This window comes from Arthrobacter sp. TmtSoilC51 (genome assembly GCF_055388015.1).
Genome location: NZ_AP035877.1, coordinates 3,499,143 through 3,614,485, shown reverse-complemented (window position 1 = coordinate 3,614,485; position 115,343 = coordinate 3,499,143). Strand labels below are relative to the sequence as shown.

General features: G+C 61.6%; 90 protein-coding genes and 2 tRNA genes (2 of these 92 cut by a window edge). 63 read left to right on the top strand and 29 right to left on the bottom strand.

What is annotated here, in order from left to right:
- Window positions 1-65 carry the 3' end of a molybdopterin-synthase adenylyltransferase MoeB gene (gene moeB / locus ACZ5G6_RS16440; protein ID WP_498686619.1) on the top strand. It extends 1,135 nt beyond the left edge of the window, so only the last 65 of its 1,200 coding nucleotides appear in the window; its start codon lies off the left edge, out of view; it ends in the stop codon at window positions 63-65.
- A 56-nt stretch (window positions 66-121) separates the two neighbouring features.
- The gene (locus ACZ5G6_RS16435) at window positions 122-1,126 is read left to right on the top strand and encodes an SDR family NAD(P)-dependent oxidoreductase (RefSeq protein ID WP_223933713.1); all 1,005 of its coding nucleotides are present in this window, start codon (window positions 122-124) and stop codon (window positions 1,124-1,126) included.
- A gap of 10 nt (window positions 1,127-1,136) precedes the next feature.
- Here ACZ5G6_RS16435 and ACZ5G6_RS16430 read toward each other — a convergent pair whose 3' ends face one another.
- Window positions 1,137-2,456 (bottom strand): glutamyl-tRNA reductase, encoded by a 1,320-nt coding sequence (locus ACZ5G6_RS16430; RefSeq protein ID WP_223933711.1) that lies wholly within the window; start codon window positions 2,454-2,456, stop codon window positions 1,137-1,139.
- 159 nt (window positions 2,457-2,615) lie between these two features.
- Between ACZ5G6_RS16430 and hemE the strand changes: the two genes are divergently transcribed.
- The 10 genes from hemE (at window position 2,616) to ACZ5G6_RS16380 (ending at window position 13,999) form a co-directional block, all read left to right on the top strand.
- Entirely contained in the window at window positions 2,616-3,743 is a 1,128-nt protein-coding gene (gene hemE / locus ACZ5G6_RS16425) for a uroporphyrinogen decarboxylase (RefSeq protein ID WP_223933710.1), read from the top strand.
- A 5-nt stretch (window positions 3,744-3,748) separates the two neighbouring features.
- Window positions 3,749-5,242, top strand: coding sequence for a protoporphyrinogen oxidase (gene hemG / locus ACZ5G6_RS16420; protein WP_498686614.1), 1,494 nt, complete (start codon window positions 3,749-3,751; stop codon window positions 5,240-5,242).
- A 72-nt stretch (window positions 5,243-5,314) separates the two neighbouring features.
- Window positions 5,315-6,016: a hydrogen peroxide-dependent heme synthase gene (hemQ, locus tag ACZ5G6_RS16415; protein ID WP_223933706.1), complete on the top strand. Its 702-nt coding sequence runs from the start codon at window positions 5,315-5,317 to the stop codon at window positions 6,014-6,016.
- Window positions 6,013-7,236: a ferrochelatase gene (locus ACZ5G6_RS16410; RefSeq protein WP_498686611.1), complete on the top strand. Its 1,224-nt coding sequence runs from the start codon at window positions 6,013-6,015 to the stop codon at window positions 7,234-7,236. Before hemQ ends, ACZ5G6_RS16410 begins: the two co-directional genes overlap by 4 nt.
- Window positions 7,233-8,219 (top strand): hydroxymethylbilane synthase, encoded by a 987-nt coding sequence (gene hemC / locus ACZ5G6_RS16405; RefSeq protein WP_498686609.1) that lies wholly within the window; start codon window positions 7,233-7,235, stop codon window positions 8,217-8,219. Before ACZ5G6_RS16410 ends, hemC begins: the two co-directional genes overlap by 4 nt.
- Before the next feature lies 1 nt (window position 8,220).
- A complete protein-coding gene (locus ACZ5G6_RS16400; RefSeq protein ID WP_223933700.1) occupies window positions 8,221-9,126 on the top strand; it encodes a uroporphyrinogen-III synthase in 906 nt (301 codons plus the stop codon).
- Window positions 9,123-10,103 (top strand): porphobilinogen synthase, encoded by a 981-nt coding sequence (gene hemB, locus ACZ5G6_RS16395; protein WP_223933698.1) that lies wholly within the window; start codon window positions 9,123-9,125, stop codon window positions 10,101-10,103. The genes ACZ5G6_RS16400 and hemB overlap by 4 nt, the downstream gene beginning before the upstream one ends.
- On the top strand, window positions 10,103-11,218 hold the full coding sequence (locus ACZ5G6_RS16390; protein WP_498686606.1) for an LLM class flavin-dependent oxidoreductase: 1,116 nt from the start codon (window positions 10,103-10,105) through the stop codon (window positions 11,216-11,218). The genes hemB and ACZ5G6_RS16390 overlap by 1 nt, the downstream gene beginning before the upstream one ends.
- 53 nt (window positions 11,219-11,271) lie before the next feature.
- Entirely contained in the window at window positions 11,272-12,591 is a 1,320-nt protein-coding gene (gene hemL, locus ACZ5G6_RS16385) for a glutamate-1-semialdehyde 2,1-aminomutase (protein WP_498686604.1), read from the top strand.
- Window positions 12,592-12,961: 370 nt separating this feature from the next.
- Window positions 12,962-13,999 (top strand): glycoside hydrolase family 3 N-terminal domain-containing protein, encoded by a 1,038-nt coding sequence (locus tag ACZ5G6_RS16380; RefSeq protein WP_498686603.1) that lies wholly within the window; start codon window positions 12,962-12,964, stop codon window positions 13,997-13,999.
- A 149-nt stretch (window positions 14,000-14,148) separates the two neighbouring features.
- On the opposite strand, the gene ACZ5G6_RS16375 is transcribed toward ACZ5G6_RS16380, so the two are convergent.
- The 4 genes from ACZ5G6_RS16375 to ACZ5G6_RS16360 form a co-directional block, all read right to left on the bottom strand.
- Window positions 14,149-14,886: an amino acid ABC transporter ATP-binding protein gene (locus tag ACZ5G6_RS16375; RefSeq protein ID WP_223933692.1), complete on the bottom strand. Its 738-nt coding sequence runs from the start codon at window positions 14,884-14,886 to the stop codon at window positions 14,149-14,151.
- Window positions 14,883-15,647 carry an amino acid ABC transporter permease gene (locus ACZ5G6_RS16370; RefSeq protein ID WP_223933691.1) on the bottom strand — a complete coding sequence of 255 codons (765 nt, stop codon included), beginning with the start codon at window positions 15,645-15,647 and terminating at the stop codon, window positions 14,883-14,885. The genes ACZ5G6_RS16375 and ACZ5G6_RS16370 overlap by 4 nt, the downstream gene beginning before the upstream one ends.
- Before the next feature lie 12 nt (window positions 15,648-15,659).
- Window positions 15,660-16,610, bottom strand: a complete 951-nt coding sequence (locus ACZ5G6_RS16365) for an ABC transporter substrate-binding protein (protein WP_223933689.1) — start codon at window positions 16,608-16,610, stop codon at window positions 15,660-15,662.
- A gap of 323 nt (window positions 16,611-16,933) precedes the next feature.
- A complete protein-coding gene (locus ACZ5G6_RS16360) occupies window positions 16,934-17,644 on the bottom strand; it encodes a 3'-5' exonuclease (RefSeq protein WP_223933687.1) in 711 nt (236 codons plus the stop codon).
- Window positions 17,645-17,709: 65 nt separating this feature from the next.
- Between ACZ5G6_RS16360 and ACZ5G6_RS16355 the strand changes: the two genes are divergently transcribed.
- The 3 genes from ACZ5G6_RS16355 to ACZ5G6_RS16345 are packed head-to-tail and all read left to right on the top strand — an operon-like array spanning window position 17,710 to window position 24,979.
- Window positions 17,710-18,126, top strand: coding sequence for an MGMT family protein (locus ACZ5G6_RS16355; protein ID WP_498686599.1), 417 nt, complete (start codon window positions 17,710-17,712; stop codon window positions 18,124-18,126).
- Entirely contained in the window at window positions 18,123-21,440 is a 3,318-nt protein-coding gene (locus tag ACZ5G6_RS16350) for an ATP-dependent helicase (RefSeq protein WP_498686595.1), read from the top strand. The genes ACZ5G6_RS16355 and ACZ5G6_RS16350 overlap by 4 nt, the downstream gene beginning before the upstream one ends.
- Complete coding sequence (locus ACZ5G6_RS16345; protein WP_498686591.1) at window positions 21,437-24,979, top strand: ATP-dependent helicase; 3,543 nt, start codon at window positions 21,437-21,439, stop codon at window positions 24,977-24,979. Before ACZ5G6_RS16350 ends, ACZ5G6_RS16345 begins: the two co-directional genes overlap by 4 nt.
- Before the next feature lie 33 nt (window positions 24,980-25,012).
- On the opposite strand, the gene ACZ5G6_RS16340 is transcribed toward ACZ5G6_RS16345, so the two are convergent.
- On the bottom strand, window positions 25,013-26,347 hold the full coding sequence (locus tag ACZ5G6_RS16340) for a macrolide 2'-phosphotransferase (protein WP_498686589.1): 1,335 nt from the start codon (window positions 26,345-26,347) through the stop codon (window positions 25,013-25,015).
- Between the two features lie 179 nt (window positions 26,348-26,526).
- Here ACZ5G6_RS16340 and nudC point away from each other — a divergent pair, with 179 nt between their 5' ends.
- Genes nudC through ACZ5G6_RS16325 form a run of 3 tightly spaced genes read left to right on the top strand, consistent with a single transcriptional unit; the run spans window position 26,527 to window position 30,280 of the window.
- Window positions 26,527-27,516, top strand: coding sequence for an NAD(+) diphosphatase (nudC, locus tag ACZ5G6_RS16335; RefSeq protein WP_498686587.1), 990 nt, complete (start codon window positions 26,527-26,529; stop codon window positions 27,514-27,516).
- On the top strand, window positions 27,513-29,645 hold the full coding sequence (locus tag ACZ5G6_RS16330) for an ATP-dependent DNA helicase UvrD2 (protein ID WP_498686585.1): 2,133 nt from the start codon (window positions 27,513-27,515) through the stop codon (window positions 29,643-29,645). Before nudC ends, ACZ5G6_RS16330 begins: the two co-directional genes overlap by 4 nt.
- Window positions 29,645-30,280, top strand: coding sequence for a M48 metallopeptidase family protein (locus tag ACZ5G6_RS16325; RefSeq protein ID WP_223933677.1), 636 nt, complete (start codon window positions 29,645-29,647; stop codon window positions 30,278-30,280). Before ACZ5G6_RS16330 ends, ACZ5G6_RS16325 begins: the two co-directional genes overlap by 1 nt.
- Before the next feature lie 39 nt (window positions 30,281-30,319).
- Here the strand turns inward: ACZ5G6_RS16325 and ACZ5G6_RS16320 are convergent, their stop codons facing one another.
- On the bottom strand, window positions 30,320-31,771 hold the full coding sequence (locus tag ACZ5G6_RS16320) for a zinc-dependent metalloprotease (protein ID WP_498686584.1): 1,452 nt from the start codon (window positions 31,769-31,771) through the stop codon (window positions 30,320-30,322).
- Window positions 31,772-31,997: 226 nt separating this feature from the next.
- Between ACZ5G6_RS16320 and ACZ5G6_RS16315 the strand changes: the two genes are divergently transcribed.
- From ACZ5G6_RS16315 to ACZ5G6_RS16295, 5 genes are all read left to right on the top strand, one after another.
- Complete coding sequence (locus ACZ5G6_RS16315; RefSeq protein ID WP_223933674.1) at window positions 31,998-33,134, top strand: YlbL family protein; 1,137 nt, start codon at window positions 31,998-32,000, stop codon at window positions 33,132-33,134.
- A 130-nt stretch (window positions 33,135-33,264) separates the two neighbouring features.
- Window positions 33,265-36,267 (top strand): UPF0182 family membrane protein, encoded by a 3,003-nt coding sequence (locus ACZ5G6_RS16310; protein WP_498686582.1) that lies wholly within the window; start codon window positions 33,265-33,267, stop codon window positions 36,265-36,267.
- Window positions 36,268-36,474: 207 nt separating this feature from the next.
- Window positions 36,475-36,548 (top strand) — tRNA-Met (locus ACZ5G6_RS16305).
- A 251-nt stretch (window positions 36,549-36,799) separates the two neighbouring features.
- Window positions 36,800-36,873: transfer RNA gene (locus ACZ5G6_RS16300), tRNA-Met, on the top strand.
- A gap of 156 nt (window positions 36,874-37,029) precedes the next feature.
- Window positions 37,030-37,827: a GntR family transcriptional regulator gene (locus tag ACZ5G6_RS16295; RefSeq protein WP_498686580.1), complete on the top strand. Its 798-nt coding sequence runs from the start codon at window positions 37,030-37,032 to the stop codon at window positions 37,825-37,827.
- A gap of 99 nt (window positions 37,828-37,926) precedes the next feature.
- Here ACZ5G6_RS16295 and ACZ5G6_RS16290 read toward each other — a convergent pair whose 3' ends face one another.
- Both ACZ5G6_RS16290 and ACZ5G6_RS16285 read right to left on the bottom strand, forming a co-directional pair.
- Complete coding sequence (locus ACZ5G6_RS16290; protein WP_498686577.1) at window positions 37,927-38,718, bottom strand: PspA/IM30 family protein; 792 nt, start codon at window positions 38,716-38,718, stop codon at window positions 37,927-37,929.
- Between the two features lie 99 nt (window positions 38,719-38,817).
- A complete protein-coding gene (locus ACZ5G6_RS16285; RefSeq protein ID WP_498686575.1) occupies window positions 38,818-40,866 on the bottom strand; it encodes a TPM domain-containing protein in 2,049 nt (682 codons plus the stop codon).
- A gap of 346 nt (window positions 40,867-41,212) precedes the next feature.
- On the opposite strand from ACZ5G6_RS16285, the gene ACZ5G6_RS16280 reads away from it, so the two are divergent.
- The 6 genes from ACZ5G6_RS16280 (at window position 41,213) to ACZ5G6_RS16255 (ending at window position 47,749) form a co-directional block, all read left to right on the top strand.
- Window positions 41,213-42,877, top strand: coding sequence for a S1C family serine protease (locus ACZ5G6_RS16280; protein ID WP_498686573.1), 1,665 nt, complete (start codon window positions 41,213-41,215; stop codon window positions 42,875-42,877).
- Between the two features lie 296 nt (window positions 42,878-43,173).
- Window positions 43,174-43,977 (top strand): electron transfer flavoprotein subunit beta/FixA family protein, encoded by an 804-nt coding sequence (locus tag ACZ5G6_RS16275; RefSeq protein WP_223933663.1) that lies wholly within the window; start codon window positions 43,174-43,176, stop codon window positions 43,975-43,977.
- Window positions 43,978-43,990: 13 nt separating this feature from the next.
- Entirely contained in the window at window positions 43,991-44,944 is a 954-nt protein-coding gene (locus ACZ5G6_RS16270; protein WP_498686571.1) for an electron transfer flavoprotein subunit alpha/FixB family protein, read from the top strand.
- 5 nt (window positions 44,945-44,949) lie between these two features.
- Window positions 44,950-45,729, top strand: coding sequence for a PIG-L deacetylase family protein (locus ACZ5G6_RS16265; protein WP_223933660.1), 780 nt, complete (start codon window positions 44,950-44,952; stop codon window positions 45,727-45,729).
- Window positions 45,730-45,803: 74 nt separating this feature from the next.
- Window positions 45,804-46,349, top strand: coding sequence for a gluconokinase (locus tag ACZ5G6_RS16260; RefSeq protein WP_223933659.1), 546 nt, complete (start codon window positions 45,804-45,806; stop codon window positions 46,347-46,349).
- Window positions 46,346-47,749 carry a GntT/GntP/DsdX family permease gene (locus ACZ5G6_RS16255; protein ID WP_498686568.1) on the top strand — a complete coding sequence of 468 codons (1,404 nt, stop codon included), beginning with the start codon at window positions 46,346-46,348 and terminating at the stop codon, window positions 47,747-47,749. Before ACZ5G6_RS16260 ends, ACZ5G6_RS16255 begins: the two co-directional genes overlap by 4 nt.
- 101 nt (window positions 47,750-47,850) lie before the next feature.
- On the opposite strand, the gene ACZ5G6_RS16250 is transcribed toward ACZ5G6_RS16255, so the two are convergent.
- From ACZ5G6_RS16250 to ACZ5G6_RS16235, 4 genes are all read right to left on the bottom strand, one after another.
- Window positions 47,851-48,684: an anti-sigma factor gene (locus tag ACZ5G6_RS16250; RefSeq protein ID WP_223933655.1), complete on the bottom strand. Its 834-nt coding sequence runs from the start codon at window positions 48,682-48,684 to the stop codon at window positions 47,851-47,853.
- 1 nt (window position 48,685) lies between these two features.
- Complete coding sequence (gene sigK, locus ACZ5G6_RS16245; RefSeq protein ID WP_223933653.1) at window positions 48,686-49,291, bottom strand: ECF RNA polymerase sigma factor SigK; 606 nt, start codon at window positions 49,289-49,291, stop codon at window positions 48,686-48,688.
- Window positions 49,292-49,481: 190 nt separating this feature from the next.
- Window positions 49,482-49,949, bottom strand: a complete 468-nt coding sequence (locus ACZ5G6_RS16240; protein ID WP_223937615.1) for a tRNA (cytidine(34)-2'-O)-methyltransferase — start codon at window positions 49,947-49,949, stop codon at window positions 49,482-49,484.
- A gap of 86 nt (window positions 49,950-50,035) precedes the next feature.
- Window positions 50,036-50,980, bottom strand: coding sequence for a J domain-containing protein (locus tag ACZ5G6_RS16235; protein ID WP_498686565.1), 945 nt, complete (start codon window positions 50,978-50,980; stop codon window positions 50,036-50,038).
- 122 nt (window positions 50,981-51,102) lie between these two features.
- Here ACZ5G6_RS16235 and ACZ5G6_RS16230 point away from each other — a divergent pair, with 122 nt between their 5' ends.
- Window positions 51,103-52,029, top strand: a complete 927-nt coding sequence (locus ACZ5G6_RS16230; protein WP_498686563.1) for a diacylglycerol/lipid kinase family protein — start codon at window positions 51,103-51,105, stop codon at window positions 52,027-52,029.
- 103 nt (window positions 52,030-52,132) lie between these two features.
- Complete coding sequence (locus tag ACZ5G6_RS16225) at window positions 52,133-52,795, top strand: hypothetical protein (protein ID WP_498686561.1); 663 nt, start codon at window positions 52,133-52,135, stop codon at window positions 52,793-52,795.
- 3 nt (window positions 52,796-52,798) lie between these two features.
- Here ACZ5G6_RS16225 and ACZ5G6_RS16220 read toward each other — a convergent pair whose 3' ends face one another.
- Window positions 52,799-53,218: a hypothetical protein gene (locus ACZ5G6_RS16220; RefSeq protein ID WP_498686559.1), complete on the bottom strand. Its 420-nt coding sequence runs from the start codon at window positions 53,216-53,218 to the stop codon at window positions 52,799-52,801.
- Between the two features lie 91 nt (window positions 53,219-53,309).
- On the opposite strand from ACZ5G6_RS16220, the gene ACZ5G6_RS16215 reads away from it, so the two are divergent.
- Together ACZ5G6_RS16215 and ACZ5G6_RS16210 are read left to right on the top strand one after the other, a co-directional pair.
- The gene (locus tag ACZ5G6_RS16215; protein ID WP_498686557.1) at window positions 53,310-53,993 is read left to right on the top strand and encodes a helix-turn-helix transcriptional regulator; all 684 of its coding nucleotides are present in this window, start codon (window positions 53,310-53,312) and stop codon (window positions 53,991-53,993) included.
- Window positions 53,994-54,036: 43 nt separating this feature from the next.
- On the top strand, window positions 54,037-55,266 hold the full coding sequence (locus ACZ5G6_RS16210; RefSeq protein ID WP_498686553.1) for a cysteine desulfurase family protein: 1,230 nt from the start codon (window positions 54,037-54,039) through the stop codon (window positions 55,264-55,266).
- An 87-nt stretch (window positions 55,267-55,353) separates the two neighbouring features.
- Here the strand turns inward: ACZ5G6_RS16210 and ACZ5G6_RS16205 are convergent, their stop codons facing one another.
- Complete coding sequence (locus tag ACZ5G6_RS16205; RefSeq protein WP_498686551.1) at window positions 55,354-56,604, bottom strand: NAD(P)/FAD-dependent oxidoreductase; 1,251 nt, start codon at window positions 56,602-56,604, stop codon at window positions 55,354-55,356.
- A 200-nt stretch (window positions 56,605-56,804) separates the two neighbouring features.
- Here ACZ5G6_RS16205 and mnmA point away from each other — a divergent pair, with 200 nt between their 5' ends.
- Both mnmA and ACZ5G6_RS16195 read left to right on the top strand, forming a co-directional pair.
- The gene (gene mnmA, locus ACZ5G6_RS16200; RefSeq protein WP_263422404.1) at window positions 56,805-57,926 is read left to right on the top strand and encodes a tRNA 2-thiouridine(34) synthase MnmA; all 1,122 of its coding nucleotides are present in this window, start codon (window positions 56,805-56,807) and stop codon (window positions 57,924-57,926) included.
- Between the two features lie 103 nt (window positions 57,927-58,029).
- A complete protein-coding gene (locus ACZ5G6_RS16195; RefSeq protein WP_498686549.1) occupies window positions 58,030-59,655 on the top strand; it encodes a gluzincin family metallopeptidase in 1,626 nt (541 codons plus the stop codon).
- Between the two features lie 49 nt (window positions 59,656-59,704).
- On the opposite strand, the gene ACZ5G6_RS16190 is transcribed toward ACZ5G6_RS16195, so the two are convergent.
- Window positions 59,705-60,532 (bottom strand): caspase family protein, encoded by an 828-nt coding sequence (locus ACZ5G6_RS16190; RefSeq protein ID WP_498686548.1) that lies wholly within the window; start codon window positions 60,530-60,532, stop codon window positions 59,705-59,707.
- Between the two features lie 319 nt (window positions 60,533-60,851).
- On the opposite strand from ACZ5G6_RS16190, the gene ACZ5G6_RS16185 reads away from it, so the two are divergent.
- The 4 genes from ACZ5G6_RS16185 to ACZ5G6_RS16170 all read left to right on the top strand — a co-directional run bounded on the left by ACZ5G6_RS16185 (window position 60,852) and on the right by ACZ5G6_RS16170 (window position 66,409).
- A complete protein-coding gene (locus tag ACZ5G6_RS16185; protein WP_498686546.1) occupies window positions 60,852-62,480 on the top strand; it encodes an ABC transporter substrate-binding protein in 1,629 nt (542 codons plus the stop codon).
- Between the two features lie 127 nt (window positions 62,481-62,607).
- On the top strand, window positions 62,608-63,699 hold the full coding sequence (locus tag ACZ5G6_RS16180; RefSeq protein WP_223933636.1) for an ABC transporter permease: 1,092 nt from the start codon (window positions 62,608-62,610) through the stop codon (window positions 63,697-63,699).
- A gap of 2 nt (window positions 63,700-63,701) precedes the next feature.
- Window positions 63,702-64,706 (top strand): ABC transporter permease, encoded by a 1,005-nt coding sequence (locus ACZ5G6_RS16175; protein ID WP_498686543.1) that lies wholly within the window; start codon window positions 63,702-63,704, stop codon window positions 64,704-64,706.
- Window positions 64,703-66,409, top strand: coding sequence for an ABC transporter ATP-binding protein (locus tag ACZ5G6_RS16170; RefSeq protein ID WP_498686540.1), 1,707 nt, complete (start codon window positions 64,703-64,705; stop codon window positions 66,407-66,409). Before ACZ5G6_RS16175 ends, ACZ5G6_RS16170 begins: the two co-directional genes overlap by 4 nt.
- Before the next feature lie 72 nt (window positions 66,410-66,481).
- Here ACZ5G6_RS16170 and ACZ5G6_RS16165 read toward each other — a convergent pair whose 3' ends face one another.
- Window positions 66,482-67,138, bottom strand: coding sequence for an NADPH-dependent F420 reductase (locus ACZ5G6_RS16165; RefSeq protein ID WP_498686539.1), 657 nt, complete (start codon window positions 67,136-67,138; stop codon window positions 66,482-66,484).
- A gap of 130 nt (window positions 67,139-67,268) precedes the next feature.
- Between ACZ5G6_RS16165 and ACZ5G6_RS16160 the strand changes: the two genes are divergently transcribed.
- Together ACZ5G6_RS16160 and ACZ5G6_RS16155 are read left to right on the top strand one after the other, a co-directional pair.
- A complete protein-coding gene (locus tag ACZ5G6_RS16160) occupies window positions 67,269-67,658 on the top strand; it encodes a chorismate mutase (RefSeq protein ID WP_223933629.1) in 390 nt (129 codons plus the stop codon).
- A gap of 4 nt (window positions 67,659-67,662) precedes the next feature.
- Window positions 67,663-68,694: a uroporphyrinogen decarboxylase/cobalamine-independent methonine synthase family protein gene (locus tag ACZ5G6_RS16155; RefSeq protein WP_223933628.1), complete on the top strand. Its 1,032-nt coding sequence runs from the start codon at window positions 67,663-67,665 to the stop codon at window positions 68,692-68,694.
- A gap of 8 nt (window positions 68,695-68,702) precedes the next feature.
- On the opposite strand, the gene ACZ5G6_RS16150 is transcribed toward ACZ5G6_RS16155, so the two are convergent.
- The 6 genes from ACZ5G6_RS16150 to ACZ5G6_RS16125 all read right to left on the bottom strand — a co-directional run bounded on the left by ACZ5G6_RS16150 (window position 68,703) and on the right by ACZ5G6_RS16125 (window position 74,771).
- A complete protein-coding gene (locus ACZ5G6_RS16150) occupies window positions 68,703-69,428 on the bottom strand; it encodes a DUF4166 domain-containing protein (protein ID WP_498686534.1) in 726 nt (241 codons plus the stop codon).
- 11 nt (window positions 69,429-69,439) lie between these two features.
- Window positions 69,440-70,732, bottom strand: a complete 1,293-nt coding sequence (locus tag ACZ5G6_RS16145) for a DUF58 domain-containing protein (RefSeq protein WP_498691918.1) — start codon at window positions 70,730-70,732, stop codon at window positions 69,440-69,442.
- Window positions 70,733-70,775: 43 nt separating this feature from the next.
- Window positions 70,776-71,861: an AAA family ATPase gene (locus ACZ5G6_RS16140; RefSeq protein ID WP_498686531.1), complete on the bottom strand. Its 1,086-nt coding sequence runs from the start codon at window positions 71,859-71,861 to the stop codon at window positions 70,776-70,778.
- The gene (locus ACZ5G6_RS16135; protein WP_223933621.1) at window positions 71,858-72,961 is read right to left on the bottom strand and encodes a DUF4350 domain-containing protein; all 1,104 of its coding nucleotides are present in this window, start codon (window positions 72,959-72,961) and stop codon (window positions 71,858-71,860) included. The genes ACZ5G6_RS16140 and ACZ5G6_RS16135 overlap by 4 nt, the downstream gene beginning before the upstream one ends.
- 86 nt (window positions 72,962-73,047) lie before the next feature.
- Window positions 73,048-73,740, bottom strand: coding sequence for a DUF4129 domain-containing protein (locus tag ACZ5G6_RS16130; protein ID WP_498686529.1), 693 nt, complete (start codon window positions 73,738-73,740; stop codon window positions 73,048-73,050).
- A complete protein-coding gene (locus ACZ5G6_RS16125) occupies window positions 73,737-74,771 on the bottom strand; it encodes a DUF7847 domain-containing protein (protein ID WP_498686526.1) in 1,035 nt (344 codons plus the stop codon). The genes ACZ5G6_RS16130 and ACZ5G6_RS16125 overlap by 4 nt, the downstream gene beginning before the upstream one ends.
- Window positions 74,772-75,235: 464 nt before the next feature.
- Between ACZ5G6_RS16125 and mtrA the strand changes: the two genes are divergently transcribed.
- From mtrA to secA, 7 genes are all read left to right on the top strand, one after another.
- Window positions 75,236-75,910: an MtrAB system response regulator MtrA gene (gene mtrA, locus ACZ5G6_RS16120; RefSeq protein ID WP_144649950.1), complete on the top strand. Its 675-nt coding sequence runs from the start codon at window positions 75,236-75,238 to the stop codon at window positions 75,908-75,910.
- 190 nt (window positions 75,911-76,100) lie between these two features.
- Window positions 76,101-77,879 (top strand): MtrAB system histidine kinase MtrB, encoded by a 1,779-nt coding sequence (gene mtrB, locus ACZ5G6_RS16115; RefSeq protein WP_498691913.1) that lies wholly within the window; start codon window positions 76,101-76,103, stop codon window positions 77,877-77,879.
- Entirely contained in the window at window positions 77,876-79,594 is a 1,719-nt protein-coding gene (locus tag ACZ5G6_RS16110; protein ID WP_498686523.1) for an LpqB family beta-propeller domain-containing protein, read from the top strand. The genes mtrB and ACZ5G6_RS16110 overlap by 4 nt, the downstream gene beginning before the upstream one ends.
- A gap of 81 nt (window positions 79,595-79,675) precedes the next feature.
- Window positions 79,676-80,704 carry a ComF family protein gene (locus ACZ5G6_RS16105; protein WP_498686521.1) on the top strand — a complete coding sequence of 343 codons (1,029 nt, stop codon included), beginning with the start codon at window positions 79,676-79,678 and terminating at the stop codon, window positions 80,702-80,704.
- A gap of 158 nt (window positions 80,705-80,862) precedes the next feature.
- Complete coding sequence (gene hpf / locus ACZ5G6_RS16100; RefSeq protein ID WP_223933612.1) at window positions 80,863-81,591, top strand: ribosome hibernation-promoting factor, HPF/YfiA family; 729 nt, start codon at window positions 80,863-80,865, stop codon at window positions 81,589-81,591.
- 27 nt (window positions 81,592-81,618) lie between these two features.
- A complete protein-coding gene (locus ACZ5G6_RS16095) occupies window positions 81,619-82,908 on the top strand; it encodes a winged helix-turn-helix domain-containing protein (RefSeq protein ID WP_498686519.1) in 1,290 nt (429 codons plus the stop codon).
- A gap of 42 nt (window positions 82,909-82,950) precedes the next feature.
- Window positions 82,951-85,692 carry a preprotein translocase subunit SecA gene (gene secA / locus ACZ5G6_RS16090; RefSeq protein ID WP_223933608.1) on the top strand — a complete coding sequence of 914 codons (2,742 nt, stop codon included), beginning with the start codon at window positions 82,951-82,953 and terminating at the stop codon, window positions 85,690-85,692.
- 51 nt (window positions 85,693-85,743) lie between these two features.
- On the opposite strand, the gene ACZ5G6_RS16085 is transcribed toward secA, so the two are convergent.
- From ACZ5G6_RS16085 to ACZ5G6_RS16075, 3 genes are all read right to left on the bottom strand, one after another.
- Complete coding sequence (locus ACZ5G6_RS16085) at window positions 85,744-86,166, bottom strand: Rv3235 family protein (protein WP_498686516.1); 423 nt, start codon at window positions 86,164-86,166, stop codon at window positions 85,744-85,746.
- A gap of 161 nt (window positions 86,167-86,327) precedes the next feature.
- A complete protein-coding gene (locus ACZ5G6_RS16080; RefSeq protein WP_498686514.1) occupies window positions 86,328-87,125 on the bottom strand; it encodes a LysM peptidoglycan-binding domain-containing protein in 798 nt (265 codons plus the stop codon).
- A 747-nt stretch (window positions 87,126-87,872) separates the two neighbouring features.
- Window positions 87,873-88,088 carry a helix-turn-helix domain-containing protein gene (locus ACZ5G6_RS16075; RefSeq protein WP_223933602.1) on the bottom strand — a complete coding sequence of 72 codons (216 nt, stop codon included), beginning with the start codon at window positions 88,086-88,088 and terminating at the stop codon, window positions 87,873-87,875.
- A gap of 156 nt (window positions 88,089-88,244) precedes the next feature.
- Between ACZ5G6_RS16075 and ACZ5G6_RS16070 the strand changes: the two genes are divergently transcribed.
- From ACZ5G6_RS16070 to ACZ5G6_RS16055, 4 genes are read left to right on the top strand one after another with little or no spacing between them, the layout of a single operon-like run.
- The gene (locus tag ACZ5G6_RS16070; RefSeq protein WP_223933601.1) at window positions 88,245-88,889 is read left to right on the top strand and encodes an SAF domain-containing protein; all 645 of its coding nucleotides are present in this window, start codon (window positions 88,245-88,247) and stop codon (window positions 88,887-88,889) included.
- Window positions 88,886-90,196: a CpaE/TadZ family protein gene (locus ACZ5G6_RS16065; protein ID WP_498686511.1), complete on the top strand. Its 1,311-nt coding sequence runs from the start codon at window positions 88,886-88,888 to the stop codon at window positions 90,194-90,196. The genes ACZ5G6_RS16070 and ACZ5G6_RS16065 overlap by 4 nt, the downstream gene beginning before the upstream one ends.
- 57 nt (window positions 90,197-90,253) lie before the next feature.
- Complete coding sequence (locus ACZ5G6_RS16060; protein WP_498686509.1) at window positions 90,254-95,110, top strand: NAD-glutamate dehydrogenase; 4,857 nt, start codon at window positions 90,254-90,256, stop codon at window positions 95,108-95,110.
- A 32-nt stretch (window positions 95,111-95,142) separates the two neighbouring features.
- Window positions 95,143-96,612 carry a sensor histidine kinase gene (locus ACZ5G6_RS16055; RefSeq protein WP_223933596.1) on the top strand — a complete coding sequence of 490 codons (1,470 nt, stop codon included), beginning with the start codon at window positions 95,143-95,145 and terminating at the stop codon, window positions 96,610-96,612.
- 115 nt (window positions 96,613-96,727) lie between these two features.
- Here the strand turns inward: ACZ5G6_RS16055 and ACZ5G6_RS16050 are convergent, their stop codons facing one another.
- The gene (locus tag ACZ5G6_RS16050; protein WP_003804966.1) at window positions 96,728-96,976 is read right to left on the bottom strand and encodes a WhiB family transcriptional regulator; all 249 of its coding nucleotides are present in this window, start codon (window positions 96,974-96,976) and stop codon (window positions 96,728-96,730) included.
- 337 nt (window positions 96,977-97,313) lie between these two features.
- Between ACZ5G6_RS16050 and ACZ5G6_RS16045 the strand changes: the two genes are divergently transcribed.
- Window positions 97,314-97,724 carry a hypothetical protein gene (locus tag ACZ5G6_RS16045; protein ID WP_498691909.1) on the top strand — a complete coding sequence of 137 codons (411 nt, stop codon included), beginning with the start codon at window positions 97,314-97,316 and terminating at the stop codon, window positions 97,722-97,724.
- Here ACZ5G6_RS16045 and ACZ5G6_RS16040 read toward each other — a convergent pair.
- On the bottom strand, window positions 97,721-101,896 hold the full coding sequence (locus ACZ5G6_RS16040; RefSeq protein ID WP_498686506.1) for a type VII secretion EssC family protein: 4,176 nt from the start codon (window positions 101,894-101,896) through the stop codon (window positions 97,721-97,723). The genes ACZ5G6_RS16045 and ACZ5G6_RS16040 overlap by 4 nt on opposite strands.
- Window positions 101,897-102,067: 171 nt before the next feature.
- Here ACZ5G6_RS16040 and ACZ5G6_RS16035 point away from each other — a divergent pair, with 171 nt between their 5' ends.
- The 10 genes from ACZ5G6_RS16035 to ACZ5G6_RS15990 all read left to right on the top strand — a co-directional run bounded on the left by ACZ5G6_RS16035 (window position 102,068) and on the right by ACZ5G6_RS15990 (window position 113,368).
- On the top strand, window positions 102,068-102,685 hold the full coding sequence (locus ACZ5G6_RS16035; protein ID WP_223933593.1) for an acyltransferase: 618 nt from the start codon (window positions 102,068-102,070) through the stop codon (window positions 102,683-102,685).
- Window positions 102,682-103,773, top strand: coding sequence for a DegT/DnrJ/EryC1/StrS family aminotransferase (locus ACZ5G6_RS16030; protein WP_223933592.1), 1,092 nt, complete (start codon window positions 102,682-102,684; stop codon window positions 103,771-103,773). The genes ACZ5G6_RS16035 and ACZ5G6_RS16030 overlap by 4 nt, the downstream gene beginning before the upstream one ends.
- Entirely contained in the window at window positions 103,773-104,759 is a 987-nt protein-coding gene (locus ACZ5G6_RS16025; protein ID WP_223933590.1) for a Gfo/Idh/MocA family protein, read from the top strand. Before ACZ5G6_RS16030 ends, ACZ5G6_RS16025 begins: the two co-directional genes overlap by 1 nt.
- A gap of 186 nt (window positions 104,760-104,945) precedes the next feature.
- Window positions 104,946-106,130 carry a UDP-galactopyranose mutase gene (gene glf / locus ACZ5G6_RS16020; protein WP_223933588.1) on the top strand — a complete coding sequence of 395 codons (1,185 nt, stop codon included), beginning with the start codon at window positions 104,946-104,948 and terminating at the stop codon, window positions 106,128-106,130.
- A complete protein-coding gene (locus ACZ5G6_RS16015) occupies window positions 106,127-108,139 on the top strand; it encodes a glycosyltransferase (protein WP_498686503.1) in 2,013 nt (670 codons plus the stop codon). Before glf ends, ACZ5G6_RS16015 begins: the two co-directional genes overlap by 4 nt.
- A 2-nt stretch (window positions 108,140-108,141) precedes the next feature.
- Entirely contained in the window at window positions 108,142-108,999 is an 858-nt protein-coding gene (locus ACZ5G6_RS16010; RefSeq protein WP_223933584.1) for an ABC transporter permease, read from the top strand.
- Window positions 109,000-109,731, top strand: coding sequence for an ABC transporter ATP-binding protein (locus ACZ5G6_RS16005; protein ID WP_223933582.1), 732 nt, complete (start codon window positions 109,000-109,002; stop codon window positions 109,729-109,731).
- 74 nt (window positions 109,732-109,805) lie between these two features.
- A complete protein-coding gene (locus ACZ5G6_RS16000; protein WP_498686501.1) occupies window positions 109,806-111,920 on the top strand; it encodes a DUF6541 family protein in 2,115 nt (704 codons plus the stop codon).
- Between the two features lie 2 nt (window positions 111,921-111,922).
- Window positions 111,923-112,408 (top strand): GtrA family protein, encoded by a 486-nt coding sequence (locus tag ACZ5G6_RS15995; protein ID WP_223933578.1) that lies wholly within the window; start codon window positions 111,923-111,925, stop codon window positions 112,406-112,408.
- A gap of 3 nt (window positions 112,409-112,411) precedes the next feature.
- Window positions 112,412-113,368: a glycosyltransferase family 2 protein gene (locus ACZ5G6_RS15990; RefSeq protein ID WP_223933576.1), complete on the top strand. Its 957-nt coding sequence runs from the start codon at window positions 112,412-112,414 to the stop codon at window positions 113,366-113,368.
- A gap of 69 nt (window positions 113,369-113,437) precedes the next feature.
- Here ACZ5G6_RS15990 and ACZ5G6_RS15985 read toward each other — a convergent pair whose 3' ends face one another.
- Window positions 113,438-115,343 carry the 3' portion of a chitobiase/beta-hexosaminidase C-terminal domain-containing protein gene (locus ACZ5G6_RS15985; RefSeq protein ID WP_498686499.1) on the bottom strand. Its footprint extends 1,403 nt past the window's final position, so the window shows 1,906 of its 3,309 coding nt (coding positions 1,404-3,309); the start codon falls outside the window, past its right edge; the stop codon is at window positions 113,438-113,440.

The window sequence follows — 115,343 nt, the reverse complement described above, 5'->3', positions numbered from 1 at the left end:
GCCATCTCGACGGCGGTATTCTCGCCTGGGTTCGCGACGTCGAGCCGGAGAAACCGGTCTACTGACCCAGCCCGTGCGTGGGTTCGTTGCCGCGAACGCGGCAAATCTGCGAAGCTCAACCATGAGCGAAGATTCAAGCGTGACTCCCCAGCAACCCATCGGCTCGGGGTTCGGGCACTACTCAACTGCCTCGGACGTCATCTCCGGCATTGACCTGACCGGGAAGACCGCCATTGTCACAGGCGGATATTCCGGGCTGGGGCTGGAGACCGTGAAGGCCCTTTCCTCTGCAGGCGCCCGTGTCATTGTCCCGGCGCGCAGGTTGCAGCACGCCCAGGAAATCGTGGCCGAAGCCGGGCTCGCTGCCACAGGGGTGGCGGGTTCCGTAGACGTTGAGCTCCTGGATTTGGCGGATCAAGCAAGCGTCAAGGAATTCGCCGCCCAATACCTCCGCACTCACGCGACCCTGGACATCCTGATCAACAATGCAGCGATCATGGCAAGCCCCGAGCAACGTGTTGGGCCGGGGTGGGAGGCGCAGTTTGCCACCAACCACCTGGGGCATTACACCTTGGCCAATCTGCTGTGGCCGGCATTGGCAGCCGCTGGGAATGCGCGCGTTGTGTCCCTCTCGTCCACCGGTCACAAGCTGTCCCGCATCCGTTTTGATGACATCAACTTCGATTCCGGCTACGACAAATGGCAGGCCTATGGCCAGGCCAAGACAGCCAATGCGCTCTTTGCCGTGGAACTGGACCGGCTGGGCCGGGCTTCCGGGGTACGGGCGTTCGCTGTCCACCCCGGCGGGATCATGACCGAACTGCAGCGGCATTTGCCGCACGAGGAAATGGTCGCGGCGGGCTGGATGGACGCTGAAGGAAACTTGAGGGAGGGCTTCAAAACCCCTGCGCAAGGTGCAGCTACATCGGTGTGGGCAGCCACATCGCCGGCCTTGAATGGCAAGGGCGGCGTTTACTGCGAGGATTGCGACATCGCCAAGCCCACGGACAAGAATTCGCCACTCGCCCGGTACCAGGGCGTGGACGGCCACGCGATTGATCCGGGCGATGCCACGAGGCTCTGGCAGGTATCTGCCGAACTCACAGGAGTCAACGCCTTCAGCTGACTTGGGGTGGCTAGGCGCTTTCGGAGCGGAGTTGCTCGTGGTCCACGGGGCATTCCGCAGCAGCCGGAGCCTGGGGCTGCTCCACCTGGATGCCGTACAGGGCTTCCAAAGCGGCTACGTAATCGTCCTGTTGCCCGTTGGCCGCGAGTTCGCGGGCGCGCACGGTAGGAATATGGAGGAGTTGCTTGACCATCCGGCGCAGCGCAAATTCCACCTCTTCGGCGGCAGCGGTGCAACCGTGGCGGGCGCGGACCTTCTCCATTTCCGCGTCCAGTACGTTCATGGTGTGGCGCCGGAGGGCAACGATAGCGGAGTCGACGGACCGGGATTCGCGTTCCGATTCAAACGCCGTTGCCGCGCCGTTGACTATCTCGCTGGCATGGGACAACGATTCTGCCTGTTCCTGGGGTGCAGCCAGACGCACAGACTCAAGGGTGAGGAGTTCGACGCCGTCGAGCTCGCCCACAGCGGGGTCGAAGTCGTGGGTGAGCGCAAGATCGATCGCGATGAGCGGCTTACCGGAATTCGCCCTGACCCGGGCGAGATCCTCAGCTTCAACGCGGGTATCCGAACCGCTGCAACCGATCATGACGTCGGCTGCGGACACCGCTGACGGGAGACTATCGGCGTCGAGCGCCCTGCCGCCACGGGTGGCCACGAAACCCTCGGCGCGGCCGGAGGAGGAGTAGACGGAAATATCGGTGCAACCGCGTTCACGGAGCAGTGACATCGTGGCACCGGCATAGGCGCCAGTTCCGAAGACAACGACCTTCTTGGCCGACCAGTCATCGCTGTCAGAGAGGTCCGTTGCCAGATCCAGGGCTACGGAGACGATGGAAAGGCCGCGTGATCCAAGGGCCGTCTGGGCGCCAACATCTTTTGCGGTCTTGGATGCAGCCTGGAAGAGCCGGACGAGTCCGGAACTCGCAGTGCCTTCCTGCTGGGCCGTAATCAAGGCCCGGCGGACCTGCCCGGCGATTTCGCGTTCCCCAACCACTGCGGAATCCAAGCCGGCGCTAACAGCGAAGAGGTGCCGTGTGACGTCAGGTCCCGTGTGGGTGCTGAAGGAGCGGGAAACGAGTTGCTCGTTGAGGCCGCTCAATTCGCTGATCCGCGAAACAAGGGCAGAACGGGCGGCCTCGAGGCCTGCTCCGTTGGCCGTTTCGCCGTAGATCTCATAGCGGTTGCAGGTTGCCAGGACGACGGCGCCGGAGACCAAGGGAGATCCGGAGAGGGCCGAAGAGGCAAGCTCAGAGGAACCGTTGCTCAGCTGAGCAACGGTTTCGAGGTCGATGTCGGCGTGTGTAGCCACCAATGAGAAAAGAACCACAGCACCCCAATCATAGCTTTTTCGCAGCCCGGTAGAACAATGTGCCGCAGTGGGAATTCACACGCGGTTCCGTGATCCCCGCCACGCAACCCCTTGAAGGGGCGCTACGTGACAGCCTGTCGTTATCTTTTGGCCCGGATTTTCGGCACAATCAAAGGCATGACTTCTAGCGCGGCAGCATCCAATAGTACGGCCACCAATGCCCCCGCAGGCCACCCTGCCGGCAAACTTGACGCGAATCACCCGTTGATGGACGGCCGTACTTCGGACTCCCCGCTCATCACTGCCTACCGGGGCGGCAAGCCCTCTCGCAGGCCTGTATGGTTCATGCGCCAAGCCGGTAGGTCCCTGCCGGAATACCTTAAGGTACGCGAGGGCGTCGCCATGCTCGACTCCTGCCTGCGTCCCGAACTTGCCGCCGAGATCACCCTGCAGCCGGTTCGCCGCCATGATGTGGATGCGGCCATCTTCTTCTCTGACATCGTCATACCGCTGAAGCTCGCGGGCGTCGGCGTGGATATCGTCCCCGGCGTCGGTCCTGTCCTGGATAAGCCGGTCCGGACTGCCGCTGATGTTGCAGCCCTTCCCGAGCTAACGTGGGAGGCACTGGAACCCATTCGCGAAGCGGTCCGCTTGACGGTGGCTGAACTGGGCAAGACTCCACTGATCGGGTTCGCCGGCGCGCCGTTTACGCTCGCGGCCTACATGGTGGAAGGTAAGCCTTCGCGGGACCACCTCGGCCCGCGGACCATGATGCACGCGGACCCCGAGACCTGGACAGCCCTCGCCAATTGGGCCGCGGATGCTTCCGGGTTGTTCCTTCAGGCGCAGCTTGAGGCCGGGGCGTCCGCTGGACAGCTCTTTGACTCTTGGGCGGGATCGTTGGGCCTGGCTGATTACACCAAGTACGTGGCTCCGGCATCCGCCCGGGCACTTGACCACGTGCGCGGGCTGGGTGCTCCGCTGGTGCACTTCGGTACTGGCACGTCCGAGCTTCTTGTCGCCATGCGGGACGTCGGTGTGGACGTTGTGGGGGTCGATTACAGGCTGCCCCTGGATGAGGCCAACCGCCGCTTGGGCGGCACGGTTCCCCTCCAGGGCAACATCGACCCCGCCCTCCTTCCGGCCCCCTGGGAGGTCCTCGAGGCGCATGTCCGCGAGGTTATCGCGGCTGGCTCGCACGCTCCCGGCCATGTCCTGAACCTGGGCCATGGCGTGCCCCCGGAGACGGACCCCGCCGTCCTGACGCGTGTTGTGGAGCTCATCCACTCCATCCCGGCAGAGTAGGACGCATGCGCGGGGGAAACGTACACGCCAAGGCGAAGGAAGCAGTCACGCCGCACCCGGCGCCTGGACCCGCCGCTGTTGTGGTCGGTGGCGGTATGTCCGGCCTACTGGCAGCGAGGGAACTGGCCATGGCTGGAACGTCGGTGACGATCCTTGAGGCAAATGATGCCTGGGGTGGTTGCGTCGGAAGCCACGTGGTAGCGGGATTGACTTTGGACAGTGGCGCGGAGTCGTTTGCTACGCGGTCCACCGCCGTGGCGGACCTCGCGCGCGAGCTCGGACTGGAAAGCCGGATCGTTTCCCCGCACCCGGGCGGCGCGTGGGTGCAGCTTCCGGACGGACCCCAAGAGCTGCCCAAGACTGGCGTTCTTGGCATCCCCGCCAACCCCTGGGACGCCGAGGTCAGGCGTTCCCTTGGCCTTTCCGGCGCCGTGCGCGCCTCCCTGGACCGTTGGCTGCCCGCCTCGCTTGGCACATCCTCCGAGGTCACCAGCGTGTCTGCCCTGGTCCGCGCCAGAATGGGGAAGAAAGTCCTGGAGCGGCTGGTTGCTCCGGTGGTGGGTGGCGTTCACTCTGCCGATCCCGGTCTGTTGGACGTCGATATGGTGGCCCCCGGCCTCCGCGCGGGGCTTCGGAAGCACGGGTCCCTGGCTGCGGCTGTTGCTGCCCAGCGCAAAGCAGCCCCCGGCCCTGGTTCCGCTCCCGCGAAGGCAGGTTCCGCCGTCGGGGGTTTGAAGGGCGGCATGAACACACTGGTATCCGCGCTGGTCAAGGATCTCCGGGACCGCGGCGTGGAAATGCTGAGTGGAAAGCGTGTTGATTTCGTATCGAAAACGGGCAACGGTTGGCGGGTCACCGCCGGTGAAACCACGTACGACGCCGGTCGGCTGGTAGTTGCCCTGGATGGCCCCGCTGCCGTGGGGCTGCTGGAAACGGCTATACCGGAGCTGGCCGGCCTACGCCCTGCCGCAGGACCTTTGGTGAGCTTGGTGACGATGGTTGTTGACCTTCCTGAATTGGACGGCCGGCCCCGTGGGACCGGGATCCTCGTAGCTCCCCAGACGCCAGGGATCCAGGCAAAGGCCCTGACGCATGCCACCGCCAAATGGGATTGGTTGGCAGAAGAAGCCGGTCCGGGCACGCACGTCCTGCGCCTTTCCTATGGCCGCCGTGAGGATGCCGAAGGGGGAGCGCCGGATCGTGTGATGAGAGATGAAGAATTGCTGGCAGCCGCGCTTGATGACGCCTCGGCGTTGCTGACGGTACCGGTTTCGCGGGCGGACATTGTCGATTGGGATGTTGTGCGCTGGGCAGGCGCCCTGCCGTTCGCCGCCGTCGGTCATAAACAGCGCGTAGCTCAAGTGCGGAAGTTGTGCGCCGCAGCTGATGGCCTCACCGTCGTTGGTGGCTGGCTGGCCGGTAATGGCCTCGCCGCCGTGGTGGCGGACACGCGTTCGCAGCTCGCTCAGGGAATCATTGGCGATCGCCCAATTTCGTGATTTGTGTCACTTCTACGCCCTGTAGAAGTGATCCATTTCGACTTAGCGGCTGGCACGGGGCAAACTTGAACCATGAGCCACACTTCTGCCGAATCTGTCACTAAAACTGCTGGAACCGAAGAGCAGTTCTTTACGCTCTGGACCGTCTTCAAGCGCTCGGCCGACGTCCTGCGCAGCGGCGATGCTGCCCAGGAATTTGAAGCCCTTGAAGGGAAGCTCGCCAAAGAAGGCGTGATCCTGCGGGGCAGCTACGATGTTTCCGCCATGCGCTCGGACGCCGACATCATGGTGTGGCTCCACGGACCCAAGCCGGAAGACCTTCAGTCAGCCGTCCGTTCCATTCGCCGCAGCAAGCTCTTTGCCGGCACTGAGATCGTCTGGTCCGCGATGGGCGTGCACAGGGAAGCCGAGTTTGCCAAGAGCCACGTCCCGGCCTATGCCCGCGGCGTCGAGCCCAGCACCTGGCTGTGCGTCTACCCGTTCGTCCGCTCGTACGAGTGGTACCTGCTTCCCGCCGAAGAACGCGGAAAGATGCTGCGCGACCATGGACTGCTGGGCCGGGAGTTCCCGCAAGTCATTTCCAACACCGTTTCCTCGTTCGCGCTGGGTGACTGGGAGTGGATCCTTGGCCTCGAGGCGCCTGAACTTGTTGACCTTGTGGACCTCATGCGCCACCTGCGTGCCACCGACGCCCGCAACCACGTCCGTGAGGAAATCCCCTTCTACACGGGCCGCCGCGTAACCGCTGCCGAGATTGCAGAGGTCCTCGCATGAGTGGCATTGCCGTTTCCACGGCCGGCAATGAGGTCACCGAGCGCGGTCGCCAGGAAGCAAAGCAGTACGATGCCGTGCTGCTTGCATCCTTTGGAGGTCCTGAAGGCCAGGAAGATGTCATTCCCTTCCTTCGCAACGTCACCCGGGGCCGTGGCATCCCAGATGAGCGCCTTGAAGAGGTCTCACACCACTACCGTGCATTTGGAGGCATCAGCCCCATCAACCAGCAGAACCGTGAACTGAAGGCCGCGATCGAGGCTGAGCTGGCCAAGCGCGGCATCGAGCTTCCCGTCCTGTGGGGCAACAGGAACTGGGACCCGTACATCGCGCCGGTTCTGCAGGACGCCTACGACGCCGGCCACCGCCGGATCCTGATGCTCACCACCAGCATCTACTCCTGCTACTCCAGCTGCCGCCAGTACCGTGAAGACATTGGCATCGCCCTGACCGAAACAGGACTGGACGGCAAGCTCGAGGTGGACAAGATCCGCCAGTACTTCGACCACCCCGGCGTTGTTCAGCCGTTCCTTGAGGGCACCGCCGCGGGCCTTGAAGAGATCCGCGGCAAGCTGGCCGCCGCCGGCGAAGCAGATCCGGACTCAAAGATCCGTGTCCTGTTTGCCACCCACTCCATCCCTACGCGCGATGCCGAGGCCGCCGGCAAGTCCGAGGACGAGCCACGCGAGTTCGCAGAAGGATCGGCGTACGCGGCCCAGCATCTGGCAAACGCTAAGGCCATCATGGATGTCGTAGCCCCGAACGTGGCCTGGGACCTCGTGTACCAATCCCGCTCCGGCGCACCGCACATTCCATGGCTGGAACCGGACATTAACGATCACCTCGAAGAAATCGCCCCCCAAGGAGTGCGAGGCGTCGTGATCGTTCCCCTCGGTTTCGTCAGCGACCATATGGAGGTTGCCTGGGACCTGGACACCGAAGCCCTCGAGACCTGCAGGAACCTGGAGATGGAAGCCACGCGCGTCCCCACCCCGGGAACGCATGCTGCCTTTGTTTCCGGGCTGGTTGACCTGATCTGTGAACGCACGGTGGAGAACAACATCGCCGATCGCCCCCACGCTACTGACCTGGGTCCTTGGTACGATGTCTGCCGCCCGAATTGTTGCGAAAACTTCCGCGGTGCCAAGCCCGTCATTGCCGAGGTCGGCTCCACTGTCGGTGTTGGGCATGACGCTTACACCTCTACGGAGGCCAGCAAGTGACCATTCGCATCGGCACCCGGGCCAGCAAGCTCGCGCTGACCCAGACCCAGCAGACTGCCGATCAGCTTGCGGCTGTTGGTGGCTTCCCGGTGGAGCTGGTGCACATCAAGACCGAGGGCGACGTCAAGACCGGCTCGCTGTCGCAGATGGGTGGCACGGGTGTCTTCGTGGCGGCCCTGCGGGATGCCTTGCTTGCTGAAACCTGCGATGTCGCTGTTCATTCTTTGAAGGACCTGCCCACCGGGGCTGCGGTCGGACTGAGCATCGCCGCTACCCCCAAGCGCGTGGATGTCAGGGATGTCCTGTGTGCCCGTGATGGCCTCACCCTTGCAGAGTTGCCCGGTGGCGCCAGGATCGGCACGGGCTCGCCCCGCCGTGCGGCGCAGCTCCGTGCAGCACGCCCGGACATTGAGGTGCTGGATATCCGCGGAAACGTGGACACGCGCCTGGGACGCGTCCCCGGACTTCCCGGCAATGGCACCGACCAAGTTGTTCCCGGCAAGTCCTGCGACCTGGACGCCGTGGTGCTGGCTGCTGCAGGCCTGGAACGGATGGACCGGCTGGACACCGTGAGTGAGTTCTTCGAGACGGATGTCATGTTGCCTGCCCCGGGCCAGGGCGCATTGGCGATCGAATGCCGTGCGGAGGACGCCCCGCAGTCGGAAGGCTCCCAAGGCGTTCTCGCCCAGGCTCTCGCCGCATTGAACGACGACGACACCCGGCTTGCCGTAACAGCCGAACGCGCCGTACTGGCCCGGCTCGAGGCTGGCTGCGCCGCACCGGTTGGCGCCCACGCCTTCCGGAAGGGCAGCATGCTGCACCTTGAAGCTGTTGTCTGCGCCGTAGACGGCACCAAGACCGTACGCGAGAAGAAGGCTACCGATGGCCTGACTGAAGTTGGTGCCACGTTGCTCGGCATTGAAGTTGCGGAGCTTCTGCTCGCCGCCGGTGCCGCGGAGATCGCGGATCTTGCAGCGTCCTGATGTGACTCACGCATCTGGCCTGGCAGGTCGGCGCGTCCTCATTACCAGGAGCGCCGACCGGGCCCGGCCGCTTGTTTCGCTCCTGCACTCCCTCGGAGCGCAGCCGCTGGTGCTTCCCCTCATCGATTTCGAGCGGGCGGAGGACCAGGCTTCCCTCGACGCCGCCCTGGACAAGCTCGCCGCTGGCTATTTTGAGTGGGTGGTGATCAGCAGCATCACCACCGTGCGTGTCCTGCTGGAAAAGGCCGCCCAGCGCGGCACGATCCCCGCGAAACTCGTACCCACCGGGACGCGGGTGGCGACGATTGGCCCATCGTCACGGGGGATACTTGAAGCTGTGGGACTGACAGTCTCGCTGGCACCCACTGACCTCCAATCCGCCGAAGGCCTCGTCGCCCTCTGGCCGACGGCTCCTGCGCGCGTTCTCCTCCCGCAAGCCGATATCGCTACTCCCGGCCTGCGGGACGGATTGGTCGGCAAGGGCGCTGACGTAACGTCCGTGATTGCCTATCACACAGTGGACTACCCGGCCCGCACAGGACGACGCCTGGAAGCGGAACTGCCCGCCGTCGTCGGGGTTTCCGGCAGTATGGGTTCCGGCAGTGCCGATCACAAGGCGACCTCCGGCGGCGCACAGCTGCAGGAAATGACCCCGGCAGAAGCGCGGGCCGCCATCGGCGCCGGGACGCTGGACGCCGTCGTGGCCGCTTCCCCGAGCGCCGCCCGCCGGATTGCGGAGACCCTCGTGCCCTTGGGCGGTTGCCGGTTCATAGCCATTGGGGGTCCGACGGCGGCAGAGGCCGCCCAGCTCGGCATCACCGTTGCAGCCACCGCCAAAAAACCTACCCCGGACGGCATCGCGGCCGCCCTGGATTCAGTATTCGCCAACGAAGGGAACCCCAGATGAGCTTTCCGAACCACCGTCCCCGCCGCTTGCGCACCACCCCGGCGATGCGCAGGCTTACGGCAGAAATCCGTCTCGCCCCGGCAGACCTCATCCTTCCGGCCTTCATCCGGGAGGGCCTCAGCGAGCCCAGTCCGATCAGTTCGATGCCCGGCGTCGTCCAGCACACCACTGAGACGCTTAAGCGTGCCGCTGCGGAAGCTGTGGAACTTGGCGTGGGCGGCATCATGCTGTTCGGCGTGCCGGAGGTTCGCGACGCCCGGGGCACGGCCTCCTTGGACCCTGAAGGTGTCCTGAACAAGGCCATCCGCGACGTCAAGGCTGAAGTGGGCGATGACCTGGTCATCATGGGCGATGTTTGCCTGGACGAATTCACCGACCACGGACACTGCGGCGTTTTGGATGCCGACGGATATGTGGACAACGACGCAACCTTGGAAATCTATGGCCAGATGGCCGTAGCCCAGGCAGAGGCGGGCGCCCATGTGCTGGGACCTTCGGGCATGATGGACGGACAAATCGCCGTCATCCGCCAGGCCTTGGAGGACTCGGGCCATAAAAATACCGCCATCCTGGCGTATGCGGCCAAGTATGCCTCAGCTTTCTATGGTCCGTTCCGTGAAGCGGTGGACTCCCAGCTCAAGGGCGATCGCCGAACGTACCAAATGGATGCAGCCAACCGTCGGGAAGCCATTCTCGAAGTGGAATTGGACCTCGAAGAAGGCGCCGACATGGTGATGGTCAAGCCCGCCATGAGCTATCTGGACATCCTCGCGGACGTTGCGGCCATGAGCCCGGTGCCGGTTTCGGCCTACCAAATCTCGGGGGAGTACGCCATGATCGAAGCGGCTGCTGCCAACGGCTGGATCGATCGGCGGGGTGCCATCACCGAGTCCGTGCTGGGCATCAAGAGGGCCGGCGCGGATACCGTCCTGACCTATTGGGCCTCCGAACTGGCAGGCTGGCTGAAGGAGTCCTGATGACTGCCGTGCCTTCCGAATCCAGCTTTCCGCCCGCAGCCGGAATTCCCGTGGACCCCACAGCGCCCGTAGCGGCCAACCAAATCCTGCTCGGCCTGAACACCTTCGGGGATGCAGGGCTCGACGCCGACGGAAATCCGAAGGAGCACGCCCAGGTGCTGCGCGAGCTGCTGGAGGAAGCAAAGCTGGCTGACGCCCTTGGCATTCACGCTTTTGGCGTGGGAGAGCATCACCGCCGCGATTTCGCTGTGTCTGCTCCTGAGGTCTTCCTCGCGGCAGCTGCCGCAGCGACCTCCCGGATCAGGCTTGGCTCGGCTGTGACGGTCCTCAGCTCGGATGATCCGATCCGCGTCTTCCAACGTTTCGCGACCGTTGACGCAATCTCCAATGGCAGGGCAGAAGTGATGTTGGGCAGGGGCTCGTTCATTGAGTCCTTCCCCTTGTTCGGCCTGGACCTTGCGGACTACGACGTCCTGTTCGAGGAAAAACTTGAGCTGTTCGACCAAGTACGGGCCCAGAAGCCGGTTCACTGGGAAGGGCGGACGCGGCCCAGCATCAGCGGACTCCAGGTCTATCCACGCTTACAGCATCATTTGCTGCCGGCATGGATCGGTGTGGGTGGGACGCCTGAGTCCGTTTTGCGGTGCGCGGAGTACGGCTATCCCATCATCTTCGCGATCATTGGGGGAGAGCCTCGGCGGTTTGCTCCGCTCGTGAATCTCTACCGCGAGGCGATGGCAAAATACGGGCACCCCATGCGACAGATCGCCACCCACTCGCCGGGTTTCATTGCAGACACAGACCAGGCTGCCCGGGAGGAACTCTTCCCGCATTGGCTGGAGCAACGCAACAGAATCGGGGCCGAGCGCGGCTGGGGGCCGGGAAACCGGGCGGAATTCGACGCCATGTGCGGACCGGAGGGCGCCCTGTATGTGGGTTCTCCCGAGACTGTGGCCCAAAAGATCGTCCTGCTCAAGCGCAACCTCGGCGTGGACCGCTTCGATCTCAAATACAGCAACGGCACGCTGCCGCACCGATCCATGATGCGCTGCATCGAACTTTTCGGCACGGAAGTTGCTCCACGGGTAGCGCAGCTGCTGGCGGACGCCTCATAGCGGCGCTTCTGAATCACCAAAGACGCTTCTGAATGACTGAAAGAATAGGAACCATGACTTCAAACACCCCTGTGTCCGACCAGCTTTTCGACCGTGCCCGGTCCCTGATGCCCGGCGGAGTGAACTCCCCGGTACGCGCCTTTGGATCCGTGGGCGGAACCCCGAAGTTCATGGTTTCGGCCAAGGGCGCCTACCTCACAGACGCCGATGGCAGGGAATACGTGGACCTCGTCTGCTCCTGGGGCCCGGCACTGCTCGGTCATGCCCACCCGGCCGTGCTCGACGCCGTGCACGCAGCGGTGGATCGCGGCTTGTCTTTCGGTGCTTCCACCCCGGATGAGGCCAACCTTGCCGAGATCGTTAAGGAGCGGGTGTCCGCCGTCGAACGCCTGCGCATGGTGTCCACGGGTACAGAGGCCACAATGACGGCGGTTCGCCTCGCCCGCGGCTTTACCGGGCGCAACCTGATCATCAAGTTTGCGGGGTGCTACCACGGCCACCTGGACGGGCTGCTGGCAGCCGCAGGTTCCGGCGTTGCTACGCTGGCTCTCCCTGGTTCGGCCGGCGTCACGGCGGCCACTGCCGCTGAGACCCTCGTTTTGCCTTACAACGACCTCGCTGCCGTCGAAGCTGCGTTCGCCACGCACGGCAACAACATCGCGGCCGTGATCACCGAAGCTGCCCCGGCAAACATGGGCGTCGTCACCCCGGGCGAGGGATTTAACGCCGGACTGTCGCGCATCACCAAGGAACACGGTGCCCTCCTCATCCTCGATGAAGTCCTCACAGGCTTCCGTACCGGCTACGCCGGCTACTGGGGACTCACGGGCCGCCAGGAAGGATGGGCCCCGGACCTGCTCACCTTCGGCAAGGTCATCGGCGGCGGAATGCCGACGGCGGCTCTTGGCGGACGCGCGGATGTGATGGATTACCTCGCGCCCGTGGGCCCGGTGTACCAGGCCGGCACTTTGTCAGGAAACCCCGTGGCCATGGCTGCTGGCGTGGCAACACTGACCCATGCGACACCCGACGTCTACGCCTATGTCGACGCCCGCTCGCTGGAGCTCTCCGCCGCTTTGTCCTCGGCGCTGGATGCCGAAGGCGTGGACCACTCCATCCAGCGTGCAGGGAACCTGTTCTCCGTTGCCTTCGGCACTTCTGCCCGGGGTGTGCACAACTACGACGACGCCCAAGGCCAGCAAGCCTACCGTTACGCACCGTTCTTCCACTCGATGCTGGACTCCGGCGTCTATCTGCCGCCGTCGGTCTTCGAGGCGTGGTTCCTTTCCGCGGCACATGATGACGCTGCTATGAACAGGATCGTTGACGCACTCCCTGCTGCTGCGAAGGCCGCAGCCGCGGCGACCGCATAAGTCCGCGACCGCATAAGGCAAGGACAACGCAGTGCCTTGGCCTGCTGCTACAAGCTGGCTGGGGCACTGCGCCTCCCCGGGGTAGGCTCGTAATGGAAACCCAACCCCAACGAATTCACGGTTTACCATGCGCTCCATCCAGACAATTGCATCCCTTGGCTTGTGCGCCGCAGCGGCCGGAATCGTGGTCACCATGGTGTCTGGCTGCTCAGGTGGCAGTGGAACCGCGGACCCAACATCTTCGCCGGTTTCGCCGACGGCAAGTACCCCCTCGCCGACGAGCACCCCTGTTCCAAGCACGTCCACCACTCAGGCGTCAAACGAACCCCGGGAATCCCGGACCCCCTCGACAGCGCCTACCCCTCAAGCCTTGTCCACGCCGCAACAACAGCTTGCCAAGCTAAGCCTCGAGCAACGCGTAGGGCAGCTGTTCATGGTTGCTGCCAAGGCCACCGGTGCGGAACCGGGCACGATGGAAGCCCTCTCCAAATACCACGCGGGCAACGTTTACCTGAGTGGTCGCAGCAAGGCAGGGACAGAGGCCACAGCTGCCGTAGTGGCCTCCCTGACCGGGAAGGTTTCCGCCGAAACTACCGGTGGGCTGCCTCTCTTCGTAGCCACGGACCAGGAAGGTGGATACGTCCAGGTTCTGGCTGGTCCAGGTTTCTCCACGATTCCCGCAGCTTTAGTGCAAACGGGAGCTGGCCCCGCGAAGCTGCGGGCAGACGCCACCGTGTGGGGGAAGGAACTCCGTAGCGCCGGCGTCAATGTCAATCTGGCCCCCGTCCTTGATACTGTGACGAGCCCTGAATTCGCGCCATCCAACGCGCCCATCGGGCAGTTCCAACGGCAGTACGGATATAGTCCGGGCCAAGTTTCTGAGCTGGGGAACGCTTTTGCCCAAGGCATGAGGGACGCGGGGGTCGCGCCCGTTGTGAAACACTTCCCGGGCCTCGGCAGGGTAGCGCCCAACACCGATGTCAGCCGTAACGTCAGGGACACCAAGACCACGCGGAACGATCCCGCCCTGGAGCCATTCCGCACAGCCATCACGAACGGCGTGCAATGGGTCATGGTGTCCAATGCGTACTATGACCAAATCGACCCAGCCAACATTGCGCCGTTCTCGCCCGTGGTTATGGGGCAGATGCTTCGCGAGGACGCCGGCTTCAAGGGCATTATCCTTTCGGACGACGTCTGTAGTGCAGCACAATTGGAGCCTTGGCCGGCCCCTGACCGTGCCATCAACTTCTTCGGAGCTGGCGGCACGATGCTCGTGTGCGCCGACCCCGGAAGCATCCCGTCCATGTATGAAGCCGTCCTGCAGAAAGCGCAGTCCGACCCAGCTTTCCGCAACAAGGTGGATGCCGCGGCTTTGACAGTGCTGTCGGTCAAGTCCGGTAAATAAGCCTGAGTCGCGGAGACTGGCTGGTGCCTTAGAGCTGGTGAGCTGAATGCAGAAGACCCCGCCTACCGGACTGTCCACCCCTCAGGGGCGTTGTCTGGAGGCGGGGTCTGCTGTATGTCTGCGCTGTGGTTCCCTGGAGGAGCTGTGGCCTAGAGGACGTCCGAGAGGAAGCCCTGGAGCCGTTCCGTCCGGGGGCTGTTGAAGAGCTGCTCCGGGGGACCGGATTCCACGACTACGCCAGCGTCCATGAACGTCACGACGTCTGAGACATTGCGGGAGAAGCCCATCTCATGGGTTACCACCACCATGGTCATGCCACCCTGTGCGAGATCGGTCATCAGGGCCAGGACGCCCTTGACGAGTTCCGGATCCAGAGCAGAAGTGGCCTCGTCGAAGAACATGACCTCGGGCTTCATCGCCAGCGCACGGGCAATGGCTACGCGCTGCTGCTGGCCGCCGGAAAGGTTGGCAGGGCGGGCATCGGCCCTGTGCTTGAGGCCGACCAGGTCCAATTGGGCCAACGCCTCGTCACGCGCCTGTTCCTTGGACATTCCGCGGATCTTTCGCAGTGCCAGGGAAATGTTCTCGGCCACGGTCTTGTGGGGGAAGAGATTGAACTGCTGGAACACCATGCCGATCCGACGCCGAAGTTCGTCGGGGTTGTCCTTGAGGACGGAACGGCCATCCAGCAGGATGTCGCCCTGATCCGGCTCGATGAGTCGGTTCATCACGCGAAGGAGCGTTGACTTGCCTGAACCCGAGGGGCCGATCACGGAAGCCGTGGTGCCCTTCTCAACGTGCAGGTCGATGCCCCGCAGGACATGGTTGGTGCCGAACGACAAATGGATGTTCTTTGCCGTCAACGTGCCAGATGAAAATTCACTCATGCGTGGGCTCCCTTCCCGACGACCGCCGCGGCGTCGTCCGGTTCCTTCTTTTCCGGCCGGCCTGAACGGAAGCGGGCATCAATCCAATTCACAAAGTGCGTAAGCGGGATTGTGAGTACCAGGTAGAAGATGGCCGCAGCAACGTACGGTGAGAGGTTGCCGCTGGTTGCAGCCGCGTCCTTGCCGATCTGGAAGATCTCCCGCTCCGTGGCCAGCAGGCCCAGGAGGAAGACGAGTGAGGACTCCTTGATCAGGGCAATGAATTGGTTGACCAGGGCAGGAAGCACCCGACGGATGCCTTGGGGAACCACTACCAGCCGCATGGAAGCGCCGTAGCCGAACCCCAAGGCGCGGGATGCTTCGAGCTGTCCCTTATCCACGCTCTGGATACCTGAGCGGAAGATCTCACCGATGTAGGCACCCGACATCAAAGACAGTGCGGCGATGGCCATCGGGTACGGGCTTGTGGAGCCCGTCAGTTCACGGATGATGGGGCCGAAACCGAATCCGATGACCAGAATGGTCAGCACGGGCGGAAGTCCGCGGAGGACGTCCGTGTAGATGCGTGCAATCCATCGGGCTGCGGCGTTCCGGGAGATCCCCATCAGGGCCAGGGCCATGCCCAGCAGGGTCCCGATGATGCCCGAAATGACAGCGAGCACCAGGGTGTTCGGCAGGCCGACAGCGAACATCTTGGGAATGACTTCGCCCATCGCCTTCCAGTCAAGGAAGGTGTCAGCTAGTTGCTTGAGGATATCCATGGAACGCCCGGGTTACTTGGCCGGGATCTGGACGGCCTTGCTGCCCGGCTTCCAGCCCTGCGGAGTCTGCTCGGCCGCTGTGGGACGATCGGTGTACCACTCGGAGGTGAGCTTGGTCCACGTACCGTCAGCAATGACCGCGTCCAGCCCGGCATTCAGGGCATCGAGGAGGGGCTGATTGTCCTTGTTCACGGCGTAAGCCGTGAAGTTCTGCGTGTTGACAACCTTTTCGGCGATCTTGGTGCCGTCGCCGTCCTTGACCTGGCCGGAAGCCTGCTGGGAGGGGGCCACCCAGGCGTCGATCTGACCGTTCTTCACGTTGCCATAAACGGTGTTGTAGTCAGGGAAACGCACGGGCTCGAGCTTGAGTGTGTTGGTGACATAGTCATCCTGAACGGTGCCCTGGACGACGCCGATCCGGACGCCTTCCTTGAGGTCGGCGAAGCCCGTGACCTTGGCGTCGTTCTTGGTCACAACAGCCATGTAGCCAAAGTCGTAGCCGTTGGTGAAGCCGACTGTCTTGCGACGGGCGTCCGTGGTGGAGATCGAGGAGGATCCGACGTCGAACTGCTTGTTTGCTACCTGCGAGAGCAGGGCGGAGAAGTCGGTCGATGCGAACTCCACCTTCAGGCCAAGCTTGTCGCCGATGGCGCGCAGGAGCTCGTTGTCATAACCGGTGAATTTGCCGGAAGGATCGATGAAGATGTTCGGCGGTGCATCGGACAGGGTGCCTACACGCAGGGTGCCATCAGTGACGAGGCCCAGCTTGGACTTGTCGATCTTGTCCAGCGCCGTGACGTCCGCGGTGGTGTACTTGTCCAGCGTCTGTTGGTCGCTGCCGGCCAGGGCATCGGTGGGCGAACCGCTGGGCTGGGAGGTTCCTCCTCCGCATGCTGCCAGGGAGATCACCAGGGCCGCGGCTACGGGAGCAGCAGACAGCCACTTGAGGGCTTTGAATTTCATGAAGAAATCACTTTCATCGGGTCACAGAGACGTTTCGCGGTGGGCGGGGAACGTGGCAACAAGAATGGGGATGGCTGCCCTAGCAGACTTCAACCCGCCAAACTTAATTATGTCACCAGCCCGCCGAAGCACGGTGAATCGAAGAAGTGATTGCTCTGGCTCATTTTTTCCGAACAAAGTTCCGGCATCAATGCTGGGCTCGCGGAACTATTCCGGGCTAGGGTGCAGGGGCGGAATCCGCGCGCAAGACGTATGTGCTGGCAGGTTCCCAAAATTCTTGTGACTTGCATCCCAACCGCGGCTCTTTTGGAGCTGGAGCTGCCTCAGAAGCCGCCGCGGCTGGCATCCTCGGGTGGCAGGACGGGCCACTCGCCCTCGATCACAGCCGTAGGCTTGCTTCGCCGCAGATACTGCTGGAAGTCGGCCGCTTGGGATGCGGCCCAGTCCACCTGCAAATGGTGCAGCTTGGACGCAGGCATCTGCAACTTGGGGAATTTGCCAGCCATGGCATCCAGGACGCGCAGAGTCGCCAAGGCGTCGGCAGCGGAGGTGTGGGCGTTGTCCAGGCTCACGCCATATTCCTCGCATAAAGCGGTCAACGTCCGCTTGCCCTTGCGGTACCGGTCCACCTGCTTGTTCATCACGTAGGGGTCCAATACCGGGAAACGGGTGAGTTGCGGGACACCGTGCCGTGCTGACTCGGCAGCGAGCACCGTGAAGTCGTAGCTGGCGTTGAAAGCAATGACTGGAGTGTGGTCGTCGAACAATTCCTGTAGAACGGCCGCTACCTCGCGGGTGACCTCGGCCGCCGGGCGGCCTTCGGCCCGGGCTTTTTCCGTGGTCACCCCGTGCACCTCGCTGGCCTCCAAAGGAATCTCGACGCCGGGATCCGCCAGCCATTCATGCTCTTTGATGAGCTGTCCGTGCGCATCCACCACAGTGATTGAAGCAGTGACGATGCGGGCAGAACGGGAATTCTTCCCGGTGGTTTCGAGGTCGAAGGCAGCGCGGGGGAGGGTGTTCCAGGAGCTCATGGTTTCACGCTACCGGCTGGCCCCGACAGTACTGGGGACGACACTCCTGCGGCTACGCTGATCACATGCGGATGGAGTATGTGACGGCGGTGCTGGCCGTTGTGGACCTTGTTCCGCCCGGCACGGCCGTGTCATATGGTGACGTCGCAGAACTCCTTGGAGCTGGCGGACCCAGGCAGGTGGGCGCCGTGATGAGCCACTACGGCAGTTCCGTAGCGTGGTGGCGGGTCCTGCGGGCAAGCGGCGATGCCCCGCCGGGCCACGAGGCAGAGGCGTTGCGCCACTACGTGCAGGAATCCACCCCACTGCACGGTGCCTTTGAGCCATTCCTGCGGACAGGTGAGGGCCGTTGGCGCGTGGACCTCGGCACCGCGCGATGGGCGCCAACTGATGCTGATTTCGATCTTATTGATGTGATCTCGGACCAGTTGGAGCGTCAGCTCCATATTTTGTCGGTGCCCGATGATGAAATGACTGTGTGACCGCAACAGCTACCAGAACCCGCCAAGCCCCGGCAGCCCTTCGCTTGCTTCCGCCGCGCGAGATCCACTACGCGGCACCTGACCTGTCTCCGGACCAACGTGCGGTTGTTTCAGTCAGGCAAGGAGGCGGGCCGGTCCTGGTCCCCGGAGGCCCGGGCACCGGAAAGTCCACAGTGCTGGTCGAATCAGCAGTCCGGCGGGTAAATGAAGACGCGGTGGATCCTGAACGGATACTTATTCTCGCTCCAGGGCGCCACGCCGCGGCCGCCTTGCGGGACACCTTCACCGGTCGCCTGGACAGAAGCCTCAGTACGACGCCGGCCCGCACCTGGGCGTCTTACGCTTTCGACGTCATCCGGCGCGCTAAAGCGGAAGGCGTCTTGCCGCTGCCACGACCACCCAAGCTCCTGTCCGGCCCGGAACAGGATCTGATCATCAAAGAGTTGCTGGAAGGCCACTCCCGCCCCGGGCACCAGTTGCCCTGGCCAGAGGACCTTTCCGCAGCACTGCCCACCCGGGGATTCCGCCACGAGATCCGCCAATTGTTTGATCGCATCATCGAGTCTGGCCGCACTGCAGAGGACTTGGTTGGCCTCGCCTACGAATGTGGGCGGCCCGATTGGATGGCGGCGGCCGAGCTGTACAGCGAGTACCGGGACGTTTTGGACCTCCGAATGCCCGAGGCCTTCGATCCCGCAGGCATCATCACTACCGCACGGCAGATTTTTCAGGACTCGCCTGCTTTCCTGGCTGCCGAGCGTGAACGCCTGCAGCTGATCCTCGTGGATGATGCACAGGAATCCAATCCGGCTGTGTTTGAGCTCCTGGCCGATATTGCAGAGGGCAAGGACACTGTAGTCACATATTCGCCTGACACTGTGGTGCAGGGCTTTCGCGGGGCGCGGCCGGACCTTGTCGCTGAGCTTCCCTCGCTCCTGGCGGGAAGCCACGGGGTTCTTGAACGGCCACTGTGGATTACGCACCGGCATCGCTCCGAGGTAGCGCAGGCCTGGACGAGGGTTGCCGCACGCATCTCACAACGATCCGGGGGCCAAAGGGCCAGGCGCCTGGAACAGCAGGAGTCCCTCGACGCCGTTCAGGCAACCAGCCCGGAGGGGCGGGTTGAAGGACATGTGCTGCCTTCTCCTGTCCATGAGCTTCGCTATGTGGCCCAGCGGATTTTGGAAACTCAGTTGCGTGAGGGGCGCGACTTCAGTGACATTGCTGTCATCGTCCGCAACGGCGGCTTGATCTCGCAGCTCCAGCGCTACCTCAGCGGGCAGGGAATCCCTGTACGGGTTCCTGTGGCGGATTCTGCGGTCCGGGATGAGGTGGCCGTCCGGCCCCTCCTGGAGGCCTTCGCTGTCGTCCTTGATCCCGCAAAGCTCACTCCTGAAACTGCCGTTTCCCTCCTGACCTCGCGGATTGGCGGCGCATCCGCCATTGAGCTCCGCCGACTCCGTCAATCTCTCCGTCGCGAGGAGCTGCTCGGTGGCGGCGGACGATCCAGCGACGCTCTGCTGGTGGAGGCGCTGCTTGAACCGGGAGCGCTTGCTTCGCTGGGAATTGAAGGAAACTCTGCCCGCCGGCTTGCCCGGATGATTGCTGCCGGCACTGCCGCGTCGGCTGCGCCTGGGGCCAACGCGGAATCGGTCCTTTGGGCGCTATGGCACGCCACGGGGTTGGCTTCCCGCTGGTCGGACGCCGCGCTGGAAGGAGGAAGCGCCGGAGCCCGCGCGGACCGCGACCTTGACGCCATGATGGCGCTGTTCCACACGGCAGAACGCTTCGTGGATCAACTGCCAGGCTCCGGTCCGGAGCAGTTCCTCGATTACTTGTTGAACCAGGAACTCCCTATGGACACCCTCGCGGCGAGGGCCCAGCTTGAGGAGTGCGTGGAAATCATGACTCCGGCAAGTGCTGCGGGCCGCGAATGGCCTGTAGTGATCGTCGCCGGCCTCCAGGAAGGCGTCTGGCCGAACACGCGCCTGCGTGGGGAACTCCTGGGCAGCACACTGTTCGCTGACGCCGTGGAGCACGGAGTTGAGCATGCGCTGGGACGTGGCCCCCTGAGCAGGCTAAGGGACATCCGGTACGACGAACTGAGGAGTTTCTCCACTGCGGTCTCACGGGCCCGGGAGGTCCTTATCTGTACTGCTGTCTCCTCAGAGGACGAACAACCTTCGGCCTTCCTGGACTACGTGGCACCTTTGGCTCCCGGCGAGTACAGGCGGGACTACACGCCGGTGGATCGTCCCATGACTCTGCGCGCCTTGGTTGCCGAGTTGAGACAGCATGCCCAGGCTGAGGACCCGGACGCCAACGAGCCATCGCGGACCGCGCAGGAAGCAGCACGTGTGCTGGCCCGGCTCGCCTCTGTTGATCCACCTGTGCCCGGGGCCCATCCGGATACGTGGTGGGGTTTGGCACCCTTGAGCTCCCGGGAAGCCGTTGTCCCGCCGGGAGGCACCGTGTCGGTATCGCCATCCAAGGTGGAGGCTGTCCACAAGTCCCCGCTCGACTGGTTTGTTCAGGCGGCCGGGGGCGAGGCCGCCACTGACTTCGCACGGAGCCTGGGCACGCTGGTCCACACCATTGCGCAGGAATTGCCGGACGCCTCAGGTGCGCAGTACGTTGCGGAACTCGTTCGCCGGTGGCCCACCCTTGGCATGAAGGACAACTGGGAAGGGAAGCTCGATTACCAGCGCGCTGAACTGATGGTCCGTAAGTTGGCTCAGTACGTACTCATCATGCGCAGCGAAGGCAGGAGCCTGCTCGCGGTGGAGCACGACTTCGAAGTGCAACTCCCCGACGTCCAGCTACGTTCCACACCTCTGGATTCGGTTGTGGACGATTCAGATGTCACTCGACACGCCGTGCTTCGCGGACAGGTTGACCGGCTGGAACTCGACGCCGAAGGTCGCCTGGTAATCGTCGATCTCAAGACCGGGAAACGCCAGCCAGGCAAGTCCGAGGTAGCCAGGCACCCCCAGCTGGGGGCGTACCAGGCAGCGGTGCTCAAAGGTGCGTTTGAGGATGCCGGCGCCTTTGGGGATGCCGTGCGCCGGGTTCCGGGTGGAGCCGTCCTCGCACAGCTGGGAACCAAGACCAAGAGCCCAGGAGTTCAACAGCAGGATCCACTGGAGCCTGATGACAACTGGGCAGAGGCTTTGGTCAACGAAGCCGCGGAACTGATGGCTGGTGCAACGTTCGAAGCCCGGCACGATCCGAGCAAGGGGGGACACGGCGGACATGGCTGCCGTCTGCCCGATATTTGCCCACTGTGCGCCAGAGGAAAGCAGGTCACTGAATGAGTACCGATCTTCTTGAAGGATCCGCACACGTTGAAGGAACTGAACAGGGCGAAGCCGGAATCCTGGACGCGGAGTCCGCGTTACCTGCTCCCAGGTTCTCCCCATCGGAGTTGGCAGACATCCTTGGCGAAAAGAACCATCCCACAGCAGAACAGGCAAGCATCATCGCTTCCTCGCTCACGCCACGCCTTGTGATTGCCGGCGCAGGGTCGGGGAAGACGGCCACGATGGCCGACCGCGTGGTTTGGCTTGTTGCCAATGGTTGGGTCCGGCCCGAGGAAGTCCTAGGCGTGACTTTCACCCGTAAAGCCGCTGGCGAGCTTGCTGGCAGGATCCGGGCCAAACTGGCCACTCTCCAGCGGATCGCCGGAGAGGACGATGGCAGCATCGGCTTTCCTGACGGGCTTCTGGGCGCCGACGACCTCGAGCCCAAGGTGTCTACTTATCATTCCTACGCCAGCGGAATTGTTTCGGACTACGGATTGAGACTGGGTATCGAGCGGGACGTCGTCCTGCTGGGTGGTGCACAGTCGTGGCAGTTGGCAAGCGAGGTGGTGGAGGCTTACGACGGCGAATATGAGCATTTCACCGCAGCAAAGTCGACGCTTGTCAATGCTGTCATCCAGCTCGCTGGCGAGTGCGCCGAACACTTGCAGGACCCGGGCGCCGTCCGGGACTGGGTGCTGGAACGCGTTCAGACCTTCGAGCAGCTCCCTTACGTGGCCGGTGCAAAGAAGAACCCCACTCAGGCAGCGGGGGAGCTCGCGGCGATGCTGCGGACCCGGGCCAGCGTCGCAGACATGGTGGTCCGTTACCAACAGGCCAAGCGGCAAAAGGGAGTGCTGGATTTCGGGGACCTTGTTGCACTCGCGGCGCGTATTGCCAGTGAAATTCCGTTGGCCGCGGCCACTGAGCGGGCACGCTACAAGGTGGTGCTGCTGGACGAGTTCCAGGACACCTCGCACGCTCAGCTTGTCTTGTTTTCGCGCCTTTTCGGCCGCGGCCATGCCGTCACCGCTGTGGGGGACCCCAACCAATCCATTTACGGATTCCGCGGCGCCTCGGCTGGCCAGCTCTTCCACTTTGTGCAGGAGTTCCCCGTAAGGCACAGCGATCCAGCATCAGGCGGTGATGACTATTCTGTGGCGCCAACGTCGTACTTGACCACGGCTTGGCGCAACGGCAGGAACATTCTCCAAGCCGCAAACACGATTGCCGCACCCTTGAACAAGGCGGCCGCTTCCGAGGGGCCGGCAGGGGAGCGAGGCACTGCAAGCAACGTGAGTGTTCCACCCTTGGTGCCGAGTCCGGTGGCCGCGGAAGGCAGCGTTGTCATCGCTCGATTCAGCACTGACGAAGACGAGGCCGGCGTTATCGCCCGGGACATCCGGCGTTACCAGAGGACTGTCTTCGAGGAAGAGAACGACGGTACCCCGGTCAAGCCAACCATGGCGGTACTGTGCCGGCGGCGTGCGCAGATGGAATGCCTCCGGCGGGAATTCGAACTTCAAGGAATTCCCTATGAGATCGTTGGCCTCGGCGGTTTGTTGGACACACCTGAGATTGTGGACCTGGTGGCAACGCTGCGGGTTCTGGCTGATCCAGGCCGTTCCGATGCGTTGATGCGGCTTCTGGCAGGAGCCCGATGGCGGATTGGGCCTGCAGACCTCATGGCCTTCAACGATTGGTCCCGTTTCCTGGCCAGAAGGAGGTCAGGCGCTGGCAGCGCTCTTGAGCTCGCCGACGAAGAACCGGCTGCAGTGGTGGTGGAAAGCGACATCACTGATGCCGCAAGCCTCGTGGAAGCCCTGGACTTCCTTCCCCGCCCAGGTTGGACCTCCGGACATGGTAGGACGTTGAGCCTTTCTGCCTTGGAACGATTAACGAGGTTGTCGGAGGAACTGCGCTCTCTCCGAACCTACATCGGGGATGATCTGACAACCTTGCTCGGTGAGGTGGAACGTGCCATGTTGCTCGATATCGAGGTAGCAGCAAAGCCTGGCGTCAGCATCCATCAGGCACGCCGAAACCTGGATGCCTTCCAGGACGCGGCCGCCGGGTTCCTGCAGACCTCCCAGCGGATCGATCTCCTTGCATTCCTCTCCTGGCTGGAAGCCGCGGCCTCCGAAGAGGGCGGCCTGGACATTGCCCCCTTGGAAACCAACCGGGAAGCTGTCCAACTCTTGACAGTGCACGCTTCCAAAGGGCTTGAATGGGACGTCGTCTTTGTCCCCGGGCTCAACGAGGGCTCCTTCCCGAGCAACAGGGACTCACGTTGGAGCAGTGGCGCGGCTGCGTTGCCTTGGCCGTTGCGGGGTGACCGCGCCGATCTGCCGCAATGGGATCTGGACCACCACGATCAAAAGGGTTGGCTGGACGCAGAGAAGGATTTCAAATCCGACGTTCAACATCACGGCGAAGCTGAAGAGCGCAGGCTTGCGTACGTCGCCTACACGCGGGCGAAGTATGTTTTGTGTGTTTCCAGTTCCGCGTGGAACGGGTCGAGGTCTGGCATGGCGGGGATGTCGTCGTTCCTGTCCGAGCTGGCGCCACTCGCGGGAGTTTCTTCCTCCGGCGAAGCCGCGGTCAGTGCCGAGGCGGGCGCCCTGGTGCATCCCGAGTCGGTAGCCGAAGAAGCGCTGCCGGAAAACAGCCCGCTCACTACTACGCTGGAAGTGGCCCAATTTCCGTATGATCCGCTCGAAGGACCGGCCGATCCCCGGACAGGGGCCCGGCTTAGGCTCGTTCCCGGCCGTCGAATCGCCATGGACCGGGCTGCTGCCAGAGTGCTCGAATTCATGGAGGAATCCGCTTCTCAAACATCATCGCAAGAACTCACGGGCATCTCGGGGCGATGGTCACACGAAGCGCAGTTGCTATTGGATCGCCGTCGGCAGGGAAAGCTCCATCAGGACGTGCACTTGCCCAGCCACATCTCGGCGTCCCTCTTCGTTGACCTTGGCATGGATCCTGCAGCCGTGCTGGCCCAGCTCCGCCGACCAGTGCCCCGGGAACCAGGCATTTCGGCGCGAAAGGGCACAGCCTTCCATGCCTGGGTGGAGGAGTACTTCGGAACGACCGGCATGTTGGACATCGACGAAGCACCTGGCTCGGATGCCCATATCGACGAAGCGTACGGCTTGGATCACATGGTTGAAGCGTTCAAGCAATCGGAGTGGGCGCACCGGGCTCCAGCTTTTGTGGAAGTACCCGTGGAAACGAGGATCGGTGACGTTGTGGTCCGAGGACGCATCGACGCCGTTTTCCGCGACGCCGACGGTCGCTGGCAACTTATTGACTGGAAGACAGGTCGCCGGCCTGCAGGCAAACAGCTGGAAGCGAGGGCCGTGCAGTTGGCCGTGTACCGTCTCGCATGGTCGCGGTTGAAAGGTGTTCCCTTGGAGGAGGTCAGCGCGGCGTTTTACTACGTGGCGGAAGATGCAGTCGTCCGCCCGCACGACTTGGGCACCGCCGAGGAACTTGAGCAGATCATCGGGAAGGCACTTAAGAACGATCCCTCGGCTGCGGACTCCAAGTAGCCGGAGTCCGGGAACTCCGGTCGGGAACGCAGGTCAGGATCGTTCGCCCGCATGCAGCGGAGTCACGTTGACAACATTCAACGCTGCAGTTGAGGCGTCATCACCTGCCGGCGAGGCCTGATTTCCCGCGTCCGTCTCTTGCCTGGGGGAAGGACTTGCGGCAGAAGCTCCCTGAGGCCGGGAATTGGGGCCCTCTGTCGACTTGTCCGGTGCGGTTACGGTAACCGCGCCTGGGAGCGCATCGTTGCCAGCCGCTTCGGCGTGCGGGAGCTCCTTCGGAGACGTGGGAGGTAAGGGCGCCACTGAGACTGCAGCACCCGCGTCGGGAATCGCCACGACCGTAACGGCTGGCTGCTGGGTGCTGGCCTGCGGATTAGATGCATCCTGTACGGCTGCGCTTTCAGCCTCGGCTGCTGCCGCCTGCTCAGCTGCCAGAACGGCCTCGTCATGCCTGGCTTGCTCTTCGATGTCGGCCGCAAGGGACTGCAGCATTGATACTGCCTCTGACGTCATGTCCTCATGCCCAACAGCCATTGCCTTTACCAGGTACTGGGCCAAGGCGAATTCAGCCAGCAAGGCGGCGCGTCGGAGCAGATGGGCGTCGGGCGTGTCCCGGCGTGCCTCGGTATACCGGCTAAGCACGGCCTCAACGAACGAGGCTTCGTTGGACGCCACCAGCCAAGCGAAATCATCGGCGGGGTCTCCGATGCGAAGATCGGTCCATCCCGTCAACGCCGTCACAGTATCGTCCTGGACCATCAGGTTGTCTTCGTGGAGGTCCCCATGAACCACCGAAGTGTTGAAGCGCCAAAGCGCCACGTCCTCAAGGGCATGTTCCCAGCGACGCAGCAAAGTGGCAGGAATCTTGCCGGTGGTGGCTGCCTGGTCCAATTCGTTGAGCTTGCGCTGCCGAAACTCGTTGGCGGAGTAACTGGGCAAATCGGCATTGTTGACCAGTGCCAGGGGAAGGTCGTGGATGGCGGCCAGTGCATTGCCAATTTCATGGGCCAGAGCAGGGCTGCCAGCGGAGAGTTCGTCAATTGAGAGCGTCGAACCCTGCAAATGGGCATACACGAACGTTGTGAGGGCGCCCTGCCGGACCGTTCCGGCGACGGTTGGCACATGGAAAGGGAGCTCGGCACGGATGGCAGGCGCAAAAGCCCTCAGGACCATGAACTCCGTTTCGAGGCGGGTACTGGCCTCGGGATGCCGCGGCGAACGGACGCGCCAGCGCTTGCCTTCCGCGTCGAGCAACAACGCCGAATCGAAGTCGGCGTCGTCGTCGGGGGAATAGGCTGTAGCCGTCGGTGCCAGTCCGGGCACCGCCGCGGTTGCTACAGCGGCCAGTTCGAGCGGTGTTCTTCTCACGTCTTCCACGGTAGATTGAGTGGCGCCTATGGCCATGATGCAGTGCGGCGAGTCTTCAGATCCGCACGAAAACAAGGCAGAAGTTGACCATCAGATCGTTCAGGGCGCGGCAGCGCGGTGATATGCACATGCGGCCGTTCCAAATGTTCTTTGTCGGTGCGAATCAGTACGGTAGATACATGAGTTATACGGAGTCGCCGGCGCTGGCCAACCACTTGATGGAAACTGTTCTTCCAGTGCGCCCGGCGTTGGTGGACCGAGGCTCCAGTGCGCGCATGAAGCCGGGCATGGTTGAGGACCTCATCGTCTCCGGCAAGGCCAAAGCGATGGTTATATCCCAACGCAAAGCGTTGGTGAACGCCGACGGACTCTGGTTCGGCGACGCCGGTCCACTCTGGGCCGCCCTCGGCGAGGCAGAGGCTGGCGCCGTGACTGCTATCTATTTGGGTATCACCTTGCGGGCCTCGTCCGTAGCCGAAGGTACTCCTGTTTTGCTGTTTACCGTCATGGAGCCACCCGCACCGGGGACAGCCCTGATCCCTTCCGATGCGGAATGGGCCGGGTTCCGGGAAGCTGCCGGACGTCTCGATGCTACTGACACCGCTTTGTTTATCGAAGCCAGTGCCATCTCCAACTGGCATGCGACGCATACGCACTGCCCGCAGTGCGGCACGCCGACTGATATTGAAACCGGGGGCTGGGTCCGGCGTTGTCCCAGGGACAACTCTGAACACTATCCGCGCACAGACCCCGCGATCATCGTTACCGTGGTGGGCCCTGATGGCCGGCTCCTGCTCGGCGGCGGCGGACCCGCCGATGCCAGGAACTACTCCACACTTGCTGGATTCGTTGAACCCGGGGAATCGCTTGAGCAGGCCGTTGTCCGCGAAATCGGCGAGGAAGTTGGTGTCCGCGTTACTGCGTGCCAGTATCTCGGTTCGCAGTCGTGGCCCTTCCCTGCCTCGCTCATGCTGGGCTTTACGGCAAAGACCGACGACGCCGTTGCCCGCCCTGACGGCGTCGAGGTCACCCGCGCGCGGTGGTTCAGCCGGGAAGAGTTGCAGGAGGCCGTGCTAAGTGGCGAGATCACCATTTCCACGCGCCTGTCGATTGCGCGCTCGCTGATTGAGCATTGGTACGGCGGCGTTATCGAAGACCTCCAGCCGTGACAGGTGGAATTTTCGACGCTGGCGGCTCACTCGAGGAGCGAATTCTCAGTGGTTTGGATGACGAGCAACGTGAAGTAGCCAGTACTCTCACCGGCCCCCTGTGCGTACTCGCAGGTGCAGGCACAGGCAAGACCCGCGCCATCACGCACCGTATCGCCTACGGGGTGCACTCAGGGGTGTATTCCCCACAAAGGTTGCTTGCTGTGACCTTCACTGCGAGGGCAGCGGCGGAAATGCGCAGCAGGCTTCGGGATCTTGGCGTGGCCAATGTGCAAGCGCGGACCTTCCACGCTGCCGCCCTGAGGCAGTTGCAGTTCTTCTGGCCCCAGGCGATCGGCGGGACCCTGCCTAGCCTGCTGGACCACAAGGCCAACATGATCGCTGAAGCCTCACGCAGACTTCGCCTCAGCACGGATCGCGCGTCCATCAGGGACTTGGCTGCAGAGATTGAGTGGGCCAAAGTGTCCATGCTGACACCGGCAAACTATTTGGAGAACGCACAAGGCCGCGGAACTCCGGGAGGCTTCGACCTTACTGCGGTGTCCAGGGTGTTCCAAGCGTATGAGGATATTAAGACCGACCGCAACGTCATTGACTTCGAAGACGTCCTGCTGATTACGGTTGGGATCCTCCAGGAGGATCCAAGAGTGGCAGCAACAGTCAGGGAGCAATACCGCCACTTCGTCGTCGACGAGTACCAGGACGTTTCACCGCTTCAGCAGCGGCTCCTGGATCTCTGGCTGGGTGGCCGTGACGAATTGTGCGTCGTAGGCGATGCCAGCCAGACCATCTACTCTTTTACCGGGGCTTCGCCCAAACATCTGCTGAATTTCAAGGCGCGCTATCCGGACGCCACTGTGGTCAAGCTCATCCGTGATTACAGGTCCACTCCACAGGTCGTCAAGCTGGCCAATGACCTCCTCGCGTCCAGGCGAAGTGGCGGACCAATCGCAGATGCCGCATGGGCGCCGCCGCTCAAGCTTGTGGCTCAGCGGCCACCCGGCCCAGAGCCGCGGTTTATGGAATGTCCGGACGACGAAGCAGAGGCCGCGGTCGTTGCCGGCAGAATCCAGGAGCTGCTCAATACGGGGGTCAAAGCAAGCGAGATCGCCATCTTGTTCCGCACCAACGGGCAATCGGAAGCTTACGAGCAAGCGTTGGCGTCGGCCGGGATCGGCTACCAGCTTCGCGGTGGAGAGAGGTTCTTCGCCCGCAAGGAGGTCCGGGATGCCATCCTGCAGTTGCGCGCCGCAACCAGGGCTGTGGCAGAAGGCCCCCCGGAGCCCTTGGGTCAGATTGTCCGTGACATTGTTGCTTCGCTTGGCTACAGCGAAGCCGCACCGCACAGTGGGGGAGCTCTTAGGGAGCGTTGGGAATCGCTGGCTGCCTTGGTGGCTTTGGCTGATGAGTTGTCGGTCAGCCGCGGAGAGTCCTTCACGTTGGCCGAGTTCGTCAACGAGCTCCAGGAACGTTCAGTAGCCCAGCATGCTCCCACGGTTCAGGGCGTGACCCTTGCTTCCCTTCACTCAGCAAAGGGCCTTGAATGGGATGCCGTGTTCTTGGTGGGCCTGAGCGAAGGACTTATGCCTATATCCTTCGCGGACACGCCAGAGGACGTCGATGAAGAGCGGCGATTGCTCTACGTCGGGATTACCCGTGCCCGTGAGCAGCTGAACCTCTCATGGTCCTCTGCGCGAACGCCGGGAGGCCGCGCCAACCGCAAGCCCTCGCGCTTCCTCGATGGACTCCGGCCGGATTCCGTGGCGTCTGCCAATGCCCGCAGCCGGGCAGGCTCCACGCGACGCAAAGCCGCCGCACCGGCGTCGTGCAGGGTGTGTGGAAGCATGCTTGCCTCCGGAGCCGAGCGGAAGGTGGGTCGCTGCAACCAGTGCCCACCCACCTATGAGGAACAGACTTTCGACGCCTTGAGGCAGTGGCGACTGGATGAAGCGCAAGCGGCCGACGTCCCCGCCTATGTGGTCTTCACTGATGCCACATTAACCGCCATTGCTGAAGCCCGGCCTGCATCGCTGGAGGAACTGGCGGGCTTGGCTGGGGTTGGGCCATCCAAACTGGAGCGCTATGGCGAAGCCGTCCTCGCAGTCCTGGCAGAGAGCACTAGCTTCTGATGCCGCACTCAACAGCCAGCGGCCCCGACGTTCCGAATCTCACCGACGACGGCGCTCCGGTCGTCGTTAGGCGCTCAGCCCGGCGGCGACGGACCGTGGCGGCGTTTTGGGAAGACGGTAACGCCGTAGTCGCGATTCCGGCCAGTTTTACCAAGTCGCAGGAACGCGAATGGGTGCGGCGCATGCTTGCGAAGCTTCAGAGGCAAGGGGAACGCCAGGCTGGCAAATCAGCTCGGCGCCGACCTGCCACCGATGAGGCCCTTGCCCAGCATGCGGCGCACCTTTCGAGGACCTACCTCGGAGGGCGGGCGGTCCCGTCGTCGGTCCGGTGGGTGACCAACCAGAACTCACGTTGGGGCTCGGCGACTCCTGCGGATGGCACCATCCGGCTTTCAAACAAGCTTCAATCGATGCCCCAGTGGGTCATCGATTACGTGCTCCTGCACGAACTGTCGCACTTGCTGGTAGCTGGACACAATGCGCATTTTTGGCGCCTGCTTGAGGCCTACCCCGAGACTCAGCGCGCCAAAGCGTTCTTGGAGGGGGTCGCCTTCGCGACGTCACGGGGTCTCACCGGGGACCCTCATCAATCTGCCGAAACCGGCCCGGACGCGGACACCACGGGCTGGGAATGACGATGGTCGCCATGAAGTTCATGGCGACCATCCCAGACGCTAGTTCGATGGCGACTGCGGGCCTGCATTGCCTGAGTCGGGCCCGGCGTCGTCCGGGGAGCCCTCGTCTTGGGATCCCTCATCCTCGGATGCTGCGTCCCCCGGTACGTCATACCCACCGCTCAGGAGCTTCTGCAAAGCATCATCAACCTCGGTGTCGCTGGCCTCGGCGAGCCTGCGGCGTTCGGAGAAGCCCTTGGGGTCGTCCAGGTCTGCACCGGTGGGCAGGAGATCGGGGTGGTGCCAAATGGCGTCACGGCCCGCGATGCCCCGTTCAGCTTTCAGGGTAGCCCACAAAGTAGCGGCCTCCCGAAGCCTGCGTGGGCGCAACTCCAAACCTACAAGCGAAGAGAACGCATGTTCGGCAGGACCGCCTGTGGCACGGCGGCGGCGGACAGTTTCGCGCAGGGCCGTAGCCGACGGCAGTACCTTGTCCGTGGCTTCAGCAGTGAGTTCGTCTACCCACCCTTCCACAAGGGCCAACGCCGTTTCGAGCTTCTCAAGAGCGGCGGTCTGAACCGGCGTGCGCTCCGGCGTGAAGACACCTTGGGACAAGGCTTCCTGGATTCCTTCGGGATTACTGGGGTCCAGATCCCGGGCAAGGTCCTCGATACGGGACATGTCAATATGAATGCCTCGTGCATAGGCTTCGATAGCGCCAAGCAGGTGCCCGCGAAGCCATGGCACCTGCACGAACAGCCGGGCATGGGCTGCTTCGCGGACGGCAAGGAACAGCCGTACATCATTTTCGGGGAGGCTGAGGCCTTCCCCGAACTTGGCAACGTTGGCGGGGAGCAGAGCCATCTCCAGGTCAGCCAAGGGGACACCAATGTCCGTAGAACTGACTACCTCGGCCGAGAGTGCACCGATCGCCTGTCCCAGCTGCATCCCAAAAATGGCACCGCCCATGTTTTGCAGCATGGATGAGGCGCCGCCCATCATGGACTTCATTTCCTCGGGCATCTGCTGGGTGAGTGCGTTGGACAAGGCGTTGGCGATGCTGTTGGCGACTGGTTCTGTCAGCCGCTTCCAGGTTCCAAGCGTTGCCTCGACCCATTCTGCGCGGGACCACGCGCGGCCGATGAGTCCGGTGGCGGAAAGATCTGTCACAGGATCCAGCCACAGCTCGGCGAGCCGGAGTGCTTCATCGACCTCCCGGGCTTGATGGGCGTTGACGGAGGGGTCGCTCCCGGCGGCCGCCACGCGCCGCGCGTTCTCATGGGCCAGTTGCCAGTTCACTGGGCCCTCGGACGTTGAACTCATCATGGCCTGAACCTGCGCGAACATTTGCTGTAACAGCTGGGGGTCGTTGGGGAGCCCCGCAGCTTTGGCGAGTTCGGCGGGATCGATGTTGCCCATGCCCTGGCCGCCCATCAGGTTTTGCAGCATTTCCGCCAGCGGATCCTTGGGCGTCTCATCGTCATCTGACGGGTTGTTGGGATTGGAAGTCATGGTGCCGCCGATCGTCGAACTGGCTGGTGATCACTTTCACCGTACCGCGCGGTGGGAAGGCTGTCTGCCTGTGTGCGGCGTCGTTCGCTGTAGGCAAAGCATCCGCCACAACGTCCGACCGCGTAATGTGGATGTTTGGTATGTGCCCGTCGCCGCGGCCAGCGGCAGGAGCCAGAATACCGGACACGAAGCGCCGGTAAAGATGTACCGGTAAAGAGAGGCCTCAATGCTTACTTCGCCCAGCCCGGAGGGCTCGCTCGATCCGCGTCAAACGCCCGACGCCGATCCCTCCCCGGCGTCCCCGGAACCTCCCGGCAGCGGCCGGTACATGATCATGGTCGTTTCGGGCCTGCTGGCCCTGGGACTGGGGATCGGGGCCGCGGCGCTGCCTGTTCCCTACGTTGTTGAGTCTGCGGGACCTACCTTTAATACGTTGGGGCAGGACGGGGACAAACCGGTCATCAGCATTTCGGGTCACGAGTCCTTTCCGGCCAAGGGAAACCTGGACCTGACCACCGTCGTGATGGCTGGCGGGCCCAAGAGCCCTGCCACTATTTACGAAGTCTTCCGGGCCTGGTTGGACAAATCAAAAGCCATCTATCCCGAGGAACTGATCTATCCCAAAGGCACTACCGCCGAAGAGACGGTTCAGCAGGGCGAGATTGCGATGGAGACCTCACAGGAGAATGCTGTTGCCGCAGCGTTGCGGCAACTGGACATTCCGTTTGAGCAGCGGCTCAACGTGGCGGGACTCTCGGATCCGTCCCCTTCCGTGGGGAAGCTCCGGGAGGGTGACCGTTTGACATCAATTAATGGAAAGCCCATCTCCTCCCTCGGCGTGGTCCAGGCTGAACTGGCGGCCGGAAACGGCGCCCCGGCTGTGGTCGTCGTGGAGAGGAACGGTTCTTCCGTCACCGAGACGATAACGCCCACCAAGAATCCCGCCGGCCGCTACGTCCTGGGTATCCTGCTGGCCAGCGATTTCACTTTCCCGTTTGATGTGAAAATTTCTTTGGACAACGTGGGCGGTCCGAGCGCTGGAATGATGTTTGCCCTGGGAATCGTGGACAATCTCACGCCAGGGGACCTTACCGGAGGAAAGCATGTGGCCGGGACCGGAACCATCACCCCTGATGGAGCAGTGGGAGCCATTGGCGGCATTGCGCAGAAAATGATCGGCGCCCGTCAGCACGGGGCCACCATGTTCCTGGCTCCCGCCGCGAATTGTGCGGACGTGGTGGGGCACGTTCCTGATGGCCTGCAGGTAGTGAAGGTGGAAACGTTGGCCGACGCTACCGCGGCGGTGGAACGACTCGGTTCAGGACAAGACACGGCTGGCCTTCCCACCTGCGCAAACAACTAGACTGGCGGTGGAACTTAGCTCCACTGCCACTCGTGGCATATATGACGGACTCCGCCATCGCCCAGGGGCAGAGATCGTCGAACACGCGCACACCGACTTTTAACTGACGACCACCAATGAGGTACAGAGTTTGTCCCGTCCCGCCAGCTCCAACCCGCCCGGAAGATCGCCGCTGAGACGAGGTGCCCTGACTCCGACGCTCATCGTCGTGGCAGTGGCCGTCGTTGGATTCATTTTCTTCGCCAATGTGTGGACAGACGTCCTCTGGTACCAACAGCTTGGCTTCTTCGAAGTCTATGTCCGCGAGAACCTCGCCCGGATCGTCACCTTCCTGGTCGGGTTCGCCATGATGTTCGCCGCCGTTTACTTCGCAATCAGGATCGCCTACCACGCCCGGCCCGTTTACGCCCCGGATGCTGAGTCCCGCGACAACCTGAACCGTTACCAGGCCCAGCTTGAGCCTGTCCGCCGTGTGGTCATGATCGGCCTCCCCATCCTGTTCGGGCTCTTTGCCGGCAGCGCGGCGGCAAGCCAGTGGCAGAAAGTCCTCCTGTTCTTTAACCAGGAGCCCTTCGGTCAATCGGATCCGTTATTCAATCTGGACATCAGCTTCTACCTGATGTCGCTTCCGTTCCTTGGTTTTGTTACCGGATTCCTCATCAGCATCGCCGTAGTTGCTGGCATAGCGGGCATCCTTACCCACTACCTGTACGGAAGCATCCGGCTCATGGAGCGGGGTGTTTTCACCAGTCGTGCTGCCCAGATCCACATCGCTGTAACGGGCGCATTCTTCCTGTTGCTGCTCGGCGTTAATTTCTGGCTGGACAGGTACTCCACCGTGCAGAGCTCATCGGGCCGGTGGGCCGGCGCGTTGTACACGGACGTCAGTGCCGTCGTACCCACCAAGGCCATCCTGGCGGTTGCCGCCGGCCTGGTCGCGATTCTCTTTATCATTGCTGCGGTCATTGGCCGCTGGCGCCTGCCCGTGATCGGCACCGCGATGCTGATCATCACGGCCATCCTGGCCGGTGGCGTCTACCCGTGGGTTATTCAGCAATTCCAGGTGCGTCCGTCGGAGAACACCCTGGAAAGGGAATACATCGACCGCAACATTAAGATGACCCGGGCAGCCTACGGCTTGGACAAGATTGATGTCTCTGCCTATAACGCCACCACAACGGCCACAAGCGGAGCATTGGCAAAAGACGCCCAGACCGCGGCCAACATCCGCCTGCTGGATCCGAACCTCATCTCCTCGGCGTTCGCCCAGCTTGAGCAGTACCGTCCGTACTACCAGTTCCCCCAGACACTGAACGTGGACCGCTACACCGTGGACGGCAAAGTGCAGGACACCGTCATCGCTGTTCGCGAACTGAACCCGGACGGCCTGAGTGCAAACCAGCAGACCTGGGTCAACCGACACATCGTTTACACGCACGGCTACGGTGTTGTCGCAGCGAAGGGCAATAAGTTCACGGTTGATGGCAAGCCGGAATTCCTGCAATCAGGCATTCCGTCCAACGGCGTTCTCGGCAACGACACTTCGTACGAACCGCGTATCTACTTCGGCGAGAACTCTCCCGAATATTCGATCGTTGGCGCTCCGGAGGGTGCCCAGCATCGCGAACAGGACCGCCCAGCAGGTCGCGAAGGCGGGGGAGAAACCCAATACACCTTCACCGGCAACGGCGGGCCCATCGTGGGCAACTGGCTCAACCGTATTCTGTACTCCATTAAATTCCAGTCTTCGGACTTGCTGCTATCAGACGGCGTAAATGAGAAATCCCAGATTCTCTACGACCGGAATCCCCGCGAACGGGTTGAGAAGCTCGCCCCGTACCTGACTGTGGATGGCAACGCCTATCCGGCTGTCGTCGATGGTCGCGTGAAGTGGATCGTTGACGGTTACACCACCAGCCAGTACTTCCCATACTCACAACCTCAGCAGTTGCAGAACGCGACAGTTGATTCGCAGACCAGTGCGGGCCGGACGGTGACACTGCCCAACAGTTCGGTCAATTACATCCGCAACTCGGTCAAGGCCACGGTTGACGCATATGACGGTTCCGTCACGCTCTATGCCTGGGACGACCATGATCCTCTCCTGAAGGCTTGGCAGAAGGTGTTCCCTACCACCATCAAGCCCTACACAGAGATGTCCGGCGACCTCATGAGCCACGTCCGCTACCCGGAAGATCTTTTCAAGGTTCAGCGTGAACTCCTGGGGCGCTATCACGTCACCAACCCTGACAGCTTCTACCAAAACAACGATGCGTGGAGTGTTCCGAATGACCCCACAGTCTCGGAAGCCGTCAAGCAGCCGCCGTTCTACATGTCTCTGCAGATGCCTGACCAGGACAAGCCTGCTTTCCAGCTGACGTCATCCTTCATTCCGCAAACGGTCAACGGCAACGCAAGGAATATCCTCTACGGATTCCTGGCCGCCGATTCAGATGCCGGAAACGTCAAGGGAGTTAAAGCTGACAGCTACGGCAAGCTAAGGCTGTTGCAGCTTCCTACGGATACCCAGGTTCCTGGCCCAGGCCAGGCGCAGAACAAGTTCAACTCGGATCCCACGGTGTCGCAGGCGCTGAACTTGCTACGTCAGGGCGCATCCGACGTTTTGAACGGCAACCTGCTGACCCTGCCCGTGGGTGGCGGTCTGCTTTACGTCCAGCCCGTCTACCTGAAGTCGACGGGCGAGACCTCTTACCCCACCTTGCAGCGCGTACTTGTAGCCTTCGGCGACAAAATCGGCTTTGCAGCTACCTTGGATGAAGCCCTGGACCAGTTGTTCGGCGGTAACTCCGGTGCCAAGGCAGGAGACTCCGAGAACAACGGACAAACGCCCGCCACACCCCCTGGCACCACGACGCCACCTGCCGGACCTACGGATGCCAAAGCTGATCTCAAGGCGGCCCTGGACGAGGCCAACAAGGCAATCCAGGATGGCCAGGCCGCCCTGGCCAAGGGAGACTTCGCCGGCTATGGCCAGCAGCAGACCAAGCTGTCCGAGGCTCTCAAGAGGGCGATCGACGCCGAAACCCGCCTGGGCATTGCGCCGGAACCGACAGCGACGCCGAGTGCTACGCCAAGCGCCACGCCGTCGCCTTCGCCTTCGCCGAGCAGCTAACGCCCCGTGAATGAGTGACGGATCGTGATTTGGAAGGGCCGTTGCCCGCTCCTCCTGGAGCGCGCAACGGCCCTTCCTGTATGCAGAAAGCATCCGTGGAGGAAACGGTCCTTGGGAGGCAGGTTGGGCGATATTGTCGGGGGAGATGCACATCACGGTGCCAGGATTTGGTCTGCCATTCACCGGACGGTAATGTTGTTCTTGCGACGCGGGGTGGAGCAGTTCGGTAGCTCGCTGGGCTCATAACCCAGAGGTCACAGGTTCAAATCCTGTCCCCGCAACTGGAGAAAAGGTCCGGATCAGTTATTACTGATCCGGACCTTTTGTTTTGCTCGAACGTTTTTGTTTAGCCCGTACCTTGTCGATGATCCGGTTCCGCGTCCCCAACGAAGCAACGTGTCTCGAGTCGGAGCTGACAAGTGCAGGGCACCGGATGTGGTCTGCGGTCCAGCCCTCAAGAGAGTGATCTACGGCACCTTCGGGTGCGCATGGTCAGAAGCACTCTGTGGGTGCGGTAGAGTTGTTCTTGCGACGCGGGGTGGAGCAGTTCGGTAGCTCGCTGGGCTCATAACCCAGAGGTCACAGGTTCAAATCCTGTCCCCGCAACTGGAGAAAAGGTCCGGATCAGTATTCACTGATCCGGACCTTTTGTTTTGTTCTTCACTAGCTTTTGCTCTTCCTGCAGTAGGGGCCGCCCTTGCAGCGCCGGTGTTAGCATCGAATCCGGAATGGCGGCATGCCGGGAACGGATGGGAAGGCCGGATGGTCAAGGAAGACTTTAGCCAGGGCCTGGATCGGCAGGCCCTTCAAAGGGACAGCCCAGTAGCCGTGTACCAGCAGGTTGCAGACGTCCTGACGGATCAGGTCAGCCGGTTGGAACCGGGCTCACGGATCCCGACCGAAGAGTCGCTGATGGACGAGTACGGGATCAGTCGCACTACGGTCCGCAAGGCAATCGAAACCCTCGTTGTGAAGGGACTGCTTGTTCGCCGGCAGGGTAAGGGAACGTTCGTCATGGCCCAGCGTCCGGTCCGGATGCTGAACCGCTTGGCGCCCTTCATGGAGACGTTTACAGCGGCTGGGATGAAGACTGTCAAAGGCCTGATCGAATACAAGTGGATGGAGAAGGACAGGTCCGTGCCAGCCAAGCTGGTATCCGATGACAATCTCGTCCTGGTGATCCGTCGCTCCTATTCAAGTGGCGGGTGGCCTTATGCCATTGCGGAAATCTTCATCCCTTCCCACATTGGCCGTCACATCAGCCTCGCGGATGCTGAGCGCAATTCCATCTACCAGGTGATCCAGGACAGGACGTCCAAGCCACTCCAGCGGGCCGAGATCACGGTTACGATGCACGCCCCACCGGAGCACCTTGCCGATGCCCTGAATGTCCGTGAATTTCCCATGGTCCCGCGCTTGGAGCGGACCACTTTGGGGCCGCACGGTGAAGTCCTCGAATGCACCGTGACTTATTTCCACCCCAAAGGTTTCGAAATCCGTGCTGAAGTGGCCACAGACGTTGGTCCTAGCCAGGATCCTCTGGAGGCCTCTCCGCTCTAGGCAAGGTTGGCGACACAAACAGAATGGCCGGACCCTGGGAGGGATCCGGCCATTTGCATGGTTCAGGTGCACATCAGAGAGCAGTAAGGCCCTGCGTTGCTAGAGTTTGTCGAAGTCGGTTTCGTCAATGTTTGCACCGCTGGAGGCGGGGGCGCCGGCCCCGATGGCAGGCTTGCTGCCGCCAGACTCCTTCAGGGCCGCCAGGCGGGCCTCAATCTCGGTCTGCTCGCCAAGGTCCTCCAGCTGGTTGAACTGGGCATCCAAGCTGGATGCAGCAAGTTCCTGCTGGCCCAGCACCTTGGCTTCCTCCCGGCGAATCTTCTCTTCGAAGCGGCCAACTTCACTGGTTGGGTCCATGATGTCAATGCTCTTCAAGGCATCGTGCACCTGTGACTGCGCAGCGGCGGTCTTGGAACGGGCCACGAGTTCGTTGCGCTTCGCCGTGAGCTGGTTGAGCTTGTTCTTCATCTGGTCAAGCCCATTCTTGAGCTTGTCCACAACTTCGGTCTGGGACGCAATGCTGGGCTCCGCGGCCCTGGCTTCGGACTCTGCCGTCATCTGACGCTGGATGGCAACCTTGGCAAGGTTATCGAACTTCGTGGCATCCTCGGTGTCACCGGCAGCCCGGTACTCGTCCGCCTTGCGCGACGCGGCAAGGGCTTTGCTGCCCCAGTCCTGTGCGTTCTTGACGTCTTCGTTGTAGTCGGCCTGCAGCATGCGGAGGTTGCCGATGGTCTGAGCCACTGCAGACTCGGCCTCAGCAATGTTGTTCGTGTAGTCGCGGACCATCTGGTCCAGCATCTTCTGCGGGTCTTCAGCCTGGTCCAGCAAAGCGTTGATGTTTGCTTTGGCAAGCTGCGAGATCCGGCCGAAAATGGACTGCTTAACCATGGTGTTGCCTTTCGTCCTGCTCAGTGGAACCCACTGAAATCAGTGATCAGTTGTTGTACCGCTCCTAGATGGGGCATGGACCCCAGCTAAACTGTGTGGCTAGAAACTGCCGGAGTCGCCGCCGCCGAAGTCACCTCCGCCGCCGCCCCAGTCGCCGCCGCCGCCGTCGCCACCGAAGAATCCGCCGCCACCGCCGTCGCTGTGGCCGCCGCCCCAACCGCCACCACCGCTGTTGAAGATGGAGTTGATGAGGATGCCGCCGAGAATTGCGCCTCCAAGGCCGCCACCTCCGCCGCCGCCCCCGAACATTCCACCGCGGCCGTAGCCTTGATCGGCATAACCGAAGTGGTCGACGTCGGCCTGCGCCAGTTGTGCTGCCTGTGCAGCGAGTGAGTGGGCCTGCTGGGCGTAGGTCAACGCCGTTACAGGGTCATTGCGCGAGATCGACAAAGCGTAGTCGAGATTGCGTTGGGCCTCTGCGAGCCTGGTGCGGGCCTCAGTTCCAACGCCGCCCCGACGTGCCGTGATGTAATCCGAGGTCGCGCTGATCTGGGCCTGCGCCGCCATGATTGTCTGCTGCAAGGACGCTTGAGCGCGGCGGGCCTGCTCCTGCTGGTCCCGGATGCCGGACAGCGACTGATCAAGCGCTTGGTGTGCTGTTTCAACGCGGGTCAGCGTAGCAATGGGGTCGATCTTTCCACCTTGGATCTCAGTCTTGACCTGGGCAAGGGCCGCTTCCACGCCAGCTACCGGCCCTGCGAGTTCAGGATGTTCACCCGACTGGATCATGGCCCTGGCCTGCGCGAGGTCCTGGCTGGTCTCGGCGACAGCGCTTTCCAGGGAGGCGCGGGCCTCGTCAAGGTTGCCCGCCGTCTTGGATATCGCGTCGATCAGGACGTTCGTCTGGTGCAGGCTCTCTTCGGCAGCGCGAACCGCTACGGCAGCCAGGCTGTTTTCTCCCGCAGCCAGCTTTTCCTGAGCGGTAGTGGCAGCATTCTGAACGAACGCCAGGCGTTCCTTAGCCTGCAGGATATTGTCGGAGACCTGCGTCAACGCAGACTCGGCGTACTTGCTGCGCAGGGCTTCAAGGGACTGCTCTGCAGTGGCGATCCTGGAATCGGCCTCCCGGGCACCTGCCGTGACTGTTGCCAGGGCCTGTGGGGCCTTCTTCTCAAGCTCGCGGAGGGAGTCGAAGTCCGCCTTCTGGTCACGCAGTGATGCGAGGGCCGCCTCGGAACGGCGAATAATCTCTCCGAGCCACGTCCGCTGTTGTTCCTCGGTGTCCGGGATATGGTCGTCCAGCTGTTGCTGCAGCTTGAATGATTCGGTCATGTGGGCTTTGGCTTCCTGAAGAGCCTTGGTGAAGTTGCCGATCGCCGAATCACCGTACTGGGCCTGGGCGAATCCGAGTTCCTGTTCGCTGGACTTGATGGCGTCATCGGCTTCGATCAGCAACGAGCCGCTCTTCTGGCGCAGCTCCGGAATGCTCAGGCCTGCCAGGGGGTCAAGCTCTTCTCCTTGGGGGCCGTAGCTGGCACTGGATGCTTGGCCAGCCTTCTTGCGGCGATTTCGCAGGTAGAGATAGGTGGCTGCGCCGCCTGCTGCCACTACGCCCACACCGACGAGGACTCCGACACTGCCATTGCCGCTAGGCACGGTACCACTGCCGCCACCGGCGGCGTCGCCAATTGCTGCGGCTGTGTCAATCGCTGCCTGGGCATAGTCTTTCTTGCCGCCGCCCAGGTTGGCGGCAACGGCGTTCTGCGCGATGTTGGACTGCCTGGAGTAAATGGAACTTCCGGAGTTCAAGGCGAAGTTGTACTGGCCTGCAGTAGAGATTGCCAGAATGGCGTCGGCCTTGCCCATGCCCTTCTTGGTGGCTACGGCCCTAACCCATTCCGCAGGAGAAGAAGGGTTCTCAAAGGAGTTCACCGTGACCACGTACAAGTTGTATTTGTGGTCCTTGAGTGTCTTCTGGATGGCTTCCTGAACTTCGCCCTTGCGGCTGCCCAGGACGTTGGCATCATCCACGATGTTTTGGCCGGACGGTATGGTCACCGGATCTGCAGCCCAGGCGGCGCCGGCCGGGAGGGCCAACATTCCAGCCACGCCAATCACGGCGAGTACACGTTTCACTATTGACCGCATGTGCAACCCTTCAGCACGTCTGCGACTGGAACAAGGCGAACCAATCGTCACAGAATGCTCAGCGCCCCCACGCATGGTTTGTAAAGCCGCAGGTCGCTGTGGCAATTCCACTTGATTCTATGGTGCACCCCATACCCCGTCCACAGCGTTGAATATGCCACCAGCGAAACACAGGAGAAACGCTCAATGCCTGCACGTTGAGGCCCTGTGTGTCAGCCCTCGCTGCCGTTCGTGCGGGCTCCTTTGCAGCACCGACACCGGCTTTCAGGAAGCTCCCAGCGAACGTCCGAATTTGTTCCAGTAAAAAGGGCCATAGTTATGGAAGACAAGGATGAAAGGAAGTCCCATGACGGAGAACCCAGCGCAGGGCACCGCACCAGAGAACCGTGATCCGTCCGAGCCCCGGGATCCCGCTGCAAGCTCTGACGCCGCCCAAACCCACCAGCAGCCGACCCAGCAGTCTGCCTGGAACTCCGGGCAGGGCGCCGGTACGCATGCAACAACTCCGCTGCCGGCCTTTCAGCCGCCTGCCCAACCGGCGCCGCACGCCAATGCCAATCCAGTCAATGCCAACCCAGGGGCACACGCCAACAGCCAGCCCCAGGTCAACCCGCGCTCCGAAGGAAACACAGGCCAGCCAAACACAGGCCAGCCACAGTACTACGGTGGCCCGCAGCCCCACGAACCCGGGCACCGCCCCAACTACCCGCAGCACCAGCCGTTTTATGGCGGGGGGACCAATCCCGGAAACCCCACTCCCGGCCAGGGCTTCCACAGCGCACCTGGCCAGCAGTCCTCGGTAAGCACCAAGCGCAAGCCTGCGTTCGGTATTGGCACGCTCCTTGCCAGTATCCTCGCTGCAGGCTTGGTAGGCGGCGGCGTGGTGGCGGGCAGCAGCATGCTTTTGGACAACCCGGCACCGGCGGCTTCAACTGGCGGACAGTCGAGCACGGTGATCGTCAACAACAAGGATGACGTCAACGTCATCACCGCAGCGGCAGCGAAAGCGTCGCCAAGCGTCGTCACCATCAAAGCGACGGCCGGTAATGAAGGCGGAACCGGCTCCGGCATCATCATCGATGACCAGGGCCACATCCTTACCAATACACACGTCGTTACCCTGGACGGTGCAACGTCGAATGCTGCCATCGAGGTCCGCACGAGTGATGGAAAGGTCCTGAAAGCCAAGGTGGTTGGAACCGATCCGCTATCGGACCTCGCGGTCATCAAAGTCGACGACACGTCGGGCTTGGTACCTGCCACGCTCGGTGACTCTTCGAAGATCAACGTGGGGGACACCGCCGTCGCGATCGGTTCGCCTCTTGGCCTGACTGGCACGGTGACGGACGGTATCGTCTCCACGCTCAACCGCACCATCAGCGTCGCGTCCTCAGCTGCCCCGAAGGAAGGCACCGACAATTCGCAGGGCGGTGACCAGGGCTTCCAGTTCGCACCTCCTGGTGGTGGCCAGAGCCCGTCCACCGCGAACGAGGGCTCGATCTCGATCAACGTGATCCAGACTGATGCCGCGATCAACCCGGGCAACTCCGGTGGCGCGCTGGTGAACAGCAAGGGCGAGATCATCGGCGTCAATGTCGCCATCGCATCTGCGGGTAGTGGCACATCGGATTCCTCCACCGGCAACATCGGCGTGGGCTTCAGCGTCCCGATCAACCATGCCAAGCGCGTTGCTCAGGAAATCATTGATACCGGCAAAGCAAGCCATGGCCAGTTCGGTGTCTCCGTACGTTCGAAGTCGTCCACCGGTAGCGACTCCGGATTCTCGGTTGGCGCAGAAGTGGCTTCGGTAACTACGGGTTCGGCCGCTGCGAAGGCCGGCATCAAGGTTGGCGACGTCGTTACCAAGTTCGGTGACTACGCGGTGACTGACCCCAACCAGTTGACAGCGGCAGTGCGCGAGCAGCCTGCCGGTGCCAAGGTCAAGGTAACCATCCAGCGCAACGGGCAGTCGCAGGAAGTCGAAGTTACCTTGGACGCCGCTCAACAGTAAGAACAACAACGGTATGGAACCAGCGCACCATTAGGGAACCAGCGCAACAATAGGGAACCTGCTGGCAGCGAACGACGGCGGGCGGCACCTCAGCGGTGCGGCCCGCCGTCGTTCTGTGCTCCTGTTGCCGCTCCTGTTGGCACGGCCGATGAAACAGGGGTTAACGCACGCAGTGGATTTCTGCGGGCAATATGCTTAGCTAGGGGGAGCCCACGCGCTGGGCAATTCACGGCCACGCTGCTGCGGTTGGCCGTCCACAAGCATGGAAGGCTGCTTCGAAGACAGTGGAAGAGACATTGAAGATTGTCGTTCTGGTCAAGCACGTCCCGGACGCGCAGTTCGACCGGCACATCACCGGACCCGGCAACACAACTGACCGTGACGAGAGCATTTTGTCGGAACTGGACGAGTACGCCCTTGAGGCAGCACTGCAGCTGGCTGAAGAGCGTGGTGGAACCAAAGCCGGCAACGAGGTCATTGCCCTCAGCATGGGACCCTCCGGTGCGGTGAACGCCCTCAAGAAGTCGCTCCAGATTGGCGCCTACTCTGGAGTCCACCTCAGCGATGACGCGCTGGCCGGTTCGGACGCTGCGGCTACATCCCTGGCGCTTGCGGCCACCATCAGACACCTCTCCGCGGACGGCCGCCCGGTGGACCTGGTCCTGACCGGTATGGCATCCACGGACGGCGAGACGTCGTTGATTCCGGCCCAGCTGGCCGAGCGGCTATCGCTCCCGCAGCTGACGTTTGCCTCCAGCCTTGAGGTCAACGGACGCACCGTGGTGGCACGTCGCGATGCCGGCGCCCACTCGGAGACCGTGGAAGCGCAGCTCCCTGCACTCGTCTCGGTGACAGATCAGATCAACGAGCCGAGGTACCCCAACTTCAAGGGAATCCTGGCAGCCAAGAAGAAGAAGATCGCCTCGCTGTCGCTTGCCGATATTGGAGTCGATCCCTCCCAGGTAGGCCAGGCAGGCTCGTGGACGGTTGTGGAGTCGGCAGCCGCCCGCCCGCCACGGACCGCAGGCACGATCATCACCGACGAAGGCGACGCCGGCATCAAGCTCGTCGACTTCCTGGCCGCCCAGAAGCTGCTCTAAGAGGACTCCAACCATGGCAAATGCACTTGTTTTCATTGACAACCCCGGGGCCGCGCTCAAGAAGAGCAACTTGGAGCTCCTGACCCTGGCGCGAAAGCTGGGGGAGACCGCCGTCGCGTTCACTGGTGAATTGACCGACGACGTCGCCGCCACCTTGGGTGCCTACGGCGCAACGACGATCTACCAGCCCTCGGTGGATGACCTGGCTGACTACCTGGTTGCACCGAAGGCCGCCTACCTGGCGGCCGCGGTGGCGACTTCCGGTGCGACGGCTGTCCTGCTGGAAAACTCGCCTGAAGGCAAAGAAATTGCCGGACGGCTAGGCATCAAGCTAAACGCGGGAGTCATCACCGATGTTGTTGGCTTGGACGCGGACCGCACGGCACACAAGTCGGTCCTGGCCGGTTCCTACAACACCACCGCCAAGGCGACCACTCCGGTGGCAGTCCTTTCGGTCAAGGCCAACATCGTCGAACCGGAGCCGGCAGGTACGGTTGCCGAACCCGCCACTGCAAAGGTAGAGGTTCCGGCGGATGCTGTCGCTAATGCAGCCCGGATCTCCTCCCGTACGGAGAAACCCGCCAGTGGCCGTCCCGACCTCAGCGAGGCACGGATTGTCGTGGCAGGCGGCCGCGGCGTTGATGGCGACTTTGCCCCGGTGGAAGAACTCGCCGATGCCCTTGGTGCCGCCGTCGGCGCTTCCCGTGCGGCAACTGATGCGGGCTGGATCGGCCACGACGCCCAGGTGGGCCAAACGGGCGTGACCGTCTCTCCGCAGCTGTACATTTCGGCAGGTATCTCAGGGGCAATCCAGCAAAAGGCTGGAATGCAGACGTCCAAGGTTATTGTGGCCATTAACAAGGACGCGGAGTCTCCTGTTTTTGAGATCGCGGACTTCGGCATCATCGGCGATCTTTTCAAGGTTCTGCCGCAGGCAACTGCTGAGATCAAGAAGCGGAAAGGCTGATCCCTTTGACTTCTGGCGTTTCGTCAGCAAAGAGCCCGTTCAACGCCTCCACGGAGCGTGTTGAGCGGGTGCTTTGTTTTACTGCCCATCCTGACGACATCGACTTCGGGGCGGCAGGCACCATAGCTGCCTGGACTGCTGCTGGAGTCCAGGTCAGCTACTGCATCATGACCGACGGCGACGCCGGTGGGTTCGATCCCGTGGACCGGGAACGCATCATTGAACTCCGTGCCACGGAACAGCAACGCGCGGCGGCGTTGGTGGGAGTTCACGATATCCACTACTTACACGAGCATGACGGCTACCTTGAGCCGACACACAACGTCATCAAGCAGGTTGTAAAGCTCATTCGGGAAATCCGGCCGGACATCGTGCTGACCATGCATCCCGAGAGGAATTGGGACCGCCTTCAGAAGAGCCACCCCGATCACCTCGCAGCAGGGGAAGCCGTGACCCGGGCGGTTTATCCTGCCGTGGAGAATCCCTTTGCCTACCCTGAGCTGGCCGAGGCGGGATTGACAGCCTACAAGCTGCCATGGCTGTGGTTTATCTCCAGTCCGGAGGACCGTGAGAACCATTTCGTGGACGTCACCAAGCATGTTGATGCGAAGATCGATGCCATCCGCATCCACGCTAGCCAGCACCCCGATGTCGAGGGGATGGAGCGCGTGGTCCGCGGCATGTTGCTGGCCAATGGTGCCCGTGCAGGGCTTCCGACGGGGGCAAGCGCTGAGAGTTTCCACGTGGTGTCGGTCAACGGATCCAGCACTATCGCCGGCTTCTGATATTGCCGTTATGTAACCCGTGTCATATGCTGGACCTCGGTTAAATCATATTTATTCGAGGAAGGCAGACTTTGATGGCGAAGACTGCACAGCAACCCGTGCTGGTGATTATGGGAGTCTCCGGCTCGGGCAAATCGACTGTAGCCGGCGTTCTTGCCGGAAAGCTTGGATGGGATCTCGCCGAAGGCGACGATCTGCATCCTGAAGCGAATGTGGCCAAGATGCACTCAGGTCAGGCCCTCAGCGATGAGGACCGCTGGCCTTGGCTTGGCATTATTGCTGCCTGGATCCGGGAACACACAGATGCCGGTACGCCGGCCATCATTACGTGCTCGGCGCTGAAGAAGAAGTACCGCGACGTGCTCCGCGGCGAAGGCGTTGTCTTTGTTTTCCTTCAAGGGAGCAAAGACAAGATCTCCGACCGCCTTGCGTCACGGCACGGGCACTTCATGCCGCCGTCGCTCCTGGAGTCCCAGTTTGAAGCACTTGAGGAACCCACGGAAGACGAGAACTACGTCTCGTTGTGTGTTTCGGCGTCACCTGCCGAGGAAGCGGACGAAGTCATCGAACGGCTTGGCTTGCGCCCCGTCGGTGACGGTTCCGAAGCGACAGCCTCGTGATCGCCCTGGAAACTGCCACGCAGGTACAGGAATGGACAGCGCACGACACCCAGCTTCTTGTGGTGGCAGCGTTGGGTATTGCCTTGATCGTGGTCCTCATCGCGAAGCTGAAACTCCACCCATTCCTGGCCCTGGTGCTGGGCTCGGCATTCGTTGGGCTTGCTTCCGGCGTGGAGCTGGGCAAAGTCATTACCAACTTCGAAGACGGGGTTGGGGGAGTCCTCAAGGAAGTCGGCCTCCTCATTGCGTTGGGCGCAATGCTTGGCAAACTGCTTGCCGACTCGGGCGGGGCCAACCGGGTAGTGGACACCTTGTTGGCGAAGGCCACCGGAAACAAGATCGTGTGGATGATCACGCTTGTGGCCGTGATCATTGGGCTGCCGATGTTCTTCGAAATCGGGTTGGTTCTCCTGCTGCCCGTGATTGTCCTTGTGACGCAGAGATCCGGGATGAAGCTCATGCGGATAGCCATCCCGGCTTTGGCGGGGCTTTCCGTGCTCCACGGACTGGTGCCCCCGCACCCCGGGCCCCTGATCGCCATCAGCGCGGTGAAGGCTGAATTGGGGACAACACTGGGCCTGGGTATCCTCGTGGCCATTCCCACGGTCATCATTTGCGGGCCGCTCTTCTCGCGGCTGGCCGCGCGTTGGGTTCCGGTAGAGGCTCCCGCCGTGGCGGGCGGGATCGACACCAAGCACCGCGCAGACCTTAGTGATGTCAAGCGTCAGCCCTCGTTCCTGGTGACGCTACTGACCATCATCTTCCCGGTGGTCCTCATGCTGCTAAAGGCGTTGGGCGACATCATCTGGCCGGATGCAGCAACCGCTCCGATGATCCGGATCTTCTTCGATTTCGTGGGCCAGCCCTTGGTTGCCATGACATTGGCCGTACTGGCCGCCATCGTGACGTTCGGATACGCGGTGGGATTCACGGGCGGCAAGATCACCGCCAAGCTGGGCGACAGCTTGGGCCCCATCGCCGCAATCCTTTTGATCGTCGGAGCCGGCGGTGGCTTCAAGCAGACACTGATTGGTGCCGGCGTGGGCGACGCAGTCAAGAAGTGGGCGGAAGGTGCCAACATGTCCGTCCTCGTGCTGGGCTTCATCGTGGCGGTAGCACTCCGCCTCGCCACGGGCTCGGCGACCGTTGCAACCGTGACTGCTGCGGGCATTGTCGCGCCCCTGGCCAGCAGCTTGACCCCGAGCCATGCGGCGCTGCTCGCCTTGGCCATCGGTGCAGGCTCATTGTTCCTCTCACACGTGAATGACGCCGGATTCTGGCTGGTCAAGGAGCTCTTTGGGCTGACGGTCGGTCAGACGTTCAAGACGTGGTCCGTCATGGAGACGCTGATCTCCGTGGTTGGCTTCGGCTTTGTGATGCTCTTGTCGCTGGTTTTGTAGCTGGACTGTTTTGTAGCCGTCTATTGGCTGCAGGAACAGTACGACGGCGGCCGCCCCACCGAGGTGGGTTGGCCGCCGTCGGGCGTTAATCTCCGGTGTCGTCAGGCGCTCAGCGGGACAACCAGCACAGGTGGCTGGGTGGGCGAGCTTGACCCTCCCACGGGCTCCACCGTGATGGCGACCGAGGAGGCTGAGGACAAGCCCTTCACGACTGCCGGCTTGGACAATGTCTCGGCATCCATTGTGCCCTGTGGAACCGGGGCCGATCCGTCCTTTGGCAGTGTCCACAGCTGGTAGACCTTGCCGTTGGGGGCAGGGGCAACGCCGTCCATCAGCACCACAAAGGAGTCCTTGGCGGAGGAAGCGGAAATCGTTGCCGTGCCACCTCCAGGAACCTCTGCAGTCTTCTTCCGGACATCCTGGGCCTGGAGGACCTGGTTCACGGGGTCGTTCTGGGCGGCAACGTATGCCCCCACACCCACGCCTCCCAAGGCTATGACAGCAGCAGCCGCCACACCCACCAGCCATGCGCGCCCACCACTCAAGCCCCGGCGCTCTGCGCGCTTGGTCCGGGCGGCGGAGAGTTCATCGACGACGGTCCCGGATGTGGCGGGAAGGGCTCCTTCAGCAGGCGGCCGTGTAGCAGCGTCTTTGGTGATCCGGTCCATGATGTTGCCGAAGAGGGCCGCGGGAGGCTCTTCCTCATGAGCGAAACCAAGGGTCAGAGTCTCACGGGCCTGCCGGACCCGCTCCTTGAAAGCCGGACCTTCCGGTGCATCCTTGATGTAGTCCTCAATCATGGCCCGCTCGGATTCAGTCACCGCATCCAAGGCATAGATCTCTGCCAGCTCGAGGACACGGCCCTCGGCCAAGTCGGTTGCGATGTCATTGGCGAACATTCTGCGGACAAATCCTCCACCGTTGTTTTCGCTCATATCAGCCCACCCCCAAGCAGGTTTTCAAGCGCAGGAGTCCGTCGCGGATGCGGGACTTAATGGTTGGGACGGCGGCGCCCAGGTGTTCCGCGACCTCCCTGTAGGTGAGTCCGCCGTAATAGGCGAGGCGAACAGATTCGCGCTGGGTTTCCGTCAGGGTGCCGAGGCACCGGCTGACGGCCTCGGCCTCAAAGTTTGTGTCGGCTTCTTCGGACACGACGTCGCGATCGAGGTCCTGGCTCGCAGCACCATACCGCGCTTCGCGGTCCGTGGCTGCCTGGACGGCGCGAACGCGGTCTATGGCACGGCGATGGGCGATGGTCATCAACCAGGCCAGGGGGCTTCCCGCCGCGCGATCGAACTTGGCGGCACCTTGCCAGACCTGGATAAAGACTTCCTGGGTGGCGTCTTCGCTCAGCTCAGAGTCGATCAGGACTCGCCTGGCCATGCCAAAGACGCGCCTTGAGGTCAGCCGATAGAACTCGGCGAAGGCCTCCTGGTCGCCTGCAGCAATCATTTCAAGCAGGCCCGTAAGCTGCGAGTTCAGGTCTGTCGCCGTGCCCGAAGTCTCGACGACCGGGGGAGCGGGATTGTTGGGGATGTCCATCACTGTCCAGCATAAGTCGTGCGGTTTGAAACCGGCAGCACGAGGGGAAGGCGTTGTGGATGCAGCGGACCGGCAGACTGCCGCCGCCGCTCTGGTCTCCACCGCACTCATGCAGGCTCCCTCATCGAATGTCCGTGGCAGGGAATCGATCCTGCAAAGGTTATTCGGGGCCGGAGGCTCCGTGGATGGGCTACACCTTTGCGCCGGCAAATCCGTTCTGCCGCCAGGCCTCAAAAACGGCGATCGACGCTGCGTTGGCCAGGTTCAGTGAACGCAGGGAGGGCCGCATGGGGAGCCGCACCCGCGCAGTGACGTGTGGATCCTTCTTAAGCCATTCCGGGAGGCCCACGGATTCAGGGCCGAACATCAGCACGTCACCTTCACGGTAACTGACGTCTGTATAGGAGGTTTCGCCGTCGGATGTGAACGCAAAAACGCGCTCAGGTTGCAGCACGTCCCAAGCGGCGTTGATGTCCTTGTGGACCGTGACCACGGCGAGGTCGTGGTAGTCCAGGCCCGCCCGGCGCAGCTTGGCATCGGAGAAGTCAAAACCAAGTGGCTCCACCAGATGGAGTTCGGCGCCGGTGATGGCGGCCAAACGAATGGCGTTGCCCGTATTGCCCGGGATTTCTGGAGTGTGGAAGAGGATGCGGAACACCATCCCATCCTAGCCATTCCCATGCTAGCCAGTTCCATCCCGGGGGGGCATGCGGGCAGTTTCATGCGGCCTGCGAACGCATGAGGTCAGTGCATGCCGCGGAGCAGGCGGGCGAGGACTGGAACCACCACGGTGTTGGGCGCTGGTCCTGAACTGAGGAAGTGCTTCAAACCGCGGGCCAACCCGGCGCCGTTGACCACTTCCACCGCATTATGGCCGGACTGCCCTTTGCCGTACTGGTCGATGACTGGTTCGTGCAGGTTGCCGTCAGGGCTGTGCAGTACAACCCATCCGGTGACGTTCAACTCAGGGAAGATGTCCTGCATATGGCGGACAATGTGGGCCAGCTGCGGAGGCGCCACCGACCGCCCACCGTGGCGCAACGAACTCCCATCCCAGGCGTAGGCGCCCTTGGGCAACAGCATGGAACCGACCAAAGCCAGACGGTAACCGGAGAGGACCGCATGGTCTATGTGGTTGTTGTCAGAGGGTGAGCGGAGCCCGTTGATGAGCCGTGCCGCGGGGATGGCCGGGAGGACCTGCCTGCTGATGAGCTGAACTGTCCGCATCTCGCGTTGGATGCGCGCTTCGGCACCGAAAATCCCGCGCTTTCTCGGCAACCCGTGGACCTGTTGGGCAGCTTCTGCCTTCGAAATGAGCGGAACCTCAAGGGGGTCATCAAAGGCTGGAACGTAAATGGGCGGATCGCCGGCCGTGTTGCGCTGGGGCTGTGGACGCCTGACCCCGGCAGTGGTCGCCGGGCCGGGTGCGGGCGCACCGGTGTAGTCGCCCGGACGCGGTTGGGTGCGCCCGGCGACGCCGCTGGCATACCTTCGGTCATACTCGGCCCGACGCTGCGGATCGATCAAGGTCTCATATGCGAGCGTTACCCGGCGGAACATTTCAGCCTCGCCGCCGTGATCGGGGTGGGCCTTCCGGGCTGCCTTGCGATATGCCACCTTGATCTCTTTGTCCGTCGCAGTGACGGACACGCGAAGGACCTGATAGTGCGAACTGCTGCCCTCGGCCAAGCACAGGCCCTTCTCTAGGATGTTGGTCCGCTCCTTTGGCGGGGCGGTCTGGTCAGTTTATCCAGCCACTATGTGAACGTCGGCAGCGCGTGCGGTGGTTCCCGGCTGGAATAATTCGACTGGTGAATCCTCCCTCGCCCAAGAATCCGGCCCACTCGTCGGGGAGGATCGCCCTTGCCATTAATCCAACAGCATCGTTCGGCCGTCACGGCAACGCCGGGAACGACGCCGCAGCATGCCTTCGCGCCGCGGGTCGCGACGTCGTCGTACTGGAAGCGGGCAGCTACGACGACCTCCGCACCTTGGTGGATGAGGCCATAGCTTCCGGCATCGGGGCGCTGGTTGTGGTGGGCGGCGACGGCATGGTCCATTTGGGGGTCAATGCGCTCGCCGGTTCGGACGTTCCTTTGGGAATCGTTCCGGCCGGCACGGGCAACGATGTGGCCAGGCTCCTTGGCCTGCCGCTCATGGACACGCAGGCGGCCTGTGATCACTTGCTTGCCGCGATGGAGTCCGGCGGGCGCAGGATCGACGCCGGACGCGTCACCATTGGCGGGCGAAGCACCTACTTCGCAGGGGCGCTGTCTGCTGGATTTGATGCTGCCGTCAACGAACGGGCCAACTCGTGGCGTTGGCCGCGGGGAAGGAGCCGCTACAACCTGGCGATGCTCCGTGAGCTCGGATCCTTCCGACGCATCGAATACACGGTGACCGCCGATGGCGAGCAGTGGCGCCAGCCGGCACTGCTGATTTCTGTGGCAAACGGCCAATCGATCGGAGGCGGCATGAGGATCACGCCCGACGCCTTGCCCGATGATGGGTGGCTGGATCTATTTGTTGTCAAGCCATTGTCGCGCCTGCGTTTCCTTGCAGTGTTTCCCAAGGTCTTCGCCGGCAAACACATTGGCCATCCGGCCGTGGAGATCCGCAGGGTACGGAGAGTGCGGTTGGCGGCTGAAGGTGTAGTGGCCTACGCCGACGGCGAGCGCGTGGGCAGCTTGCCTCTGGAGGTCGAGGTCATCCCTGGTTGCCTCCGCGTCCTTGCGTAGCGGCCCTGCCGGTTAGACTCGATGGCGGCAGACGCCGGCTCGCCAGCAAAAGAGAGGATCGCCGATGGCACGGAGTGTTGGACCATTTAAGGCGGCCCCGGCCATGGTTGGGACGGTAGGTGCTGTGTCTGCCGCTGCTGCTTTGAGTGTGGTCCTTGCCGCATGCAGCGTGAACGTGCCCGATCCAGCGGCACCGAAGCCCTCGCCTTCCGAGTCGACGCTGTCCACCCCAACCATCACCCCCGGACACGATGCGGAGGCTGTCGCGGCCAAGGATCTGCCGTTGGGCGCCGGCGGAACGTTGGCCCCCGGGGATCCAGTGACGGTGTCCAGCCGCTTGGAGGAGGTGCCTGGATGGTCTGTCGTGCACTCAGGCATGCAGGGTGAAACCCGCTACTTGAAGACTGATGGTTGCGCGGTGGTTGTCCGGGTCAGCGTCAACCAGGGACCGTTGGTGGTACCGGGCGATGACGCCGGCTCCACCAGGGAACTGTTTCGCTACTTGGATCCGGGCATCGCGGTGGACAAGCTCAAGCCAACCTCATTGCGCTGGGGTCAGGACTCCGCCAAGCCAGCGCACAGAGTGGAAGTGCTGGCCTTGGAATCGGCCAAGCCGTCCGGCGGCACCGCTGCCTTGGTGCTTGCCAGGCTCTTCAGCAACCCGGCTTCCTCTGTTTATGTATCGCTGGCTTGCCCGGATAGCGGGACCTTGGCCAATGCCCGTGCCGACGTCGAGTCACAAGTGGCCTTGGTCCCACCAGCCTGAGTGTTACTTCTTGAACGCGATGGCCAATCGGTTCAACGCGAGTGCTCCCACCAGCAGGCCGAAGTCCCTCAGGGCGACGTCGAAGAACGAGCCAAGCACCAGCAGGTTGACGATGATGCCGAGCAGCCAGGCGGCGACCACGAGGGATCCCCAGCGTGGTCGCAGCGCAACGACAATGCCGGCGATAATTTCGATGACTCCCACGCCATACATGAAGGTCTGGGCTGAAACAGGCACCACTGTGGTGGCTGCGGGTGCCAAGTACACGGTCCAGTCCACCAAGAGGTTGCTGAATTTGTCGAGCCCGAAAATGATCGGGGCAATCGTGAAGACCGTCCGCAGGAGGACAAAGGCCTGCCGGGAAGGATCCCGGAGGTCGCCAAGGCTGGACTTCGGGCTCACGTGGGTGGTTGCGGCTTCCATGGCGCATTCCTTTCTAAAAATGGATACTTTGATTTTAGATCTCCTTCATGAATTAAGCAACGAATCTTGTTTTTAGAGATATTCTGGCTGTATGACCGATGCACGCCGCTCATGGCTCCAAAGAATTTCGGCGATCGCCTCCTTGGACGACCACAATCGCCGGGCACTGTTCGCCTACGTGCGCGGCGCCTCAGATGCCGTTGGACGCGATGAGGCTGCCCGTGCCCTGGGTATTCCCCGCAGCACGGCGTCCTTCCACTTGGATCGGTTGGTGAAGGACGGCGTTCTGGAGGTGGAATTCAGGAAATCGTCCGAGAAAGCAGGGCCCGGTTCCGGTCGGCCCGCCAAGCTCTACCGTCCAGCCGTGGATGAGGTTGCTGCCTCCGTCCCTGAGCGCCAGTACGATCTCGCAGGGGACTTGATGGCTTCGGCCATCGCGCGTTCCCTGAAAGGGGACGTGCCCGTGAGGGACGCTTTGATGGACGTTGCAGACCGCAAAGGCCAGGAAGCAGGCAGGCCCGGTGACTTCCTTGGCGCATTGGCAGAACTTGGCTATGAGCCAATGGTCGACGATGCAGGGGGATACCGGCTGCTCAACTGTCCATTCCACCGGCTCTCGCAGCATCACGAGGAGGTGGTCTGCGCCATGAATGGTGCCTTCCTCAAGGGTGCGGCCACGGCATCCGGCCTTAGTGCAGACAACGTCCTTCCGGAGCCTGGGACCGGATATTGCTGTGCCCGGATTGGCGGCCTGGAACCGGGCCCCAAGAACTGACACTGACGCCGTCAGTAGAATTACAAGTCGGTAGAATTACAAGGTGCCCGTATACCTTGATCACGCCGCCACCACGCCAATGTCGGCCCAAGCCCTTGCTGTCATGACGCGCGAGCTTGCGCGAACCGGTAATCCCTCGTCCCTTCACGGAGCCGGACGTCGGGCAAGGCGCGCGGTTGAAGATGCGCGCGAAACCTTGGCGGCGGCCGCTGGTGCCCACCCTTCCGAGGTGATTTTCACCTCGGGTGGGACTGAGGCGGACAACCTGGCCGTCAAGGGCCTTTATTGGGCGCGCCACGACGAAAACCCGCGCCGGAAGCGCATCCTGTGTTCCGCCGTCGAGCATCATGCGGTCATGGACACGGTGGAGTGGCTTGAACGTCATGAGGGGGCCCAGGTTGTGTGGCTTCCTGTCGATGCAGAAGGTACGGTGCAGCTTGATGCCGTGCAGCGCGAACTGGAGCAGGATCCCGACTCCGTTGCGCTGGTCACGGTGATGTGGGCCAATAACGAGGTGGGCACCATCCAGCCCGTTGCCGGGATCGTGGAACTGGCCAGCCGATACGGGATTCCCGTGCACTCGGATGCTGTCCAGGCCTTCGGTTCCGTTCCGGTCGATTTCCGGGCTTCTGGGCTGGCGGCAATGTCAGTGTCCGCGCATAAACTTGGCGGACCCGTGGGCGTCGGCGCGTTGTTCCTCGGGCGGGCGATCAAGCTGACTCCGGTTCAACACGGCGGTGGCCAGGAGCGCGATGTGCGCTCGGGAACACTGGACACACCGGCCATTGCCGCCTTCGCGGCAGCCGCGGAGGCCGTCACCGCCAACCTTCCCGCGGAGAGCGGGCGAATCAGCAGGCTGCGGGATCGTCTCATCGCCGGGGTTGGGGAAGCCGTTCCGGACGCGGTGCTCCGCGGAGCGCCCGGGGAAGGCCGACTGCCAGGCAATGCCCACTTTACTTTTCCTGGTTGCGAAGGAGATTCACTGCTGTTCCTTCTTGACCTGGCAGGGGTTGAGTCATCCACCGGTTCGGCCTGCACCGCAGGGGTGCCCCGTCCGTCGCACGTTCTTCTGGCCATGGGGCTGGATGAAGATACTGCCCGTGGCGCCCAGCGCTTTACGCTGGGGCACAGCTCTACAGATGCCGACGTCGATGCCCTGCTTAAGGCGCTTCCCGAGGCTTGCGCCCCGGCCCGTCAAGCAGGCATGGCCGGTCATGAATCAAACATCCAGACAGCGGCAACGGTAGCGCGGCGGGGAGCCGCGGCGTCCTAGCCGGTCAATGAGGCCTGCGGCAAAAGGTCCTAGCCGGTCAATGAGGCCTGCGGCAAAAGTGGGTCGAAAAAAAATCAGTCGCGAAAGTCAGTCGGGCAAAAGGTCCTCAAGGGGAACGTCGGGATTCGTGAGATTTGCTACGTTCACCTGCACCCGGCCTGAAATCAGTGCCTTGATCGGTTTTTGTACGCGGCGCATGTTGACGCTCATGCCAGCAACTACTTCGCCCTGCTCCTTCTCGCCGTTGCGGATCCAAAACGCGATGAAATTGGCGTCGTCGAGCGAGCCGCGGATCACCGGCGCTACGCCCGAGGTCAGCGAAGGAAAGCCCGAGTACTCCATGCTGAGCGTGAACTGGTCCGTGTAGAAATACGGAACAACATCCAGCTCGACATCGTGGTCCAGCATCGACTTGGCCGCCACTTTGCCCCCATTAAGTGCATTGGCCCAATGCTCACTTCGATGATGCTCGCCGGTGAAGGGATGCAGGGCGTTGGCGACGTCGCCAGCTGCCAGGATGTCCGGGGCGCTGGTGCGAAGCGCGGAATCCACCAGGATTCCGTTGTCCAGGGTTAGCCCCGCTGTTTCCGCCAAAGATGTGTCAGGCACTACCCCCACGGCAATGATGACGATATCTGCGGGCAGCACCTCGCCGGTGTTGGTTCGCACTGCGGTCGCGCGGCCATCCTTCCCTTCGATGCCGGCAGCACTGGCGGGCAGCCTGAAGCTGACGCCGTTCCCTTCGTGGAGTGCCCGGAAATAGTTGCCCAATTCGGGGCCGATGGCGGAACTGAGGGGGATCTCCTCCAAGCCAAGCAGGACCACATCATTGCCGTAACTGCGGGCAGCTGCGGCCAGTTCCATGCCGATCCATCCGGAACCGACCATGACCACACGCCTGCCACCGTCCCGGAGCAGGGACCGCAGGCGCAGGCTGTCCCCAAACGTCCTGAACGTCATGACTCCCTCCAGATGCGTGCCGGGAAGCGGGATCTGCCGGGGTTGCGCCCCGGTGGCTATCAGCAGTTTGGCGTAGTCCAGGCTCCGGCCGTCCTTTAGCGTGACAGCGCGGCTCCGTGCATCGATGCCGGCCGCAGGGCTGCCCAGGAGGAGCTCGACGTCGTTTTCTTCGTACCAGCCAGCGGGCACCACCGGGACGGTATCCTCTTCCGCCTTGCCCAGGAGGAACTCCTTGGACAGCGGTGGCCGAAGATAGGGGATCCGTTCCTCGGCTGCCAGGACGGTGATGGGTCCTCCGAAGCCATCGGCGCGCAGGGTTTTTGCTGTGGTCGCACCGGCCAAGCCGCCGCCGGCGATGACCATTCGTTCATGTGCCATTTCAGCCCACCTCCATCGTGGCGATTTCTAAAACAACTTACTTTGACTTTAGAAGCCGGTCCTGTTCCCAGTCAAGGGATTTACCGCGAACACTAGTGCGGGAGCTAGAATAGACGGGCGTGCCGGCTGGCCTCAGCCGGAATCAATGACCACATCCTTTTGAAAACCCACGGAAAGCCAGCATGCGAGTACTTGCAGCAATGAGCGGCGGAGTCGATTCCGCCGTGGCCGCCGCCCGCGCCGTCGAGGCCGGACACGACGTCGTCGGAGTCCACCTTGCCTTGTCGCGCATGCCCGGCACCCTTCGCACCGGAAGCCGGGGCTGCTGCACCATTGAAGACTCCCGCGATGCCTGGCGCGCCTGTGATGTCCTTGGGATTCCCTACTACGTGTGGGACTTCTCGGAACGCTTCAAGGAAGATGTCGTCCAGGACTTCATCGACGAATATGCTGCAGGACGTACGCCCAATCCATGCATGCGTTGCAACGAGCGCATCAAGTTCGCTGCCTTGCTGGAAAAGGCCATTGCCCTGGGCTTTGACGCTGTGTGTACCGGCCACTACGCCAAAGTGATCGAAGACGCCGACGGCAACCGCGAGCTGCATCGCGCGGCGGACTGGGCCAAGGACCAAAGCTACGTATTGGGCGTCCTGACACATGAGCAGCTTAAGCACTCCATGTTCCCGCTGGCGGACACTCCCTCCAAGGCCGAGGTCAGGGCCGAGGCCGAAAGGCGGGGTTTATCTGTGGCAAACAAGCCGGACAGCCACGATATTTGCTTTATCTCCGATGGGGACACTCGTGGTTGGCTGGCCGAGAAGATCGAAATGACCACTGGCGACATCGTTGATGAAACTGGTGCCAAGGTGGGGGAGCACCCGGGTGCCAACGCCTTCACCGTGGGACAGCGCCGCGGCCTGAAGCTGGGCACCCCTGCATCCGATGGCAAGCCCCGGTTCGTCCTGGAAATCCGGCCCAAGGAAAACAAGGTTGTCGTGGGGCCGGAAGCGCTCCTTGCAATCGACGAAATCCGCGGAATCAAGGTGTCCTGGGCTGGTTTGCCCATCTCCGAGGTTGATACCGGTACGGAGTTCGACTGCCACGCCCAGGTGCGGGCGCACGGCGATCCCGTTCCAGCCCGCGCGCGCGTTGAACTAGTTGCCGATGACGAGGGCGTTGAGCGGGCCGAACTCGTGGTCACCCTGACCGAACCGCTGCGCGGGGTGGCACCTGGCCAGACGGTTGTGCTGTACCAAGGCAGCCGGGTACTGGGACAGGCAACCATCGACGCCGCGCGTTCCCTGCAGAGGGCAGTCCTCTAGGAGGCACGTGGATCATTGCCTCCGGGTTTGAGGGCCCCCATACTGGCCTAAGCAGCGCAACCGCTGCGGTGTGTTGGGGTCCGCATTCGGGATGGCGATGACTGTGGCATTTCCAAAGAAGAGCCCCGGAGACATCAAAGCCGGGCAGATGGTCTCCGTGACGGTCCTTGCAGAGGGGCCGATAGGCAGCGGCGGGGAGCCGCCGCTTACAGCCCAGGTGCGCATACCTGTAGAGCGGCTGCGGCGCGGCCCCACTGGCCACCGCTACGCGATACACATCCGAAAATGGCGCGGGACCACCGTGTCACCGGTTACCCTGACCCTCCAGGGCAACCCGTGGCAATTGGTGTCGGAACCTCCCCCAACGGACCTTCGCGAGCTCCTGGACGATACCCGTTTCCTGGCCCAGCACGTCTACGGAGTGGCCATGAGCACCTTGGATATCTTCGAATCCACGCTCGGCCGTCGGATGCCCTGGAACCCGGAGGGCCGGGTGGTCCTCAAGGCAAGGGACCTTGTCACGGCCATCGACACCGGATATGAGCGGGGTACCAACACCATCCGCTTTGGTTCGGTGGACCGCATGGGATACAAAGTACCCACTGCGCTGTACAGGGACATTGTGGCCCACGAAGTTACACATGCGATCCTTGATGGCTTCAGGCCTGCGTGGGCAGACCAGCTTGCCACCATCGAGCAACTTGCCATGCACGAGGCACTGGCGGATCTGGTGGCCATCCTGTCTGTGTTCTCATCGCGTGAGGTGGTCTTCCGGCAACTTGAAGCTGCCGGGGACGGCTTTGAGGCCGGGCAGGTTGTGGACGATGCGATCCTGAGCAGGTCCCTCTTCGACTTTGCGCGCGACTTGTTCGCCCGCGGTCCCTTGAGGGAGCCATTTGTTGGCGCCATTCCGGAGGGTTGGCAAACCCTGCTGGAGCCGCACGCGCGGGGAGCCGTTGTGGTCGGGGCAGTACTCCGGGCGGTCCAGCGGTTGTGGTCCGAGAGGAATGCCCGTTTTGGGGATAACCAAAGCCTGCAGCAGAAGGCCGAATCGGGTTCGATCGTGGCCATGAGGGTCCTGCGTATGGTAATCCGCGGCCTCTCCTACATGCCACCGGTGGACGTTACCTGGCGTGATCTCCTACGTGGCATCATTGCCGCGGACCTGGACATGGTCCCCGAAGACAACCACGGGTATCGGGAGGCCCTCCAAGCTGAATTCTCGGCCATAGGGATCCGCCGGGTGTCGCTAAACAACATCAGCGGCGTGGATAACTACCAGGGGTTGCGTTATCCGATCCGGCTTTCGGCCCTGGGATCAGATCCCCAGGAAGTCCAGCGTTTCGTGTGGGAAAATCCGCGGCTCCTGGACGCAGCACGGCTGGAGCGGCGCACTCCCTTGAGCTCCACACGGGTGCGGACGTCCGAACGCGTGTCACCAGACGGTTTCATCATCTCCGAGATCGGGGCGTCGTTCATACAGACGGTGCGCATGAGCCGCAAGGAGGCCTACGTCCGCCTTGGCTTGAAGACCCGTCGGGATTTCGTGGATATCCGTGGCGGAGGACTCCTCAGGTTCGACGCAGGTGGGCGCCTGGTGTACGCCGCCCTGAAACCCGTGATGGACCGGGAACGGCAGGGAATGCTGTATGGATCCGATCAACAGCACGACGTCGAGGAGGCAGCTTCCTCCGGCGTTAGGAACAAGTTTCACGGTACGGGCGAATAGCTGATGTCCCCTGGGGCGCCAGCCAAGGACTAGCTGCCCAGTTCAAGGATTAGCTGCCCCACGCAGCCTTGCGTGCCGCCGTCGTCCCTTCCAGCTGGGCGACTTGATCAAAACCGCCGCCTTTGAGCCCCTTACTCACCAGCTTCAGCACCTCCGCCCGCCCGGCAGTGCCGTTGCCCTGGAGGGACTTCACGAAGTGGTAGGTGAAGGCGCCGTTGTAGCGTCCGTCAATGAGGGCATCTGCTGCCGTCTGGTCAGAGCGGCAGGCTGCCATCAGGACAGGCTTGGAGAGCTTTGCTGATTTCACCAGGTCGCGCAGGGTGCGGGTGTCGCTGAACTCGTTTGCGATCACAGCCCGGGGCGTCGGAGCGGGCAGGAAACGGGGGCGTCGGCCTGGCAGCAGGTCCAGGGACTTCAGTCCGGTACCGCTGTGGCAAGTGTCCAGCACGACGTCCATGAGGACACCGTCCGGCAGCCGCCCGAAGAGCGTCGCCAGCTCATCATCCGTGATCACTGTGTCCGGGTCCCAGGAGTCGCCAGAGTTGTTGATGTCATAGCAGGCGAAGGCCTCGTCCAGCCGATCCGCTTCATCGCCGCTGGCATCGGGTATCTGCGTGCCATGGCTTGAGAAGGTGAAGACGATGTGGTTGGACTTTCCGTCTACGGCGCCATCCACCAACTTGTTGAGTTCGGTCATCACGGAATTCTTGGTGGCCTTGGCGTCACGCAGGACCTTGATACTGGAAGCGGCGAAACCGTACTGCGCCTCAAGGAGGGCGGCCAGGTCCCCGGCGTCGTTCACGCAGCCGTTAAGCCAGCTTGATTCGGGTAAATACTTGAACTTGTTGATCCCTACACAAAGGGCTGCCTTGCTCATGTGCCTGTCCTTCGGACTGGTCCTGCACCCATTACCTCGGCGGCCCCCTAAACCGCCGCCTGGATGCTGCCCACGGCGTGGTTCTGCCTGACCGTGATCCAGCGCATTTCAACTCGGAATAAAGATATTCCGGCGCTCCCTCCGGGGCAATGCCTCGATGCGGCCCGGAAAACCTACTCGTAGGTAAATATTGTGTCTCGAATCACTAAATCAAGGTATCCGGGCGACTGAAGTCTGATTGAATCGTGGAATCAAGAGTGCGCTCCGTCACAAATATCCCACGGCGGTGCGCCTAATCCATCGAACAGAAGGTTCACAGATGGCACTGAAGAAGAAGGCCCTGCATGGCGTTATCGCGCTCGCGGGCGTTTCCGCCCTCGCTTTGACTGCATGCACCGGGCCCTCCGGCGGCGGGTCCTCATCCGCCCCGGCTGCCGCCGGCCCGATCGCCTACGGCACCACAGACAAAGTCACGTCGCTGGACCCCTCCGGGTCCTATGACAATGGTTCGTTCATGGTGATGAACCAGATCTACTCGTTCCTGTTGAATTCCAAACCCGGCGGTGCTGAGCCAGTCCCGGACCTTGCGGAGTCGTCCTCGTTCACGGCCCCTTCCGAGTACACAGTAAAGCTCAAGTCCGGCCTGAAATGGGCCAATGGACATACGTTGGACTCCAAGGACGTCAAGTTCTCATTCGATCGCCAGGTTGCTATCAACGACCCTGCTGGCCCGGCGTCGCTGCTGACCAACATCGAGAATGTGAGCACTCCCGATGCCACCACGGTGGTCTTCAAGCTGAAGAAGGCAAACGACCAAACATTCAGCCAGATCCTCAGCAGTCCTGCCGCGCCCATTGTGGACGACGAAGTTTTCCCGGCCGACAAAATCCTTCCGGACGACGAGATCATCAAGGCCAAAGCCTTCTACGGCCAATACACGATTGACAGCTACAAAAAGAACGAACTTGTCAGCTTCAAGGCCTTTGCGGACTATAAGGGTGTCCTTGGCAAGCCGGCGAACGATGAAGCGACCATCAAGTACTACGCCAGCCCCACCAACCTCAAGTTGGACATCCAGCAGGGCAACATCGACGTCGCCTTCCGCAGCCTCAGCGCCACGGACGTCGATGACCTGAGGAAAGACTCCAAAGTCAAGGTGCTGACGGGACCGGGCGGCGAGATCCGCTACATCACGTTCAACTTCGATACCATGCCGTTCGGCACCAAGGCCGCCGGGGCTGATCCCGCCAAGGCACTCGCTGTCCGGCAGGCTGTGGCCAACCTCGTGGACCGCCAGGCCATAGCTGACCAGGTTTACAAGGGCACTTACCTCCCCCTGTACTCCAACGTGCCCAGCGGATTCCTTGGGGCCAACGAGTCATTCAAGGATGCCTATGGAGACAACGGAAAGCCCAGCACCGACAAGGCAAAGAAGGTCCTGGCCGATGCCGGCATTACAGAGCCCGTTGCGCTGAACCTGCAGTACAACCCGGACCACTACGGCGGTTCTTCAGGCGACGAATACGCCATGATCAAGGAACAGCTGGAGAAGTCCGGCCTCTTCAAGGTCAACCTGCAGTCCACGGAATGGGTTACGTACAGCAAGGCGAGCCGCGCTGACGAGTACCCTGTATTCCAGTTTGGGTGGTTCCCCGACTTCAGTGACGCCGATAACTACCTGACCCCGTTCTTCCCGGACGGCGGCTTCCTGAAGAACCACTACAACAACCCGACTGTGAACGATCTGATCGCCAAGCAGCTGACCGAAGCTGACAAGACCAAGCGTGAGGCAGACATCAAGGATGTCCAGAACGCACTGGCCAAGGACATCTCAACCCTTCCCCTGCTTCAGGGTGCCCAGGTAGCGGTGGCCGGAAGCGGCGTGAACGGCGTCGAGAAGACGTTGGACGCATCGTTCAAGTTCCGCCTCGGAACGATTTCCAAGTAACCACGCCTCTGTGGTGGGAAGGAGGCGGGACGCTGATCCGGTGTCCCGCCTCCTTTGCTGACCACCTTCGTGGCCGGCATGCACGAGCCAATCCCGCGCAATCCGCGGGCAGGAAATACAGGTAACAATGACAACACTTATAGACGTACCCGAGGCAGAGCCCGGAATCGTCACTCCAAAGAGCAAGTCCAAGGCTGGGGGAGGCCTCGGAAAGTACATCGTGATCCGGTTCTTCCTGATCATCCCCACCGTCTTCATTCTTGTGACGTTGGTCTTCTTCCTGATGCGGGTCATTGGAGATCCCATCACGGCTGCCCAGGGCGGACGCCTCCCACCGGATGTCCTGGCCCAGCGAATCCATGATGCCGGCTACGACAGGCCCATCTTCATTCAGTACTTCGAGTACCTGGGCCAGCTCATCACAGGCAACTTCGGCACGACGATCACTGACCGAAGGCCAGTGGCCGAGATGATCACTACGTTCGGTGCCGCGACACTGGAACTCAGCATCAACGCCATTGTTGTCGCCCTGATGGTCGGCATTCCCCTCGGCCTCATCGCGGCCTACCGCCGCGACAAAGCAGCGGACGCATCATTGCGTTTCTTCGCAATCCTTTGCTATGCCACCCCGCCCTTCTTCTCGGGACTTCTCTTGAAGCTGACGTTCTCCACCTGGCTGGGCTGGTTCCCGGTCGCCGGACGCGCGTCGACGCGAACGGAACTTGCAATGGGAAGCCTGGCTGCGCCGTCGGGCATTTATTGGGTTGATGCCCTGCGCAGCGGCAACTTCACCGCCTTCGGCGACGTCGTCTCGCACGCAGTCCTGCCCGCGGCGACCCTGGGCCTCCTCACCGCCGGCATCTTCCTCCGGTTGGTCCGTACAAACGTGATCGGGACTTTGGGTAAGGATTACGTCGAGGCTGGCCGGTCCCGCGGCGTCAGCGAATTCCGGCTCGTGACCAAGCATGCGTACAAGCCGGCGCTGATTCCCATCATCACCGTCATGGGCCTGCAAATCGCGTTAATGCTTGGTGGAGCCGTCCTCACCGAAACAACGTTTGAATGGAAAGGACTCGGCTACCAGCTGGTGCAATACCTGAATGCCCGCGACTTTGTAGCTGTCCAGGGCATCGTCGTGCTGCTGGCCATCATCGTTGCCGTGACCAACTTCATCGTGGACATCATTGCCGCGCTCATCGACCCGCGAGTGAGGTACTGACCATGAGCACTCCTGCACTGACTCCTCCCAAGCAGCCCCTCTTCTCCCGTCTCCCCGTGGTCTCGCACCTCAAGAAAAGCGTTGGCCTCCAAAGGGGCATGCTGGTGGTGGGCGTTGTTCTCAGCGGGTTGTTCCTGCTAACGAGTATTTTGGCGCCACTGCTGGCCCCGTATGGCTACTCCCAACTCAGCGATGCGTCCGGGTCCTTCCCTACCCAGCAGCCACCGGGTGCCAAGCACCTGCTTGGCACGACTGTCGGCGGTTATGACGTTTTGTCCCGTGTCCTATGGGGTTCCCAAACCGCCGTGACCGTCATCGTGGTGTCCGTGGCGATGTCACTCTTCCTTGGCGTTGCACTGGGCCTGCTCAGCGGCTACTTCGGAGGCTGGCTGGACCGCATCCTGGTGGTTGTGGCCGACGCAATCTACGCCTTCCCCACACTGCTTCTGGCAATCGTCATTTCCATCGTTATCAGCCGTGGCCAGTCCAGTTTCTGGGGCGGTATCTTCTCCTGTGCGTTCTCCATCACTGTGGTATTTGTACCGCAGTATTTCCGGGTCATCCGGGCTGAGACCATCCGACTCAAAGCTGAACCCTTCGTGGAGTCGGCCAAGGTCCTCGGAGCCTCCAGCTTGCGCATCATCGGACGGCACATCTTCAAGAACGCCACGCGCACGTTGCCACTCATGTTTACGCTGAACGCTTCCGAGTCCATCCTTACACTGGCAGGCCTGGGCTTCCTGGGCTTCGGCATCGAGCCGACGTCGGCTGCCGAGTGGGGCTTCGACCTCAATAAGGCGCTGGCGGATACGTCGTCCGGCATTTGGTGGACCGGCGTCTTCCCGGGCATCGCGATCGTCCTTACGGTCCTTGGACTGACCTTGGTGGGCGAAAGCATCAACGACCTCAACGATCCCCGGATCCGTGGGAGAAAACGCGCAGGCACGGGAAAGTCCCCGGCAACTCCCGCTGGTCCGTCCACCCCTTCAGAGGCAGGCAAGCCATGACCACCAACCTGGGAAACATTTCCGATCCCACGGCCTCCCGTGAACCTGTGCTCACCATAGACCGGCTCAAGGTAACTTTTGCCACCGATAGCGGGGACGTCCATGCAGTGAAGGACGTCAGCCTGGACGTTAAGCCCGGTGAAGTCGTGGCGATTGTGGGGGAGTCCGGTTCCGGCAAGACAGTTACTGCCAAGACCATCCTGGGCTTGCTGCCCGAAACAGCCATCAGCTCCGGTGCGGTGGTGATCAACGGCAACAACGTGATCGGTGTCAGCAAATCCGCGCTTCGAAAGATCCGCGGACGCGACGTCGCCATGGTTTTCCAGGAGCCCTCCACAGCCTTGAATCCCGTGTTCACTGTTGGCTGGCAGATTGCCGAGGGGATCCGCGCCCACGCCAAGGATGGCCACCGCGTTTCGTCCAAGGAAGCGAAGGAACGGGCCACTGAGGCTCTCCGAAAAGTGGGCATTCCGGACCCCGAAACCCGCGTCAACTACTACCCACACCAGTTTTCGGGTGGGCAAAAGCAGCGTGTGGTGATCGCGGCGGCGCTGGCCCTGAACCCGGGCCTGATAGTGGCCGATGAGCCCACCACAGCCTTGGACGTCACTGTCCAGGCCGAAATCCTGCAATTACTCCGGGACCTGCGGAACAACTACGGAACCTCGATCGTGCTGATTACCCACAACATGGGCGTCGTGGCCGATCTCGCCGACCGCGTGGTGGTCATGTACCAAGGCGATGTGGTGGAGGAGGCAGCCTCGAGGGTGCTGTTCGCGGAACCAAAGCAGGACTACACGAAGAAACTGCTCGCCGCCGTCCCGCACCTTGGCCGCAACTCAGCCTCGGAAGGAGCACGGGGAAGGCTGCACCAGGACGGCAAGGTCCTCGTTGAGGCGAAGAACCTCACCATCGAGTACCCAGGGCGCTTTGGGCGCCATGGCTTCAAAGCTGTGGACAACGTCAGCTTTACTGTCTCGGAGAATGAGGTCTTCGGCTTGGTGGGGGAGTCCGGCTCAGGTAAATCCACCATCGGGCGGGCGATCGCCGGGCTGACAAGGACAACCGGCGGCAGCCTGAAGGTCCTCGGCTACGAAATGCTGGACTTCAAGGAGCGGACTTTCCGTCCGCTGCGGAAGGAAATCGGCTTCGTTTTCCAGGACCCGGCGGCCTCGTTCAACCCGCACCTCACCATCGGTGAGTGCGTCGCCGAGCCGTTGATTATCCACACCAAGCCGAGCGCGGCTGAGGCACGGAAAAAGGTAGGCGAGCTGCTCGAATCAGTCCAGTTGCCGGCGTCGTACGCGCAACGGTACCCGCACGAACTTTCCGGTGGACAGCGGCAGCGCGCCTCGCTTGCGAGGTCGTTGGCGCTCAATCCGCGCCTGCTGATTGCCGACGAACCCACCTCGGCACTGGACGTCTCGGTGCAGGCCAAGGTGCTGGATTTGTTCAAGGACATCCAGGAACAGTTCGGCTTCGCGGCGCTCTTCATCAGCCACGACCTCGCAGTGGTGGACATGTTGGCGCACTGGGTTGGCGTGCTGTACAAGGGGCAGCTGGTGGAGCAGGGCATCGGCAACCACGTGATGGGCTCACCGCAGCACGACTATACCAAGCGGCTGATCGCCTCCTTGCCGGTTCCGGATCCTGATGAACAAGCACGACGCCGGGAAGCGCACCGCGCGCTGCTGGGCGGCTAACCCGTACCCAGGCTGAACGCCATGAAGGTCCGCCCCACTGGGGCGGCCTTCATTCGGTCTTGGCCCAATGCGCTACTCGGACACGATTGCGATGTTGAACATCTTTCCCCGTGGCTGTTGCATGAAGATCCGCAGCCACAAAGGCAACCACATTTCCATTCCGCGGGCAGCGTCGAGTCCACCGAGGTCCCTGATGCGCCCGGGGGCCCAGCCAAATTCCTGCAGCAAGCCCGAGACCGTGGACTTTGCCTCCGCATCGTTTCCCGCCATGAACATGTCATGCGGGCCGGGAAGGCGGCCTGGATCCACCATTACGGGAGCGCTGACCGTGTTCAGCGATTTCACCACCCGCACCTGCGGGTAGGTCCGTTGGATGGTCTCGGCGATGCTGTCTGTGTTGCAGACTGTGAGCGTTGGCGGGAAGCCGCTGGACCCGTCAAGGGCATTTGCCACGTCCAAGAGGATTTTGCCGTTCAGGTTGGCGTCGCCGGCTTCAGCGAGGACGGCCAGGGTCACAGTACCGGGCGTGGCGTTCACGATCAGCTCAGACTGTGCACAAGCTTCCGCGAAGGAGCCCGCATGGGCACCTGGGCCAGCCTGCCGGGCCCACTCCTCGCCCTTGGGATTGCCGGATTCGCGGGAACCCATGATGACCTCGTGTCCCAAGGACACCAGCTTGCCGGCGAGGGCGTGCCCCACCACTCCTGTTCCCAGAACAGCGATTTTCATGGAATCTCCCTTGGTTGACGTGCAGTGATGTTGCCTATTCTGCTCCGATTCGGACGACGGGAACACCGCTCTCCCGACGCCTGGAGGTAACACCCGCGGCGCCAGCGCCCCACACCATAGACTGGGGAGCATGACCGAGCAGAACATTGCCCTTCCCGAAGACGACGATTCCTTTAACCCGGCAGCGAGTTCCCTCGCTGGCCAGGTGGATCGCGGCGTCATGGATGAGTTGCTCTCCATCCGGTCCAGCATTGACAACATCGATGCCACACTCGTTTTCCTGCTCGCGGAACGCTTCAAGGCCACCCAGAAGGTTGGGATCCTCAAAGCCACGCACAAGCTTCCCGCTGGCGACCCCGGACGGGAAGCGGCCCAGATCGCCCGGCTGCGCCGACTTGCCGAGGACGCACATCTTGACCCTGCGTTTGCCGAGAAGTTCCTGAATTTCATCATCAGCGAAGTGATCCGCCACCATGAGGCCATCGCGGAGGATCACCAGATTTCCAGCCAGCAGGCCTGAAAATATGTCTGTAGAAGTACCGCGGGTCAGCGCTACTGCGCTTGGCCCATGGCCGGGCATTGAGCCAGCCGAGTCCATTCGAATCATCCGGGGCGAATTGGGCGACCCCCACCTTCCTTTCCTGCCCGAACTGCCGGACCGTGGTGTCGGATCCGACGCCGTTGGCCGGACAGCTTCGTTGCTCGTGGACTTGGCCGTGGACGTTCAACCCCACGGCTGGAGATTTGTGGACCGGCCAGGAAAGGACGCGCAGCGGGCACGATCCGCCCTTGCCACTGACATCAACATCCTGGCCGACATCGCTGGAACAGAAGAAGTTCAGGCCACCGGGATCAAGATCCAGCTGATGGGTCCCCTGAGCCTCGCGGCCGGTCTGTACCTCCACAATGGCGAGAGAGCACTCCTCGATTTTGGCGCGCGCCGTGATATCGCAGATTCATTGGCTGCCGGAGTCGTGGAACACCTTCAGCGAATCTCGGGGGCGGTCCCGGGCGCAGGGATTGTGGTCCAGCTGGACGAACCGGATATTGCCGCCGTGATGGGCGGCACAATCCCGACGGCGAGTGGTTACCGGACGCTCCGGTCCATCCCCGGCGAGGAAGTGACTGGAGCCTGGCGGCTGGTGATCGACGCACTTAGGGCAGCGGGCGCCGTCGAAATCGTCGTGGCCGTACCGGAGATCGAGGCCCCCATCGACCGCGTACTCGAAGCGGGCGCAGATGGCGTTGCCTTGCCACTGAAGGCGTTGACTACCCGCCAGTGGGAGCACCTTGCCGGGGCAGTGGAAAATGGTAAACGCGTGTGGGCCGGTGCAATGCCCACAGCGGACGCTGATGCCATGCTCACGCGGACCAAAGACGTCGTGGAAAGCATTTGGCGGCCGTGGAGCCAACTGGGTCTACCGGCGTCGGCGTTATCAGCACTTCGCGTGACTCCCGCAACGGGACTGGCACACGTGAAGCCGTCCACAGCCAAGGAAATGCTCACCCGGCTCACCCAAGTGGCCGACGGCTTGGACCAACTGGCGCAAGGCTGATTGGCGCGTTAGATCCTCTTTTCCCAGCGATCGGGTTCCGCGTACCGGGGGAGCGATGTGCCAGGGGCTGCCCCGGGCAAGTAGGGCGCCAACCGGTAGTCGAAGCTGCCAGCGTAGACAAGTACGACGCCGATCTGGGGCTGGATGACCTTGACCTGGATCCGGTGTTTGCCCTCGTTATCGTCCCACCATTGCTCGGCAAAAGCCTTTGCGTCGAGCGCCCGCGGCAATTGAATGCGGAGCGGACCCAGGAAGAGCCGGCTCGCTTTCGACACACCCCGTAGCCTGCCGTTGGGTGTGACGCTGATGTCGAGGTCGGTGACGAGCCGGCGGTAACGGCCAACGTGGTCCACCAAGCGGGCTGGCGAGGGCGTGCCGGAGTTGGCATCCGCGGCGGTGATGGCGCTCGTGGTGTCGTGGAACAGCCGAGTCCCGGACGGGAAGTAGATTTCGCGTCGCGCGGTGAGGGCCTGCCGTCCAAAAGGATCCACATGCGCATGGTTCTCAATGCGGAACGGAATGCCCTCACCGTATTCGGGGAAGAAGGCCTCTTCGCTTCCCGTCAGGGCCAGCAAGGGGCGCAACCACTTTTGCCGGCACCCCACCACATCAAAGACCCCTTCACCGATTCCGTATGACCCGGAGCCCGCCGCCAGGGAGAAGTACTCCTGGAGTTCGGGGGCCAACTTGGTGAAGTCATTGCCCAGCGCGAGCCGGTAGATAGGTGCGTTCATGGCCTTCCTTCCTAGAGCCTCCCGGCCGCTTTGAGCCGGATATACGTATCGGCAAGCAGTGGCGGGACTTCAGATGGTTCGGCGTCCACCACTTCAGCGCCGAGTTGCCGCAGTTGTTCTGTGACCGCGGCGCGTTCCAGCAGGGCGCGTTCCGCGGCGGCCGCACGGAATACCTGGCTGGCTGTGGAACGCTCGGTCTTCATTGCCGCCAACAACGGGTCCCGGACAGAGGCCACCACCACTACATGCTGACGGGCAAGCTGGGCCACCATGGGGAGAAGTCCTTCCTCGGGGGCGCCGCCGTCGAGTGCAGTCAAAAGCACCACCAGCGAGCGGTGCGCCGAGACGGCACGCACCTGCCCTGGGATCTGCTGCCAGTCGAGCTCAATGAGTTCAGCCTCCAGCGTCGACATGGCTTGTACGAGTTGGCCCAGTAGATTGCCCTTCGAGGCAGACTCGACCCTCGCGCGGAGCATGCGGTCATAGGCGAGGAAGTCAACACGATCCCCGCCGCGTTCCGCAAGGACGGCTAGCAGCAATGCGGCCTCAATCCAGGTATCAAGCCTCGGCTCGTCGTCAATCCTGGCCGCGGCGGTTCGGGACGTATCCAGGACGATCACAACGCGACGGTCGCGTTCCGGACGCCAGGTACGCACTACTACCGACGTGCGCCGGGCGGTGGCACGCCAATCAATGGAGCGGACGTCATCACCGCGAACGTAGTCCCGCAAGGAATCGAACTCGGTTCCCGCGCCGCGGATCTGCACGGCCGCCTTGCCATCCAGTTCACGCAGTTTCCGCAGCTTCGATGGCAGATGCCGTTTGGAATGGAAGGGTGGCAGCACTCGAAGCCGGCCCATAAGTGCCCGGGTTCGCTGCCGTGCGGCCAGCCGCAAGGGGCCATATGAGCGGATTGTCACGTGTGGACTCTCAAGGTCGCCGCGGCGCCGTGGCACCAAGGAGACCGTCATACGGCGGCGCTCGCCAGGTGGGACATCGAGCGACTGGGCCGGGTTGAGGGCTCCGGCGGAAGGCTGCCAACCATCCCGGACCACCGCCCTGAGCTTCCGGCGGCCCATGTTGGTCACAGCGAGGACGGAATGAGCCTGGCTTTCCAACGTGACGTTGCCCGGTTGCTGGCGTTCCAAACCCAGTTTGGCCGGGGATGCCGCCAGGATAAGGTCAACCGCCAGGAGGAGCAGCAGCCCGATCGTGACGACCAACACCGTGCTCCAAGCCGGAAACAACAGCAATGGAACCAGCCCGGCAACTGCCAGCAATACAAAACGACCCGTGATGGACATCAGGGCACCTTTGCCTTCGGCGTCATGCGCACCACCGGCAGAATCAACGCGGTACCGGAACGGAGGCCAGGATGCTGCCGAGGACGTCGTCAACCTGGATGCCATCCATCTGGGCCTCAGGACGCAGGCCTACGCGGTGCCTGAGGCACGGCAGCGACAAAGCCTTGACGTCGTCCGGCGTCACGAAGGGCCGCCCGGACAACCAGGCCCAAGCCTTTGACGTGTTCAGGAGGGCAGTGGCTCCTCGAGGCGAGACGCCAAGCTGGAAGGACGGGGCTGACCTGGTAGCCCGGACCACATCCACAATGTAGGCCAGGATTTCCGGGGCCACAGACACCTGCGCCACGGCCGCGCGGGCGTTGGAAAGCTCGACGGCGCCAGCCACCGGCCGCACGCCGGCTGCGGCGAGGTTCCGGGGATCGAACCCGCCCGCGTGCCGGCGGATCACCTCGATTTCTTCGGCCCTGCCCGGAAGGGGCATGGTCAGTTTGAGGAGGAACCTGTCCAGTTGGGCCTCTGGCAGTGGATAGGTTCCTTCGTATTCCACCGGATTCTGGGTGGCGGCCACTATGAACGGGGCAGGCAGGGGCCGGGATACTCCATCCACCGAAACCTGGCGTTCTTCCATTGCTTCCAGGAGCGAGGCCTGGGTTTTGGGCGGCGTTCGATTGATTTCGTCGGCCAGCAGGATGTTGGTGAAAACCGGGCCCTCCCGGAAAGTGAATTCCGATGAATGCGAGTCGTACACCAAGGAGCCCGTCACGTCACCAGGCATGAGATCGGGAGTGAACTGTACCCGCTTGGTATCCAGGCTGAGGGCCGTGGACAGCGCCCTGACCAACAGGGTCTTGGCAACGCCGGGCACGCCTTCCAGGAGGACATGGCCGCCGCAAAGAAGAGCGATGAGCATGCCTGTCACCGTGGGGTCCTGCCCCACCACGGCCTTTCCAACCTCGTTCCGGACGTTCAGCAGAGACTGCCGGGCAGGATCCTCCGTCCCGCTGTGCTGGCCGCCGTGCGGTGAGTGACTCACCTGTGGTTGGCCTACGTGTGCATCATTTACCTGTTGCGCCGCGCCACCGGAGTATTGGTTGTTGCTGGCCGTATAGTTGTTCGGCTGGTTGCTCATTGGGCCATCGCCTCCTGTTCGATTCGTTCGATCTGTTGTGCCCACTGCACCAGTTGTCCCTCTGTCTGCGGCTTGGAATCAATCAACGCCCACCTGATCGCCGGCGCTTGGCGTCCGAGGCGCCTGGCCACGGCGTCGACGATGCTCTCCCTTGTAGCGTCGGCCCCCAGATTAAAATGCTTGGCCAGCCGGGCAAAGGTTCCTGCCCGCAAATTGTCGGCTGCCCGTTCCACGGCACGTGAATCCTGATAGAGACGTGCACGGCCTTCCGCTGTTTCAGCAGCCTGGACAACCACGGGAAGTGGTTCAAAGACCAGCGGTCCCAAACGTCGCCCACGCCAGAGGATGGCAAGGATAGCTACGATAGCGAGCCACGGACCCGCAAACGCCAGCCATGGAGGTGCAAGTTCGTTGAGCGTCGGGGCGGACCTATCGGCCGAGACGTCCGTGAGCCCTGGTGTGTACCAGACCAAGTCACGGCCCTTGCCCAAGGTCCGGATCGCCAAAGCGGCGTTGCCTTCAGCAGCCAGGTGTTGGTTTTCCAATAACTCCGGACTCCCCAGCACAATGACCCGCCCATCGGCGGAGGCCACATACAGTCCAGGTCCATCGCCGCGGGTGGCGTAGCAAACGCCGGGCCCCAGGTACACCGGTCCTTGCGCGGAGACAGGTCCCGCCTTCTCCGCGTCTTCGTGGCCGCAGCCGGGTTCAAGGATTCTTGTTGCTTCGGGGACCACTCCGCCGGGACGGATGTCCGGATCGAGGCCATCCAACGTACGCAGCCGGGGTGCGACCACCACCACGCGTCCGGCTGCTGCCTTCATATCGTCCAACTGCGATCTGTCCAGGAAACCCCGGGGGTCATACAGCAGCACGGTGGCATCCTCGGCGTTCGAAAGTGCCGCCAAGGTGTCGTCAAGCTTATCGGTGGGGGTTATGGCCACACCGTGGCGCCCCAGTATTTCGGCCAAGGCCATGGCTCCGTCCGGAGCAGGATTTTGCGCAGACAAGGATCGGGAGTCATTGGGCGCCGAGAATCGTTCCACCACCAAGTACGTCACCAGCGCGGCAAACACGGCTCCCAGGGCAATCCAAACCACGTGCTTTCGGAACCAACTCCGAAGTGCCGAAGTCCGCCCTCGAGGAGCATCACCGTGTACGGGTTCGCGTATTTGTTCGAGAAGGGTCATCGCGGCACCGCGAATCCGTGCTGGCCATGGCCGCTGAAGTCAGGGGTTAACGCCAGGAGATCCGCATCCAGCTTGCGCACTTCGTCATAATCCGAGCGTGTTGCGGCCTGTTTTCCGTAGCGGACTCCATCAAACAGGCGGGCGGCATCTACAAGGCGGAGTTGAGTGGCAGCGAAAGCTTGACCCAGGTGGCCTGCGGCCTCATCCGCCGTTCGGCCGGCACGCGATTCAATGACGTCCCGTTCCTCCGCGGAACGCACCAAGGCCCGGAACTGATCGACGACGGCGGAAGGCCAGTCGCCGTCGTCGGCCGCGGCCAACGCACGCTTCCTGTACGTCGCGGCATCCACAGCGCTGTCCTTGCCGTAAATGCCCGCAACAGGGGCCTTTCGCTTTGCATTCAGCCTGGGACGGACAAGGAAGATTGCGATGACAATGAGCAGCACGGCCAAGGCAATGATCACGGGAACAGCAATGTCACTTCCCTGAGTGGTCCCGTCACCATCGAGGGAGCTGAGCCAGTCCAGGAAATCGCGCCAAAGCTGGTCCAGCCAACTGGGCTGAGCCTGGGCATACTGTGCTTTGGACAGTTCCTCCTCGGCCCAACGACGTGCCTCATCACGGTCCGGGGTCACCGGCGGTTCAGCGCTGGCCAAAGCGGGAATGAGGTGGCTTAATGCCTCCCTCATGCCTGGGGCCGACGCCCGGGAGGAGTGCCTGGCCATTGTCCGCCGCCCGGGGGCCACGTGTTGCCCTGGACATGTGTAGCAGGACCACCGGGGATTCCCTCCGGGTCGGCACCGCTTTCCATCAGCCGCATCAACTCCACGTCCAGCCCATCCCGGCGCATTCTAAGATCCATATAGATGAGCGCAGACACGGATGTCTGGAAAGCGAACGTCACCGACCCGACCAGGGCCCCAATGATCATCGAGATCACGGTGGTGAGGATCAGTGTGGAGGCCACGGTCCCGGCGTCCGGGTGGGGGGAGACTACCGAACTGATGGCGGTCGCGGCGAGGGAGGCTGGAATCTGAACTATCTGGGCGATGATTCCCACCATGATGCTCACGAGCAGCGTTATGCCGAAGATGCGCCACCAATTGCTCTTGGTCAATTGCCAGGACCGCAGCAATCCGTCGTAGACTCCGATCCGCTCCACGACGATTGCGGCGGGGGCAAACATGAGCTTCAGGCCGATCCAGATAAAGACGACAATGGCACCGAAGCCCAACGGAACGACGATCACCACAGCGGCCGGTCCCAAGGCCGTGAACAACAGCACGGCTATCCCGACGACAGCAGCTGCGGCAAGCAGTGCGCCGAAAGTAAGAAGGGCGGCAACGCCCAGGACGGGGAGGATCCGCCCGGCAGCCAGCTTCCACATTTGCCCGAACCCCGTACGCCGGTTGAGGACAGAGCGGGAAACGGGAATGACCATGACCCCCTGGAGAACGGCACCGAGAAAGCCGATCAGCACGGAGACTCCCACTGAACCAGCCATGACGGCCAGGAACGGGCCAAAGAATCCATTCGGGTCCCCGCTGAAGTCCACCGCTTCCAGTGAATCCATAAGCTCGTACATGGCGACGGTCACAACCCCCAGAAGGGCAGCGGCGATCGCCTGAACGATCAGGGCTGAGCCAAACATGGAGGCGGCATTCCGACGGATGGTCTGGAAGGAGCCATCAAGTAGCTCACCGAATTGCAGGGGTCGCAAGGGAATGACACCTGGCTTAGGTGGGGCAACGTACATCGGCTGGCCGTAGGGTGGGCCGCCGGGCGATCCACTGGGCCATCCTCCCGGAGGGTGCCCCGGCCAGTTGCCGCCACCCTGTGGGTTTGACCCCTGTGGGTTTGACCACGAGGGTGGCCCGCCCCATTGTGGCTGGTTGCCCCACGCAGGTTGACCGCCCGGATATGGCTGCTGGCCGTGCTCTGGCTGTGACACGATTTCCTCCCCAAGAGACCCGGCCCGCCGTCTCCGACGTCCCCCATATGGACCTTCGCCCCAAGCCTATAGTCCCGGTGTCCTCCCTCATAGCCTGGGACCGTACTGCCCGCACAGAAGATCTGCGTCGAGCGGAGTGGAGCCGTGCAGTACGGTGGAAGTGCCCCGGGGGGACGCCATGCCGTGCGCCTGCCCAACGGGACAAAGGCTTGGCGATAAGGGAATATATAACTATGAAGGCACGCATTCTGGTAGTTGACGACGACGAAGCGCTCGCAGAGATGATTGGTATTGTCCTGCGCAATGATGGCTTCGAGCCGGTATTCTGCGCAGACGGCGGCCAGGCACTGGAGGTGTTCCGTTCGTCCAAACCCGATTTGGTGCTCTTGGATCTGATGCTTCCCGGTTCGGATGGCATTGAAGTATGCCGCCAGATCCGTGGAGAATCGGACGTTCCCATCGTCATGCTCACCGCAAAATCGGACACCTCGGATGTTGTCCGCGGGCTTGAATCCGGTGCCGACGACTACGTGCCCAAGCCCTTCAAACCCGCCGAACTCGTGGCCCGTGTCCGTGCGCGCCTTCGGCCAGGTGAACAAAAGGCACCGGAAACCCTGCGGATTGCTGATGTAACCATCGACGTCGCCGGGCACCTGGTCACCCGCGGTGGAGAGCGTATCTCGCTGACCCCGCTGGAGTTCGACCTTCTGGTGGCCCTGGCCCGCAAGCCGTGGCAGGTCTTTACGCGTGAACTTTTGCTCGAACAGGTATGGGGATACCGCCATGCCGCGGACACCCGATTGGTCAATGTCCATGTTCAGCGTTTGCGCTCCAAGATTGAACGCGATCCGGAAGCGCCCGAGGTTGTATTGACGGTGCGTGGTGTCGGGTATAAAGCAGGTTCCTGAGTCTTCCGCCGGCAACACCGGCACCACGGACAAGGGTCAGAGCTCCGGCGGTCCGGAGCAGCCCGAAGCCCAGCAGCAGCCCGCAGCCCAACCGCAGCCCGCAGCCCAGCCGCAGCCCGCGGGGTCTTCGGCGTCCGGAAATTCACCCTCCGCCCCCACCGATCCAGTAAGAAGGAACCTTCCCTGGTTGATGTGGCGCGCCCGGATTTGGACCCGACGTGGCCTGATCCTGGTCCTCAGGGTTTCCCGCCTCGTCGCGATTGGTGTCCGGCAGATACGGCCGGGACTTCGCTTTCTCTGGCGTTCGTTGCTAAGGCGGTGGCGGCGGTCATTGGAGTTCAGGACAGTGCTGACCACACTCCTGCTGGCTGTTACCTCCTTTGCGATCGTCGGAGCCTACCTTTCCAACCAGATCGCCAATAACCTGTTCCAGGAGAGGCTGGCCCAAGCGGAGTCGGAGTCCCGATACAACGTAAAACAGGTTCAGGACACGTTCGACGGCGCACAGGTTACCGATCAGTCAAGCGTCATCACGTTGGTTTATGACACGTTGACCGCCGTGGAAGGCCGGGGCTCGGTGATCCAACGGCGCTACGTCTTTGAAGCTGTGCCGGAACAGACCAAACCCCGTAACCGCTGGGTTGAGTCGCGGGCCTCGGACCAGCTGACCGTCCGCGTCATTCCGCCCGAACTGCGAAAAGCCGTCCAGGACGGCGGCAAGCAACAGTTTTGGGCCTCCATGCAGTTCCCGGTGGGCAACGAGGACCGTCCAGGTATTGCTGTCGGAAACAAGGTAACGTTCAACGGCACTGCGTATGAGCTGTATCTGATCTACGACCTCAACACCGCCCAGAAAACCCTGGACGAAATCCAGAACGTCCTGTGGGCTGGTGGCGCAGCGCTCGTGCTCATGATCGGTGCCATCGCGTGGTATGTCACGCGCAACGTCGTCAGCCCAGTGAGCCACGCTGCCGTGGTGTCGGAAAAGCTGGCGGCCGGCCAACTGCAAGAGCGCATGGTGGTCAAAGGTGAGGATGAGGTAGCCAGGCTCGGTGCCTCCTTCAACCATATGGCGGCCAGCCTGCAGGAGCAGATCACCCAGTTGGCCACGTTGTCCCAAATGCAGCAGAGGTTCGTCTCCGATGTCTCGCACGAACTGCGGACTCCCCTGACAACCGTCCGCATGGCAGCGGAGGTCCTTTACGACGCCCGTGAGGACTTTGACCCCATGAACAAGCGCTCAGCCGAGCTCCTGTATCACCAAGTGGAGCGCTTCCAATCCTTGTTGTCGGATCTGCTGGAGATTTCGCGTTTCGACGCCGGTGCTGCGGTCTTGGACGCCGAACCGCAGGACATCTTTCAAGTGATTTCGCACGTCATGGAGGGTGCAGCACCCGTAGCCGCCGAATACGGCTCGGAGGTCCGCCTGAACGCCCGCCAGAAGAGCATCATCGTGGAAATGGACTCCCGCAGGATTGATCGAATCCTGAGGAACCTGCTCCTCAACGCCCTGGAGCACGGCGAGGGCAAGCCAATCCACATATCTGTCGCTGCCAATCATGATGCCGTGGCCGTGGCCGTGCGGGACCACGGCATCGGAATGAGCCAAGCGGAAGCAGCCAGGGTCTTCGACCGCTTTTGGCGGGCTGACCCGGCGCGTGCGCGTACAACCGGTGGAAGTGGATTGGGCTTGTCCATCGCGGCCGAAGACACCAAGCTGCATCACGGCTGGCTCCAGGCGTGGGGCCGCAAAGGCGCGGGCTCAAACTTCAGGTTGACCTTGCCACTAAGACGCGGGGGAACCATCCTCAAGTCGCCCCTTCAGTTGGAACCGGCGGACATCGAGATGCCAGGGGCTGCCAGCGAACGCCAGATGCTTGTCCTGGGCACGGGTTTTGGTGCTGGTAAAGGCAAATTCGACGCCGGAACTCCCCTTTCGGGTGACGACGGAAAGGGCGACGCATTATGAGGGCCCTCGACACAGCCCGCAGGCGGGCGTTCGTGGCCGTGCTGGCGGCAATCATGGTTTTGTTGGCCTCATGTGCCCAGATTCCCCGGTCCGGTCCAGTGGGGAAAAGCCACGACGAGGGCGCTGGAAACCCTAACGCGCCTGTGTTCTTTCCTGCAGCACCGCGCGCTGGCTCTACGCCAGAAGCCGTCATTGAGGATTTCTACATGGCTGGCAGCGGTTATGAGGACGACTACCCTGTAGCACGGCAATATTTGACGCAAGCCCAAGCCGTGACGTGGAAGCCGGATAAGCGGGCCATAGTTTTCCGCGGGGCGGAAGTGGTTAAGACGGCCGTGGAGAATGAATACCTCTATGAGGTAGACCTTGCCTACTCAGTCGATGCCGACGGAATTGCCACGCAGTTCCCACCTGGAACCAAGGAGACCATCCCCGTCTCCCTTGAAAAAGTGGAGGGGGAGTGGCGGATCTCCAAGGTGCCGGATGGTACCGCGATTCCGGAAGAGACGTTCAAAGTCATTTACGGCGCCTTTCCCATCTACTTCTATGACCCGACGTTTACCTATGCGGTGCCGGACTACCGCTGGTTCATCAAAAAGAAGACCGTTAAGTCCATGACCAGCGCCCTGCTCGCCGGCCCTGCGCCTTATTTGCGCGGTGCCGTTGTGAGCGCCTTTCCCTCCGGGATGAAGTTGGCCCGGGAATCTGTCCCGGTGGTTTCCGGAGCAGCCCAGGTGGATTTGTCTGCCAAAGAACTCTTCGACGCATCAGCAGAAGACCGCCAACGGATGCAGAATCAGCTGGCATTAACGTTCAGAGGGCAACCGGACGTCATTAACGTCCAGCTTCGCGCCGACCAGGACCTGGTCCGCGTAGAGGATAACGGAACTGTTCTTCCGCCGGTTGTAGACAAGAACGTCCCTGCCCGCCAGGTTGCCGTCAACAACGGCGACCTGGTGCGCTATGAGAACAACCGTGTTTCGCCATTGCCGGACATTCAATCCGTTGCAGGGTTGGGCCCCCACTCACCCGCGGAGTCGCCGGTATCCCAAACCGTTGCCTTCCTCAACGGCGACAAAACCACCTTGTATTCAATCGAACCGGGTCAAGTGGCCCGCCAACTGACCACCCGAAGCACGTTGACCGGGCCTTCGTTCAGTCCGCATGATTGGGTTTGGACGGCAGGGCCTGGTGCCAGGGGAAACACTGAAGTTGTGGCGTTCAAGCCCACTGGCGTTGCCCCGGGAATGGCTGTACCCGCGGTGACCATGTCTCCCACGTGGCTGTCCGGGCGGACAGTCAAGGATTTCCGGATCTCGCGCGAAGGTACCCGGGCGCTGGTGATATCCGAGTCGAACGGAAAAGCGGTGGTCCAGGTGACGGGCATTGTCCGCAATGCAGACGGCGTGCCCAAGGATCTCACGGCTCCCATCACCCTTTTTAGTTCCACCTCGCCTGACCAAGGAGTGTGGGTTAACGGTTCCACCGTTGCCGTCATGGCCAGTTCGGCTACGGCCACCGTGGTACCGGAGTTGCTCTCGCTTACATCGGGGGAGCCCCAGCAATTGGCGCCTTGGGACGGCCTCGTGAGCCTGAGCGCAGGGAATGGGTCCGAACAGATTTACGGCCAATCCAATGCTGGAATCTTTCAGCGGGTCGGCAACGGGTGGGAGCTTCAGCTTAAGGGCCCCACCGAGCCTGCCTTCCCTGGCTGAGGGACGTAACCCGAACCCGCTGGACAAAAAGGTGGTTCGTTGTTCACATAGCGGTTTGTGGGCCTGTTGCCGGAACAAGAAGTGCCTGAGGCTATCAGCATGATCGATGCCTTGAACCACGTTCCTTCTGCCGCTGATGGCCCCCAATCCGCGAAGCGCATCCGGCGCAGGCTCGACCCGGATGTCGTGGCCCGGGACCCCTCTGCACCTCCGCGACGCGGAAGGGATCGGCGTCCATTGGGGCGCCTGATGGCCAGCCTGCAAAGGGCATTGATGGAGTTGCTTGCACTTCTGGTTCCCGTTGATTGCGTCTGCTGCGGCGTGGAAGATACCGTTCTGTGCGGCCGTTGTGCCAAGCGGGTGCGTCAGCTTTGCAGGAAGCCTTTCAGGGCCGAACAGGAATCGCCCGCGCTTGTGGATGTCGATGGCACTGCAAAGCTGGGCGTGGTCGCCGCAGGACCCTACAGGGATGAACTTTCCCAGTCCCTGTTGTCGTTCAAAAGCTTCGGCCAGTGGCGGCTGGCAGAAGTGTTGGCGCCGTGCCTCGGGAACGCTGTTCGCGCGGCCATTGGCGATCAGCCGGGGGTTTGCCTTATTCCTGTTCCCAGCAGCGGCAAGGCATTCCGGAGACGGGGTTTCAGCCCTGTACACCTTCTGCTCGGCTGTATGGGCAGACGCGGGATGTTGGCCGAATGCGCGGGCCTGGATGCTCTTGAGAAGACACGGCGCCTCCTCGAGGACCCTGCGCTGGCCGTGACCTGCAAAGACCTGATTCGAAATGGCATCAGCGCCATCCTTGGCGCGGACGCGGGCAGCCGTTCCAGCGGCCAAAAAGGACTCGGCCGGGGTGAGCGTGCCAGGCGTGTGCGGGGTTCCATGAGAGTTCGAGCCCGCTATGCGGAAAAAATCCGTGGGCAAAGATGCGTGGTTGTGGACGATGTCCTCACCACCGGAGCTACCCTCGCAGAGGCCGCCCGGGCGGTGTCCGCGGCCGGAGGGATAGTCTGCGGCGCCGTTGTTCTTGCGGCCACGAGGCCACCAGCCTACGCCTCGAATACCGTTGGGGACGAGCCGCATCGTGTGGTTAAGACGCAAACAAAAAATAAGTAGCCAAAGGGTGAATAACTCGTGCCGATGAACTAACGTCGGTTGTGGGTACCAAGAACAGATGTACCTGTCGATAGCGGCTCGGAAAGGGGCTCGACTGTCCGTCAGACCAGCCCCCAACAGCGTCGTTGTCGTGTCACCTGAGTTATTTGGAGGGCACCATGGAGTTCATGATCAGCGGACGAAATCTGACAGTTTCTGACCGCTTTCGCGAATATGCCGGCGAGAAGATCTCAAAGATTGAATCGCTGGGGGACAAAGTCCAGCGAGTCGACGCCAAGGTTTCCAAGGAGACCAATCCCCGGCAAACGCCGGGACAGCTCACCGTTGAAGTGACAGTCCTGGGCCGAGGCCCTGTTATCCGTGCCGAGGCCACAGCCGCTGACAAATTTGCTGCCTTCGATCTTGCGTACAACAAGCTGCTTGAGCGGCTGCGTCGCGCAAAGGATCGGAAGAAGGTGCACCATGGGCGCCACACGCCCAAGGCCGTTCGGGAAGCAACGGCCTCCCTTGAGCCCGCGAGTGCCAGCGAGCCAATCTACGTAGGGGCCACCAGCCAGGAAGAACCTGCACCCCAGGTCGATGAGCGGTCGCCCTACGAAATCGAGAACGACATCCCAGCGGGAGATTCACCCGTTTTGATCCGTCGTAAGGTTTTCCCGGCAGCATCCCTCACACTCGATGATGCAGTGGACAACATGGAACTCGTGGGGCACAACTTCTACCTGTTCCTGGACAAAGAAACCAATGCGCCCTCGGTTGTTTACCGGCGCAGTGGCTGGACTTATGGTGTGATTACCCTCGACTCCACCTGCGAGCCCGGCGAGGAAGCCGTGGAGGAGAAGATCCACGCTTACCGCTCCGACGATCAGGCGGCCACTGCCAAGTAAGGCCTGGTTGCACGTGAAAGGACTTCAATGACAGCTTCGCTGAGCCTGTCACAGGCGCGGCGGATCGCATTGGCAGCCCAAGGATTGGCGAAAGTCCGGCCCGCCGGCCCCGTGACCCCACGGGCGGTGGGCCGGACCTTTGCCCAGATCCAGCTTGTCCAGATCGACTCCGTGAACGTGCTGGCGCGGAGCCACTATCTGCCATTCTTTTCGCGGCTAGGAAACTATGACCCGGCAATCCTTCATTCCATGGCGGGCAGGAAGCCGCGCAAAATGATGGAGTACTGGGCTCACGAGGCCAGCTACATCCGGCCAGAGCATTTTCACGACCTGCTGCATTGGCAAAAGCGCGCGTGGGTGGGTGCGCATCACTTGGAACCCACGGTGCGCATTGCCATGGAAGAACGAATCCTCGCAGCCCTTGAGGCCGGACCGCCCATGACGGCGTCGGCCTTGACCGCACAGCTTGGGCACACCGAGGACGCTGAACTGGAGAATTGGGGCTGGAACTGGAACACGGTAAAGCGCGTTCTGGAGCACTTATTTGAGGAAGGTCGCGTTTCGGCGGCTTCACGGACGCCCCAATTTGAACGTCTATATACACTTACCTCCAGGGTCCTGCCAGGTTCCGTACGGGCCGGCATGGATGCGGACGCAGCCCTTGACCGGCTCATGGAAGCAGCCGCGTTGGCCCATGGCATTGGAACGGTCCGATGTTTTGCCGACTACTTTCGAACCCCGCTGAAGGCGGGGACCGACTCGGTGCAGCGACTTCTCCGGGCAGGCCGGCTGGAGCGCGTTTCCGTGCGCGGTTGGGACCGGGAAACCTACCGGCACGTCGAGGCCAGGCTGCCACGCAGAGCCGAAGGCCGAGCCTTATTGAGTCCTTTTGACTCGCTGGTGTTCGAGCGGCGCCGATTGGAAGAGTTGTTCGGGTTCCACTACCGCATTGAAATCTACACGCCCGCTGCCAAACGCCGTTTCGGATACTACGTTCTGCCCTTCCTGCTCAGGGAAGGCATCGTGGCACGGGTCGATTTGAAGGCTGAAAGAGCCACAAGCCAACTTCTGGTTCGTTCCGCTTATGGTGAGCCAGGAGCACCAGCGGATACCGCCGTCGAGCTTTCCGCCGAATTGTGGCTTATGGCCGAATGGCTGGGCCTTCAGGAAGTTGTTGTTTGGCCGGTGGGGGATCTCGCGGCTCCGCTGTCTGAGGCAGTGGCCCGGGGTCCCATCGGGCTCTGGGAACCAGAACGCCAAAGCAGTCCGCTCACAGGGGAACCGGACAGCGTGGCGTTGGTCTCTCCCGTAGACTGAAACAGCCAGAATTCGGCAGCATGAGACTGGGAGCAATTTCACGTGGCATCACTAATCGAAAAACTTCTCCGCACGGGTGACAAAAAAACACTCAAGCAACTGCGGAACTATGCCGATTCCATCAATGCCCTGGAAGACTCATTCAAGACCTTCTCTGACGCCGAACTTCGGGAGGAAACGGACCGTCTCCGCTCCCGCCACCAAGATGGCGAGACCTTGGACGATCTCCTGCCGGAGGCATTTGCCGCCGTGCGCGAGGCCTCATCACGGACGTTGGGCATGCGTCACTTCGATGTCCAGCTCATGGGTGGCGCAGCCCTGCACCTGGGCAACATCGCCGAAATGAAAACCGGTGAAGGCAAGACCCTCGTGGCAACCGCGCCGGCCTACCTGAATGCTCTGACCGGCAAGGGCGTGCACGTGGTCACGGTGAACGATTACCTTGCCGAATACCAGTCAGAGCTCATGGGCCGTGTCTACCGCTTCCTTGGTCTCACAAGCGGCTGCATCCTCTCCAACCAGGATCCGTCCGTTCGCCGGCAACAGTACGCGGCGGACATCACGTACGGGACAAACAACGAATTCGGCTTCGACTATTTGCGCGACAACATGGCTTGGGATGCCAGTGAACTCGTTCAGCGGGGCCACAACTTCGCGATCGTGGATGAAGTTGACTCCATCCTGATCGATGAAGCCCGTACCCCACTCATCATCTCGGGCCCGGCCCAGGGCGACACCAATCGCTGGTACAGCGAATTCGCGAAGGTCGTGCTCCGGCTTCAACCGGAGGTCGACTACGAAGTCGACGAGAAGAAGCGGACTGTCGGTGTTCTGGAAGCCGGAATCGAAAAGGTTGAGGACTACCTCGGTATCCAGAACCTGTACGAATCGGCCAACACACCACTCATTGGTTTCCTGAACAATGCCATCAAGGCGAAGGAACTGTTCAAGCGCGATAAAGATTACGTCATCCTGGATGGCGAGGTCCTGATCGTGGACGAGCACACAGGCCGTATCCTCGCCGGACGTCGATACAACGAGGGCATGCACCAGGCCATCGAGGCCAAGGAAAACGTCGAAATCAAGGCCGAAAACCAGACCCTGGCCACGGTGACGCTGCAGAACTACTTCCGCATGTATTCGAAGCTGTCCGGAATGACCGGTACCGCCGAGACCGAGGCGGCCGAGTTCATGAGCACGTACAAACTCGGCGTGGTGCCGATCCCCACCAACCGGGACATGCAGCGCATTGACCAATCGGACCTCGTCTACAAGAACGAGATCGTCAAGTTTGACGCCGTTGTCAAAGACATCGCAGAACGCCATGAGAAGGGCCAGCCCGTACTGGTTGGCACCACCAGCGTTGAGAAGAGCGAATATCTCTCCAAGCTGCTGGCCAAAGAGGGAATCCGCCACGAAGTCCTGAACGCCAAGAATCACGCCCGGGAAGCGTCCATCGTCGCGCAGGCCGGACGTAAAGGTGCCGTCACGGTTGCGACCAACATGGCTGGCCGTGGTACCGACATCATGCTTGGTGGCAACGCCGAATTCACTGCCATCGCAGACCTCGCCAAGAAGGGCCTTGACCCGGAGGAGAACTCGGAAGAGTACGAGGCAGCATGGCCCGAGGCACTCGCGGCGGCCAAGCAAGCGGTCAAGGACGAGCACGAGGAAGTACTGGACCTTGGCGGCCTCTACGTGCTGGGCACGGAGCGTCACGAGTCCCGTCGAATCGATAACCAGTTGCGGGGCCGCTCCGGACGTCAGGGCGATCCCGGCGAATCCCGTTTCTACCTTTCACTGACGGATGACCTCATGAGGCTGTTCAATTCAGGTGCTGCCGAGCGGCTCATGAACAGTTCGGTGCCCGACGACGTCGCGCTGGAATCAAAGCTTGTTTCCCGGGCTATTGCCTCGGCCCAGGGCCAGGTGGAAGCCCGAAACGCGGAGCAGCGTAAGAACGTCCTCAAGTACGACGACGTCCTGAACCGTCAGCGTGAAGCGATCTACGGGGACCGTCGTCGGATCCTCGAAGGCGACGACCTCCACGAAAAAGTGCAATTCTTCCTGGAAGACACCATCAACGCACTTATCGAGTCCGCCACAGCGGAAGGCAACGGCGATGACTGGGACTTCAACCAGTTGTGGTCCAACCTGAAGACGTTGTACCCGGCCACCGTGACTGCACAGGAAATCATTGATGAAGCTGGCGGTAAGTCCAGGGTCACTGCTGAATTCCTCAAGGAAGAAATCCTCTCTGACGCGCGGCTGGTGTACCAGGCCCGTGAAGAAGCCATTGGCTCTGAAAGCATGCGCGAGTTGGAACGCCGCGTGGTTCTCTCGGTTCTCGGGCGTAAATGGCAAGAGCACTTGTACGAGATGGACTACCTCAAAGAGGGCATTGGGCTGCGGGCCATGGCCCAGCGCGATCCGCTGGTTGAGTACCAGCGCGAAGGCTTCGTGATGTTCCAGAGCATGATGGAAGCGATTCGTGAGGAAAGTATCGGCTTCCTCTACAACCTTGAAGTTGAGGTTACGCCAGCCGAAGACGTCGTTGTTGCCGACGATACTGCCGCGGGTGCACACACTGAGCATCACGATCCCCAGATCCGCGCTGCCGGCTTGGAGACACCGGAAAAGCCCGCCCAATTGCAGTACACCGCCCCGGGTGAGGACGGAGCGAGCCAGACCCGCATAGAAGGCCGCTCCTCAGGACGTTCGGGCAATCCTGCCAAGGCAGCCACGCAGGAGCAGCGCAAAACTGCCAAGAAGAAGCGTCGCTGATCGCACACCTAGGACGAAGGGTCCCGGACACACAAGTCCGGGACCCTTTTTCTAGCCGATCTCCAATGCGGTGACCTGCCATGTTCCGTCGCAGTGTTCCAACCTCATGGCGATGGCGCGGGAACGCTGCTCCTCAGACACGACGATGCTGGCCTCATAAACGGTCTCCGAAATGGCACAAGCACGAACGGAGCGGACCATTGGGCTTCTGTGCACCAGTAGTGAACCACGGGTACGTGCTGCGTGTTCGCGTGTGAGGGCGGCCCGATGCTGGAGCGACAGAAAGCAATCCGGATCCAGTGATCTGGACAGTTGGAGAATCGAACGTGTCCCGGCCAGGACCTCAACCGCTGCTTGGGCGATGCTTCGCGCCACCAGCCTTACGTCGAGGGTAGAAGCGTTGCCTCCGGCATTCATTTCAGGACGTTTGGTCCGCTGGCGGCTGGCGTGGCGGTGGGCAGTTACAACGGTCATGGTCAATCCTCATGAGTTCACTCTGTGAGCCGTTGCGCGGGCATCGCTTGGCTCAGGTTGCTACGTCTGGGATGACACTGGGAGTGGTTTTAGGGCTTGAACGCGTGCCCCTGAGTGGGTGGCGTCCATCGAAGTCGGGTTCTACTACGGGCGTGGAAAGCCTAACCCGGTGTTGGGGGCTGCAATATTTGCCCCGGGAGCAGCGCTGCAGGGTTGTCGCCTATGACTGCCCGGTTTGCTGCATACCAGTTCGGCCAATGGAGAGCGATGTCCACGTCCGTTGCGAATGGTCCAAGGCTGTCAGCGGCAATGGACCACAGCGAATCACCAGCCTTGACGACAACGCTGTCCTCGACTGGATGGGCCGGGGCCAAGCCGCGAGCGCCTGGACGCGCCAGGAGGCCGGGACTGACGACGGGAGGACGTGGCTGCCAGCCTGGCCCAAGCTTATTCGCGTCGTGGCCTTCGTCGCTGGCTTGCGATGGAGCCCCTCCGACAGGGATCCGGTGGGCCGCCTGGGTCCCAGCAGAGGGGTGCAAGGCCGCAAGCCCGGGCACTGTCGCACCGGTGGGGTGCCACGCGGGTTCCGGGGTCGTGGCAGCCTGTGCGGCATTTACTCCAAGAAAGTTCAGGCTTAGGAGGGCGAACGCCAGTCTTAGCATGAAGCCTGGACTGAACTTGGCCAATGCGTTGGCGCCGTCACTTTTGCCCGCACCGTGCAGGACCGCAGCCCAAGCCGCGAGGCCAAGTGAGAGTATCCACCAGGAGACAATGGCGATTCCGAAGGCGCTGGACATAAGGGCGAGGAGGTGTTCGAAGGTGCTTCTTTGCCCGTGGGCCGCATTCACCTGCCACTGCCCCAACAAGCTCTGCCCGATGATCAACAGCAACAGTCCCAGTCCGAGAAGCGTGGCGGCCAAGGCGGTGTCGTGCCGGATCCTGGATGGATCGCTGGTCATTCTTTACCTTCCGGCTCTTTAATGCTGTTTGATGTCATTTGATGATGTTTGCTCATTCTGAGCACAGACAAAGGACTTTGTCCAATCATGACGGGAAAAATGCGGCGGCGGTTGGCGCGACGCGCTAGGAGTCCTATTGTGACCATATGAGATGGGACTCTCTCTTTGAAGATCTGGAAGCGCAATTTTCTGCCGAGCGCGCCCTGGCCCGAGAATCGGAAATATCCGAACGTGTTCGGGTCGAAGTTGCGGGCCTGGACCTTGCCGACAGGCTTCGGGGAGTGGCCGGAGCTGAGATAGCACTGGTTCTCACTACCGGCGTGTCTCTACAGGGAACACTGGGCCATGTTGGCGGAGGATGGTTTGTCTTAGTCGACGGTGGACGGCAATGGCTCATTCCATGTGCATCGGTAACTCACTACGACGGACTCGGAAGATTGGCTCAGAAGCCTACGTCCCAGGTGCAAAGTTCGCTGGGTCTTGCCAGCGCCCTCCGGGGACTCTCGCGTGACAGGGCCCAGGTGACAGTGGTCTTGAGCGCTGGTCCGCGAACGGACCTCAGGCTCCACGGTGTGATCGACAGGGTGGGGCGGGACCATTTCGACTTTGCCGACACCCGGGGTGAAGTGCGGCGAGGAAGTGCCGTGGCTGCCGTGAAGACCATACCCTTTACATCGCTTGCAGCCGTTTGCTCAACAAGTAGCCGGGGATTCTAGCTCTTCATCCCTACGCGTGGCAGCCCCCGAGTTAATCCGACTTGGACTTGGCCTCTTCAATCATGCGGCTGGCCTCGGCATACCGCTCCTCGATGTATTGCTCCAGCATCTTTTCCTCGATACGCCATTGACCACGTCCTCCGACCTGGATGGCTTTCAACTCACCGCTGCGAACCAGGGCATAAGCCTGTGGGGAATTGATCTGCAGTTGTTCGGCGACGTCCGCCAGAGTCAGGAATCGGGGCATGCCACTATTTTGGCATCTGTTGGTGCTGTTTGGCGTAGTTATCCACAATTTCGCATGATTTGCACTTCTTGACTTTGGCCCGGGCCTCCTCCCGGTAACAATGAACATGCGGCCCAGGGTTACCACGCCGCCAACTTCAATGGGGGAGCAGGAAAAATGGATCCGAGTACAGGCGTCGGCGGCGCCAGGTTTAAGAAGCCGTCGTGGAAGGATCCACGGCTGCTGGTGGGAGTGCTGCTTGTGCTCGTGTCCATCGCCGGAGTCATCTCCGTTGTCAGTACAGCCGACCGGACCACGCAGGTTTATGCCGCACGGGAAGGCATCTCCGTTGGCCAAACCGTGAAGCCCGGGGATCTGACCGTAGTTCAGGTTCGCTTGGACGACGTCGAGTCTGGCTATGTAACCGTGGAGGGCGGGATCGCCGAGGGCAAGGTCGCACTACAGAGAATTGAGAAGGACCAGCTGGTTCCACAGAAGAGCCTGGGGCAGGCTGACGCTTTGAACCGTAAGCCCGTTGCCATACCGATGGACGAGTCACTTCCGGCGCAGGCGGTTCCCGGGACAAAGGTGGACGTCTGGGTTGCCATGCCTGGCGCGCAAACTGCCTTTGACGAACCGCAGTTATTGCTGCCTGGTGCCGAGATCGCAGAGGTACTAGCCGGTTCCGGTGCCTTGGGCGCCTCAAAGACACCAGTCGTGCTGGTGCTGGTTACGGATAAGCAAATGCCCAAGCTGCTGGGTGCCAAGGCCAACGCGGCCAAGGTATCCGTTGTTTGGAACCCTACGGGCACCGGTCAATGAGCATCCCGGTCATCACTGTTGGCCCGGCACAGGAAGCCGTCGTTGGCGGTCTGGAGCGCCTCCACGGTCCCGTCACCGTAGTTCGTCGGTGTTCCGAGCTTGCGGAGTTGATGGCTGCCTGCCAAAGCGGGCTTGCCCTTGCGGCGGTCGTGGCCGAAGGCTGTGAGGAACTGACAGCAACATTGGTGGATCGGCTGGGTGCCGTAGGTGTGTCAATTGTCGCTCTGACGGGGGACCCCGCTGAGGCCGCGCGGCTCACCGCCATTGGCGTAGCAACAGCGTCCGCTGATATTGAACCCGCAGCTCTTGCCTCAAGGATCTCCGAGACGGTCGGGCGCTATGGGGGGATCGTTGGATCCCGCAAGTTTCCGGATGCCGGCTTCGCGGACTTCTCTTCCGGATTTCAGGTGGCGTCGGAAGGGCCGGAACCGGAAGCGGCTGCCGTCGTCTCCGGGCGGGTGATTGCGGTGTGGGGACCCACAGGTGCGCCGGGAAGAACCCTGGTTGCGGTAAACATGGCTGCCGAATTGGCCGCTGAAGGCAAGTCCGTGATCCTTGTGGATGCCGACAGCTATGGTGCGAGCGTATCCGCGATGCTGGGGCTGCTGGAGGAGTCCGCCGGCCTGGCTCAGGCCTGCCGGCTCGCTGACCAAGGATTGCTGGATGCGGATGCACTGGGCCGGGCCGCTACGACTGTCTTCACCAAGGGTGGCCTATTTCGAGTACTCACCGGCACCACGCGGGCGGACCGTTGGACGGAACTGAGGGCCACTGCGCTCTCGCTCGTCCTTGAAAGAGCCAAGCAGGCGGCCGACGTAGTGGTTGTGGACACCGGCTTCTGCCTGGAAGCAGACGAAGAACTGAGCTTTGACACCATGGCTCCACGTCGGAATGGCGCTACGCTGCGTAGCTTGGAGCTGGCTGACGAAGTTATTGCCGTTGGGGCTGCGGACGCGATAGGCGTCCCGCGGTTGGTCCGCGGCTTGGCGGACCTCGAAGCTGCAGTTCCACAGGCAACGCCACGTGTCGTCCTCAACAAGGTCAAGAGGGCGTCAGCTGGTCGTTCGCCCAGACGGCAGTTATCCGAGGCCTGGGAGCGCTTCGGCCCTGGGCATGGCGTGGATGCGTACTTGCCGGCGGATGTGGACGCATGCGACGCGGCCTTGCTGTCAGGATCCGTTCTGCTGGAATCCGCGCCCGATTCTCCATTGCGTTTGGCCATCGCAGGGCTCGTCTGTGCACCCATCCAGCAAAAGCGGAAATCCCTTGGCCGATCAACCAGAGCCTTGGGCCTGCTTAAGCGCTAGGCTCGCCATGTGGGCTGCAGAGTCGCAGCAATCAACATGTGATGGAGGCGTTTGTAAATGTCGTCAGGATCCAGCGTGGAGGATCGGTCCGATGCAGCAGTTGTCCGTGAGGGGTTCTTTGGTGACTACTATGAGCATCTCGCAGAGGAGGACTCCCGGGCATATTCGCCTGAGCTACTGATTTCCCGGGCCAACAAACACAGGAAAGTTGCGCAGTCCCGGCGACCCGGAAATGCCATCGTGGAAATCGGCGTCGAAGCTGACCGCAACGTTGTTTACATCGTTACTGATGACATGCCGTTCCTGGTTGACTCCGTGAACGCCGAACTCGTTCGCCAAAACTGCGCCATTCGGTTGGTTATGCACCCACTTTTTGTGGTCACCCGAGATCGCGTTTCGGGCGAGCTCAGCAGCGTCTCCCGCGTCCCATCAAACATCGGCATTTCCAGCGGCGACACCGCAGCGTTGCCCAGCGTTGCCCACTTGCTCGGAGACGGCGACAACGCCTCGCACATGGAGTCCTGGATCGCCGTCGAAATTGACCGCGTAAGTGAGGAAGCCCGCGAAGAACTGATTTCCGGTCTCCAACGAATCCTTGGCGATGTTCGCGCTGCGGTTGAGGACTGGCCGAAAATGCGCAGTAAGGCACTGGAACTCGCAGAGGCGCTCGGAAGCGTCTCACACCCGGAACAGATTGCAGAACTCAGGCAGGCGCAGGACCTCCTGCGCTGGCTGGATAATGGCAACTTCACCTTCCTCGGGTACCGCGAATACGACCTCGTGAACGAAGACGGCGAGGACGTCCTGGAACTGCGTGAGGAAAGCGGACTCGGCTTGCTCCGTGCGGGCGACCACACGCGGCAGATTCAGCACCTCACGGATGCTGGCCGCAAGCGCGCCCGTGAAAAGCGGGCATTGGTGATCACAAAGGCAAACTCCCGCTCAACGGTCCATCGCCCGGCGTACCTGGACTACATCGGAGTCAAGAGCTTCGACGCGGCAGGAAACGTCAATGGCGAGCGCCGCTTCATTGGTCTTTTCGCCACCAGTGCCTACACAGGATCGGTCCGCAACATACCTATCGTCCGCGACAAAGTGGATGCTGTGTTGCGCAACGCAGGCTTTCCCATGGACTCACACTCGGGCAAGGACCTCCTGGGCATCCTGGAAACGTACCCCCGCGACGAACTGTTCCAGATTGAAATCCCGGACCTTGCTGCCACGGCCACAGGTATCCAGCGACTCCAGGAACGGCGCCGGACCAAGCTGTTCCTGCGTCCTGACATTTACGGACGCTTCATGTCCGCAGTCGTCTACCTGCCGCGTGACCGGTACACCACGAGTGTTCGGCTCCGCATCGAGCAGGAGCTGCGCGAGACCTTCCAGGCGGAGAGTATTGATTACGAGGCGAGGATCACCGAGTCGGCCCTTGCACGTGTCTTCTTCAGGATCAGGCTTCCTCGGACCGCGGAACTTGCCGAAGTCAACGTAGAGGAACTCGAACACCGGCTGATGCGTGCTTCGAGGTCCTGGAGCGAAGGCATCGCCGAGGTTCTTCGTGAGAACCGTCCCGCTGACAGCGCTGAAGTGCTGTCCGCCCTCTGGGCCGAGGCTTTCCCTCCCGGCTACCGCGTCGACTACGAGGTTGAAGACGCCCTGGAGGATATCGAACGCTTTGAGAAGTACGGAGCGCAGGCCGAACGGGCAGGGGAAGCGAGCAAGGAACTCCGACCCGGAGTCCACGTGTACCTTCCCGAAGGTGCCGGTGACGCACTGGAGGAGGACGCGCGGGTCAAGCTCTACTTGATGGAACCCAAGAGCCTGAGCCAGATCCTCCCTTACTTCCACAACCTTGGCCTCGAAGTTCTGGACGAGCGGCCCTTCGAAATCGAAACTGCGGATCACCGCGACTTTTTCCTTTACGACCTTGGACTCAAGTACCCGGCCGGCATCGACCCGCTCGCCACTGGAGACCTCTTGGCCGACTCTTTTGGTGCTGCTGTCACGGGTGCCGTCGAGTCTGACAACTTTGACCGGCTCGTGCTCCGCGAAGGAATGCACTGGCGCCAGGTAGTGGTCCTCCGCGCCTACGCCAAGTACATGCGCCAGATGGGTAATACCAACTCCTTTGGGTTCATCGCCGATACGCTCCTGGCCAATCCGGATGTTGCCCGGGGCCTGATCGTCCTGTTTGCTGCACGTTTCGATCCCAACGTCGAGGAAAGCAAGCGCCCGCAGCAGCAAGGAGCCGCAAGGGCAGCCCTGGCGGAAGCCATCGAACAAGTGGCCACGCTGGATGCGGACCGCGTGCTTCGGACATTCGTCAACCTCATTGAGTCGACGTTGCGCACCAACTTCTTCCAAAACAAGGGTTACCTGAGCTTCAAGCTGGATCCCACCACGGTAGACGGCTTGCCGTTCCCGCGCCCCATGTTCGAAATCTGGGTCTACTCCCCGCGCGTGGAGGGCGTCCACCTTCGCTTTGGCAAGGTCGCACGTGGCGGTCTTCGCTGGTCCGATCGCCGGGAGGACTTCCGTACTGAAATCCTGGGCCTGGTGAAGGCTCAGACCGTGAAAAACGCCGTCATCGTTCCGACCGGCGCCAAAGGTGGCTTCTTCGCGAAGAAGCTGCCGAACCCGGCAGTTGACCGCGCCGCATGGATGGCCGAGGGCGTGGAGAGCTACAAGACCTTCATTCGCGGCTTGCTGGACATCACCGACAACCTCGTGACGACTACGGACGGCGAAAGGCTAGTGCCGCCGTCGGACGTTGTTCGCCACGACGGCGATGATTCCTACCTTGTAGTGGCGGCCGATAAGGGAACTGCAACGTTCTCGGACACAGCCAATGGATTGGCGGCTGAATATGGATTCTGGCTTGGCGATGCATTCGCATCCGGCGGATCAGTGGGCTATGACCACAAGGCCATGGGTATCACCGCCCGTGGAGCTTGGGAATCCGTGAAGAGGCACTTCAGCGAACTCGACCTTGACACGCAGACCGAAGAGTTCAGTGTCGTTGGCGTAGGCGACATGTCTGGTGACGTTTTCGGCAACGGCATGCTGCTTTCGCGCCACATCCGGCTCGTGGCGGCATTCGACCACCGCCATATCTTCCTTGACCCCAACCCGGACACTGCCGCTTCGTACGCAGAACGGCAGAGGCTCTTCGAGCTCCCGCGATCATCGTGGGATGACTATGATCGGACGCTGATCAGCGAAGGTGGTGGGGTCTACCCACGCCAGGCCAAGACAATCCCCGTGTCAGACCAAGTGCGAAGGGCGCTGGGGTTGCCGGACGGAACCACACAGCTGAGCCCGCCCGAATTGCTTCGGGCAATCCTGCTTGCCCCGGCTGACCTTCTTTACAACGGTGGCATCGGTACGTACGTCAAGGCCAGCACGGAAACCCACGCTGCTGTAGGGGACAAGGCCAATGACGCCATCCGTGTGGACGGCAAGGACCTCCGCGTCAAGGTGGTGGGCGAAGGCGGCAACCTGGGTTTGACCCAGCGTGGACGTATTGAAGCTGCCCTGCAGGGAGTCATCCTTAATACTGATGCGATTGATAACTCGGCGGGCGTCGACTGCTCCGATCACGAGGTCAATATCAAGATCTTCGTTGACCGCATGGTGGCAGCCGGAAAGCTCGAGGCCACCGAACGCGCGGCATTCCTGGCTGACATGACCGAGGAAGTTGGTCGCTTGGTCCTGCAGGACAACATCGACCAGAACATCCTGCTCCTCAACGACCGGACGCGTGTTGCGGACTGGAGCCCCAGCTACGAGCGCCTCATGGACTGGTTGGAAAAATCAGCCGACCTCAAGCGTGACCTCGAAGCATTGCCCTCCACCGAGACATTGCGGCAGCGCCTGGAGCAGGGCCAGGGACTGACATCTCCTGAGCTGTCTGTCCTGGCCGCCTACGCCAAGATCGAGTTGGCGGGTGCCCTCCGGGACAGCAACCTGGCCGACGACCCCTGGTTCAAGGACACCATCCGGGCCTACTTCCCCGAGCAGTTGCGGGAGAGGTTCGACGCCGAACTGGATACCCACCCGCTGCGGCGCGAAATCATCGCTACGGTGGTGGCCAACGACATCATCAACCTCGGTGGAATCACCTTCGCATTCCGGGCCATCGAGGAAACGTCTGCCAACGAGGTAGCCGTAGCCAAGGCATTTGTGGCGTTGCGTGAAATCTACGATCTCGATCCGATGGTTGAGGAACTGAATGCCCTGCCGGCATCGTTCCCCACCGAGCACTGGAGCGAAGTCCACCTTGATATCCGCCGTCTCCTTGACCGTGCGGTCCGATGGGTGCTCGGCCAGGGCATTGCATCCCGGCCGATTGCCGACGTCGTGAAGTCGTTCAAGCCCATGATGGTGCCGCTTCGGGCCAAACTGCTGGACTACTTGCGAGGCGATGACAAAGTCCGTATCAGCGGCTGGTTGGAAAAGGCCCGTGGCTGGGAGTTGCCGGACCACCTGGCCCACAGGTGGGCTGAGCTGTTCGAGAGCTATGCCCTGCTGGACATCGCCAGGATTGCCCAGACCGGAACCAACAGCGTCGAGGACGTGGCGCATGTCTACTACACGGTATTCAACCGCTTCCACGTGGACTCGCTCCTGGAACGGATCAGCGCCCTGCCGCGCGACGACCGCTGGCAGGCCCTAGCCCGTGCGGCGCTCCGGGACGACCTCTACTCAACCGTCGCAGATATGACGACGTCGGTACTTGAGTCGAGCGCGGCAGGCACCCCTGCAGAGGACCGCCTGAAGACGTGGGAAGGCCTCAATGCCGAACAACTCGGGCGCGCCAAGACCATGTTTGACGAGGTCAATTCGCTCGAGGCCGACGACATGGCTTCACTGTCGGTAGCATTAAGGCTCTTGAGGTCAATCGTTCGACGCTAGGGGCTGGTCCCGGCGTCGCAAATGGAGGTGCAGTGGCAATCTTTACAGACCCCATCAGGGAACATGCTGATTTCGGGCCTGGAGATGCCGAATGGCTGCACCTCCTGGTCGGCGACTGGCAAATGGTCGCCGACCTCGCATTTGCCGACCTCGCCTTGTGGTTTCCGCATCCGGAGCTTGGATACATTGCCCTCGCCCACGTCCGTCCGTCAACATCGCACACGGTGTTTCACGCGGACTTCGTGGGCGAGGGCATCCGCTCGGATCTTCGTCCACTCGTGGAAAAGGCGTGGAACAGCCGCTCCATAGAGCGCTCCAGCGAGACAAGCTGGAGCAGCGAGATGGCGCTGCGGGTCGAGGCCGTCCCGATGGTGCGTAACGGTAGGACCCTCGCCGTTGTAACTTCCCACATGGACCTGTCCAGTTCCCGCATGCCGTCAAGGCTGGAACTCACGTATCGCCAATGCGCCTATGACCTCCTTCGGATGGGGACACTCGGGTTGTGGCCCGACTTCGCCTCACCAACCGGGTCCCGCCGGGGTGCCCCTCGCGTAGGCGATGGGCTCATCCGGCTCGACGCTGAAGGTATCGTGCAGTACGCAAGTCCCAATGGCGTCTCGGCTTTCCGGCGACTGGGCGAGGTGGAGTCCCTGGAAGGGCGTTCCCTGGCTGAGGTGACAGCCGGACTGCTGAAGGACAGACGCATGGTGGACGAGACACTGCCGCTGGTGGTAACTGGTCGCATGCCGTGGCGTAGCGAAATCGAATCCAGAGGCGTCAGCCTTTCACTCCGTGCCATTCCGTTGCGTGACGAGCAGCACCGCTTTGGTGCCCTTGTCTTGTGCCGTGACGTCTCTGAGTTGAGGCGCCGTGAAATGGAGCTTGTAACCAAAGACGCGACCATTCGCGAAATCCACCACAGGGTGAAGAACAACCTCCAGACGGTGGCAGCGCTGCTGCGCATGCAGTCGCGCCGCATGGTCAGCGACGAAGCAAAACAGGGACTCGAACAGGCGATGCGGCGGGTGGCTACCATCGCGCTTGTTCACGAAACCCTTTCCCAAGGCCTGACGCAGAGTGTCGATTTCGATGAACTCATAGGACGCCAGTTCAGGCTTTCGGCCGAAGTCGCCTCGCCCTCCCAGCATGTCCGCACCGAAAGGTCGGGGATGTTCGGGGAACTGCCGAGCGATTTCGCCACCCCCTTGGCACTGGTCATCAACGAACTGGTCACCAACGCCGTTGAGCACGGGCTGGAGGGGAGGACAGGAACCGTATGGTTGCTGGCTGACCGTGCGGCAGGCGAGGGAAATGACGAGTTCCTCACAGTGACAATTGCCGACGACGGCGTTGGCTTGCCGGACGGGCAATACACGGAAGGCCTGGGCCTGCAGATCGTGCGCACCCTCGTCACAAGTGAGCTCGGCGGATCCATTCAATGGAGCCCCCGCGAGGGTGGCGGTACCGCAGTCGAAATTGTCCTTAATCTCGCGCGGGCATAGCGCCTTTCGGCAGCGTGGCCACCTCACACGGCTGTGTGTTAAACGCTGAAGGCCGCGGACCATGTGGTCCGCGGCCTTCAGCGTTTAATGGTTCAAATGCTTGTACAGCAGCCTGCTAGGAAGCGCGTCGGGCGCGTGCCGCGCGCCGCTTGAGTGCGCGGCGTTCGTCTTCGCTCATGCCACCCCAGACGCCTGCATCCTGACCGGACTCAAGGGCCCACTGAAGGCAAGTGTCCACGACGGGGCAGCGGCGGCAAACGCTCTTGGCTTCCTCAATTTGCAGAAGTGCTGGTCCCGTGTTGCCGACTGGGAAAAAGAGCTCCGGGTCCTTGTCGAGGCAGGCTGCGCGATTACGCCAATCCATGCTGATCAGTCACTCCATTCGTGAGAACTAGTTGAGCCTTTTGTGAAAACATTCACGAGAGGCTCCAAAGGAAAGGGGCCCGCATGGGCCCCCTTGGTCGTCTGAGTCAAGCGTTTCATGTTAACGCCTTGTAAACAAGGGGTATTAGTCGTTGAAATGCCCTGAATCCGTGAGCGATGCATCACATCAGCCGCCAGTGCCCTCACTGCTAGATGACTATGTCCGGTAGTGTGCCAGTGTGTCAAGACCTCCAGTTAACCCAGCCCAACCAAACTCTGGATCAGATGGAAACAATGGTCCGGTGAAGCCTGCGTCCGAACGTTCCATGGCCGAGCGTATGGAATCCGGTGGCAAGAAACCCCCTGGAATCCTGATCATTTCAATCGTTGTTGTGCTGGAGGCCCTGGCCCTCCTGGGTGCTGCCGCGTGGTACGCATTCGAACTACTCACCGGAGCTCCTGTCCTGACTTTTTGGGGAGCGGTCTTTACTTTGGGCCTTTTGTTGGCTTTCTCGGCCTGGCTGTTCGCCGTTGGCCATTTCCTCTTCCGCGGGTACAGATGGACCAGGGCGGCCGCCCTGGTGGCTCAGTTGTTCGTCCTTACCATCGGCTTCCCCACTATGACCGGCGGCTTGGTTCTGCCCGGGTTGGCCATGATTTTGCCCGCGCTTGCGGCGATCGTGTTTCTCTTCCAAAAGAACGTCATCGCCTATGCGTCGCGAGTGGGAGGGACACAGGGCGCGCTCTAGCTGTATCCGCCATCGCTGCCGGTAACGCTGATATTCGTCGTGGAGCCTGTGGTGAACGCCACCTGCACCTGCGCCATACGGTTTTCCCGGACAATCACGCCCCGGCCGGCACGCGGCGAATCCTCCACGTCAAGCCTCACGCCCAGGATGTCGCCGTCCAGTGGAGTCCTCGGAGCCAGAATCAGGCCCATGCCAGTAGCTTGGACGTCCCCGGCCAGCGGCAAACGCTGAGTCAATGCGGGACCCGACGTGGCCGTCATGATCACGCCTCGTGTTTGGCCGGCAAGGGCCGCGAGAGCTGCACGCCCCTCCGTACCCAGGACGTCGGCGTCATCGACGAGGAGGATGCTTGCAGGATCCAGTGATCCCGCAGCTGCAGAGCGCGCCACGGTTGCCCAGAAAGCACCGGCAGCACGTCCAGCTTCCGGAAAGACCCATGGAACATGGGCATTCATAGATGTGAGGGCTGCCAACACTGAAGTCTTCCCGGTGCGGTGACCCCCAATGACAATGCTGACGCCACGCGGCTCAAGGGGAAATGACACGGGAACGGATTCGTCACCCCCAATGCCAATCCATAGGACGCTGGTTTCCAGGGATGTCCGTAGGCCCGTGTCTTCAGCCTCAGCATTGTAGCTAACGGGTTTGGCCGAACCCGGGGATGGCAGTGGTGTTCCTGGAATAGATGCCATCGCAACATCGAAATCAGACCGACTGAGGGATTCGGGGAGTGGCCGCACCCGGAAGGGTGGGTGTGCTGAAGGTTGAAGGTCAGCGAACGGCCACGCCGTCTTGCTTGGCGCCGAACGGAAATGGGCCACCGCCGCTCCGCCCTGAACGAATTCACCCATGGCAACAGAGCGGCCCGGGAGGGACTCAACCTCCGGAAGCCGAGGCCAGTGATAGCGCGCCTCTTCCGTGGAGCCTGTTGGGAAGAATGCCCGGTTGGGGATGGCGGCGAAGAAGCGTGAGGTGACGAGTTCGCGTTCGCCGGATATCAGGACTGTGACTCCAAGAGGCGTTCCGTCCCGGATGATGTCCCTCAAAAGGTCCTCTGCCCAGGCGAAGCGCCCTGATCGAAGCGCTGCGGCCCATGAACACCAGCCGGCAACGATCAGGACCAATCGGGAACTCTTCGACCCGTCCTCGCCTGCTAAACGCCGACGTGCCATTTCTTGAGAGAGCCGCTCAAGAACCCGCACCGCCAACGGCAACTGATGCAGGCCAAGGGTGGCGCCATAACTGCCCGCTTGCCTGGGCTTTCCCAGCATTCCTGTCGCATCCAGGACGTAGAGATGCGGTTGGGGCCCATGCGCTGCCAGCATCGCCGACGCCGCCCTGAAACATTCGTGCATTCCACTGGAACTGCTGCCGATCATGGCGAGATGGCCATGATCGGAAGGTGACCATCGCAGGGCCTCAACCGACTGTCGTTCCGGTCTGTCCAGAATCCCCAAGGGACCTACCGCAGCCTTGGAGGCATCCGGCAGGGTTTCAAACTCCTCGCCTGCCAGCCCAAAGGCCGACAAATCCTCGGTCCACCCAATGGAAGCTGGCAGTGGTGGCGCAACGGGTTGCCTGGGTTGGGCTCGCCCCAAGGATTGCCAGACGGTTCGGATAGCCGAGACCACGACCTCCACCCTTTCCTCCGCGAGGGCCAACGACTTCCCGCCAGATGGATCCATGTCCTGCGGGGAATGCAAGGCTTGTGCTACCGACTGCACGATTGCTGCCCTTGCGGACGAGCGGCGCACCGTGGCGGGAACAGCAAGCGATGCCGTCTGGAATTCTTCAGGGGAGCCGGCGGCCCTGACAAGATACGCGCGCCCGGGGACATCTACGCCGATGGAAGCTGCGGCTTTGGAATTGATGATGTCCACTGACTCCGCATCAGACTGGACACGTAGGGCGATGCTTGAAGTGACGTTGGCGCGGATGTCGGCGGTCAAGGCACCTTGTGGCCTTTGCGTAGCCATGACCAGATGAATACCCAACGACCGCCCAATGGCGGCAATGCGCATGAGCTCACGAAGAGCTTCTGGGGCTTCATCCACCAGCATCCGAAACTCATCGATAATCAGCATCAGATGGGGGAGAGCCAGCTTCGTGGGCTGCGCAGACCTTCGGTACGCTGACAAGTCAGAAGTCCCAGCCGCTGCAAACAACTCCTCGCGATGACGAATCTCGCCACGCAGGGAAGTAAGAACCCGGTCAAGATGGCCGCTTCCCAAATCAGTTAAAAAGCCTACGCAGTGCGGAAGCCCAATCAATGGGCGTAGCCCGGAGCCGCCCTTGAAGTCGACGAACAAAAACGTCACCTTGCTCGGCGGGTGATTCAGGGCCACAGACGACACGATGGTCCGCAGCAGCTCAGACTTCCCGGCACCGGTTGTTCCCGCTACCAAGAGATGCGGTCCATCCAGATGGAAGTCGAAGGACAAAGAGCCGTTCCTGCCGTGCCCCAGAACCGCGGTGAGCTCGTGTCTTGTGTTCTCATCAGCCCATCGCCGGAGTATGCCTCGAGGGCCGACTGGAAGCACGTCATCCAAAGAGCACGATGGAGGAATGCTGGCATTGGCAGGATCTTCCGAATGCTCCTGGGACGTCGCCCTGCGGCAAAACTGATCGAAAGCCTTCAGCGGGACCATGTCAGGGATGAATTGTCGGCGCTCACCGTAGGCCTGCAGAACTGCTGATGTACCCGACTGCCCTATCTCAATCGCCACGCCAGTTGCTCCGCCGAGGGGACCGCAGTATCGCAACACCTGCCACGAGGCCTCCAGAGCGGCATCCAGGAGTGCGGCATCGCGGCCCGCCCCGCCCCGTGAGTCCTCGAGAACAATGAGCGTGCCTTTGGGGATTCCTTTGAACCCTCGGAAAGCTGCCGTAGCAGTCGCGTCATTTGTTGCAATCGTCAGATTTGGCAGGAAGCGGGCGCTGAGGGGCAGCCGGATGATGGGCCCGAGAAGGATGATCGGCGTGTCCCTCGACGCGGGGAAGCTTGCAAGTTGCATGAGGATGAAACGGATCATTGCATCGACATGCTCCGTCTGGCCGTGCAACGCAACCGTCGAGGAGTGCGGGCCCAGCGTTACCGGCATGGCGCCGATTGATGGCGGACGGAAAAGGGGATCTGCAGGGACCAGTCGAACATTGGCATCCGTAGGGGCGGTTCCAAGGCGGACCCACGTTCCGGACCCGGAGGCCGGCGCTTGGGGTGATGAAGCAGGCAGACCTAGTTCCGGGCTGGGCGATGGAACGTGTACCGAAGGCGTCAAATCCCCGCCCCCTGCCGGAACCAAGGCGGCAACGATGATGTCTGCCGCAGACGGAGAACATCGGCGGCGGCGTTCGGCGTCCTCCCGGGCCGCCGTCGCAACGGCAAGCTTGAACTCCGCGCGTTCTTTCTTGCCGGCGATCATGGGAACAATCAGGCTGACGGCAGAAACGGCCGTGAACCCGAGGAACATCCACATTCCGGTTGCGAGGGCAAGACCAACGCCCGCCACGAGCGGCAGCCCTGCCGAGGCGGCAATCGACCACCGGTTCAGGGAACCCCTACGACGCTGGACTTCGAGCGGCTCCTCAACAGAACGGCCGGCGTCGGCTTGAATTCCGGGCGTCGAGCCATTTGGCGTAACGATAGTGAAGGTGGTGTTGCCGCAGAGAATCCTCGACGATGATGTCACCTTCCTTTGCCGGGCAGGCTCCCCATCAACAAACACTGAATTCCGGCTCCCTGTGTCCGCGACTTTCAAGGCGGTGCTGGACACCTCCAACACGGCGTGTTCCCGGGACATCCCGGGATCTGGGACGCAGATGTCGGCAGGGCCGCGCCCAATGCGGTGGTGACCGCGCTGGAGCGCAAAGACTGAACCGGCTCCTGGCCCGGTATGTGCCAGGAGCAAGAGCGGCGGTGCCGGAAGCATTGTCTTTCCCGGCGGGGACCCGCCCTCCACCAGGACCGCACCAGAAACCAGTGGTGGGTTTCCCACGATCAGGGCAGACAAGTCTTCCCCGGCAACCGACAAGCGACCGACCCCTCGGGCCTCCTGCAATTGTGACTGAAGCTCTGAGCCGGGCATGCCGCGAGCAACGGTGATTGTCAGCTCTTCCGGGGGCGCGGGAGACGCGGCATCCGGGCCGCGAACCAGCGTGCACTCCAAGGTCATCGCCATTCCTTTCTGCCTTGAGGTTGCCGTCCAGAACTGAGGCTATGGAATTTCTGCGGTGAAGGCTCTCCCTTGCCTGGGCTATGTGGACAACTTTTGGCTATACCAGCGCGGGCATCGCCTTGACGCGAGGGCATGGCGTCTCGGCTAAGATGAGACTCGTTGTCGCGTGTGCTCAATGAGAAGGGACCTTCACCGGTGATAGTGGTTGCAGAGAGCGCCGATGTTTCAGACGAGGCGGTAATTGGTGATGGATCCAAGATCTGGCATCTGGCCCAGGTCCGCGAGAAAGCCGAGCTGGGCGTCAATTGCATCGTAGGACGCGGTGCCTACATCGGCACCGGCGTCAAGATGGGGGACAACTGCAAAGTGCAGAACTATGCACTTGTCTACGAGCCCGCAGAGCTTGAAGCCGGTGTCTTCATCGGCCCGGCAGTAGTGCTGACGAATGATACCTATCCGCGTGCGGTCGGTCCGGACGGCAGCCTGAAGAGTGCACATGATTGGGAGCCTGTGGGCGTCACCATTCGTGAGGGAGCGTCCATTGGTGCCCGCGCAGTATGCGTCGCTCCCGTGACCATTGGACGCTGGGCCACCGTCGCCGCAGGAGCAGTTGTCGCCAAAGATGTTCCGGATTTCGCGCTGATGGTCGGGGTTCCGGCCAGACGGCACGGGTGGGTTGGTAAGGCGGGTTTCCCGCTGCAGCGCAATGGCGAGAACTGGGTATGCCCGGAAACCGGCGCCACATATGTTGAACAGAACGAGACCCTTCGAGAGGTAGAGGCATGAGCCCCGAATTCATTCCCCCCGCCAAACCCATCATCGGCGACGACGAGCGCAAGGCCGTCGAGGCAGTTTTGGCCTCCGGCCAGCTCGCCCAAGGCTCGGAGGTTGCGTCCTTCGAGCAGGAATTTTCCCAAGTACTCCTGGACGGCCGCGCAGCTGTCGCCGTCAACTCAGGCACTTCGGGCCTGCACCTTGGCTTGCTGGCCGCCGGCATTGGCGCCGGCGACGAAGTCATTGTTCCTTCCTTCACCTTCGCAGCAACGGCCAACTCGGTCGCGCTGACCGGAGCCACACCTGTTTTTGCCGATGTTGACCCGGACTACTACACGCTTGATCCTGCGTCCGTTGAGTCGAAGATTACTGACCGTACGGCCGCGATCATGCCGGTCCACCTGTACGGCCATCCCTTTGACGTCGATGCCATCGGAGCGCTCGCCGCAAAGCATGGGGTTAAGGTGTTCGAGGATGCAGCCCAGGCTCATGGTGCTGCTGTCAACGGCCGGAAGGTCGGAACCTTCGGCGACTTCGCTATGTTCAGCCTTTACCCAACGAAGAACATGACCTCCGGCGAAGGTGGCATGGTCAGCACAGGCCTGGCCGACGTCGAACGCCGCCTCCGCCTCTTGCGCAACCAGGGCATGGAGCGCCAGTACGAGAATGAGTTGGTTGGCTTCAACGCCCGCATGACCAACATCCATGCAGCCATCGGGCGCGTCCAACTGACGAAGGTCGAAGGCTGGACGAAGACGCGGCAGGAAAACGCGGCATTCTTTGATGCCAACATCGAAGGCGTCATCACCCCGAAGGTAGCCGAGGGGTATGAGCACGTGTACCACCAGTACACCATCCGCATTACCGAGGACCGTGACGGTTTCGCAAAGGCATTGCGTGAGGAATACAACGTCGGCTGCGGAGTGTACTACCCCATCCCGAACCACCGCCTTGCCCCTTTCCAGACATCAGATGAATTGCCCGTAACTGAAGAATCTGCAGCCAGCGTCCTGTCCCTCCCGGTGCACCCATCGTTGAGCCAGGACGACCTGGACCGCATCGTGACGGCAGTCAACGCCATCGCAAAGGCAGGAAGCTAGTGGCAAACCTCCGCGCAGGCCTCATCGGTCTGGGTATGATGGGCCGCCATCATGCCCGCGTTATCCGCGAGCTTGATGGCGTTGACCTCGTTGCTGTTGCGGATTCGTTCGGTGATCCACACAATGTTGCCGATGGGCTGACTGTCTACAACACGGTCGAAGAATTGATCGAGCAGGGAATCGACATGGCAGTGGCTGCCGTGCCGACCATCCTCCACGAGGAAGTGGCGCTGCGGCTCGCTGAGGCCGGTATCCACTGCCTCGTCGAGAAACCGATCGCCAACGATTCCGAGTCGGGCGGACGCATTGCCCGGGCCTTTGAAGCCAAAGGACTCATCGGCGCCGTCGGCCACATCGAGCGCTTTAACCCTTCACTGCAGAGCCTTCGCGAGCGGCTCGGGAATGGTGATCTTGGTGACGTTTACCAGATCAGCACGAGGAGGCAGGGACCTTTCCCCGCACGTATCGCTGACGTCGGGGTGGTCAAGGACCTCGCCACGCACGATATCGATCTCACCGCTTGGCTCGCGCAGAGCAACTTCGTGAATGTCGTAGCGCATACCACGTCGCGTAGTGGCCGGGAGCATGAAGACATGGTTACAGCCATCGGCCACCTCAAGAGCGGCGTCGTAACCAACCACATCGTCAATTGGCTGTCACCGATGAAGGAACGCACAACAGTTGTTCTGGGCGAACGTGGCGCTTTCATCGCCGACACTATTTCTGCCGACCTGACCTTCGTGGAGAACGGAACCTTCCAGACGGACTGGGATTCCGTCGCGGCCTTCCGGGGTGTATCGGAGGGATCCTCGACCCGTTTCGCCTTGGCCAAGCGCGAGCCCTTGAAAATGGAACATGAGGCATTCCGTGATGCAGTTCTCGGAAAGTCGATGAATATCGTCACGATGGCTGAAGGCCTTGAGACGTTGCGGGTTGCCGAGGCCGTGCTGGACTCCGCCAAATCAGGCTCCGTCATCACCCTCTGATCCGCCAAATTAAGCAACGCCTTTGGGGGAGGCTGGCCACGTGCCAGCCTCCCCTTGCCGTTTGTGGACCCCGGCTGCCCCTGCTTGGCGATGGGCCCGGATACGGGGAACCCGCGCCATGTCGGGTAGCCTTGACCAGTAGACGTGGGCACTTCTGTGCCCGCACGCCAATACACAGGAGAGTTTGTGAACGCTGATCTCGTCGTCGTCGGCTCGGGTTTCTTTGGCCTGACCATTGCAGAACGCGCCGCTACCGAGTTGGGGCTTAAGGTCGCGGTTCTTGATCGCCGCCACCATATTGGAGGAAACGCCTACAGCGAGAATGAAGAGAAGACGGGAATCGAGGTGCACCGCTACGGAGCGCACCTCTTCCACACGTCGAATGAACGTGTCTGGGAGTATGTGAACAGGTTCACCAAGTTCACCAACTACCAGCACAAGGTTTACACCAGCCACAAGGGCGAGGTGTACCCCATGCCGATCAACCTGGGTACGATCAACCAGTTCTTCCGTGCAGCAATGAGTCCCACGGAAGCACGCCAGCTCATTGCAGAGCAGGCTGGCGAGCTCGCCGGCACTGATCCCCAGAACCTGAATGACAAGGGAATACAGCTGATCGGGCGGCCCCTGTATGAGGCGTTCATCAAGCACTACACGGGCAAGCAGTGGCAAACGGATCCGAAGGACCTTCCTGCGGAGATCATCTCCAGGCTCCCGGTGCGCTACAACTATGACAACCGCTACTTCAATGACTCCTACGAAGGGCTCCCGGTCGACGGCTATACAGCGTGGATCGAGCGCATGGCGGACAACCCCAATATCGAAGTTATCCTCAACACGGACTTCTTTGACGACGGCGAATTTGGCCGATCCTCCGTCCTCGGGCAGGTTCCGGTCGTCTACACAGGCCCAGTGGACCGCTACTTCGACTACGCCGAGGGTGATCTCTCCTGGCGCACCATCGATCTCGAAGAAGAAGTTCTGCCGATCGAGGACTTCCAAGGGTGTGCTGTGATGAACTACCCGGACGCTGAGACCGCATTTACGCGCATCCACGAGTTCCGCCACTTCCACCCCGAGCGTGACTACACGAAGGACGCAACAGTCATCATGCGCGAATTTTCGCGTTTCGCGGAGAAGGGCGACGAGCCTTACTACCCTGTCAACACATCAGAGGACCGCAACAAACTGCTCGCTTACCGCGATCTTGCACGTGGCGAGAAATCCGTGCTGTTTGGCGGCCGTCTCGGGACGTACAAGTACTTGGACATGCACATGGCTATCGGCTCGGCCCTGTCCATGTTCGACAACAAGATCAAGCCGCACTTCACGGGCGGCGCCAAGCTGGAAAGCGGTGGAGTGGACGCATGACCGCCACAACGAATGAAAGCCAGGAAACTGCCATGACGGCCACAACAGCTGCAGACAGCCCGGCCTCGACCGAGCAGAATCTTCGAATAGTCCAGCGTGTGGTTTTTCCGGCCAACCGCGACCTCGATACCCTCCCGCTCTATGTCGACCCGGACACCAATAAGGTCCGCAAGCAAGACGACAACGGCGCAGCAGTCATTCAGGCTGTAGGCATGGCCCGCAAACTCCACCCGGAGGACATCCTGGACCGCGGATCGGTGCAGGTGCGCCGTGGCGAACGTCTTTCCTTTGGTTCCTACTTCAATGCCTTCCCCGCCAGTTACTGGCGGAAATGGACCATCGCCACAAAGACGGTTCTCCACATCGAGACCGAGGGCGAAGGGACGGTGATCGTCTACCGGTCCAACGCACGCGGCGCTTCGCAGCGAGTCGACTCGATCCTCGTTGAAGGAAATGCATCGAACGAGTTCGAACTTACACTCGCTCCCTTTGGGGACGGCGGTTGGTACTGGTTCGATCTCATTGCCGGCGGCGACGGAATGACCCTTAAGGGCGCCCACTGGGCTGTTCCTGACGAAGGCAGGCCCCAAGGGAAGGTCACCCTGGGTGTTACTACCTTCAACCGTGCCGACTACTGCCTTGAAACCATCAAGTCGATCGACGCCGACTCCGGTCTCCGTGAAATCCTGGCGGAACTGATCATTGTGGACCAAGGCAACAAGAAGGTCGCCGACGAAAACGGGTTCGACGAAGTCGCCGCGTCCATGGGCGACCAGTTGCGCATCATTAACCAGGGAAACCTCGGTGGCTCGGGTGGGTTCGCCCGCAACATGTACGAGATGCTTGTCTCGGACAAGAGCGACTATGTCATGCTGCTCGACGACGACATTGAACTTGAGACCGAAGGTGTGCTCAGGGCTGTCGCGTTTGCCGATCTATGCCGTAAGCCCACCATCGTCGGCGGACACATGTTCGACATGTATAACAAGTCCGTTCTGCACGCTTACGCCGAAGTGGTGAATTTCTACCGCTTCCTATGGGGACCCGTCGAGGGTCTGGGAAACCACGACTTCTCGGCAGAGGGTCTCCGTTCAACCCCGCTGCTGCACCGCCGCTGGGACGCGGACTACAACGGTTGGTGGATGTGCCTCATTCCCAAGACCGTAGTGGAAACCATCGGACTGTCCCTTCCGGTGTTCATCAAATGGGATGACGCTGAATACTCCCTTCGGGCCCGCGCGGCAGGCTTCCCCACCGTAACGCTGCCGGGCGCGGCAGTCTGGCATGTCTCCTGGGCTGATAAAGATGACTCCGTGGACTGGCAGGCTTACTACCACGAGCGCAACAGGCTCATCGCGACCCTTCTGCATTCGCCGTTCCCCAAGGGCGGCCGCATTTTCCGCGAGAGCCTGAACACGGACATCAAGCATCTGGTGTCGATGCAGTACTACCCCGAGCAAGCCCGCGTCATGGCTCTTCGGGACGTCTTGGAAGGCCCGGACAAGCTCCATGAGCAGCTTCCCACCACGATGCCCAAGCTCCGCGCCATGCGTGACGAATTTGTAGACTCACAGGTCAAGACCGATCCCGGTGCGTTCCCTGAGTCCTTCCGCAAGCGTCCGCCCAAGAAGCCGCAGACCTACAAGCAGCCCGGCGCCCTTGGCCTGCTGCCTTGGGCTGTCAAGACCGTCCTCAAGCAGACCCTTGCTCCGGTCCGCGACTCTGCGAAGACCAACCCTGAAGCCCATGTTGCGCATCAGGACGGCAAATGGTGGAGCCTGGCCCACCTGGACAGTGCCGTTGTCTCCACTGCAGATGGCACAGGAGCCTCCTGGTACCAGCGCGATCCCAAGTTGGCACGCCGGCTTTTGGTTGAAACAACGCAGTTGCACGCACAGCTCTTCTCCAATTGGGAGACGCTCCGGGCGCAGTACCGTGCCGCGCTGCCGCAGATCACATCGATGGAATCCTGGCGGGAAACGTTCGATGCTTCGGAGCCCAAAAAGTAGCGATGGCCAACTCCACTGATATCTATGCTGTTCCCGGGGTGGGTGCCGGTCTGCTGGATGTATTCCGGCGCCGGTACCTCCTCAAACTGATCGTCCGCAAGGAACTCAGGGTCCGCTACCGGGGCTCCGTGCTGGGTCTGGCGTGGTCCTACGTGAAACCGTTGGTCCAATACCTGGTTTTGTTCTTTGCACTGGGCATCGTACTTCGCGTGGGGGACCAGATTCCCAACTACGCGCTTTACATGTTCTCCGGCGTCATCGTGGTCAACTTCTTCACTGAGGCTTTTTCAAATGCAACGCGTTCGATCGTTTGGAATGCTGCCCTGGTGAAAAAGATCTACCTGCCCCGGGAGCTCTTTCCCGTGGCGTCAGTGTGGGTCGCTGCTGTACATTTCCTTCCCCAACTGGTCGTCCTGTTGGTTGCCGCCCTTTTCAACGGGTGGCGACCCGATGTCATGCAGCTTCTGGGTGCAGCGCTGGGCTTTGTCATTGTGGCCGTCACCGCCACGGGCCTTGGCCTCCTGGCAGGGGCCGTCAACGTGTTTTTCCGTGACGCGGAGAACATCGTGGACATGCTGATGATGATCGTTACCTGGACCTCGCCCGTACTCTATGACTGGACCATGATCCGTCGGCTTGCTCCCGACTGGGTCCTGACGATCTATCAGCTCAACCCGGTGACGGTGGCTGTTGAATTGTTCCATTGGGCGTTCTGGTATCCCACGGTCACCAAGCCCGTCGAGCTACCCCCGCATCTCATGTTGACGGGGCTGGCTGGACTGGGCATGGCCGCAGTTTTCCTTATTATCGGCCAGCTGGTCTTCCGCCGGCTCGAAGGCCATTTTGCGCAGGAGGTCTGAGTGGGCACCGCCGTCATAGTCAAGGGCTTGAAAAAGACCTTCAACCTGCGTCACTCGCACTCCCTTAAAGAGACGCTGGTTTGGCTCGTCAAGGGACGCAAGGGAGAACTCACGAAGAAGTTCGATGCCCTGCACGATGTCAGCTTTGAGATTCAAGATGGGGAGACTGTAGCCCTCTTGGGCTTCAACGGCTCCGGTAAATCCACCTTGCTGAAGCTCATTTCCGGGGTCATCCTTCCAGATCAGGGCACGGTGCGGACCAAGGGTCGCGTGGCCGGACTGATCGAGGTTGGCGCCGGTTTCCACCCGGATTTGTCTGGCCGCGAGAATGTCTTCCTCAATGCTGCAATCCTTGGAATGACAGAGCAGGAGATTAACGAGAAATTCGACGAGATCGTTGCTTTCTCCGAGATTGAGCAGTTCATTGACACGGAAGTGAAGTTCTATTCTTCCGGAATGTTCCTGCGCCTGGCGTTTGCTGTTGCGGTCCATACGCAGCCGGACATCTTCCTTGTGGATGAGATCCTGGCCGTTGGCGATGAACCGTTCCAGCGGAAGTGCTTGGCCAAGATCAAGCAGCTGTCCGATGAAGGCAGGACCCTGGTGGTTGTTAGCCATGACCTGGACATGATTTCGCGGATCTGCGATAGGGGAGTCGTGTTGTCTTCCGGCACTGTCCAGTTTGAAGGTCCGGCCGATCAGGCTGTCGCCTGGTTGCGGGAACGCAACTAAGTCCGGCATCCAATAGCAAGAGTCGTCTGTCAACGGATGGCTAGTGGAAGCATCTAAGAAAGGCGATCGTAGGAATGGGTATCGGCCCACTGCTTTTGTGTGTACTCCTGATCGTTGTGTTGTGGTGGGGTCCAGGCTGGCTTCTCGGAGAAGCGCTGGGAGTGCGCCGAACCCTCCTGCCCGTCGTGGCACCACTTTTGGGCATGGGTGCCCTGACGGTCATCGGCGTGATGGGCAATTCCCTCGGGCTTAGCTGGCAACTGCTTCCAGTGGCCGCCGTTCTGCTGGTGTTGGCTGCGGTCCTGTTCTCCTTAAGGGTTCTGCTGAAGCGCCGGTTCCCTGACAGGTTCGAGGCACCCCTCCGAACGCAGCCCAGCATTTTCGGAAAGCATCGTTTTGCCGGATCCTGGTGGATCCTGTTGGCCGGACTTCTTGCCGGCGGTGCCGTTGCAGGGGTGTCATGGTTTGTTGGCACTGAAGGCCTCCTGGGCATTAACCAGGACTGGGACATCCCTTGGCACGCCAATATGATCCGGCTTATCTCGGTGAATCATGAATGGGACCCGGCCATTGCGGGCAATTTCGCCTACTACGACACCACCATTTCTGATGCGCCCATCCGTAGCTACCCGATTGCATTCCATGCAGTGCTCTCGCTGTTCTGGCCGATGAGTGGCGTCAGTATTCCGGTGTTCCTGAATGTTTTCGTCTTGGTGATGATGGCTGTCCAGCTGCCGCTGAGCGCCATGGCCTTGACGATGATTCTCACGCGCCGCCCGATTGCGGTGGCCGCTGCGGCTGCAGTCTCGGGTTGGTTCACTGTTTACCCCTATGACCTTCTATGGCGTGGCCCGCTGATTCCGTTCTTCGCGGGCATGGTGTTGGTTGGACCCTTCGTCTTTCTGGCTGTCAAGGGTGCCTTGGAACGGCAAAAGTTCTGGGTCCTTGGCATTGCCTTCGGCGCCGTGGGGCTCATTGCCGTCCACCCCTCGCTGGCATTCGTAGTACTGCCCGTGCTTGTCTTCTGGCTGCTCTCCGCACTCATACGGCGTAAGGGCAGGATCCTTGGTATCACTGTTTACCTGGCAGTGTCAGGGGTTCTGGCGATGATAATCGGCTTGCCGATTATCACTCAGATGCTCAAGGAATCTGAGCGGGTCTCCAAAATGACGTGGGCCCCGGACACTGATCGCAGTGGTGCCATCCAGAACATTGTCTTCCTGAACCATGGCTCCATGGCAATGCCGATCCTGACAGCTCTTGTTGCCCTTGGGTGCCTCGCAGTTGCTTTCAGGGTCCGCATGTGGTGGTACTTCGGCCCGGTCCTGGCCTTTGCGTTTCTTTCGGTTTACACCATGGGTAGTGACAGCCCTAGATTCCTGAACCTGACGGCTCCCTTCTACGACGACCAATGGCGCATTTTCGGTATCTTGGTAATGCTCCTCGTGCCGCTTGCCGGATTGGGTGTTGCCCAGTGCGCCGAGGCAATCGAGTGGGCGGTCCGCCGGCTCCGCAATCGTCGGGCAAAATCCCATGAATCCGAAGGCAAAGACGGACGCAGGCCGAACCACGTCATCATGGCTTCGGCCGCAGTGGCAGTCCTGTTGGCATGCGGCGTCGGAGCGGTCCCGTATTTCAAGCAAAACGCCGAGCGCATCAACATCAATACAAAGGTGGATGGACCCACCCTGAGCTCGTCTGAAGTGGATCTGCTCAGCAAAATCGACCAGTACGTCCCCCAGGACGCCACGGTGCTGAATGATTCCTGCGATGGTTCCGTATGGATGTACGCACTGGGAAACCGGATGCCAATGATCCGACACTTCGAGATACTTCCCACGAATCGGCAGCTACTGGTCCTTCAAAAGCTTCCCGAGCTTGCGACTGATCCCGACGTACGGGCGGCCGCCTCGGAGCTTGGTATCGAATGGGTATACATTGCTGACGGTCGGATCAGGGCCTGGGACGAGCCCAAGGCGGGGTTGACCCATCCGGATTCCATCCCTTACCTGAAGCTCGTTGTGCGTGATGGAAACGCGGCCCTGTACCGGATCGATTGGTCCCAGTTGCCTGGAGGCAAGGAAGCCTTTGAGGCCGCTGCCAAGGACCGCGTCCAGCTTGGTGGAGTTCCGGGAATCCTCGAGAACCGGAACCCCGACGGCATCGCCCCGCTTGGAAGGATCTGCTAGCCATGAAGGCATTCATCAAAAAGTTCCTCTCGTCCAGCTTGTTCCGCTTCCTCGTGGTGGGCGGACTGAGCTTCATTGTGGATCTCGGTCTGTTGGCGCTCTGTTTCCAGGTGTTTGGGTGGCCGCTTTGGTTGGCCACGGGTGCAGGCTTCTGGGGGAGTTTCTTCTTCAATTACTTCCTACAGCGCCACTTTGCCTTCGGCGGTGGCGGAACCGCCCTGGGTGGAGTGCTGAGGTATTCCGGGCTCCTGGCTTTCAACACTGTGGCTGTCATGGGAATCGTGGAGCTTTTCCAGTTCCTCGGTGCTGGATATGTTGCCGGTAAAGTGGTTGCGACGATTGTGACCATGGGATGGAACTACTTCATTTACAAGCACTGGATCTTCCCGCAAAAGAAGCAACCGAAGAGCGCCAGCGAACAGACAGATGGCGGGTCGGGCACCGACGCGCCAGCACAGAAACTCACACCTAACAGCAGCGAAGGATAATCGATGTATCGAGGCGTTCGAATTGCCGCGGTAGTACCGGCCTACAAAGAAGAGAACCACATCGCGCAGGTCATCGAAACGATGCCTGATTTCGTCGATGACATTGTCATTGTTGATGACTGCAGCCCTGACGACACCTCAGGGGCTGCCCTTCGTGCCGACGACGGTCGGGTCACCTTGATCCGGCATGAGGTCAACCAAGGCGTAGGTGGGGCAGTCCTGACTGCCCACAAAGCAGCAATGGAGCTGGGCTCCGACATCAACGTCGTCATGGCCGGCGATGCCCAGATGGATCCGGAATACCTCCCCCAGTTGCTCGATCCGGTGGTGGATGGCTACGGCTTTGCGAAGGCAAACCGCTTCTTCTCCGGTGAGTCTTTTGCCGGTATGCCCGGTTACCGTATCTTCGGCAACATCGTTCTGTCATTCATGACCAAGCTCGCTTCGGGTTACTGGCACATCTTTGACCCCCAGAACGGCTACACCGCAATCCGAACCGAAGTTCTTCGCCGCCTTCCTATGAACAAGGTGGCCGCACGCTACAGCTTTGAGAACGATCTCCTGATTCACCTGAACATCCTCGACGTACCGATTGTGGATGTGCCGATCCCTGCTGTTTACGGCAATGAGGTTTCCAGCATCAAGCTTCGGAAGGTGATCCCCGAGCTTCTGGCCATGCTCTTTGGCGGCTTCTGGCGCCGGGTTTGGTGGAAGTACATGGTTTGGTCCTTCTCAGCGGTTGCCCTCCTGCTGATCGCAGGTATCGCCCTCATCGTCATGGGTCTCGTTGCCGGGATCTGGGTCCTCGCTGCAAGCGTGGGATCTCCGACTGCGGGATCGGTGATGTTGGCTGTGGTGCCCTTTGTGCTGGGTGTTCAGATGCTGCTCGTATCCCTGCAGTTGGATATCCAAGCGAGTCCGAACCGCCCCACGATGCATCCCATGAAGGAACGTTCGTAGCTGGTTCTACGGTAAAAAAGGGGAGGGCCAGGACGTTTTGTCGTCCTGGCCCTCCCCTTGTCTTTCATCCTAGGGGAGTGAGGTGAAACCTCCCCAGCCCCATCCGACCTGGCTCCTGGAGAGCCATCCCGATGTTCCGTTGCCGGGGTACAGGAAGAGGTTGCCACCGGAATCACGTGCCAGGACATCGTTCTTGCCGTCGCCGTTGAAGTCGCCGGGGCCCAGGATGGCGGTCATCCCGCTCCAGCCGCTTCCAACCTGGACCCTGCTGAGCCATCCGCCGGCTCCGTTCCCTGGATACAGCCAGAGAATACCTGAGGTGTCCCTGGCCAAGACATCGGTCTTGCTGTCGCCGTTGAAGTCGCCAGTACTCAGGATCGCTGTCATGGCGTTCCATCCAGTGCCAACCTGGGCACTGGATGCAAAGCCGCCGGTGCCGTTTCCACGGTAGAGCCACAGAGTGCCGGCCGAATCCCGCGCCAATACATCGGCCTTGCCATCGCCGCTGAAGTCGCCTGGCGCGAGGATGAGCGTCATGCCCGTCCACAATGTGCCGGCCTGCACCCTGGGCTGGAGCCCGCCGGCCCCATTTCCAGGGTAGAGCCAGAGGACGCCGTTGGTATCGCGCGCCAGGACGTCGCTTCGTCCATCACCGTTGAAGTCCTTGGTGGGGACGATGGCGTTCAGCGTGTTCCAACCTGTGCCCAAGGAACGTTGCGTCAGCCAACCGCCAGTGCCGTTGCCTGGATAGAGCCATAGCGTGCCGCCGCTGTCCCGCGCAACGACGTCGTTCTTTGAGTCGCCGTTGTAGTCTTTCCAGGTGTTGGCTGGTGGCGCTGTCACGGTGTAGGCCTGGCTGACGATCGCCGAACTATTGTTGGAGGCATCCACTGCGAAGTACTTCAACGTCATCGCGGCGGTCAGCGTGATGGCTGTGGAGTATTTATTGGCGGCTGTGGCTGTCGGTGTAGTGCCGTTGGTTGTGAAGTAGATGCTGGATCCGGCTTCATTAACCGTGAGGGTGATCTGCTGGTTTACTGGGTAGCTGCCCGCAGGGGGTGTCGCAGTGACCACCGGTGGGGTGGTGTCCAGAATTGTGTAGGCAACGGTTGTAATCGCTGAGGCGTTTCCGTAGGCGTCCACAGCAAGGCCCTTCACTGTGGTGTTGGCCGTGAGTGCGAACGGACTCGAGTATGCTTTCGTGCTTCCCGTGACTGCAGTAGCGGGCGTGCTCCCATCCGTTGTGTAGAAGATACTGCCCGATTCGCTGGAAGTCATCGTGACAAGCTGCCCTGAAGCGTAGGCTCCGGCAGCCGGAGCAACAGTCAAAACTGGCGCTGCGCTGTCAAGTACGTACGTTTGAGTCGCAACGGTTGAATCGTTCCCCGCGGTGTCCCGTGCGAAATACTTCAATGTCATCGACGTCAACGCTATCGGCCCTGAATAGACAGGACTGGATGTTGTAGGCGTCGTGCCATCGGTTGTGACGTAGATCGTGGCCGCTTCGTTGACCGAGAGGCTGATGGTTTTGCCGGGCCCGTAAGTTCCTCCGGCAGGATCGACGGAGACCACCGGTGGTGTTGTGTCGGGAGCGAAGACAGTGACATTCCTGGTAGCAGTGGAGGTGTTTCCTGCGTTGTCCCGGACTTCCACCGTGAACGTGACAGGACCATTGGGCACGTTGGTGTACGACTTTGGCGACGTGCATGCTGTGAAGGCGTTGGCGCCCAACTTGCACCTGAACCCGGCAACGTCCGTGGACGTTGAGGCAAAGGTGAACGACGGCGAGATGCCCACTGTTGCACCCTCTGCAGGAGAACTGATGGACACCTGCGGTGCAGTCAAGTCGGCGGTCACCGTCACCGATGCCACGGTGCTGATGTTGCCTGCCATGTCTGTCGCCCGCACCCGAAGGACGTGCTGGCCCGCGGTAGTGAGGCTGAAGACGAACCCGTTACTGCAGGCCGTGAAAGTT

Coding starts and splice junctions, on each gene's coding strand:
- ACZ5G6_RS16435 (WP_223933713.1), top strand. CDS start 122: ATGAGCGAAGATTCAAGCGTGACTCCCCAGCAACCCATCGGCTCGGGG.
- hemE (WP_223933710.1), top strand. CDS start 2,616: ATGACTTCTAGCGCGGCAGCATCCAATAGTACGGCCACCAATGCCCCC.
- hemG (WP_498686614.1), top strand. CDS start 3,749: ATGCGCGGGGGAAACGTACACGCCAAGGCGAAGGAAGCAGTCACGCCG.
- hemQ (WP_223933706.1), top strand. CDS start 5,315: ATGAGCCACACTTCTGCCGAATCTGTCACTAAAACTGCTGGAACCGAA.
- ACZ5G6_RS16410 (WP_498686611.1), top strand. CDS start 6,013: ATGAGTGGCATTGCCGTTTCCACGGCCGGCAATGAGGTCACCGAGCGC.
- hemB (WP_223933698.1), top strand. CDS start 9,123: ATGAGCTTTCCGAACCACCGTCCCCGCCGCTTGCGCACCACCCCGGCG.
- ACZ5G6_RS16390 (WP_498686606.1), top strand. CDS start 10,103: ATGACTGCCGTGCCTTCCGAATCCAGCTTTCCGCCCGCAGCCGGAATT.
- hemL (WP_498686604.1), top strand. CDS start 11,272: ATGACTTCAAACACCCCTGTGTCCGACCAGCTTTTCGACCGTGCCCGG.
- ACZ5G6_RS16375 (WP_223933692.1), bottom strand. CDS start 14,886: ATGAGTGAATTTTCATCTGGCACGTTGACGGCAAAGAACATCCATTTG.
- ACZ5G6_RS16370 (WP_223933691.1), bottom strand. CDS start 15,647: ATGGATATCCTCAAGCAACTAGCTGACACCTTCCTTGACTGGAAGGCG.
- ACZ5G6_RS16365 (WP_223933689.1), bottom strand. CDS start 16,610: ATGAAATTCAAAGCCCTCAAGTGGCTGTCTGCTGCTCCCGTAGCCGCG.
- ACZ5G6_RS16360 (WP_223933687.1), bottom strand. CDS start 17,644: ATGAGCTCCTGGAACACCCTCCCCCGCGCTGCCTTCGACCTCGAAACC.
- ACZ5G6_RS16355 (WP_498686599.1), top strand. CDS start 17,710: ATGCGGATGGAGTATGTGACGGCGGTGCTGGCCGTTGTGGACCTTGTT.
- ACZ5G6_RS16345 (WP_498686591.1), top strand. CDS start 21,437: ATGAGTACCGATCTTCTTGAAGGATCCGCACACGTTGAAGGAACTGAA.
- nudC (WP_498686587.1), top strand. CDS start 26,527: ATGAGTTATACGGAGTCGCCGGCGCTGGCCAACCACTTGATGGAAACT.
- ACZ5G6_RS16325 (WP_223933677.1), top strand. CDS start 29,645: ATGCCGCACTCAACAGCCAGCGGCCCCGACGTTCCGAATCTCACCGAC.
- ACZ5G6_RS16320 (WP_498686584.1), bottom strand. CDS start 31,771: ATGACTTCCAATCCCAACAACCCGTCAGATGACGATGAGACGCCCAAG.
- ACZ5G6_RS16315 (WP_223933674.1), top strand. CDS start 31,998: ATGCTTACTTCGCCCAGCCCGGAGGGCTCGCTCGATCCGCGTCAAACG.
- ACZ5G6_RS16295 (WP_498686580.1), top strand. CDS start 37,030: ATGGTCAAGGAAGACTTTAGCCAGGGCCTGGATCGGCAGGCCCTTCAA.
- ACZ5G6_RS16290 (WP_498686577.1), bottom strand. CDS start 38,718: ATGGTTAAGCAGTCCATTTTCGGCCGGATCTCGCAGCTTGCCAAAGCA.
- ACZ5G6_RS16285 (WP_498686575.1), bottom strand. CDS start 40,866: ATGCGGTCAATAGTGAAACGTGTACTCGCCGTGATTGGCGTGGCTGGA.
- ACZ5G6_RS16280 (WP_498686573.1), top strand. CDS start 41,213: ATGACGGAGAACCCAGCGCAGGGCACCGCACCAGAGAACCGTGATCCG.
- ACZ5G6_RS16270 (WP_498686571.1), top strand. CDS start 43,991: ATGGCAAATGCACTTGTTTTCATTGACAACCCCGGGGCCGCGCTCAAG.
- ACZ5G6_RS16260 (WP_223933659.1), top strand. CDS start 45,804: ATGGCGAAGACTGCACAGCAACCCGTGCTGGTGATTATGGGAGTCTCC.
- ACZ5G6_RS16250 (WP_223933655.1), bottom strand. CDS start 48,684: ATGAGCGAAAACAACGGTGGAGGATTTGTCCGCAGAATGTTCGCCAAT.
- sigK (WP_223933653.1), bottom strand. CDS start 49,291: ATGGACATCCCCAACAATCCCGCTCCCCCGGTCGTCGAGACTTCGGGC.
- ACZ5G6_RS16225 (WP_498686561.1), top strand. CDS start 52,133: ATGGTTGGGACGGTAGGTGCTGTGTCTGCCGCTGCTGCTTTGAGTGTG.
- ACZ5G6_RS16220 (WP_498686559.1), bottom strand. CDS start 53,218: ATGGAAGCCGCAACCACCCACGTGAGCCCGAAGTCCAGCCTTGGCGAC.
- ACZ5G6_RS16215 (WP_498686557.1), top strand. CDS start 53,310: ATGACCGATGCACGCCGCTCATGGCTCCAAAGAATTTCGGCGATCGCC.
- ACZ5G6_RS16205 (WP_498686551.1), bottom strand. CDS start 56,604: ATGGCACATGAACGAATGGTCATCGCCGGCGGCGGCTTGGCCGGTGCG.
- mnmA (WP_263422404.1), top strand. CDS start 56,805: ATGAGCGGCGGAGTCGATTCCGCCGTGGCCGCCGCCCGCGCCGTCGAG.
- ACZ5G6_RS16190 (WP_498686548.1), bottom strand. CDS start 60,532: ATGAGCAAGGCAGCCCTTTGTGTAGGGATCAACAAGTTCAAGTATTTA.
- ACZ5G6_RS16185 (WP_498686546.1), top strand. CDS start 60,852: ATGGCACTGAAGAAGAAGGCCCTGCATGGCGTTATCGCGCTCGCGGGC.
- ACZ5G6_RS16180 (WP_223933636.1), top strand. CDS start 62,608: ATGACAACACTTATAGACGTACCCGAGGCAGAGCCCGGAATCGTCACT.
- ACZ5G6_RS16175 (WP_498686543.1), top strand. CDS start 63,702: ATGAGCACTCCTGCACTGACTCCTCCCAAGCAGCCCCTCTTCTCCCGT.
- ACZ5G6_RS16170 (WP_498686540.1), top strand. CDS start 64,703: ATGACCACCAACCTGGGAAACATTTCCGATCCCACGGCCTCCCGTGAA.
- ACZ5G6_RS16165 (WP_498686539.1), bottom strand. CDS start 67,138: ATGAAAATCGCTGTTCTGGGAACAGGAGTGGTGGGGCACGCCCTCGCC.
- ACZ5G6_RS16160 (WP_223933629.1), top strand. CDS start 67,269: ATGACCGAGCAGAACATTGCCCTTCCCGAAGACGACGATTCCTTTAAC.
- ACZ5G6_RS16155 (WP_223933628.1), top strand. CDS start 67,663: ATGTCTGTAGAAGTACCGCGGGTCAGCGCTACTGCGCTTGGCCCATGG.
- ACZ5G6_RS16150 (WP_498686534.1), bottom strand. CDS start 69,428: ATGAACGCACCTATCTACCGGCTCGCGCTGGGCAATGACTTCACCAAG.
- ACZ5G6_RS16145 (WP_498691918.1), bottom strand. CDS start 70,732: ATGTCCATCACGGGTCGTTTTGTATTGCTGGCAGTTGCCGGGCTGGTT.
- ACZ5G6_RS16140 (WP_498686531.1), bottom strand. CDS start 71,861: ATGAGCAACCAGCCGAACAACTATACGGCCAGCAACAACCAATACTCC.
- ACZ5G6_RS16130 (WP_498686529.1), bottom strand. CDS start 73,740: ATGAGGGAGGCATTAAGCCACCTCATTCCCGCTTTGGCCAGCGCTGAA.
- mtrA (WP_144649950.1), top strand. CDS start 75,236: ATGAAGGCACGCATTCTGGTAGTTGACGACGACGAAGCGCTCGCAGAG.
- mtrB (WP_498691913.1), top strand. CDS start 76,101: ATGTGGCGCGCCCGGATTTGGACCCGACGTGGCCTGATCCTGGTCCTC.
- ACZ5G6_RS16110 (WP_498686523.1), top strand. CDS start 77,876: ATGAGGGCCCTCGACACAGCCCGCAGGCGGGCGTTCGTGGCCGTGCTG.
- hpf (WP_223933612.1), top strand. CDS start 80,863: ATGGAGTTCATGATCAGCGGACGAAATCTGACAGTTTCTGACCGCTTT.
- ACZ5G6_RS16095 (WP_498686519.1), top strand. CDS start 81,619: ATGACAGCTTCGCTGAGCCTGTCACAGGCGCGGCGGATCGCATTGGCA.
- ACZ5G6_RS16085 (WP_498686516.1), bottom strand. CDS start 86,166: ATGACCGTTGTAACTGCCCACCGCCACGCCAGCCGCCAGCGGACCAAA.
- ACZ5G6_RS16080 (WP_498686514.1), bottom strand. CDS start 87,125: ATGACCAGCGATCCATCCAGGATCCGGCACGACACCGCCTTGGCCGCC.
- ACZ5G6_RS16075 (WP_223933602.1), bottom strand. CDS start 88,088: ATGCCCCGATTCCTGACTCTGGCGGACGTCGCCGAACAACTGCAGATC.
- ACZ5G6_RS16070 (WP_223933601.1), top strand. CDS start 88,245: ATGGATCCGAGTACAGGCGTCGGCGGCGCCAGGTTTAAGAAGCCGTCG.
- ACZ5G6_RS16065 (WP_498686511.1), top strand. CDS start 88,886: ATGAGCATCCCGGTCATCACTGTTGGCCCGGCACAGGAAGCCGTCGTT.
- ACZ5G6_RS16060 (WP_498686509.1), top strand. CDS start 90,254: ATGTCGTCAGGATCCAGCGTGGAGGATCGGTCCGATGCAGCAGTTGTC.
- ACZ5G6_RS16050 (WP_003804966.1), bottom strand. CDS start 96,976: ATGGATTGGCGTAATCGCGCAGCCTGCCTCGACAAGGACCCGGAGCTC.
- ACZ5G6_RS16045 (WP_498691909.1), top strand. CDS start 97,314: ATGGAATCCGGTGGCAAGAAACCCCCTGGAATCCTGATCATTTCAATC.
- ACZ5G6_RS16040 (WP_498686506.1), bottom strand. CDS start 101,896: ATGACCTTGGAGTGCACGCTGGTTCGCGGCCCGGATGCCGCGTCTCCC.
- ACZ5G6_RS16030 (WP_223933592.1), top strand. CDS start 102,682: ATGAGCCCCGAATTCATTCCCCCCGCCAAACCCATCATCGGCGACGAC.
- ACZ5G6_RS16015 (WP_498686503.1), top strand. CDS start 106,127: ATGACCGCCACAACGAATGAAAGCCAGGAAACTGCCATGACGGCCACA.
- ACZ5G6_RS16010 (WP_223933584.1), top strand. CDS start 108,142: ATGGCCAACTCCACTGATATCTATGCTGTTCCCGGGGTGGGTGCCGGT.
- ACZ5G6_RS16000 (WP_498686501.1), top strand. CDS start 109,806: ATGGGTATCGGCCCACTGCTTTTGTGTGTACTCCTGATCGTTGTGTTG.
- ACZ5G6_RS15995 (WP_223933578.1), top strand. CDS start 111,923: ATGAAGGCATTCATCAAAAAGTTCCTCTCGTCCAGCTTGTTCCGCTTC.
- ACZ5G6_RS15990 (WP_223933576.1), top strand. CDS start 112,412: ATGTATCGAGGCGTTCGAATTGCCGCGGTAGTACCGGCCTACAAAGAA.